The organism is Clavibacter sp. GW821-FHT01D01 (genome assembly GCF_059422605.1).
The window spans coordinates 283,956-391,089 of sequence record NZ_JBWKXC010000002.1 but is presented as its reverse complement, the minus strand read 5'-3'; the positions used below and the strand labels follow the sequence as shown (position 1 = coordinate 391,089).

At 73.5% G+C, this 107,134-nt stretch carries 104 protein-coding genes, 1 tRNA gene and 1 pseudogene (1 of these 106 running past the window's edge); 34 read left to right on the top strand and 72 right to left on the bottom strand.

Annotated features, from left to right (window positions below):
- Positions 1–62 precede the first annotated feature (62 nt).
- From AC07VC_RS05545 to AC07VC_RS05490, 12 genes are all read right to left on the bottom strand, one after another.
- A complete protein-coding gene (locus tag AC07VC_RS05545; protein WP_494675887.1) occupies positions 63–944 on the bottom strand; it encodes a sugar phosphate isomerase/epimerase family protein in 882 nt (293 codons plus the stop codon).
- The gene (locus tag AC07VC_RS05540; RefSeq protein WP_494675888.1) at positions 941–2,134 is read right to left on the bottom strand and encodes a DUF993 family protein; all 1,194 of its coding nucleotides are present in this window, start codon (positions 2,132–2,134) and stop codon (positions 941–943) included. The genes AC07VC_RS05545 and AC07VC_RS05540 overlap by 4 nt, the downstream gene beginning before the upstream one ends.
- Positions 2,131–3,297 (bottom strand): Gfo/Idh/MocA family protein, encoded by a 1,167-nt coding sequence (locus AC07VC_RS05535; protein WP_317230956.1) that lies wholly within the window; start codon positions 3,295–3,297, stop codon positions 2,131–2,133. The genes AC07VC_RS05540 and AC07VC_RS05535 overlap by 4 nt, the downstream gene beginning before the upstream one ends.
- A gap of 239 nt (positions 3,298–3,536) precedes the next feature.
- Positions 3,537–4,589, bottom strand: a complete 1,053-nt coding sequence (locus tag AC07VC_RS05530; protein WP_494675889.1) for a LacI family DNA-binding transcriptional regulator — start codon at positions 4,587–4,589, stop codon at positions 3,537–3,539.
- A gap of 75 nt (positions 4,590–4,664) precedes the next feature.
- Positions 4,665–5,312 (bottom strand): hypothetical protein, encoded by a 648-nt coding sequence (locus tag AC07VC_RS05525; RefSeq protein ID WP_494675890.1) that lies wholly within the window; start codon positions 5,310–5,312, stop codon positions 4,665–4,667.
- Positions 5,309–6,232 (bottom strand): carbohydrate ABC transporter permease, encoded by a 924-nt coding sequence (locus AC07VC_RS05520; RefSeq protein ID WP_494675891.1) that lies wholly within the window; start codon positions 6,230–6,232, stop codon positions 5,309–5,311. The genes AC07VC_RS05525 and AC07VC_RS05520 overlap by 4 nt, the downstream gene beginning before the upstream one ends.
- Positions 6,229–7,221, bottom strand: coding sequence for a carbohydrate ABC transporter permease (locus AC07VC_RS05515; protein ID WP_494675892.1), 993 nt, complete (start codon positions 7,219–7,221; stop codon positions 6,229–6,231). Before AC07VC_RS05515 ends, AC07VC_RS05520 begins: the two co-directional genes overlap by 4 nt.
- A gap of 26 nt (positions 7,222–7,247) precedes the next feature.
- A complete protein-coding gene (locus AC07VC_RS05510) occupies positions 7,248–8,540 on the bottom strand; it encodes an ABC transporter substrate-binding protein (RefSeq protein WP_494675893.1) in 1,293 nt (430 codons plus the stop codon).
- Positions 8,541–8,716: 176 nt separating this feature from the next.
- Positions 8,717–9,547, bottom strand: coding sequence for a DUF6807 family protein (locus AC07VC_RS05505; protein WP_494675894.1), 831 nt, complete (start codon positions 9,545–9,547; stop codon positions 8,717–8,719).
- Complete coding sequence (locus tag AC07VC_RS05500) at positions 9,544–10,653, bottom strand: Gfo/Idh/MocA family protein (RefSeq protein WP_494675895.1); 1,110 nt, start codon at positions 10,651–10,653, stop codon at positions 9,544–9,546. The genes AC07VC_RS05505 and AC07VC_RS05500 overlap by 4 nt, the downstream gene beginning before the upstream one ends.
- Before the next feature lie 105 nt (positions 10,654–10,758).
- A complete protein-coding gene (locus AC07VC_RS05495) occupies positions 10,759–11,079 on the bottom strand; it encodes an L-rhamnose mutarotase (protein WP_104291461.1) in 321 nt (106 codons plus the stop codon).
- Positions 11,080–11,141: 62 nt separating this feature from the next.
- Positions 11,142–12,374 (bottom strand): glycerate kinase, encoded by a 1,233-nt coding sequence (locus tag AC07VC_RS05490; protein WP_494675896.1) that lies wholly within the window; start codon positions 12,372–12,374, stop codon positions 11,142–11,144.
- 217 nt (positions 12,375–12,591) lie between these two features.
- Between AC07VC_RS05490 and AC07VC_RS05485 the strand changes: the two genes are divergently transcribed.
- From AC07VC_RS05485 to AC07VC_RS05470, 4 genes are all read left to right on the top strand, one after another.
- Positions 12,592–13,191: a DUF4956 domain-containing protein gene (locus tag AC07VC_RS05485; protein ID WP_494675897.1), complete on the top strand. Its 600-nt coding sequence runs from the start codon at positions 12,592–12,594 to the stop codon at positions 13,189–13,191.
- Positions 13,188–13,997, top strand: coding sequence for a polyphosphate polymerase domain-containing protein (locus AC07VC_RS05480; protein ID WP_494675898.1), 810 nt, complete (start codon positions 13,188–13,190; stop codon positions 13,995–13,997). The genes AC07VC_RS05485 and AC07VC_RS05480 overlap by 4 nt, the downstream gene beginning before the upstream one ends.
- Positions 13,998–14,049: 52 nt before the next feature.
- Positions 14,050–15,999, top strand: coding sequence for a carbohydrate-binding domain-containing protein (locus tag AC07VC_RS05475; RefSeq protein ID WP_494675899.1), 1,950 nt, complete (start codon positions 14,050–14,052; stop codon positions 15,997–15,999).
- A 187-nt stretch (positions 16,000–16,186) separates the two neighbouring features.
- Positions 16,187–16,564 (top strand): hypothetical protein, encoded by a 378-nt coding sequence (locus AC07VC_RS05470; RefSeq protein WP_494675900.1) that lies wholly within the window; start codon positions 16,187–16,189, stop codon positions 16,562–16,564.
- 15 nt (positions 16,565–16,579) lie between these two features.
- Here the strand turns inward: AC07VC_RS05470 and AC07VC_RS05465 are convergent, their stop codons facing one another.
- A complete protein-coding gene (locus AC07VC_RS05465) occupies positions 16,580–17,818 on the bottom strand; it encodes an LCP family protein (protein ID WP_494675901.1) in 1,239 nt (412 codons plus the stop codon).
- 216 nt (positions 17,819–18,034) lie between these two features.
- Here AC07VC_RS05465 and AC07VC_RS05460 point away from each other — a divergent pair, with 216 nt between their 5' ends.
- Positions 18,035–18,547 (top strand): GNAT family N-acetyltransferase, encoded by a 513-nt coding sequence (locus AC07VC_RS05460; protein ID WP_494675902.1) that lies wholly within the window; start codon positions 18,035–18,037, stop codon positions 18,545–18,547.
- Here the strand turns inward: AC07VC_RS05460 and AC07VC_RS05455 are convergent.
- The 4 genes from AC07VC_RS05455 to AC07VC_RS05440 form a co-directional block, all read right to left on the bottom strand.
- On the bottom strand, positions 18,436–20,343 hold the full coding sequence (locus tag AC07VC_RS05455) for a glycoside hydrolase family 127 protein (protein ID WP_494675903.1): 1,908 nt from the start codon (positions 20,341–20,343) through the stop codon (positions 18,436–18,438). The genes AC07VC_RS05460 and AC07VC_RS05455 overlap by 112 nt on opposite strands.
- A gap of 47 nt (positions 20,344–20,390) precedes the next feature.
- On the bottom strand, positions 20,391–21,212 hold the full coding sequence (locus tag AC07VC_RS05450) for a carbohydrate ABC transporter permease (RefSeq protein WP_494675904.1): 822 nt from the start codon (positions 21,210–21,212) through the stop codon (positions 20,391–20,393).
- A 7-nt stretch (positions 21,213–21,219) separates the two neighbouring features.
- Positions 21,220–22,155: a carbohydrate ABC transporter permease gene (locus tag AC07VC_RS05445; RefSeq protein WP_494675905.1), complete on the bottom strand. Its 936-nt coding sequence runs from the start codon at positions 22,153–22,155 to the stop codon at positions 21,220–21,222.
- Positions 22,156–22,224: 69 nt separating this feature from the next.
- Positions 22,225–23,523, bottom strand: coding sequence for an ABC transporter substrate-binding protein (locus AC07VC_RS05440; protein WP_317228804.1), 1,299 nt, complete (start codon positions 23,521–23,523; stop codon positions 22,225–22,227).
- A 137-nt stretch (positions 23,524–23,660) separates the two neighbouring features.
- Between AC07VC_RS05440 and AC07VC_RS05435 the strand changes: the two genes are divergently transcribed.
- Entirely contained in the window at positions 23,661–24,647 is a 987-nt protein-coding gene (locus AC07VC_RS05435) for a LacI family DNA-binding transcriptional regulator (RefSeq protein ID WP_494675906.1), read from the top strand.
- 32 nt (positions 24,648–24,679) lie between these two features.
- Here AC07VC_RS05435 and AC07VC_RS05430 read toward each other — a convergent pair whose 3' ends face one another.
- Positions 24,680–25,084 carry a hypothetical protein gene (locus AC07VC_RS05430; protein WP_494675907.1) on the bottom strand — a complete coding sequence of 135 codons (405 nt, stop codon included), beginning with the start codon at positions 25,082–25,084 and terminating at the stop codon, positions 24,680–24,682.
- A gap of 254 nt (positions 25,085–25,338) precedes the next feature.
- On the opposite strand from AC07VC_RS05430, the gene AC07VC_RS05425 reads away from it, so the two are divergent.
- Entirely contained in the window at positions 25,339–25,680 is a 342-nt protein-coding gene (locus tag AC07VC_RS05425) for a hypothetical protein (RefSeq protein WP_494675908.1), read from the top strand.
- Here AC07VC_RS05425 and AC07VC_RS05420 read toward each other — a convergent pair.
- From AC07VC_RS05420 to AC07VC_RS05400, 5 genes are all read right to left on the bottom strand, one after another.
- Positions 25,613–25,858 (bottom strand): hypothetical protein, encoded by a 246-nt coding sequence (locus tag AC07VC_RS05420; RefSeq protein WP_494675909.1) that lies wholly within the window; start codon positions 25,856–25,858, stop codon positions 25,613–25,615. The genes AC07VC_RS05425 and AC07VC_RS05420 overlap by 68 nt on opposite strands.
- Before the next feature lie 79 nt (positions 25,859–25,937).
- The gene (locus AC07VC_RS05415; RefSeq protein ID WP_494675910.1) at positions 25,938–27,197 is read right to left on the bottom strand and encodes an MFS transporter; all 1,260 of its coding nucleotides are present in this window, start codon (positions 27,195–27,197) and stop codon (positions 25,938–25,940) included.
- A gap of 144 nt (positions 27,198–27,341) precedes the next feature.
- The gene (locus AC07VC_RS05410) at positions 27,342–27,926 is read right to left on the bottom strand and encodes a GNAT family N-acetyltransferase (RefSeq protein WP_317228798.1); all 585 of its coding nucleotides are present in this window, start codon (positions 27,924–27,926) and stop codon (positions 27,342–27,344) included.
- A 26-nt stretch (positions 27,927–27,952) separates the two neighbouring features.
- The gene (locus AC07VC_RS05405) at positions 27,953–28,417 is read right to left on the bottom strand and encodes an SRPBCC family protein (RefSeq protein ID WP_494675911.1); all 465 of its coding nucleotides are present in this window, start codon (positions 28,415–28,417) and stop codon (positions 27,953–27,955) included.
- A gap of 107 nt (positions 28,418–28,524) precedes the next feature.
- Positions 28,525–28,935 carry a hypothetical protein gene (locus AC07VC_RS05400; protein WP_494675912.1) on the bottom strand — a complete coding sequence of 137 codons (411 nt, stop codon included), beginning with the start codon at positions 28,933–28,935 and terminating at the stop codon, positions 28,525–28,527.
- Between the two features lie 163 nt (positions 28,936–29,098).
- Between AC07VC_RS05400 and AC07VC_RS05395 the strand changes: the two genes are divergently transcribed.
- Complete coding sequence (locus AC07VC_RS05395) at positions 29,099–29,326, top strand: hypothetical protein (RefSeq protein WP_494675913.1); 228 nt, start codon at positions 29,099–29,101, stop codon at positions 29,324–29,326.
- 112 nt (positions 29,327–29,438) lie between these two features.
- Here AC07VC_RS05395 and AC07VC_RS05390 read toward each other — a convergent pair whose 3' ends face one another.
- The 6 genes from AC07VC_RS05390 to AC07VC_RS05365 form a co-directional block, all read right to left on the bottom strand.
- On the bottom strand, positions 29,439–29,942 hold the full coding sequence (locus AC07VC_RS05390; RefSeq protein ID WP_317228796.1) for a helix-turn-helix domain-containing protein: 504 nt from the start codon (positions 29,940–29,942) through the stop codon (positions 29,439–29,441).
- 145 nt (positions 29,943–30,087) lie between these two features.
- Positions 30,088–31,356, bottom strand: coding sequence for a DUF3500 domain-containing protein (locus AC07VC_RS05385; protein WP_494675914.1), 1,269 nt, complete (start codon positions 31,354–31,356; stop codon positions 30,088–30,090).
- Between the two features lie 214 nt (positions 31,357–31,570).
- A complete protein-coding gene (locus AC07VC_RS05380; RefSeq protein ID WP_494675915.1) occupies positions 31,571–33,274 on the bottom strand; it encodes a glycoside hydrolase family 13 protein in 1,704 nt (567 codons plus the stop codon).
- A 64-nt stretch (positions 33,275–33,338) separates the two neighbouring features.
- Positions 33,339–34,265: a carbohydrate ABC transporter permease gene (locus tag AC07VC_RS05375; protein ID WP_494675916.1), complete on the bottom strand. Its 927-nt coding sequence runs from the start codon at positions 34,263–34,265 to the stop codon at positions 33,339–33,341.
- The gene (locus AC07VC_RS05370; protein WP_494675917.1) at positions 34,265–35,197 is read right to left on the bottom strand and encodes a carbohydrate ABC transporter permease; all 933 of its coding nucleotides are present in this window, start codon (positions 35,195–35,197) and stop codon (positions 34,265–34,267) included. Before AC07VC_RS05370 ends, AC07VC_RS05375 begins: the two co-directional genes overlap by 1 nt.
- A 50-nt stretch (positions 35,198–35,247) precedes the next feature.
- Positions 35,248–36,540 carry an ABC transporter substrate-binding protein gene (locus tag AC07VC_RS05365; RefSeq protein ID WP_494675918.1) on the bottom strand — a complete coding sequence of 431 codons (1,293 nt, stop codon included), beginning with the start codon at positions 36,538–36,540 and terminating at the stop codon, positions 35,248–35,250.
- Positions 36,541–36,681: 141 nt separating this feature from the next.
- Between AC07VC_RS05365 and AC07VC_RS05360 the strand changes: the two genes are divergently transcribed.
- The 5 genes from AC07VC_RS05360 (at position 36,682) to AC07VC_RS05340 (ending at position 42,076) form a co-directional block, all read left to right on the top strand.
- Complete coding sequence (locus AC07VC_RS05360) at positions 36,682–37,917, top strand: ROK family protein (protein WP_317228790.1); 1,236 nt, start codon at positions 36,682–36,684, stop codon at positions 37,915–37,917.
- Between the two features lie 233 nt (positions 37,918–38,150).
- Positions 38,151–39,098: an ATP-binding cassette domain-containing protein gene (locus AC07VC_RS05355; RefSeq protein ID WP_317228789.1), complete on the top strand. Its 948-nt coding sequence runs from the start codon at positions 38,151–38,153 to the stop codon at positions 39,096–39,098.
- Positions 39,095–39,931 carry an ABC transporter permease gene (locus AC07VC_RS05350; protein ID WP_494675919.1) on the top strand — a complete coding sequence of 279 codons (837 nt, stop codon included), beginning with the start codon at positions 39,095–39,097 and terminating at the stop codon, positions 39,929–39,931. Before AC07VC_RS05355 ends, AC07VC_RS05350 begins: the two co-directional genes overlap by 4 nt.
- Positions 39,932–40,034: 103 nt before the next feature.
- Positions 40,035–41,402 carry a sensor histidine kinase gene (locus AC07VC_RS05345; protein ID WP_494675920.1) on the top strand — a complete coding sequence of 456 codons (1,368 nt, stop codon included), beginning with the start codon at positions 40,035–40,037 and terminating at the stop codon, positions 41,400–41,402.
- Positions 41,399–42,076 (top strand): response regulator, encoded by a 678-nt coding sequence (locus AC07VC_RS05340; protein WP_494675921.1) that lies wholly within the window; start codon positions 41,399–41,401, stop codon positions 42,074–42,076. Before AC07VC_RS05345 ends, AC07VC_RS05340 begins: the two co-directional genes overlap by 4 nt.
- 102 nt (positions 42,077–42,178) lie before the next feature.
- On the opposite strand, the pseudogene nagB reads toward AC07VC_RS05340, so the two are convergent.
- Positions 42,179–42,922 (bottom strand): annotated as a pseudogene (gene nagB, locus AC07VC_RS05335) (glucosamine-6-phosphate deaminase); the annotation flags it as partial.
- Entirely contained in the window at positions 42,913–43,335 is a 423-nt protein-coding gene (locus AC07VC_RS05330) for a hypothetical protein (RefSeq protein WP_494675922.1), read from the bottom strand. The gene AC07VC_RS05330 and the pseudogene nagB, both read right to left, overlap by 10 nt.
- A gap of 567 nt (positions 43,336–43,902) precedes the next feature.
- Here AC07VC_RS05330 and AC07VC_RS05325 point away from each other — a divergent pair.
- Positions 43,903–44,445, top strand: coding sequence for a P-loop nucleotide/nucleoside kinase family protein (locus AC07VC_RS05325; RefSeq protein WP_494675923.1), 543 nt, complete (start codon positions 43,903–43,905; stop codon positions 44,443–44,445).
- A 218-nt stretch (positions 44,446–44,663) separates the two neighbouring features.
- Here AC07VC_RS05325 and AC07VC_RS05320 read toward each other — a convergent pair whose 3' ends face one another.
- The 5 genes from AC07VC_RS05320 to AC07VC_RS05300 form a co-directional block, all read right to left on the bottom strand.
- Positions 44,664–45,632, bottom strand: a complete 969-nt coding sequence (locus tag AC07VC_RS05320) for an alpha/beta hydrolase (protein WP_494675924.1) — start codon at positions 45,630–45,632, stop codon at positions 44,664–44,666.
- The gene (locus AC07VC_RS05315; RefSeq protein ID WP_494675925.1) at positions 45,625–47,112 is read right to left on the bottom strand and encodes an MFS transporter; all 1,488 of its coding nucleotides are present in this window, start codon (positions 47,110–47,112) and stop codon (positions 45,625–45,627) included. Before AC07VC_RS05315 ends, AC07VC_RS05320 begins: the two co-directional genes overlap by 8 nt.
- 252 nt (positions 47,113–47,364) lie before the next feature.
- Positions 47,365–47,718 (bottom strand): hypothetical protein, encoded by a 354-nt coding sequence (locus tag AC07VC_RS05310; protein WP_494675926.1) that lies wholly within the window; start codon positions 47,716–47,718, stop codon positions 47,365–47,367.
- A 179-nt stretch (positions 47,719–47,897) separates the two neighbouring features.
- Positions 47,898–48,344, bottom strand: a complete 447-nt coding sequence (locus AC07VC_RS05305) for a hypothetical protein (RefSeq protein WP_494675927.1) — start codon at positions 48,342–48,344, stop codon at positions 47,898–47,900.
- Between the two features lie 470 nt (positions 48,345–48,814).
- Positions 48,815–50,341, bottom strand: a complete 1,527-nt coding sequence (locus AC07VC_RS05300) for an alpha-L-fucosidase (RefSeq protein WP_494675928.1) — start codon at positions 50,339–50,341, stop codon at positions 48,815–48,817.
- A 23-nt stretch (positions 50,342–50,364) separates the two neighbouring features.
- Between AC07VC_RS05300 and AC07VC_RS05295 the strand changes: the two genes are divergently transcribed.
- Positions 50,365–50,529: a hypothetical protein gene (locus AC07VC_RS05295; RefSeq protein WP_494724449.1), complete on the top strand. Its 165-nt coding sequence runs from the start codon at positions 50,365–50,367 to the stop codon at positions 50,527–50,529.
- A gap of 125 nt (positions 50,530–50,654) precedes the next feature.
- Here the strand turns inward: AC07VC_RS05295 and AC07VC_RS05290 are convergent, their stop codons facing one another.
- Positions 50,655–51,668, bottom strand: a complete 1,014-nt coding sequence (locus tag AC07VC_RS05290; protein ID WP_494675929.1) for a LacI family DNA-binding transcriptional regulator — start codon at positions 51,666–51,668, stop codon at positions 50,655–50,657.
- A 50-nt stretch (positions 51,669–51,718) separates the two neighbouring features.
- On the opposite strand from AC07VC_RS05290, the gene AC07VC_RS05285 reads away from it, so the two are divergent.
- Positions 51,719–53,581: a glycoside hydrolase family 2 TIM barrel-domain containing protein gene (locus AC07VC_RS05285; protein WP_494675930.1), complete on the top strand. Its 1,863-nt coding sequence runs from the start codon at positions 51,719–51,721 to the stop codon at positions 53,579–53,581.
- 93 nt (positions 53,582–53,674) lie between these two features.
- Here the strand turns inward: AC07VC_RS05285 and AC07VC_RS05280 are convergent, their stop codons facing one another.
- The 3 genes from AC07VC_RS05280 to AC07VC_RS05270 are packed head-to-tail and all read right to left on the bottom strand — an operon-like array spanning position 53,675 to position 57,056.
- Complete coding sequence (locus AC07VC_RS05280) at positions 53,675–54,145, bottom strand: NUDIX hydrolase (protein WP_494675931.1); 471 nt, start codon at positions 54,143–54,145, stop codon at positions 53,675–53,677.
- Positions 54,142–56,229 (bottom strand): S9 family peptidase, encoded by a 2,088-nt coding sequence (locus tag AC07VC_RS05275; protein WP_494675932.1) that lies wholly within the window; start codon positions 56,227–56,229, stop codon positions 54,142–54,144. Before AC07VC_RS05275 ends, AC07VC_RS05280 begins: the two co-directional genes overlap by 4 nt.
- Before the next feature lie 47 nt (positions 56,230–56,276).
- Positions 56,277–57,056 carry an SDR family oxidoreductase gene (locus AC07VC_RS05270; RefSeq protein ID WP_494675933.1) on the bottom strand — a complete coding sequence of 260 codons (780 nt, stop codon included), beginning with the start codon at positions 57,054–57,056 and terminating at the stop codon, positions 56,277–56,279.
- A 172-nt stretch (positions 57,057–57,228) separates the two neighbouring features.
- Between AC07VC_RS05270 and AC07VC_RS05265 the strand changes: the two genes are divergently transcribed.
- From AC07VC_RS05265 to AC07VC_RS05255, 3 genes are read left to right on the top strand one after another with little or no spacing between them, the layout of a single operon-like run.
- Positions 57,229–57,546, top strand: a complete 318-nt coding sequence (locus AC07VC_RS05265) for an NfeD family protein (protein ID WP_494675934.1) — start codon at positions 57,229–57,231, stop codon at positions 57,544–57,546.
- Positions 57,543–58,331, top strand: coding sequence for a glycerophosphodiester phosphodiesterase family protein (locus AC07VC_RS05260; protein WP_494675935.1), 789 nt, complete (start codon positions 57,543–57,545; stop codon positions 58,329–58,331). Before AC07VC_RS05265 ends, AC07VC_RS05260 begins: the two co-directional genes overlap by 4 nt.
- Before the next feature lie 60 nt (positions 58,332–58,391).
- Entirely contained in the window at positions 58,392–58,757 is a 366-nt protein-coding gene (locus tag AC07VC_RS05255; RefSeq protein WP_317228772.1) for an RNA polymerase-binding protein RbpA, read from the top strand.
- A 76-nt stretch (positions 58,758–58,833) separates the two neighbouring features.
- Here the strand turns inward: AC07VC_RS05255 and lnt are convergent, their stop codons facing one another.
- The 9 genes from lnt to AC07VC_RS05210 form a co-directional block, all read right to left on the bottom strand.
- A complete protein-coding gene (gene lnt, locus AC07VC_RS05250) occupies positions 58,834–60,432 on the bottom strand; it encodes an apolipoprotein N-acyltransferase (protein ID WP_494675936.1) in 1,599 nt (532 codons plus the stop codon).
- Complete coding sequence (locus AC07VC_RS05245) at positions 60,429–62,900, bottom strand: DEAD/DEAH box helicase (RefSeq protein ID WP_317228770.1); 2,472 nt, start codon at positions 62,898–62,900, stop codon at positions 60,429–60,431. The genes lnt and AC07VC_RS05245 overlap by 4 nt, the downstream gene beginning before the upstream one ends.
- 93 nt (positions 62,901–62,993) lie before the next feature.
- Positions 62,994–63,746, bottom strand: coding sequence for a twin-arginine translocase subunit TatC (gene tatC / locus AC07VC_RS05240; protein ID WP_317228805.1), 753 nt, complete (start codon positions 63,744–63,746; stop codon positions 62,994–62,996).
- A gap of 54 nt (positions 63,747–63,800) precedes the next feature.
- Positions 63,801–64,157, bottom strand: a complete 357-nt coding sequence (gene tatA, locus AC07VC_RS05235) for a Sec-independent protein translocase subunit TatA (protein WP_317228769.1) — start codon at positions 64,155–64,157, stop codon at positions 63,801–63,803.
- Between the two features lie 200 nt (positions 64,158–64,357).
- Positions 64,358–65,347 carry a helix-turn-helix transcriptional regulator gene (locus tag AC07VC_RS05230; protein WP_494675937.1) on the bottom strand — a complete coding sequence of 330 codons (990 nt, stop codon included), beginning with the start codon at positions 65,345–65,347 and terminating at the stop codon, positions 64,358–64,360.
- Positions 65,344–66,351 carry a helix-turn-helix transcriptional regulator gene (locus AC07VC_RS05225; RefSeq protein WP_317228767.1) on the bottom strand — a complete coding sequence of 336 codons (1,008 nt, stop codon included), beginning with the start codon at positions 66,349–66,351 and terminating at the stop codon, positions 65,344–65,346. The genes AC07VC_RS05230 and AC07VC_RS05225 overlap by 4 nt, the downstream gene beginning before the upstream one ends.
- 49 nt (positions 66,352–66,400) lie before the next feature.
- Complete coding sequence (locus AC07VC_RS05220) at positions 66,401–67,444, bottom strand: FKBP-type peptidyl-prolyl cis-trans isomerase (RefSeq protein ID WP_494675938.1); 1,044 nt, start codon at positions 67,442–67,444, stop codon at positions 66,401–66,403.
- A 61-nt stretch (positions 67,445–67,505) separates the two neighbouring features.
- On the bottom strand, positions 67,506–68,567 hold the full coding sequence (locus AC07VC_RS05215) for a tRNA (adenine-N1)-methyltransferase (protein WP_317228765.1): 1,062 nt from the start codon (positions 68,565–68,567) through the stop codon (positions 67,506–67,508).
- Positions 68,564–69,256, bottom strand: coding sequence for an HAD family hydrolase (locus tag AC07VC_RS05210; RefSeq protein WP_494675939.1), 693 nt, complete (start codon positions 69,254–69,256; stop codon positions 68,564–68,566). Before AC07VC_RS05210 ends, AC07VC_RS05215 begins: the two co-directional genes overlap by 4 nt.
- 79 nt (positions 69,257–69,335) lie before the next feature.
- Here AC07VC_RS05210 and AC07VC_RS05205 point away from each other — a divergent pair, with 79 nt between their 5' ends.
- On the top strand, positions 69,336–70,286 hold the full coding sequence (locus tag AC07VC_RS05205) for a PAC2 family protein (protein WP_317228763.1): 951 nt from the start codon (positions 69,336–69,338) through the stop codon (positions 70,284–70,286).
- Between the two features lie 28 nt (positions 70,287–70,314).
- Here the strand turns inward: AC07VC_RS05205 and mshC are convergent, their stop codons facing one another.
- Genes mshC through AC07VC_RS05190 form a run of 3 tightly spaced genes read right to left on the bottom strand, consistent with a single transcriptional unit; the run spans position 70,315 to position 73,774 of the window.
- The gene (mshC, locus tag AC07VC_RS05200; protein WP_494675940.1) at positions 70,315–71,598 is read right to left on the bottom strand and encodes a cysteine--1-D-myo-inosityl 2-amino-2-deoxy-alpha-D-glucopyranoside ligase; all 1,284 of its coding nucleotides are present in this window, start codon (positions 71,596–71,598) and stop codon (positions 70,315–70,317) included.
- 4 nt (positions 71,599–71,602) lie between these two features.
- The gene (locus AC07VC_RS05195) at positions 71,603–72,421 is read right to left on the bottom strand and encodes an undecaprenyl-diphosphate phosphatase (protein ID WP_317228761.1); all 819 of its coding nucleotides are present in this window, start codon (positions 72,419–72,421) and stop codon (positions 71,603–71,605) included.
- Positions 72,422–72,463: 42 nt separating this feature from the next.
- The gene (locus AC07VC_RS05190; RefSeq protein ID WP_494675941.1) at positions 72,464–73,774 is read right to left on the bottom strand and encodes a M20/M25/M40 family metallo-hydrolase; all 1,311 of its coding nucleotides are present in this window, start codon (positions 73,772–73,774) and stop codon (positions 72,464–72,466) included.
- A gap of 115 nt (positions 73,775–73,889) precedes the next feature.
- Between AC07VC_RS05190 and AC07VC_RS05185 the strand changes: the two genes are divergently transcribed.
- The 3 genes from AC07VC_RS05185 to AC07VC_RS05175 all read left to right on the top strand — a co-directional run bounded on the left by AC07VC_RS05185 (position 73,890) and on the right by AC07VC_RS05175 (position 76,162).
- Positions 73,890–73,975, top strand: a tRNA-Leu gene (locus AC07VC_RS05185).
- 162 nt (positions 73,976–74,137) lie between these two features.
- Complete coding sequence (locus AC07VC_RS05180; protein WP_317228759.1) at positions 74,138–75,154, top strand: magnesium and cobalt transport protein CorA; 1,017 nt, start codon at positions 74,138–74,140, stop codon at positions 75,152–75,154.
- A gap of 42 nt (positions 75,155–75,196) precedes the next feature.
- Positions 75,197–76,162, top strand: a complete 966-nt coding sequence (locus tag AC07VC_RS05175; protein WP_317228758.1) for an NAD-dependent epimerase/dehydratase family protein — start codon at positions 75,197–75,199, stop codon at positions 76,160–76,162.
- A 34-nt stretch (positions 76,163–76,196) separates the two neighbouring features.
- On the opposite strand, the gene AC07VC_RS05170 is transcribed toward AC07VC_RS05175, so the two are convergent.
- From AC07VC_RS05170 to AC07VC_RS05155, 4 genes are all read right to left on the bottom strand, one after another.
- Positions 76,197–77,537 carry a DnaJ domain-containing protein gene (locus AC07VC_RS05170; protein WP_494675942.1) on the bottom strand — a complete coding sequence of 447 codons (1,341 nt, stop codon included), beginning with the start codon at positions 77,535–77,537 and terminating at the stop codon, positions 76,197–76,199.
- A gap of 114 nt (positions 77,538–77,651) precedes the next feature.
- A complete protein-coding gene (locus AC07VC_RS05165) occupies positions 77,652–79,460 on the bottom strand; it encodes a DEAD/DEAH box helicase (RefSeq protein WP_317228663.1) in 1,809 nt (602 codons plus the stop codon).
- Between the two features lie 217 nt (positions 79,461–79,677).
- Complete coding sequence (locus AC07VC_RS05160) at positions 79,678–80,868, bottom strand: acyl-CoA dehydrogenase family protein (protein ID WP_494675943.1); 1,191 nt, start codon at positions 80,866–80,868, stop codon at positions 79,678–79,680.
- A gap of 51 nt (positions 80,869–80,919) precedes the next feature.
- On the bottom strand, positions 80,920–81,771 hold the full coding sequence (locus AC07VC_RS05155; RefSeq protein WP_494675944.1) for a VOC family protein: 852 nt from the start codon (positions 81,769–81,771) through the stop codon (positions 80,920–80,922).
- A gap of 124 nt (positions 81,772–81,895) precedes the next feature.
- On the opposite strand from AC07VC_RS05155, the gene AC07VC_RS05150 reads away from it, so the two are divergent.
- Complete coding sequence (locus tag AC07VC_RS05150) at positions 81,896–82,687, top strand: SGNH/GDSL hydrolase family protein (protein WP_494675945.1); 792 nt, start codon at positions 81,896–81,898, stop codon at positions 82,685–82,687.
- 69 nt (positions 82,688–82,756) lie between these two features.
- Here the strand turns inward: AC07VC_RS05150 and AC07VC_RS05145 are convergent, their stop codons facing one another.
- Together AC07VC_RS05145 and AC07VC_RS05140 are read right to left on the bottom strand one after the other, a co-directional pair.
- The gene (locus AC07VC_RS05145; RefSeq protein ID WP_317228659.1) at positions 82,757–83,971 is read right to left on the bottom strand and encodes a D-alanyl-D-alanine carboxypeptidase family protein; all 1,215 of its coding nucleotides are present in this window, start codon (positions 83,969–83,971) and stop codon (positions 82,757–82,759) included.
- Positions 83,968–84,777 (bottom strand): TrmH family RNA methyltransferase, encoded by an 810-nt coding sequence (locus AC07VC_RS05140; protein ID WP_494675946.1) that lies wholly within the window; start codon positions 84,775–84,777, stop codon positions 83,968–83,970. The genes AC07VC_RS05145 and AC07VC_RS05140 overlap by 4 nt, the downstream gene beginning before the upstream one ends.
- Positions 84,778–84,932: 155 nt before the next feature.
- On the opposite strand from AC07VC_RS05140, the gene AC07VC_RS05135 reads away from it, so the two are divergent.
- Together AC07VC_RS05135 and AC07VC_RS05130 are read left to right on the top strand one after the other, a co-directional pair.
- On the top strand, positions 84,933–85,787 hold the full coding sequence (locus tag AC07VC_RS05135; RefSeq protein WP_494675947.1) for a Sir2 family NAD-dependent protein deacetylase: 855 nt from the start codon (positions 84,933–84,935) through the stop codon (positions 85,785–85,787).
- Positions 85,784–86,419 carry a histidine phosphatase family protein gene (locus AC07VC_RS05130; RefSeq protein ID WP_494675948.1) on the top strand — a complete coding sequence of 212 codons (636 nt, stop codon included), beginning with the start codon at positions 85,784–85,786 and terminating at the stop codon, positions 86,417–86,419. The genes AC07VC_RS05135 and AC07VC_RS05130 overlap by 4 nt, the downstream gene beginning before the upstream one ends.
- A 79-nt stretch (positions 86,420–86,498) precedes the next feature.
- On the opposite strand, the gene AC07VC_RS05125 is transcribed toward AC07VC_RS05130, so the two are convergent.
- Positions 86,499–87,593: a glycosyltransferase family 4 protein gene (locus AC07VC_RS05125; protein WP_494675949.1), complete on the bottom strand. Its 1,095-nt coding sequence runs from the start codon at positions 87,591–87,593 to the stop codon at positions 86,499–86,501.
- Positions 87,590–88,486, bottom strand: coding sequence for an alpha/beta fold hydrolase (locus AC07VC_RS05120; RefSeq protein ID WP_317228654.1), 897 nt, complete (start codon positions 88,484–88,486; stop codon positions 87,590–87,592). The genes AC07VC_RS05125 and AC07VC_RS05120 overlap by 4 nt, the downstream gene beginning before the upstream one ends.
- A gap of 124 nt (positions 88,487–88,610) precedes the next feature.
- On the opposite strand from AC07VC_RS05120, the gene treS reads away from it, so the two are divergent.
- On the top strand, positions 88,611–90,344 hold the full coding sequence (treS, locus tag AC07VC_RS05115; RefSeq protein ID WP_374953154.1) for a maltose alpha-D-glucosyltransferase: 1,734 nt from the start codon (positions 88,611–88,613) through the stop codon (positions 90,342–90,344).
- Positions 90,345–90,354: 10 nt separating this feature from the next.
- Positions 90,355–91,056 carry a 3'-5' exonuclease gene (locus AC07VC_RS05110; RefSeq protein ID WP_317228653.1) on the top strand — a complete coding sequence of 234 codons (702 nt, stop codon included), beginning with the start codon at positions 90,355–90,357 and terminating at the stop codon, positions 91,054–91,056.
- Between the two features lie 126 nt (positions 91,057–91,182).
- Here AC07VC_RS05110 and AC07VC_RS05105 read toward each other — a convergent pair whose 3' ends face one another.
- From AC07VC_RS05105 to glgA, 3 genes are all read right to left on the bottom strand, one after another.
- Positions 91,183–91,437 carry a type B 50S ribosomal protein L31 gene (locus AC07VC_RS05105; RefSeq protein WP_094115976.1) on the bottom strand — a complete coding sequence of 85 codons (255 nt, stop codon included), beginning with the start codon at positions 91,435–91,437 and terminating at the stop codon, positions 91,183–91,185.
- Between the two features lie 140 nt (positions 91,438–91,577).
- Positions 91,578–92,366 carry an ABC transporter ATP-binding protein gene (locus AC07VC_RS05100; protein WP_317228652.1) on the bottom strand — a complete coding sequence of 263 codons (789 nt, stop codon included), beginning with the start codon at positions 92,364–92,366 and terminating at the stop codon, positions 91,578–91,580.
- A gap of 86 nt (positions 92,367–92,452) precedes the next feature.
- Entirely contained in the window at positions 92,453–93,637 is a 1,185-nt protein-coding gene (gene glgA, locus AC07VC_RS05095) for a glycogen synthase (protein WP_494675950.1), read from the bottom strand.
- Between the two features lie 46 nt (positions 93,638–93,683).
- Here glgA and AC07VC_RS05090 point away from each other — a divergent pair, with 46 nt between their 5' ends.
- Complete coding sequence (locus AC07VC_RS05090) at positions 93,684–94,925, top strand: glucose-1-phosphate adenylyltransferase (protein ID WP_494675951.1); 1,242 nt, start codon at positions 93,684–93,686, stop codon at positions 94,923–94,925.
- A gap of 53 nt (positions 94,926–94,978) precedes the next feature.
- Positions 94,979–95,608, top strand: coding sequence for a phosphoserine phosphatase SerB (gene serB, locus AC07VC_RS05085; protein ID WP_494676567.1), 630 nt, complete (start codon positions 94,979–94,981; stop codon positions 95,606–95,608).
- A 75-nt stretch (positions 95,609–95,683) separates the two neighbouring features.
- On the opposite strand, the gene AC07VC_RS05080 is transcribed toward serB, so the two are convergent.
- A complete protein-coding gene (locus tag AC07VC_RS05080) occupies positions 95,684–96,640 on the bottom strand; it encodes a phosphotransferase enzyme family protein (RefSeq protein ID WP_494675952.1) in 957 nt (318 codons plus the stop codon).
- Positions 96,641–96,663: 23 nt separating this feature from the next.
- Complete coding sequence (gene fabG / locus AC07VC_RS05075) at positions 96,664–97,374, bottom strand: 3-oxoacyl-ACP reductase FabG (RefSeq protein ID WP_494675953.1); 711 nt, start codon at positions 97,372–97,374, stop codon at positions 96,664–96,666.
- Positions 97,375–97,491: 117 nt separating this feature from the next.
- On the opposite strand from fabG, the gene AC07VC_RS05070 reads away from it, so the two are divergent.
- The 3 genes from AC07VC_RS05070 to AC07VC_RS05060 are packed head-to-tail and all read left to right on the top strand — an operon-like array spanning position 97,492 to position 99,031.
- Positions 97,492–97,938 (top strand): DUF3099 domain-containing protein, encoded by a 447-nt coding sequence (locus AC07VC_RS05070; protein ID WP_317228647.1) that lies wholly within the window; start codon positions 97,492–97,494, stop codon positions 97,936–97,938.
- The gene (locus tag AC07VC_RS05065) at positions 97,935–98,189 is read left to right on the top strand and encodes a hypothetical protein (protein ID WP_494675954.1); all 255 of its coding nucleotides are present in this window, start codon (positions 97,935–97,937) and stop codon (positions 98,187–98,189) included. Before AC07VC_RS05070 ends, AC07VC_RS05065 begins: the two co-directional genes overlap by 4 nt.
- The gene (locus AC07VC_RS05060; protein ID WP_494675955.1) at positions 98,186–99,031 is read left to right on the top strand and encodes an SURF1 family cytochrome oxidase biogenesis protein; all 846 of its coding nucleotides are present in this window, start codon (positions 98,186–98,188) and stop codon (positions 99,029–99,031) included. Before AC07VC_RS05065 ends, AC07VC_RS05060 begins: the two co-directional genes overlap by 4 nt.
- Before the next feature lie 66 nt (positions 99,032–99,097).
- On the opposite strand, the gene AC07VC_RS05055 is transcribed toward AC07VC_RS05060, so the two are convergent.
- The 6 genes from AC07VC_RS05055 to sufB form a co-directional block, all read right to left on the bottom strand.
- Positions 99,098–100,696: an ABC-F family ATP-binding cassette domain-containing protein gene (locus tag AC07VC_RS05055; protein ID WP_494675956.1), complete on the bottom strand. Its 1,599-nt coding sequence runs from the start codon at positions 100,694–100,696 to the stop codon at positions 99,098–99,100.
- Between the two features lie 211 nt (positions 100,697–100,907).
- On the bottom strand, positions 100,908–101,243 hold the full coding sequence (locus AC07VC_RS05050) for a metal-sulfur cluster assembly factor (RefSeq protein WP_043669540.1): 336 nt from the start codon (positions 101,241–101,243) through the stop codon (positions 100,908–100,910).
- Positions 101,240–102,010: a Fe-S cluster assembly ATPase SufC gene (gene sufC, locus AC07VC_RS05045; RefSeq protein WP_094115984.1), complete on the bottom strand. Its 771-nt coding sequence runs from the start codon at positions 102,008–102,010 to the stop codon at positions 101,240–101,242. The genes AC07VC_RS05050 and sufC overlap by 4 nt, the downstream gene beginning before the upstream one ends.
- A gap of 12 nt (positions 102,011–102,022) precedes the next feature.
- Positions 102,023–102,343, bottom strand: a complete 321-nt coding sequence (locus tag AC07VC_RS05040; protein WP_494675957.1) for a non-heme iron oxygenase ferredoxin subunit — start codon at positions 102,341–102,343, stop codon at positions 102,023–102,025.
- Positions 102,340–103,557 (bottom strand): Fe-S cluster assembly protein SufD, encoded by a 1,218-nt coding sequence (sufD, locus tag AC07VC_RS05035; protein WP_494675958.1) that lies wholly within the window; start codon positions 103,555–103,557, stop codon positions 102,340–102,342. Before sufD ends, AC07VC_RS05040 begins: the two co-directional genes overlap by 4 nt.
- Positions 103,558–104,976: a Fe-S cluster assembly protein SufB gene (gene sufB, locus AC07VC_RS05030; protein WP_094115985.1), complete on the bottom strand. Its 1,419-nt coding sequence runs from the start codon at positions 104,974–104,976 to the stop codon at positions 103,558–103,560.
- A 263-nt stretch (positions 104,977–105,239) separates the two neighbouring features.
- Between sufB and AC07VC_RS05025 the strand changes: the two genes are divergently transcribed.
- Positions 105,240–106,250, top strand: coding sequence for a COX15/CtaA family protein (locus AC07VC_RS05025; RefSeq protein ID WP_494675959.1), 1,011 nt, complete (start codon positions 105,240–105,242; stop codon positions 106,248–106,250).
- A 366-nt stretch (positions 106,251–106,616) separates the two neighbouring features.
- On the opposite strand, the gene AC07VC_RS05020 is transcribed toward AC07VC_RS05025, so the two are convergent.
- Positions 106,617–107,134, bottom strand: the 3' portion of a protein-coding gene (locus AC07VC_RS05020) for a heme o synthase (RefSeq protein WP_494675960.1). Its footprint extends 403 nt past the window's final position; only the last 518 of its 921 coding nucleotides appear in the window; its start codon lies beyond the right edge, outside the window; the stop codon is at positions 106,617–106,619.

Below are 107,134 nucleotides of genomic sequence, written 5' to 3'. Positions count from 1 at the left end.
GGTCTCGGGGGTTTGGAGGTGTGTATAAGAAACAGGGCGCCGACCGGCGCCCGCACGCGGGATCAGAGGTGCGGCGCGACGTGCTGGGCGAACGCGCGCACCACGCGGGACGCGACGGTCGCGGGGTCCTCGTCCCAGACGGCCTGGTGGAACACCTCCACCTCGACGTCGCCCGCGTAGCCGGCCTCCCGGACCGCGCGCGTGAGCCCGGGGAGGTCGATGACGCCGTCGCCCGGGAGGTGCCGCGCGAGGAGCACGTCGGCGGGCAGCGGCGTCGCCCAGTCGCACACCTGGTAGCTCGCGATGCGGCGCTCGGACCCGGCGCGCGCGATCCCGGCCAGCACCTCCGGATCCCACCACACGTGGAACGCGTCGACCACGACGCCCACGGCCTCCGCGGCGAACGGCGCCGCGAGGTCGAGGGCCTGGGCGAGCGTCGAGACCACGGCGCGGTCGGAGGCGTACATGGGGTGCAGCGGCTCGATCGCGAGCCGCACGCCCGTCCGCTCGGCGTGCGCGACGAGCTCGGCGAGGGCGTCCTGCACGCGTCCGCGGGCGCCGACGAGGTCGCGGGATCCGTCGGGCAGGCCGCCGGCGACGAGTACGAGCTCGGGTGCCCCGAGGGCCGCGGCCTCGTCGAGCGCGCGCCGGTTGGCATCCAGGGCCGCGCGCCGCGCCGGGCCCTCGACGGCGGTGAAGAACCCGCCCCGGCAGAGCGACGAGACGCGGAGGCCGCTCGCGTCGACGAGCCGTCGGGCGGCGTCGAGCCCGACGTCGGCCACGGGCTCCCGCCACAGCCCGATCGCCGGGATGCCGGCGGCGACGGCCACCTCGAGGGCGCGCGCCAGCGGGGCGTGCTTGACGGTGGCCTGGTTGAGCGAGAGCCGGGGGTGCGCGGCGGCGGCCGGGGCGTCCGCGACGTCGGCCTCGCGCGGCGCGGTCACGCGCGGACCATGCTCGGCGCCTCGACGCCGGCCAGCGCGAGCATCCCGTTCCAGCGCTCGGCGGCCAGCTCCGGCCGCTCCAGCGCCCCGGCCTCGTCCGCCAGCCGGACGATCCCGGACAGGTGGGGGAGCGAGCGCGCCGAGTGCAGGCCGCCCACCATGGAGAACGCCGGCTGGTGGCCGTTCAGCCAGGCGAGGAACGCGATGCCCGTCTTGTAGTACTGCGTCGGCGCGGCGAAGACGTGCCGGGAGAGCGCCTCGGTCGGGCCGAGGATCCGCCGGTAGCCCGCGACGTCGCCGCGGTCGAGGGCCTGGATGGCCGCCGACGCGGACGGCGCGAGGGCGGCGAACGCGCCGAGGAGGGCGTCGGAGCGGCGGACGACGCCGTCCGGGTCCTCGCCGCCCTCGATGAGGCCGACGTAGGAGAAGTCGTCGCCCGTGAAGAGGGAGGCGGCGCGGGGGAGGCGGGCGCGCAGGGCGACCTCGGCCCCCGCGTCGAGGAGCGACATCTTGATGCCCCGCACGGCGTCGCCGCCGTCCTCGATGATGCGCACGACGGTGTCCGAGGCGGCCGCCGTGTCGGCGGACCCGAAGTAGCCGGCGAGCACCGGGTCGAACGCCGCGCCGAGCCAGTGCAGGATCACGGGCCGGGAGGCGCGCGCGAGCACGGCCGCGTAGACCCGCTCGTAGTCGGCGGCGGAGGTGGCGGTGCGGGCGAGGTGCCGGCTGGCCATCAGCACGACGCCGGCCCCCGCGTCCTCCGCCACGGCGAGCTGCTCGAGGTAGGCGTCGACGACGCGCTCGAGCGGCACGACGTCGTCCACGAGCTGGTCGGTGTTGACGCCGACGACCACGGAGCCGCCGACGGAGGCGGCCTCCGCGGCGCTGCGCCGGATGAGCTCGCGGGTGGCCGCCCAGTCCAGCCCCATGTTGCGCTGGGCGGTGTCCATCGCGTCGGCGACGCCGAGCCCCCACGACCAGATGCGGTGCCGGAAGCCGAGGGTCGCGTCCCAGTCGATGCGCGCTGGCTGCCCCGGCACGTTCTCCCCGTGCGCGACGGGGACGACGTGGGCGGCCGCGTACGCCACCCGGGAGACGAGCGGTCCCGTCGGCGGCGCGAACGCGGGCGCCGGGCCGAGCTCGTGCGGCCGGATCGCGCCGTCGGCGCCGAGGAGGGCGACGCGGGTCACGGCGCGACCTCGACGGCCGCCAGCGCCTCCGCGTCGGCCTCGGCGTCGAGCGCGGCCACGTCGATGCGGCGGCCCTCGCGGGACGACCGCAGCCCGAGCTCGGCGAGCCGCACCCCGCGGGCCCCCGCGAAGAAGTCGTACTCGTGGGGCGCGTCCTCCACCACGTGCCGGACGAACTGCTCCCACTGGGTCTTGAAGCCGTTCTCGAAGACGTCGTTGACGGGAAGCTCCTGCCAGTCCCGGGAGTAGTCGTGCGTCTCCGGGAGGTCGGGGTTCCAGGTGGGCTTGGGCGTCGCGACGCGCGGCTGCACCTTGGCGCCGAACAGCCCGACGACGGCGGATCCCAGCGTCCCGTCGACCTGGAACTCCACCAGCTCGGGGCGGTCCACGCGCACGGCCCACGACGAGTTCAGCTGCGCGGTCACGCCGCCGGCGATGTCGAAGATCGCGTACGCGGCGTCGTCGGCCGTCGCGGTGTACGGCACGCCGTGCTCGTCCACGCGCTCCTCGATGTGCGTGGTCGCCTTCGCGTACACGCCCTCGATGGGGCCGAAGAGGTCCTCCAGCACGTAGTTCCAGTGCGGGAACATGTCGACGACGATGCCGCCGCCGTCCTCGCTGCGGTAGTTCCAGCTGGGGCGCTGCGCGTCCTGCCAGTCGCCCTCGAACACCCAGTAGCCGAACTCGCCGCGGACGCTCAGGATCCGGCCGAAGAACCCCGACTCGATGAGCCGCTTGAGCTTCTGGAGTCCGGGCAGGTAGAGCTTGTCGTGCACGACGCCGTTCTTGATCCCGGCGGCCCTGGCGAGCTCGGCGAGCTCCCGCGCCTCGACGTAGGACTCGGCCACGGGCTTCTCCGTGTAGACGTCCTTGCCGGCCGCGATGGCCTTCCGGATGGCGGGGACGCGCGAGCGCGTCACGAGGAAGTCGGCGTAGACCTGCCACCGCGGATCCGCGAGGGCCGCGTCGAGGTCCGTCGTCCAGTGCTCGAGGCCGTGGCGGGCGGCGAGCTCGGCGAGCTTCGCCTCCGAGCGGCCCACGAGGAGCGGCTCGAGCTGCACCCGGCTCCCGTCCGAGAGGAGGACGCCGCCCTGCTCGCGGATGGCGAGGATCGAGCGGACGAGGTGCTGGCGGTAGCCCATGCGGCCCGTCACGCCGTTCATGATGATGCCGAGGGTGCGGGGCGTGGTCGTCTCTGACACGGGGGCCCTTTCATTGGTGGAAAGCGTTTACCCGGATGCTATGCCGAGAAGCCGCCCTCCGGCAAGAGGTTTCCCGTCGTCGGGGACACCTCGACCGGATCGCATGCCGGCGCAAGCGGTCAGGCGGGTCTGGCGGGTCGGGCAGGCCGGACCGATCAGGCGGAGCGGGCGGATCGCGCGGATGAGGCCGAGCGTGCAGATCAGGCCGAGCGGCCGGACCGGTCGGGCGTGCTCGGCCGGACGACCACCGAGGTCGGCAGGACGACGGTCGCGTCGGCGTCGGCGTCCTCGTCGAGCGCCAGGCCGATGGCGCGGCTCCCGATCTCACCGAGTGGGACGGCGACCGTCGTGATCGCGGGGCTCACGTCGCTGACCGTCGGGATGTCGTCGAACCCCGCGACGCCGATGCCCGTGCCCGGCTCCACGCCGCGGTCGCGCAGCGCCGACGACGCGCCGATCGCCATCACGTCGGTCACGGCGAACACCAGCTCGATGCTCCCGGGGTGCTCGTCGAGCAGGCGGGTCATGGCGGCGTGCCCGCCGTCGCGCGTGAAGTCCGTCGCGACCACGAGCGCCGGGTCGAGGTCCACCCCGCGGGCGGCGAGGCCCTCCGCGAAGCCCGCCAGGCGGTCGGCGGAGGTCACGAGGGTCGCGGGGCCGTGCAGGACCGCGAAGCGGCGGTAGCCGAGGTCGACGAGCGCGTCGGCGAGGGCCCGCGCGCCCGCCCGGTTGTCGAGCTGCACCGTGGGGAAGGGGAGCGAGCGCTGGCTCAGCATCACCACCCGTCCGCCGGCGCGCTCGAACGCCTGCAGCTCGGCGACGAGGGCGTCGCGGGAGGCCTCGTCGTCGAAGCGGCTGCCGGCGAGGAGCATCACGCGGGGCCGTCCGCCGCGGAGGGCGCGGACGAGCTCCAGCTCGCGCACGGGATCGCGGTGCGTCACGCCGATGGTGACCACGAGCCCGGCGGCCTCCGCGGCCGCGAGGACCCCCGAGGCGATGCTCGAGAAGTACGGGTCGGCGATGTCGCTCACCAGCAGCGCGACGGTGGAGGTGGCGCCCTTCGCCACGGCCTGCGCCGAGAGGTTCGGGGAGTAGCCGAGGGACGCCGCCGCGGCGACGACCCGGGCCCGGTAGTCCTCGTTGACCTTGCGCGCGCTGCCGTTGAGGGCGCGGGACGCCGTGGCGAGCGAGACGCCGGCCTCGCGGGCGACGTCGTGCAGGGTGACGGCGGTGCCGCGGTCCTTCGGGTGCATCGCTCGCTCCTCGGCCGGCGCCGTGCCGGCGCGATGGTCACCATCCTGCCATCCGGGCGGTGGCGCGGGAAAGCGCTAGCCGCGGGACGACGCCCGCGTCCGCGACAGGCGCACGGCGACGGCCGCGAACACGGTGCAGCCGAGCGCGGGCACCACGAGGGGCGCCAGCTGCCAGGTGACCACCGCGGTGAGGACCAGGGCGACGACGAGCGCGCCGGATCCCCGCGGGTCCCGGACGGCGAGGGACGCCGCCTCGCGGAGGAGGGCACCCCATCGCGCCTCCGGCGACCACAGCGTGCACGCCGTGAGCAGCACCACGAGGCCGGTCGCGAGGGCGGCGGCGCAGACCGCGCCGACGGCGGCGCCTCCCGGCAGCGCGCCCCCGGCGACGAGGGCGAGGTCGAGCGCGAGCACGCCGCCCGCCCCGACCGCCGCGAGCCCGACGGGCAGCGCGCGCACGAGTCCCGTCCGCCCCTCGGCGAGGGCGGTCCGGAGCGGGGCGGGCTCGTCGAGGATGAACCGCCGGAGGTGCCGGGCGCCGACCGCGAGGGCGAGCGGGAGGGTGACGAGCGGGAGCGCGAGCAGCGTGACGAGCAGACCGGTCCACAGCACCTCCGCGAAGAGGGCGAATCGGTCCGCCGCCCCCGGCCACCGCAGGGCGGTGCCGTCGGCTCCCGCGGCGCGGGCCTGGCGCGACCGCCGCCGCCCGTCCCCGCGGCTCATCCCTTGAGCCCCTGCGTCGCGACGCCGTCGACCAGGAACCGCTGGAAGACCATGAAGAAGATGAGCACCGGGAGGAGCGCGAGCACCGAGACGGCGATGGTCGCCCCGTAGTCGGACGCTGACGTCTGGTCGTTGTAGACGCGGAGGGCGAGCGGCAGCGGCTGGAGGTCCGGCGTGTTGAGGTACAGCAGCGGCCCGAGGAAGTCGTTCCAGCTCCAGATGAACGCGAAGATCGACGACGTGATGAGCGCCGGGCGGATCAGCGGGATGGTGATGGAGCGGAAGATGCGCAGGTGGCCGGCGCCGTCGATCCGCGCCGCCTCGTCGAGCTCCCGGGGCAGGTTGCGGATGAACTGCACCATGAGGAAGACGAAGAAGGCCTCCGTCGCGAGGAACTTGCCGATGAGCAACGGCCAGTACGTGTCCATCATCCCGAGCGTGCGGAAGATCGTGTACTGCGGGATGAGCAGGACGTGCATCGGCAGGAGCAGCGTGCCGATCATGAGGGCGAAGCAGAGCGGCCGCCCCCGGAAGTCGAGCCGCGCGAAGGCGTACGCCGCCATGGAGGACGACAGCACCACCCCGATCACCGAGCCGACGGCGAGGATCGTGGAGTTGAGGAAGAACCGCCAGAGCGGAACGCCGCCCACGCCCGCGAACACCTTCACGAAGTTGTCGATCGTGGGGTCCTGGGGCAGGAGCGAGGTCCGCCCGCCGAACTCCGTGTTGGGCTTGAAGGCCGCCGCCCCCATCCAGACGAGCGGGTACAGCACCACCGCGGTGAGCACGATCATCACCGCGATCCAGACGAGCGTCGCGGTCCTCGGCCGTCGTCGCCGGGCCCGCGGGGCCGGGCGCGGGGTGGGCTCGGTGACCACCTGGGTGTCGGCCGAGGGGAGGGTCGTGTCGAAGGTCGTCATCGTGAGTCTCCCGAGTAGTGCACCCAGCTCTTCTGGGTCTTGAAGAGCACGAAGGCGAGGACGCCGACGAACAGCAGCAGGACCCAGGCCATCGCCGAGGCGTAGCCCATCTGGTTGTTGGTGAAGGCGCGCGTGTAGAGGTACACCGTGTAGAAGTTGGTGGCCCCCGCCGGCCCTCCGGTGCCGTTGCCGATGATGTACGCCGACGCGAACACCTGGAACGCGTTGATCATCTCGAGCAGCAGGTTGAAGAAGATCACCGGGGAGAGCATCGGCAGCGTGACGCTCCGGAACTTCCGCCAGGGCCCCGCCCCGTCGACCATCGCGGCCTCGTAGAGCTCGGCCGGCACCTGCTTGAGGCCCGCGAGGAAGATCACCATCGGGGCGCCGAACTGCCAGACGGCCAGGATGATCATCATCGGCAGGATCAGGGCGGGCACGCCCACCCACCCGCCCACGTCGAGACCCAGCACCTGCAGCCCCGAGTCCACGGGGCCGTCGGTGGAGAACATCGCGCGCCAGACGATGGCGATGCTCACGCTCGCGCCGATGAGCGACGGCGCGTAGAACGCGGAGCGGAAGAAGCCCGTGCCGCGTGCGCTGTAGTTGAGCAGCATCGCGACGAGGAGGGCGGCGGCGAGCTTCACCGGCGTCCCGACGAACACGTAGGCGAGCGTCAGCTGCACCGACTGCAGGAACTTCGGGTCGCCGAGGAGGCGCTCGAAGTTGCCGAGCCCGATCCACTCGGGTGCGCGGAAGAGGTTGTAGTCGGTGAAGGAGAAGTACAGGGACATCAGCATCGGGCCGAGCGTGAGCCCGACGAAGCCGATGAGCCAGGGGGAGAGGAACGCGTACCCGGCCAGGGTGTCCCTGCGGGGGCGCCGCCGCACCGGGCGGCCGACCGGACGAGGGGTGCTCATCCGGCCGGCCGCGGGTGCGACGCGATCGGAGGCGGGGGTGCCGCTCCGGGTCGACGTCGTCGTCGTCATGGGGTGCCTTCCTGGCCCGTCGTCGTTCAGTTCCCGAGCGTGACGGCGGACTCGTCGAAGAACTGCGTCACCGCGTCGTCGACGCTGAGGGCGCCGAGGCCGAGGCTCGTGCCGATGTCGAGGAAGTCGGCCTCGATGGCGCCGTAGCCGGCCACCGGCGCGGCCGGGGCCTCGCCGATGCGGTCCTCGACCGAGTCGAGGTAGTCGGCGACCTGCTTGTCCGGCCCCTCGAGGTCGGCGCCCGCGAGCTGCTCGGAGGAGGCGGGGATGCCGAGCGTCGCGCCGAAGATCGCGCCCACCTCGGGGCTGTTGATGAGGAAGTCGAGGAACGTCGCCGCCGCCTCGGGCTGGTCGGTGGACGAGGAGATCGCCTGCATCAGGCCGACCTTCTGGTACAGGTCCTTCGTCCCCTCGTCGGAGGTGGGGGGAGCGCTCATGACGATCTCCGACGCGCCGCTGTCGCCGACGTAGCCGCCGAGGAAGTTGCTCCAGCTCATCTCGCTGGTGGCGAGCGCGGCGCCGAAGCCGGACTTGGGCAGCAGCTCCTGCAGGCGCGCGGCCGGCACGCCGGTCGTCGTGCGCATCTCGTCGCCCTGCTCCCAGAACGACGCCAGGTCGGCCTTCGTGAAGCCGAGCTCGCCGTCCTCGGTGAAGAGCTCCTTGCCCTCGGCGCGCAGCTGCAGCTCGAGGTTCTGGATGCGGCCGGTGTAGTCGGTGCCGCCGTAGACGGCGCCGCCCGTCCTCTCCGTGACGTCGGCGACGTACGCCGCGTAGTCCTCCCAGCTCCCGCCGCCCGCGTAGGGCTCGAGCCCGTTGGCGTCCAGCAGGTCCTTGTTCTGGAACACGGCCCACGCGCTGTAGCCGGTGGGGATCGCGTAGGTCGCGCCGTCGAGCTCGCCGGTGGCGAGGAGGTCGTCGGCGACGGTGGTCTCGTCGATGACGCCGCCGAAGTACTCGGACAGGTCGCCGAGCAGGCCGTTCTCGCCGTACTGGCGGAGGTACGTGTAGTCGAACTGCATCACGTCCGGCAGTCCGCCGCCCGCCGCCTCGGTCTGCCGCTTCTCCCAGTAGCCCGGGTAGTCGGTGAAGGTCGAGTTGATGGTGATGTTCGGGTGCTCCTCCTCGAAGAGCGCGATGGCCTGGTCGTAGCGGGCGGCGCGGTCGTCGTTGCCCCAGAACGTGTAGTCGAGCGTGATCTCCTCGTCCGGGTCGAGGGTGGCGGAGGGGCCGGAGCCGCCGCCGGAGCAGGCGGTCAGACCGAGCGCGACCACGGCCACGGCGGCGGCCGCCGCGACGCGGGTGCTGTGTGAGCGGAACATCGTCGTCCTTTCGAGAACATCATCGTTTCGAATGCCCGGCACGTGGATGAAACGTTTCGGGAAAGCGTTTGCCCCAAAGTACGTCCCGCGGATCGACGCGTCAAGCACCGTCGTCGGACCCGCTCGCCGGCGCCCGTCGCGCCGCCCTCGCACGGGGGCGCGCACGGGCGGGCAGCTCAGGCCAGCGCCGCCGCGATCGCGTCGGGATCGAGGGCGCCGTCGGCCACGAGCACGCGCCAGCGCCACGTCACGGGCGTCGCCGGCATCGTCCAGACCCGACGGGCGAACGGCGCCGCGCAGAGGATCGGGGTCGCGCCCGTGCGGACGAACCAGGGCGACGGATGCACGGGGTCGCCGGCCAGGGCGGCCATCGCCACGGTCGCCTCCTCCGTCGCGAGCGCCAGCCACGGCAGGGACGCGCCCCGGGCCGCGTCCGCGGTGGTCGGACCCGCGGGCGACAGCACGCGGGCGGCGCCGAACTCCGGGGCGAGCCGCAGCACGAGCCCGCCGTAGCCCCCGTCCGGCCGTCCCGCGGTCGTCGGCGACCCGAAGGCGAGGCCCGGCACGACGGGGGTCCACGTGCTCTCGACGGTCAGGACCGCGCGATCGGCGGCGGGCCGGGCGACCGCGTGGGTGCGGCGCTCGGTGAGGAGCACCCGGCCCGCGGCGTCCGTCCACGCGAGCGACAGGGTCGACCCGTCCCGGTCGAGGACGCGCTGCGCGCCGTTGTTGGCGAGCTGGCGGTAGCCCGCGCCCGTGACCCACGTCACGCCGCCCCACAGGTTCACGTCGTCCGCCTCGCCGGGCACCCCCACGTTGGCGACGGCCAGCGAGAGGCCCAGGTGCCAGTCGTGGTCCGGGGGCCGGAGGTCCGAGACGACCTGGCCGCCGGGCGTCCGGAGCGGGTGCAGGTACGGGCGGGGCGAGTCGCGGGGCGGCGTCGCGGGATCGTCGAGGACGAGCTGGGCGATGCCGTCGCCGACCTCCACGGCGTCGTCCGGGATCACGGGCGGCGCCCCGGCCGGACGTCGACCACGTCCGCGCGGACGGCCGCGCGCATCGCCGGGTCGTCCCGCAGCTCGCGGATCGCGACCGGGGCGCCCCGCCGCGACGAGTGGTAGATCGCGGCGACGATCTCGAGGGAGCGGGCGGGCGCCGCGCAGACCTCGGGCAGGGGAGCGCCGGAGGCGAGCGCCGGGTACACGGCGTCGAGGTAGGCGGCGTGGCCGCTCGGCGTCTCCGCGTCGGGGAACGCCCACGACGCGGCCTCCTCCTCCGGGACGTGCGGCGCGGGCGTCAGCCGCCAGTGGGCGTGGCCGTGCCCGTAGAGGTGCTCGAGCTCGACGGTGGCGCGCTCGGCGTCGATGCGGATCGCGCTCGCCTGCCGCGGGGAGACCGCGCTCGTCAGCGCCACGGCGACGACGCCCGACGCGAAGCGGAGCACGGCCGTCGAGACGTCCTCGGTCTCCACCTCCCGGTCGACGCGCCACGCCTGCCCGGTGACCTCGTCCACCTCGCCCAGCAGGTGCGCGAGCAGGTCGAGCTGGTGGATCCCGTGCCCGGTGGTGGTGCCGCCGCCCTCGGTCTCCCAGCGTCCGCGCCACGGCACGTCGAAGTAGTCGGCGTCGCGGTACCAGAGCGTGTCGCAGCGCGCCACGAGCGGACGCCCGAGGGCCCCCGACCGCAGGAGGCCGCGGACGTGCGCGGCGGCGGATCCCGTGCGCTGCTGGAACACGACGGCGAGGCGCCGGCCGGCGCGGTCCGCGGCCGTCGTCATCCGGTCGACCTCCGCCAGCGAGAGCGCCGGCGGCTTCTCGACGACGACGTGCGCCCCGAGCGCGAACGCCGCCTCGGCCTGCTCGGCGTGGACGCCCGGGGGCGTGCAGAGGTGCAGCACGTCGACCTCGGGGAGGTCGTCGAAGGAGGCGCCCCACGTCGGGATCCCGTACCGGTGGGCGAAGTCCCGGGCGCGGTCCGGGTCGCGGTCGACCGCCGCCACGAGGAGCGCGTCGTCGCGCTCCCGGAGCGCCGCCGCGTGCAGGTGGGCGACCCCGCCGGTGCCGATGATCCCCACCCGGAGCCGGGCGGAGGGCGGAGGGGTGTCGGCGTCCATGGGCGTCCTCGCGGGTCGGGGCGACGGTGCGGGCAGCGGCGCCGCGCTCCTCAGCACCCTAGCTGGGAAAACGCTTGCCCTCCACTCAGGCGGTGGCGCCGGTCGTCACGCGAGGTGGAAGTACTCCTCCAGGCGCACCATCGACCGGTCGGGATCCTCCGACGACTCGAAGTACGGCGCCATGGTGGCCTGCCAGCGCGCGTTGACCTCCTGCTCCGCCATGCGGGCGCGGGCCCGGTCGAAGTCGTCCGTGACCAGGTAGCCGACGACCAGGCCGTCGGACTCGCGGACGAAGAGCGAGTAGTCCGACCAGCCCGTCTCCGACAGCGCCTCCCGCATCTCGGGCCAGACGGTCTCGTGCGCCGCCAGGTAGTCCGCGATGCGGTCCCGCTTGAGCTGCATCGTGAAGCACACGCGTCGTGTCATGTCGTCCTGCTCTCGTCGTGTCGAGGGGTGGGTGCGGCCGCCGCGGTCCGCGGGGCCGGCGGTCATGCGGGGCGGTCGGGCGCGCGCCCGGGATCCGTCGCCGGGCCCGGCGCCGAAGGCGGGGTGCGGGCCGGGGTCGGGGTCGCGAGCAGGGTCGCCGCGATGTCGCGCCCGATCCGCTGCAGCAGGCGCGCGGACAGGGCCGGGTCGCGCGAGCTGTCCTCGTCCGTGCGGTCCGCGAGGGCGTGCACCGCGTGGAGCCCGAGCTCGCGGACCCCCTCGGCGGAGAGCGCGTCGCGGCCCACGACCGCGACGACGGGACGGCCGCCGCTCCGCTGGACGACGACGGAGATGAGCTTGCCGTCGCGTGTCTGCTCGTCCATCGACCCCTCGCCCGTGATCACGAGGTCCGCCGCCCGCGCCCGGGCGTCGAAGCCGAGCAGGTCGAGGAAGAAGCCCGCCCCCGAGACGAGCCGACCGCCGAGGAGGAGGAGCGCGTATCCGATCCCGCCCGCGCTGCCGGCGCCGGGAGACGCGGCCGCGGCGCGCGCTCCGGGGACGCCGGCGCGCTCGGCGAGGTCGACGAGGTGCGCGAGGGCGCCGTCGAGGAGGTCGACCTCCGCGGGGCCCGCGCCCTTCTGGGGGCCGAAGACGCGGGCGGCGCCCAGGGGACCGGTGAGGGGGTTGGTCACGTCGCTCGCGCCGAGCAGCTCGACGCCGTCGAGGGGGAGCAGACCCGTGAGGTCGAGGCGGTCCACCGACCCCAGCGTGCCGCCGCTCGGCCGGACCTCGGTGCCGTCCACGGCGAGGAAGCGCACGCCGAGGGCGTGCAGGAGGCCGGCGCCGCCGTCCGTGGTGGCGCTGCCGCCGAGGGCGACGACGATGCGGTGCGCGCCGAGCCCGCGCACGTGCCGGATCGCCTCGCCCACCCCGTGGCTGGAGGAGCCGAGGGCGTCGCGCCGACCGTCCGGCAGCACCGCCAGGCCGCTCGTGCCGGCGACCTCGACCACGGCCGTGTCCCCGCGCCGGGCCGCGGTCGTGCGGACCGGCTGGCCGGTCGGCCCGGTCGCCTCGAGGACGACGGGCTCGTAGCCCGCGGCGAGCGCCGCGGCGACGCTGCCGTCCCCGCCGTCCGCCAGGGGGAGGAGGTCGCAGTCGACGCCGTCCGGGCCCGCGCCCTCGGCGAGGCCCGCGCTGATCCAGTGCGCCACCTCGGCGGCCGTGAGGCTGCCCTTGTACTTGTCGGGCGCCACCAGGACCCGCGGACGACGGCGGTCACGGGTCCGGGGGAGCATATCGGCGAGCATACCGAGCCGCCTGTCGGGCGGCGGGGCGGCGGGGCGGCGGGACCCCGGTCCCCGGCCGGGTGGCCGCCGGGGTGGAGCGCGTCCCGCACCTGCGCTTCCCCGTCGCCCCCGGCACCCATATGCGGCCCATCGGCGGTCCATGGGCTCGTCATAGGCCGGCACGGCGTACTGGTGCTCCACCCCGACAGAACAGTGGAGCACCACCGTGGACTACATCCTCCCCATCGCCGTCGACCTCGTCGCCGTCGGAATCCTGACCTTCGCCATCTACTTCCCCCGGCACCACCGCCGGGACCTCGTCGTCGCGTTCCTGGGCGTGAACGTGGGCGTCCTCGCCGTGTCGCTCGTGCTGGGGTCCAGCACCATCGGGGCGGGCCTCGGGCTCGGCCTGTTCGGCGTGCTGTCGATCATCCGGCTGCGGTCGGACGAGATCGCCCAGCACGAGGTCGCCTACTACTTCTCCGCCCTCGCGCTCGGCCTCATCACCGGTCTCTCCGGTTCGATGAACCCGCTGCACGTGTCGCTGATGGCGCTGATCCTGCTCGTGCTCGTCGTGGGCGACCACCCGCGCCTGTTCGGCCGGTACCGCCAGCAGACGATGACCATCGACACGGCCATCTCCGACCACGACGCGCTCCTGCAGCACCTGGGGCTCGTGCTCGGCGCGGAGATCCGCGGCGCGCAGGTCAAGCACCTCGACCTCGTGGACGACACCACCGTCGTGGACGTCCGCTACCGGGTCCGCCCCAGCGGCAGCCCCGCCCGCCTGCGCGAGGCGATGCCGCAGGGCAAGGTGACCGCGTGAGCCGCGTCCGCGGACTGACCGCCGTCGGCCTGCTCGAGCCCATCGGCCTGGACGAGCTCGTGGCCCGCGCCGCCCTGCTCACCCGGGTGGACCGCAAGTACGTGGTGCCGATGCACGCGCTCGACGCGGCCCTCGCGGGCCTGGAGCCGGGGACGCGAGCCCTCGAGATCGAGGGGCGACGGGCATCCGCGTACCGCAGCGTGTACTTCGACACCCCCGAGCTCGCCAGCTTCCACCTGGCCGCGCACGGACGGCGCCGCCGCTTCAAGGTCCGGACCCGGAGCTACGTCGACTCCGGCGGGTGCAACCTCGAGGTCAAGACCCGCGGCGGCCGCAGCAGCACGGTGAAGGACCGGGTCGCGCATGTGGCCGGCGACGAGCGCACGCTCTCCGCCGCGGGCCTCGCCCACGTCGACGCGACGCTGCGGGACGCCGGCATCCGGGGCATCGCCCCCCAGCGGCTGCGGCCCACGCTCGTGACCGAGTACGACCGCACGACCCTGTTCGTCCCGAGCGACGAGAGCCGCGCGACCGTCGACACCTCGCTCGCGTGGATCCTCGACGACCGCCGACTCGAGCTGCCGCGGGTGGCGATCGTGGAGACCAAGTCCGGCTCCCGGCCCTCCGCCGTCGATCGCCTCCTCTGGAGCCACGGGCACCGACCGTCGACCATCTCGAAGTACGGCACGGGCCTCGCGGCCCTCCGCGACGACCTGCCGTCGAACAGGTGGGGCCGGGTCCTCCGTCGTCACTTCGCCGACGGCTGCACGACCTCGACCTCCTCCACCTCCTCCTCCGCCGCCTGAGCGCGGCATCCCGGACACCCCGCGCTGACCTGCGCCCACCGAAGGACACCCCATGAACCCGAAGCGCTCCATCCGCAACCCCACGGCCCTCGCCGTCTCCCTCCTGCTCAGCGTCGGTCTCCTGGCCGGCTGCGGCATCGCCACGACCGCCACCGGCACCGACACCACCACGGCCGCGGCAGCCGCGGTCGAGGTGGATGCCACCCAGAGCGCCGCACGGGTCCTGGCGGCGAACGACGCCGTCGTGGACTCCAGCGACCACGTCGACGACGCGGAAGCCGTCGACATCGCCCTCGACGGCGACACGGCCACGGCCTCCGGCGACGGCGTGACCGTCGACGGCAGCACCGTCACCATCACCGCGGCCGGCACCTACCGCATCAGCGGCACGCTCGACGACGGCCAGGTGGTCGTCGACACGGCGGACACCGTGACCGTGGCCCTGATCCTGGACGGGGCCGGCATCTCCTCCACCACGACGGCCGCGATCGACATCCGCCAGGCGGACTCCGCCGTCGTCTCGCTCGCTGCCGGCACCGAGAACGCGCTGAGCGACGCCTCCTCCTACGACGACTCCGCCGGCGCGAACGCGGCCCTCTACAGCGCCACGGACCTGACGATCACCGGCACCGGCTCGCTCGAGGTGACCGGCAACGGCAACGACGGCATCGCCTCGCAGGACGGCCTGGTGATCGCTTCCGGGGACATCGCGGTGGACGCGGCGGACGACGGCATCCGCGGGAAGGACGCCCTCGTCGTCCAGGGCGGCACCGTCAGCGTCACCGCGGGCGGGGACGGACTCAAGTCCGACGACGACGAGGACCCGACGCGCGGGTTCATCTCGATCGCGGACGGCGACGTGACCGTCACCGCCGGAGACGACGGCCTCGCGGCCACGACCGACGTCGTCGTCACCGGCGGCACGCTCGACGTCACCACGGGCGGCGGGGCCGCGAACGCGGCCGCCGCAGCGACGGACTCCTCCGCGCAGGGCATCACAGCCGGCGTCATCGCGGTCATCGAGGGCGGGACGACCACCATCGACGCGCAGCACGACGCGATCAACGCCGCGGGCGGATTCCACCTCGTCTCCGGCAGCGTGGACGCGGCGGCTGGAGACGACGGCGTGCACGCCGACACCGCGCTCGTGATCGACGGCGGCACCCTCGACGTCACGACCGCCGTCGAGGGCCTCGAGAGCGCCGCCATCACCGTGAACGGCGGGGAGACGTCGCTGGTCACCCAGGACGACGGCGTGAACGCCACCGTGGGCTCCACCGCGACGGAGACGACGACCGGGGCCTCGGAGCCCGCCGCCGCCGACGCCGCGGCTCCCGATGCGGGTGCCGCCCCCGCCGAGGGCGCCTCGCCGCCCGACGGCACCGCCCCGACCGGCGAGCGCCCCGCCGGGGGGACGCGTCCGGGCGGCGCGGGCATGGGCGGCGGCACGGGCGGCGGCGGCGCGATGGGCGGCGACGACGGGTCCACGGTGACCATCACCGGCGGCACGCTCGTCATCGACGCGGACGGCGACGGACTCGACTCCAACGGCTCCGCCACCATCTCCGGCGGGACCGTCGTCGTGAACGGGCCGGAGGGCAGCGGCAACGGCGCGCTCGACGTGAACGGCACCCTCGACGTCTCCGGGGGCACGCTCCTCGCGGCCGGCAGCAGCGGCATGGTCGTCTCGCCGGCCACCACGAGCGCCCAGGGCTGGATCTCCGCGACCCTCGATGGCGCCTACGACGCCGGCACGGTCGTGCAGGTCCTCGACGCGGACGGCGCCGTCGTCGCGTCCTTCACGGCGGGCAAGTCGTTCGGCAGCATCGTCTACTCCTCCGACGCGATCACGACGGGCGAGAGCTACTCGGTCGCGATCGGCGGCACCGCCTCCGGTGCGAGCACGGGGGGCCTCGCGGCGTCCGGTGACGCCACGGGAGCGGCCCCCTCCGTCACGGTCACCGCGGGCGAGGCCGCGACCGGCGGGATGGGCGGCCGCTAGCACCGGGGAGGCCTGCGATCCCGCGGGCAGCGAGTGAGGGGAGGCCCGGCGGCGACGCCGGGCCTCCCCTTCCCCGTGTGCAGCCCGCAGATGCGCGCGCATGCCAGGATCGGCCTGCTCCGGGGTGACCGGGGCCCCAGCGGCCATCGCGTCCCGCCCGCCGGCATCCCGCCCCTACGCTGGAGCGATGCAGGGGGTGGGGGACCGGGTGGAGGATCGGACGTCGCCCCGGGACGACAGCCGCGGGAGGGTCGCCTCCGTCACGGGCCTCATCGCCCTCGGCACGTTCGCGCTGCTCTGGTGCGTGATGTGGGTCCCGTCCGCCCTCCTCGGCTCCGGGTGGCTGATCCTGTATCCGCTGTTCCTCGTGGCATGGGTCCCGATCGGGCTCCTCGCACTGGTGAGCCTCGTGTTCGCCGTGATGTCGCTGGCGCGGCGGGAGGGCCGGAGGAGGCGCGCGATCACGATGCTCGTCGTCGACGCGGTGTGCCTCGTCGTGTCCCCGTCGGTGCTCTGGCTGGGCGCCTTCCCGCTGCTCGCCCTGGTCACCCCCGCTCCCGCGTGACGCGCGCGCCCCGCGTCAGCCGTTCGCGCAGGTCTCCGTCGCCGCGGTCTGGCCGGTGACGCCGTCCGGCAGCACGGCGGGAGGGGCGGCCGAGCCGTCCGGCGCGGGCGGGGCGGGATCCGCCGGGGGAGCGGACGCGGGATCCGTCGGCTCGGCGAGCACCACGCCCTGGCCCGTGCTGTCGGGCGCGAGCGCGAAGTCCGCGTCGGAGGCGATGAGCCGCATCATCCGGTCCCCGTTCGCCGCGTCCTGCGCGACGCGGCCGCTCTCCAGGTACGTGGTCGGGTACTGCACGAACACGAACTCGTCGAGCGGGATGTCCTTGATGGTGAGCGCGAGGGACGTGATCGCGGCGGGGCTGTCGAGCGAGGTGGAGAGGCTCATGTTGTCGACGGCGGCGCGCGCGATCCCGTAGAGCTTCGCCGGGTTGGTGAGGGTGTCGGTGCTCGTCACGGTCCGCAGCAGCGCGCTGAGGAACACCTGCTGGTTGCTGATGCGGGAGAGGTCGCTGTTGTCGCCGATGCCGTGGCGGAGGCGGAGGAACTGGACCGCGTCCTCGCCCTGGAGGGGCACCACGCCGGCGGGGAGGTCGAGCTCGGTCCGCCAGTCGTCGATGGGGTTGGCGATGCAGACGGGGACGCCGCCGACGGCGTTGGACATCTCGATCACGCCGGTGAACTGGATGACGCCGCCGTAGGGGATGTCGAGGCCCGTGATGCTCTCCACGGCGCGCACGACGCAGGGGAGCCCGCCGTTCTTGAGCGCGACGTTGATCTGCACGTCGTCCTGCGCCGGCACCTCCGCGGTGCCGTCCTGGCTCCGGCACGCGGGCATCGTCATGAGCATGTCGCGGGGGAAGGAGATGACGGTGGCGCGGGTGTGGTCCTCGCTGATGTGGAGCAGCATCGTCACGTCGTTGAGGTTGCCGGTCGCGACCTCCTGCCCGGTGCCGAAGCCGTCGCCCTGCCCCTCGCGGGTGTCGCCGCCGACGAGCAGCACGTTGGCCCCGCCGTCGATCGCGCCGATCGAGGGCGGCAGGGCGTCCCCGTCGGAGATGTCGACCGAGTTGGCCTGGACGGTGCGGGCGATGTCCCACGCCGCGATCGCGGCGACGGATCCGCTGCCGACCACGGCGACCGCGGCCACCGCTCCGATCGCGGCGGCCACCGTGCGCGCGGCGCTCGGCCTCCGCAGGCGGCCGTGACGGGCGATGCCCTCGGCGCCCCGGCGTCCCACCCTGGTGGTCTCGGTCATGGCGCTCCTCCGTCGACGGCTCGGGACGGGTGTCCCTCGCCGAGGCTAGGCGCGGATCCCCGAGCAGGCCAGGCCCCGCCCGGCGGACCCCTCGCACTGGGGCGGTCCCGAGCGCGGCGTCGCCGGCGGGCCCCCGCACTCCACGAGCCCGCTGCCGCGAGGGGCGCGCCGGCCCGCGGCACGGCGCGTCCGCACCGGGGCTGCCACGATGGCCCCATGCAGATCGACGTCGTGCACGGCCGCAGCGGCACGGACGTCCGGCGCGTGCTGGAGTCCGTCCCGGACTGGTTCGGCGACCCCGGCGCGATCGACGCGTACGTCGTGGATGCCGAGAGCGACCGGTACGACAGCCTCCTGGCATCCGACGGCACGCAGGTGCTCGGTGTCGCGCTCCTCCGGCGGCACTTCCCGGAGGCGGCGGAGCTGCACCTGATCGCCGTCGCTCCCGCGGCGCAGGGACGGGGCATCGGCCGGCTCCTCGTCGAGCGGGTCAGCGCCGATCTCGCGGCGAGCGGATGCGCGATCCTCTCCGTCCACACGGTCGGACCGTCCTTCGACCACGAGCCGTACGCGCGGACGCGCCGCTTCTCCGGCCGGACCACCCGGCCGGCGGCGTCTCAGCCCTCCCGCGTCCAGACCCGCATCTCCCCGGCGCTCCGGTTGGCCCACGACGAGTACGGCACGAAGACCAGCTCCGCGTCCTCCGAGGTGACCGGGCCGCTGCGGTAGAGGCCCTCCCCGGCGACGTCGGTGCGGCGGCCCCGCGCGGTCACCACGCGCGTCCCGTCCGCGTCGCGGGCGGACAGCTCCGCGTCCGCCGGCAGCGACAGCATGTGCAGCATGGCGCCGTTGTCGGCCTCCTCGAGCGCGTGGAGGATCGGCCCGCGCGCGATCGCCACGCGGCCGGCGTGGTCGACCAGCCGGGGGTCGGGGCGCAGGCGGCGCGGGGAGGTGTCCAGCTGCAGCACGAGCTCCTCGCCGTCCTGCCAGCGCCGCGTCACGGTCGCGTAGCCGTCCTCGCCCAGCAGGTCGCCGTCGTCCAGGTCGAGCGGCCGGCCGTCGAGGTGCAGCGTCGTCGTCGCCGACCACGCGGGCACGCGGACGCTGAGCGTGAGCTCGCCGTCCGGTGCGTCCACCATGCGGAGGGCGACCCGGCCGCTGCCGTGCACGTCCGCGTCGACCGCGACGACGGCCACCGCGTCGCCCACGGGCACGCGCACGGTCCCCGACACGGGCACGTGCACCACCAGCTCGGCGTCGCCGGTGGCGAAGGCGTAGGAGCCGAGCGACGTGAGCAGGCGGGCGAGGTTCGGGGGGCAGCACGCGACGTCGAACCAGGCGCTCCGCTCGATGCCGCCGCGGCTCGCGAGGGGGTTGTCGTAGAAGAAGCACGTGCCGTCGTCCGACAGGCCGGCCAGCACGCCGTTGTAGAGGGCGAGCTCCAGCACGTCGCCGTAGCGCCGGTGCCGGTCGATGCGGAGCATCCGCTGCGCCCACATCATGAGCCCGATCGCGGCGCACGTCTCCGCGTACGCGGACTCGTCGGGCAGGTCGAAGTCCCGGGTGAAGCCCTCGTTCACGGCGGAGCTGCCGATCCCGCCGGTGACGTACATGCGCCGCGTGGTGAGGTGCTCCCACAGGCCCCGGCAGGCCGCGAGGAGCGACTCGTCGTCCTGCTCGCGCGCCAGGTCCGCCATGGCGGAGTACAGGTACATCGCGCGCACGGAGTGGCCGACGGCCTCGTGCTGGTCCCGCACCGGAGCGTGGGCCTGCAGGTACTCGCGGGTGCGGCCGGGGTGGGCCTCGCCGCCGAACTGGTCGCCGAAGTACCCGGGGGTCCCGCGGCGCTCCGCCTCGAGGTCGAAGAAGTAGGGCTCGGTGCCGCGCTCCTCCACGAAGTAGGACGCCAGGTCGAGGTAGCGGCGCTCGCCGGTGGCCGCGGCGAGCTTCACCAGGGCGAGCTCGATCTCCTCATGGCCGTCGTAGCCGCGGATCTGCCCCTCGCCCCGGCCGAACACCGTCCCGATGAGGTCCGCGTAGCGGCGCATCACGTCGAGCAGGGTGGTCTTGCCGGTCGCGGCGTGGTGCGCCACGGCCGCCTCGATCAGGTGCCCGGCGCAGTAGAGCTCGTGGGCGTCGCGGAGGTCGGTGAAGCGCGCCTCGGGCGCGATGACCGTGAAGTAGGTGTTGAGGTACCCGTCCGCGCCCTGGGCGGAGGCGAGGAGGGCGATGACCTCGTCCAGGCGCGCGTCGAGCTCCGGATCCGGGTGCGAGACGAGGCTGTAGCTGGCGGCCTCGATCCACTTGGCGATGTCGCTGTCCCAGAAGATGTGGGGCACCGGGTCCCCGTCCTGCCGCCGGTGGCGGAGGGACTCGAGGTGGCCGATCGTCTCTAGCTGGTGGTGCTGGAAGGGGATCGTCTCGGTGCGGACGGTCTCGATGCGCGGGCTCCAGAAGGGATCGGCGATGTCGACGTCGGCGAGGGGGGCGGGCGTCGTCGCCCGGTGCGTGCGGAGGGTGTCCATGGGGTGTCCTTCGGTGGGGAGGGGATCTGCGGCGGCGCGGCGGGGGGTCATCCCTTGAGCGCGCCCGAGGTGAAGCCGCGGACGTAGTAGCGCTGCAGGAAGAGGAACAGGAGCAGGCAGGGGAGGGCCGACACGATCACGCCGGCCTGCAGCGCGCCGTAGTCCACCGAGCCGAGCGCCCCGGTGCGCAGGCTCACCAGCGCCACGGGGAGGGTGAAGAGGTCGCCGCTGGTCAGGAAGATCAGCGGTGCGATGAACTCGTTCCAGGATGACAGGAACGTGTACAGGCCGACGGTCACGAGACCGGGGACGGTGCCGCGCAGCAGCACGCGGAAGAACGCCCCGGCCACGCTGCAGCCGTCCATGAGGGCGGCCTCGTCGAGCTCCTTCGGCAGGGCCTCGAACGAGTTCCGCATCATGAACAGGCTGAACGGCAGCTGCAGCATGACCATCACCAGGGCGAGCCCGACGAGGGAGTCCTGGAGGTCGAGCCAGCCGAGCAGCACGTAGAGCGGGATGAGGATCGTCGCGTACGGCACCATCAGGATCGCCAGGGTGAGGATGAAGAGCACGTTCCGCCCGCGGAACGGGAGCCGCGCGAACGCGTATCCGCCGAACGCGGAGACGACGAGCACCCCCGCGACGGTCATCAGGGCGACGGCCGTGGTGTTCAGCAGGTAGGTGCCGAGGCCGCTGCCGTACTCGACGACGCTCCGGTAGTTCGCGAAGCCGAACCCGCCCTCGGGCGAGGCGCCGGTGCCGAAGAGGGACCCGTGGAGGGTCCACAGCAGCGGCAGCAGGAACAGCAGCGCGAGGACGGTGCTGGTGACATGGTGGGCGGCGATGCCCAGGATCTTGGTTCGCTTCATGACGGCCTCACGCGGTGTTGTCACGTCGGAGCAACGTGAACTGGATCAGGTTGAGCACCAGCAGGAACGCCAGCACCACGAGCGACAGGGCGGCCGCGGTGCCGAGGTCGAACTGCACGAACGCCTTGCGGTACAGGGCGACGACGAGGGTGACGGTGGAGTTGTCGGGCCCGCCGCTGGTGAGGATGTAGAACTGGTCGAACGCGAGCACGGATCCGGTCACCGAGAGGATCAGCATGAGCGCGATCGACGGGCGGAGCAGCGGCAGCGTCACCGACACGAAGGTCCGCCACCACGAGGCGCCGTCGACGCGGGCGGCCTCGTAGACCTCGTCCGGGATCGCCTGCAGACCCGTGAGCAGGATGAGCATGTAGAAGCCGGAGAACCGCCACACGACGAGGAGCACGGTTGACCAGAGAGCACCGGTCGGCGTCGAGATCCAGTTGAGCGGGCCGATGCCGACGAGTCCGAGCAGCTCGTTGAGCCCGCTGTCCTTCTGCGTGTACAGCCCGTAGAACAGCAGGCTCGTGGAGGCGAGGCCGATGGCGGCCGGGATGAAGAACGCCGTGCGGTAGAGCGCCGTCCCGGGCCGCGACTGCTGCACCAGGAGCGCGAGCCCGAGCGCGACGGCGCTGAGGAGCACGGTGGTGATCACGGTGTAGAGCGCCGTGAAGCCGATGGCCTTGACGAACAGCGGGTCGCTGATCTCGGCGAAGTTCGCGCCCCAGTTCGGCGAGGAGGCGCCGATGAGGGGCCAGTCGTTGAACGCCATCCAGATGAGGAGGACGAGGGGGACGACGAACACGACGCCGACGACGAGGGCCGTCGGGGTCGCGAAGAGGAGCCCGGTGCGGGCCGTGTCGCGGGAGAGCGGACGGCGGGAGCGCGGGGTGGCGGGCTGCGGCCGCGGGGCGGCGGCGGGCAGCCGGGTCGTGGTGGTCATGGTCGGGCCTTCCCGGGAGGGGGTGACCGGCCGCCGCCTCCGGGGAGGCGGCGGCCGCGTGGGGGAGGGCTACTGGCCCGACTGGAGGGCGGAGGTGATGGCGTCGTTGTCGGCGGCGCGCTTGCCGGCGTCCCCGAACACCTGGTCGCGGAAGTACGTCGTCCAGGGGCCGTTGGCGTCGTTGAACGTGGCGCCGAAGGCGTTCGACTTCGGCGTCTCGCCCACCTCGACGAGCGCGGTCATCGTGGCGACGTTCGGGTCCGCCTGGCTGTACTGGTTGTCTGCGAGGTCGGTGCGGGCCGGCAGGTAGCCGCCCTTCGCGACGACGTCGGTCTGGGCCTCGTCGGAGAGGGTCCACGCGACGAAGTCCCACGCGGCGGCGGCCTCCTCGCTGGTGGCGGAGATGCTGAGCGTGTCGCCGCCGAGGAAGGTGGAGGTGCCGCCGTCGACACCGGGGATGGGCGCGACGCCCACCTCGAGCGCGTCGCTCTGCTCGAACGACCCGTAGGCCGTCGCGCCGAGCGGCTGGATGCCGATGGAGCCGTCCGCGAAGACCTGGTTGAACGTCGCGCCGGTCTCGGTCTGCGCGCCCTCCGGGGCGAGCCCCTTCTCCCAGATCTCGCGGTACAGGGCGTACACGTCGCCGGCGTCGTCGGAGTCGAGCTCCGCCTCGGTGCCGTCCTCGTTCAGGACCTCGCCGCCGCCGGCCCAGACCGAGGGCCAGGTGGTGAAGAGCATGCAGCCGCCGCAGTTGCCGCCGAAGTAGAAGCCGTTCACGTCGCCGCCGAGCGCGTCGATCGCCTCCGCGGCCTCGACCCACCCGGTGAGCGTCGTCGGCGGCGCCTCGGGGTCGAGGCCCGCCTCCGCGAACAGGACCTTGTTGTAGAACATCGCGGAGAGGTCGAGGTCGTGGGGGACGGCGTAGTTCTTGCCGTCCTGCTCGCCGACGGACATGTGCCCGGGGGCGAGGTCGTCCGCGAAGGGCAGCGCCGCGACCTCGGTGGTGATGTCGCGGAAGATGCCCTGCTGGATGTAGTTGGGCGTGAAGACGACGTCGCTGGAGACCACGTCCGGCAGCTGGCCGCTGCCGGCCGCGGAGCCGACCTTCTGCTGGTAGGCGTCGAACGGGATGACGGTCAGGTCGACCTGGTTCTCGTGCGAGGCGTTGTAGGCGTCCACCAGGGCCGTCGTGAAGTCGCTCGTCGACGAGCGCGTCCACATGGTGATGGTGGTGCCGTCGTCGGTGGCGGTGACGGGGGCGGCGTCGCCCCCGCCCCCGGCTCCGGCCTGGCAGCCGCTCAGCGCGACGGCGCCGAGGGCGAGGCCCGCGATGCCGGCGAGGCCGCGGGCTCGAGTGCGGTGGGACATGGGATCTCCTTCGATCGGTGCGGCCGGGTACCGCGGGTCCCGCCTCGCCATGGCAGCGAAACAGTAGGGAAAAATTAGGTGGGGGATACGATCTACGACAAGCACCCTCGACGAAAACTTCCGAAAGCAGGCCGACCATGACCCGAGCGACCATCCGCGACGTCGCGGCGCGCGCCCAGGTCTCCATCTCGACCGTCTCGAAGGCGCTGTCCGGGAACCAGGAGATCAGCGAGGACACCCGCATCCGCGTCCGTCGGGCGGCCCTCGAGCTGTCGTACCAGCCGCGGGGGAGCGGCCGACCGGCCCGGTCCGGGTCGACCCGCGCGGTGGGCCTGCTGACGCAGGACGGGGTGGGGCGCCTCAGCCTGCCGGTCCTGCTCGGCGCCGAGAACGCGGTCGGGACGGAGCGGATGTCCGTGCTCCTGTGCGACAGCCGGGGCGACGACGTGCGCGGCGCGTACCAGCTCAACACCCTGCTGGAGCACGGCATCGACGGCCTCATCGTGCTCGCCGACAACACCAACGACCAGCCGTCGCTCGGCCCGCTGGGCGTGCCCGTCGTGTACGCGTACGGCGCGTCCACGAGTCCGGCCGACTTCTCCGTCGTCCCCGACGAGGAGGGCGGGGCGCGCGACGCGGTCCGTCACCTGGTGAGCCACGGGCGCACGCGCATCGCGCACGTCACGGGCCCCGACTGGTACGCGGCCACCGGGCGGCGCGCCCAGGCCTGGCGGGCGGCGCTGCACGAGGCGGGTCTGCGGCCCCCGGCGGAGCCCATCCAGGGGGAGTGGGCGGAGTCGACGGGACACGACGCGGTCGACGCCCTGCTCGACCGGGGGACGGACTTCGACGCGATCTTCTGCGGGAGCGACATGGTCGCCCGCGGGGTCGTCGACCAGCTCCGGGACCGCGGCCGGCGCGTGCCGACGGACGTGGCCGTCGTCGGGTTCGACAACTGGGAGCTGATGGCCACCGGCAGCCGCCCGCCCCTCACGACGATCGACATGCGCCTGGAGGCGGTCGGACGGGCGGCCGTGTCGGCGCTGTTCGCCGCCATCGGCGGGCAGGCGCGCACCGGCATCGAGCGGGTGCCGACGGAGCTGGTGGTGCGGGCGTCCACGTGACGGCGGTCGCGCGCGCCCCGGGCGCGCGGGCGTCAGCCGTCGCCGTCGAGCCCGTCGGGGGAGTCGGGCGTCTCCCGCCGCAGCGCGTGCTGCGCCGCGGCGGCGGCGACGGCCGCGAGCGCGACGGAGACGACCACAAGGGTCACGGCGTCGATCACGGGCTCGCCCGAGAGCGCCAGGCGCGGCCCGCCGACGGCGAGGACGACCAGCAGGATGACGGCGGACGTCCGCCGCGAGGAGCCGAGGAAGAACCGCACCCGGGGACGGGACGCGATCGCGATCGCCGGGAGCGCGAGGCACGCGACGACGGCCGCCGCGCCCAGGAGGACCGGCACCGCCTCTGCTGAGCCCTGCCGCCCGGCGGCGACGGCGGCCCACAGGCTCCCCCATGCGGCGCCGAGCAGGAGCGGGGACAGCCAGCGCGCGACGTCTCCCATCGGATTCGCCTCCCTCTCTCCTGGGGTCGGATCTCAACGGCGGGGACGTGCACGAGCGGCGCCCACGCGAGCGGACCCGATCACGGCGCCCAGCCCCTCCCGCGGGCGGCGTCTCCTGCGACGGGCGGGAGACCACCGTAGGACGCTACCGGGTCACGGCTTCGATCGCCGCCCGGCAGGCGTCGGTGCTCGCCGGCCCGCCGATCATCACCGGGGAGGACGTGCCGACGCCGCGTCGCTGCGAGGGTGGAGGGATGCGAGCCGCACGAGATCCCCGCCTCCGATTCCTGCCGTGGTGCGTCCTGACGCTCGCCTGGGTCGGCTCGGTCCTCGCCGAGCAGGTGCTGTTCGGCGACACGACGGGCTGCGAGCTGTCGCCCGGCTCCTCGGTCCTCGGGGACGCGGGATGGAGCTGGTTCCCCCTCGGGCGCACCTGCACGTGGCTCGTGGACGGCCTCACCGTCACCGACCGGCCGTCGCTGACCGAGCTGCTCATCCCGCTCACGCTGGCCGTCTGGCTGGTGACCCTCAGCGGACGCCGCGCCGCCACCACCGGAGCGCCCCGGCGAGGAGCAGCACCGCGCCGAGGAGCGTGACCGCCATGGCCGCCGTCATCACCACCGCGTCGCCGGCGAGCATCCCGCATCCGGCGGCCGTGTCGTCGTAGGGGCACGTCCGCCACGGCTGGAAGAGGTAGAGCACCGTCACGGCCGCGCCGATGAGCGTGAGCACGGCGCCGAGGACGAGTGGCACGTTCCGTCGCATCATGACCATGCTCCGACGATACGGACGGTGCGGACCCCCCGCGTCAGCCGTCAGGACGATCGGTCGTCCGCACGTGGTCGCGCATCGATCACCGGGACGCCGCGGGAACGGCGTCGGGCCTCCCACGACGTGCCGCTAGCGCCGCGGAGACGACGGCGATCAGCACCAGCCCCACGAGCGCGGCCGTCGCGGCGCGGATGCCCGCGGTGGCGATGAGCGTGCCGGTGAGCGCGGCGGAGGCGGCGATGCCCGTGGCGGAGGCGGTGTTGATCCACGTGAACCCCTGGGTCAGCTCCGCGGGGGCGATCGTCGCGTGCACGATCTGCGACGACGACGCGAGCAGCGGCGCGATCGCGGCTCCGCCCACGACGAGCATGAGCGCCGACCCGGGGAGCGACGGCCACAGCGCGCCGACCGCCGCGCCGCCCGCGAGGACGACCGCGGCCACCAGCTGGACCACCGGGGGCCGGGGGCTCCGCCGCAGGGATCCGTACCCGAGCCCCGCGACGATGCTGGCCGCGCTGGAGAGGGCGAGGACGACGCCGGTGAGGGCCTCGAGGCCGCTCTCCGTGGCGCGGGCGGCCACGAGGAGCGGGACGGCCCCGAAGAAGCACCCGAGGCCGGCGTTGACCCCGAGCGTCGCGACGAAGCGCGGGGTCCGCAGCGACGTCGTCCGTGATCGGCCCGGGTGCCGCTCGCGACGCCGCGGCCCGGGGTCGGTGCTCCGGCGGCAGGAGAGGACGACGCACCCGACGACGAGCAGCAGGCCGGCGGCGATCGAGCCGGCCCACGGGGAGAGGGACGTGCTCACGACGGTCACGAGGACCGGGCCGCAGAGGAACGCCGCGTCGTTGACGCTCGCCTCGAGCGCGAACGCGGTGCGGAGCCTCGTCGGATCGTCGACGAGGTGCACCCATCGGGCGGCCGACAGCGCTCCGGGCTGCGGGACGGTCGCGCCGGCACCGGCGACGAGGGCGAGGGTCAGGAGCGTCGGCACCGAGCCGACCGAGGCCAGGGCGACGATCATCGCCGCCGCGTGCACGGCCACGATTGCCGGGACCGTGGCGCCCTGACCCCACCGGTCGACGAGGCGGGCGAGCTGCGGACCGACGACCGCCTCCGCCGCGGCGAAGACGCCGGTCGCCGCCCCCGCGACGGCGTACGACCCCGACGCGTGCTGGACGGAGAGCAGCAGGCCGAGCCCGGTCATGGCCACGCCGAGTCGGGCGACGGCGGCCGGGACGACGATGCCCCGCGCCCCGGGCAGGACCAGGACCTCGCGGTACCGGGTGGTCAGGGAGCGGACGGAGCCGCCGATGGCGGACAGGAGAGGGTGCGCAGCCGTCATCGACGAGGCCTCCGGCGCGGCGCATGGTGATCGATCGGCAGACAGGTCGGCCTGGGCTTCGACGATCACGCGGGGACGCCGCGGAACCAGCACGAGGTGCAGTGCGAACGTAGCGCACGAACCGATCGCGGGGTCCCGCGGGGATCAGGTGGGCGTCGGCGCGACCGTGATGCGCATCACGGTCTTCCGCTTGCCGAGGTGGCGTTCGAAGGTGAAGCCCGCCTTCTCGAACATGGCCCGTGTGCCGTTGTGGAGGAACGACGAGGAGGTCCTCTTCCCCGGCACGAGCTCGTTGGCGAACGACACCACCTCGCCGCCCCCCGCATCGGCGATCAGGCGGAGGGCCCCGTCGAGCGCCTCGCGGGCGACGCCCTGCCGCCGGTGGTCGCGGTCCACGAAGAAGCAGGTGATGCGCCACGGGGCGGGGCGGGTCTCGCCGCGGTCGTACTCGGTGCGGTGGTAGATGTTCGGCAGCTCCGTCGGGGTGCCGTACTCGCACCACGCGATGGCGTCGGCGCCGTCGAAGACGAGGGCGGCGTGGGCGACGCCCTCGTCGACGAGCTTCTCCTTGAAGGCGGGGCCGTCGTGCTCCCGCTTGATGGTCCGCTCCGTGTCGCCGTGGAAGTAGCTGCAGTAGCAGCCGCCCCAGACCCCGCCGTGCTTCTGCGCCAGCGCGAGCCAGGCGGGGTAGGTCTCCGGCGTGAGCGGCCTGATCTCGTGCTGCGGCATCCGGCGCTCCGTCGCGATCGCCGTCGTCAGCGCTCGGAGACGCTCGAGGCCGACGCGGCTTCCGCGAGCCGCTTCAGCGCGATGACGGCCTCGCCCCACATCTCGCGCATGCTCGCGGCCCACTCGTCGGGGACCTCGAGCTCGACGTCGAGCGTGGTGACCCCGTCCGCCTCCCGGAACGCGTACGACTCGTGGAGGCCGACGATCGGGCTCTCGCGGGACACGGTGCCGCGGTCGATCTCCCCGTCGTACCGGATCGAGACGAACTCGTCCCGCCTGCTCTCGATGACGGTGCCGACGAGACCGCCCGCGTGACCGTCCTCACCCGGGCCCACGAAGCGGATCTCCGCGCCCTCGTCCCAGCTGCCCTCGTACGTCGATCCCTCGTGGAACGCGCCCGTCCACTGCTCGTAGGTGTCCCGGGCGAGCATCGTGTCCCACACGACGCGCGCGGGGGCTCGGACGTCGGCGCTGACCCTGACCATCTCCATGGGCGATCGTAGGCGTCGGCACCCTCGGAGGCGCAAGAGCGCGAGGGGGAACCGGTGGTTCCCCGGTACTCGGTCCGCGACCGTCGGGGCCGGATGCGCCCGGAACGCTAGGAGGACGCGAACACGTTCCGGGACACGGCCTCGAAGCCCGCCGGCGCGGTCGCGCCGTCGGGGACGACGGCGAACGTGCGGCCGGCGCCGGTGCTGCTCTGCATGGGCCCCACGCCGCAGGCGACCACCCAGTCCGTGGCGTCCGGGTAGATGAGCAGGCAGGCGTCGTGGTCCTCCGCGCCCGCGGCCAGCCAGAGGTCCGTGCCGTCGTGCTCGCCCACCCAGCGGATGCTGTCGAGGTCGAGGTCCGCGAGGGCGTCGTCCGACACCTCCACGGGCACCGGGTGATCCGTCGTCGCGTCTCGCTCGAGGTCGCTGAGTCCCGCAGCAGGCGAGGAGCAGCCGGCCGCGGCGAGCGACACGATGAGGGTCATGACCGCGGCGGCGGACATCCTGCGAGGTGACATGCGCCCACTCTGGCGGCTCGCCGGAGTGGGCGACAGCCCCCTGTTCGTCCACGAGGCGGCCACGTCGGCGTCCCGGGTACGGGTCGTCTGCCGATCCGGGTTCCGTCGGGAGGCGGACGCGCGCGGCGAGCCGCGGTCCTAGCGTGGGAGCGAGGACAGGGGGATGACCATGACGCAGGGCAGACCGGACACGCCGCCGCAACGGGCGGTCTGGTGCTTCATCGCGGCGACGTTCGTGTTCGCGACGCCGGTGATCGTCTTCGGCGGCTGGGCGGAGCTGTGGGTGACGATCCTGAGCCTCGCGGCCGGCTTGCTGCTGGTCGTCCTGGGCGGCGTCCAGCTCGGGCGCGAGCTGAGCGCGCGCAAGGGCGATCCGCCCGCGGAGCGCTGACGAGGAGGGGCGAGCGCCACCCGGCCGGTGGTCGGGTCCGGCCGCACCGCCGTCCTCCTGGGCTCGATCTCCTCCCCGGTTCCGCGACCGCTTCGCATCCCGTCGACGCCGATCACGGACGACCGTCGGGTGCCGGCTCCTTCCGGTCGCGCGAAAGCGGGTACCGGCGGTCCAGGCGCGGGCTGAGGACGACGAGGAACAGGAACAGCGAGAGCAGCCATCCGGCGATCCAGTAGGCGGGGATGAGGAACACCGCGAGGTTGGGGAGGGCGCTCGAGGCGACGCCGACGATGACGGCGATCGTGAACAGCGCGCCGATTCCGTAGTAGAGGGCCTCGAGCCCGTCCGTGATCGTGTCCCGACGCTCCTGCTGCCGTGCCGCCCGGTCGTCGAGCGCGGTGACGGAGCGTCCGAAGTCGCTCTCGTCGACGGTGGCGAAGAGGTCCCGCACCGGGACATCGAGCGCCTTCGCCACGCGGGAGAGCGTGTCGAGGCTCGCGTCGTTGCCGGCCTCGAGCCGTTGCACCGTGCGGACGGTGATGCCGCTGGCGTCGGCGAGCCGCTCCTGGGTCCAGCCGCGCCGCGTGCGGAGGTCGACGATCCGTGTCTCGTTCATGGCCTCCACGCTAGGGAACCACGCCCGCGCGGGCCACGACATCGACCCGACAGCCGCCCGACAGCCGCCCGACACCGACGCGACAGGGCACGGAGGGCGCTGGCGGGCGCACCCGGGAGGTGCGGCGCCACCGGACGCATCCGGGTCAGCCGTCGGTCGGGGGAGTGCCGCCGCCGGGCGGCGTGCCATCGCCGCCGCGCATGCCGCCGGCCATGCCGCCGGACGCCGCCTGCTGGGTGACGCTGCCCGCGTAGTCGTCCGTGGGGTCGCGGTAGATGGTGTGCACGTGGCCCCAGCCGGAGGTGTCCACGCCGGCGACGTCCGCTCCGGCGGAGCCGTCCTGGGCCTGGAAGCCGACGTAGACGTCCGGCCCGGAGATCGAGAACGAGATGCCGTCGCCGGTGGTCATGTCGTAGGTGGTCGCACCCGTCCAGGCGATGACCGTGGTGTCGAGGGTCGCCTCGATCTCGGCGCGGGTCGCGGCGGCGCTCTCCGCGTCGGCCATGCCGTACCAGTTCGCGATGAGGTCCAGCAGCAGCGCGCGCTGCGCCTCGGTGAGGTCGGCGCCCGTGAGGCCGGTCCCGGCGCTGAAGTCGCAGACGTCGCCGGGTGCGCAGGACGTGACCTCGCCCGAGGTCAGGGTCGCCTGCTGCTCGGCGCTGAGGGAGTCGTGGAACGCGAACGCGTCGGTGTAGATGCCGTCGAAGGGCTGCACGTCGGTGCCGTCCGCGGCCGTGTACTCGGCGGGCTGCACGCCGAGGTGGGTGGGCGCGAAGGTGATGGCGTCGGCGGATCCGTCGAGGGTGGCGTTGATGCCGAGGTGGTGACCGCCGAACTGGACCTCGTACGCGCCCGTGTCCGACGCGTCGCCGAAGAGGGCGATGAAGTACTGGCCGAGGGAGTCCTCGGTGCTGCTGCTGTCCTCCCGCAGGTACTGGTCGCCGCCGATGATGCCCGACACCGTGGCGTAGGCGTCGTCGCTCAGCAGGGCCTCCATCACCTGCATCGCGGCCACCTGCTGCTCCGCGGTGAGGTCCGCCACGTTCAGGCCCGCGCGCTCGACGAAGGTGACGGGGAAGTTCGACCAGGAGGTGGTCTTCGTCTCGTCGTCGTAGTCGTAGGTGACGGCGGCGACCTGCTCGTCGGAGAGGGTCGCGAGGAACGCCTGGACCGCCGCGGTCGTGTTCGCGATCGTCTCGGCGGTCGTCGAGGCGGTGGAGCCGGTGACCGCCTCCGACGCCGCCGAGACCGTGGTGGCCGATGCGGTGCCCGAGGCGGCCGTCGTCCCGCCGGCGGTTCCGGTGCCGCCGGCCGCGCAGCCGGCGAGCAGGAGCCCGGCGAGCAGCAGGGTGGTCGTGCCGGCGAGGATCGTCTTCCGTCGCGGGCGCTTCGTCGTGTCCGTGTGCTTCATCATGGGGAGAAGCTACGAACCCGCTCGATGGGGCAGCCATGACGCCCCCATGCGCCTCCTATGAGGCGGAGCATCGATCCGTCCCGCGCAGGTGCCGGAGTCGTCGTCGGGGGCGTCGTCACGGGCGGACGACGGACGGCCGAGCGGACCTCGGGCGCCCGTCTCCGGCGCGCCGACGGCGGCGCTCGCCGTCAGCCGCCGCCGTCCGCGTCGCGGGTCAGCTGGTGCGGACCCACGCGGTGGTCTCGCCCGGCAGCTCGCCGTGCGCCCCGAGCGGGCCGCTGGCGACGAGGACCTCGCCGGCGGGCAGGGGAACGGTGTCCGTGCCGAGGTTGGCGACGACGTGCCAGCCGCCCGGGCGGGAGAAGTGCAGGACGTCGCCCGCGGTCGGCTCCTCCCACGCGAGGAGCTCGTCGGTCTGCAGCTCGCGGCGCAGCGCCAGGGCGGAACGGTAGAGGGACAGGGTCGAGGCGGGGTCGGCGTCCTCGGACTCCACCGAGAGGTCCCCGAACCAGCCGGGCTGCGGCAGGTGCGCGCCGGCGGGGCCGAAGCCGAACGAGGGCCCGGTGCGGGTCCATGGCAACGGGACGCGGCATCCGTCGCGTCCGACGTCGACGCCGGGGTTGCGGAAGAACGTCGGGTCCTGACGGTCGGCGTCGGGGATGCCGGCGACCTCGGGGAGGCCCAGCTCCTCGCCCTGGTAGACGTACGCCGAGCCGGGGAGGCCGAGCATGAGCAGCGTCGCGGCGCGCGCGCGTCGGAGGCCCCGCTCCACGTCGATGGCGTCCGACGGCGCCCCGTCCAGCAGCCACCGGGTGCCGGAGCGCATGTCGCGACCGGCCGCGGGCGGGAGGCCGTAGCGGGTCGCGTGGCGCACGACGTCGTGGTTGGACAGGACCCAGGTGCTCGAGGATCCGGTCTCGGCGGCCGCCCGGACGTTGTCGGAGATGCTCTCCCGGAACGCCGCCGCGTCGAAGTCGGCCTCGAGGAGGTCGAAGTCGAAGGCCTGGCCCAGGCCCTCGGCGCTGGCGTAGCTGGCGCGACGGGACGCGTCGACCCAGGCCTCGGCGACGCCGATGCGCGGAGGGTCGTAGGAGTCGAAGACCCGGCGCCATGCCGCGTAGATCTCGTGCACCTCGTCGCGATCCCAGCGGGCGTGCTGCCCGTCGTCGGTCGGCGCGGCGTCGAGCTCGGCCTGCGAGGGGAGGACCTCCGGCAGGTGCTTGGCGAGGCCGTGGGCGACGTCGACCCGGAAGCCGTCGACGCCGCGGTCGGACCAGAAGCGCAGGGTCGTGAGGAAGTCCTCGCGGACCTCCTCGTTCGTCCAGTCGAAGTCGGGCTGCTCGCGGGCGAAGGAGTGCAGGTACCACTGGCCGTCGGCGGTGCGGGTCCAGGCGGGCCCGCCGAAGATGCTGGTCCAGTCCGCGGGCGGCAGCTCGCCGTCCTGGCCGAGGCCGTCGCGGAAGACGTACCGCGCGCGGGCGGGGGACCCGGCGGGGGAGGCCAGCGCCTCCTGGAACCAGGCGTGCCGGTCGGAGGAGTGGTTGGGCACGACGTCGACGATGACGCGGATGCCGGCGCCGTGGAGCGCCGCGACCATGTCGTCGAACTCGGCGAGGGTGCCGATCCGGGGGTCCACGTCCCGGTAGTCGTCGACGTCGTAGCCGCCGTCGGCGAGCGCCGACGGGTAGAAGGGGCTGAGCCAGACGGCATCGATCCCGAGGTCGCGCAGGTACGGCACCTTCGCGGTGATGCCGCGGAGGTCGCCGATGCCGTCGCCGTCGGAGTCGGCGAAGCTGCGGGGGTAGATCTGGTACACCGCGGCCTGCCGCCACCAGGTGGCGTCGCCGGCCGGGAACGGGCCGGTCGAGGTGCTCGGCGTGCTCGGGGTGCTCGGGGTGCTCGGGAGCGTGTCGGTCATCGTGATGGAGGGTCCTCTCGGGGTGATGGGTCTCGGGGCGGGTCGCGCGGGTCGCGTCGTCGGCCTACTTGATGGCGCCCTGGGTGACGCCCGACATCACCCATCGCTGGGTGAAGAGGTAGACGAGGATCGCGGGGGCCATGGCCATGAGGTACGAGGCGAAGGCCACGTTGTAGTCGTTGCTGAACTGGGTCTGGAAGATCTGCTGCAGCACGGGCAGCGTCTGCAGCGACGGGTCGGCGGTGATCAGCGACGGCATGGCGAAGTCGTTCCAGGAGGCGAGGAAGGCGAAGATGCCGACCGTCGCGCTCATCGGGGCGAGCAGGGGGAACACCAGCTGCCAGAACACCTGCCAGGTGGTCGCCCCGTCGAGCCGCGCGCTCTCCTCGAGCTCCTCGGGCAGCGACCGGAGGAACGCCGTGAACAGCAGGAGGGAGAAGGAGAGCTGGAACATGATGTGCAGCAGGGCGACGCCGGCGGGGTTGTCGAGGCCGACGAGGCCCGTCAGCTTGATCTGCGAGAGCGCGACGACCGGGAACGGCAGGAACATGGCCGCCAGCAGGTAGTAGAACGACCACCGGAACAGCCGGCGGTCCCAGTTGCGCGCGATGGCGAATGCGGCCATGGAGGCGAGGACCACGGTCCCGGCGACGGTCACGAGCGTGACCAGGGTCGAGACCGTGAACGCCCTCGGGAAGTCCGTGAGCTGCCACGCGGCGGCGAAGTTGGAGAGGTCGATGGGCGCCGGGAGGCTGAAGGCGTTCCCGTCGACGGCCTGGGCCGACGTCTTCAACGACATCGTGATCGTCACGTAGATGGGGATCAGCACCGTGACGCTCGCGAGCGCCAGCAGCAGGGTGACGAGCCGGTTGGGGCGCTCGCGGCCGATGCGCCCCCGACGCCGTCGCGTGGCGGCGTCGGCGTCGCGGCGGGAGCCGCCGGGGGTGGGCGCCGAGGAGGCGGCGGGGGTGACGAGAGCGGTGTTCGCCATCAGACGGCCGCCTTTCCGCGGGTGATCCGGAGTTGCACGAGCGCGATCGCGATGGCGATCACGAAGAAGATGGTCGCGTTCGCCATCTGGTAGGCGTAGTCGCCGCCGGTGAAGCCGGTGAAGATCGTCATCGCGATGCTGCGCGTCGACGTGCCGGGCCCGCCGTTGGTGAGGCCGACGATGATGTCGTAGGAGTTCAGGAAGTTCTTGAAGCCGATGATCGTGTTGATGAGGATGTACCCGGCGATCAGCGGGAGCGTGATCGACCGCAGCTGCTTCCAGCCGGATGCGCCGTCCAGGGCGCTGGCCTCGTAGACCTCGCCGGGTATCGCGAGCAGGCCCGCGATGTAGATCAGCAGCGTGCTCGGGATCGCCTGCCACGCCGTGACCAGCACGATGCCGATCCAGGCCGTGCCGGCGTCCGCGAGGATGCTGTCCTGCAGCCCCGTGATGCCGAGCGCCGTCCCGATCGCGGGGAGCGAGTTCGAGAACAGGAACTGGAAGACGAACGCGATGATGATGCCCGAGATGACCATCGGGATCACGAACACGGCGCGCAGGGCCGTCTTCGCCCGGATCTGCGCCGTGAGGCCGATGGCCAGCAGCAGCGCGATCGCGTTCACGACCAGGACCGTGACGAGCGCGAAGCCCATGGTGAAGCCGTACGAGCTGAGGATCGCCGGATCGCTGGCCATCGCGATGTAGTTCGTGACGCCCACCATCTGGAACTCCCCGAATCCGATGGAGTTCGTGAAGCTGTAGAAGACCCCCATCGCGGCGGGCAAGGTGATCGACAGGGTGAACAGCGCGAGGGTCGGCAGCAGGAAGAGGTGGAAGACGGGGTCGACGCGGACACCCCGCCGCCTCGGGTTGCCGGTGGTGCCTCGGGGGAGGGAGGCGCGGCGGCCCTCCTCGGTGCGGGTGGTGGCCATCGGGTCTCCTTCGACTCGGCCGGATCTCGTGGGGGAGGCGGACGCGGTGCTCATGACCGCAGCGCCAGGCGGCGCCAGTCGGCGTCCATGGTGCGGAGGGTGTCCGCGGCGCTGGCGCCGGTGACGATGCCCTGGACGTAGTTCTCCGCGGGGATGGTCAGCGGGATCGCCTTCGACGCGCCCTGGTAGAACCGGGCCTCGTCGTAGTAGCTCTGCATGCCGACGATGCGCTCGTCGGTGACCGCGGGGGCCGTGGTCGTCGTGCCGAACGCGAGGAACTCCTCGTTGTACGCGTCGTGGATCTCGGGCTGCATGAGGAAGGCGAGGAACTCCCGCGCCGCGTCCTGCTTGCGGGACTGCTCGGGCACCCAGAGCGCGAGGTCGAGGTTGACCCGCACCCGGCGGTCGTCCGGCTCCTCGGTCATCGGGAGCGGGAATGTGCCGACCCGCGCGTCCGGGTTCGCCTTCGTGATCTCGCCCAGGGCCCACGGGCCCTGCATGAGCATCGCGGCCTCGCCCTGGGCCATGGCGAGGTTGCCGTCCCCGTAGCCGCGGCTGTTGCGGTTGGCGTTCGACAGCTCGGCCAGCTGCAGCATGCGCTCGACGGGCTCCCGGAAGTCCTTCTCGAACGACACCGCGCTGCCCTCGCCGACCCTCGTGCCCTCCTCGTCCATCGTGCGGTAGAACGCCGCGACGTCGAGCATGCCGCCGGTGGTGTAGTCGAACAGCCCCTGCGCCACGGTCCACGGCTCGCGGAACGTGCTGTAGATCGGGGTGATGCCCGCGGCCGTGAAGGTCTCGCACGCGGCGAGGAACTCCTGCCAGGTGGTGGGGACCTCGACGCCGAGGTCGGCGAAGATGCGCTGGTCGTAGATCACCGACGCCGCGGTGATCGAGTAGGGGAGCACGCTCGTCCGACCGGGATAGGTCGCGTACTGGTCGACGAGGTCCTGCACCTCCGGCCGGATGGTGGCGGCCTCGGGCATGTCGCCGAGGTCGCTCAGTGCTCCGCGCTCCATGAAGCGCGCCATCTCGAGGTTGTAGGTGAACGCCGCGATGTCGGGCGGGTTGCCGCGGACGAAGCCGGCGGAGATGCCGGAAGTCGAGTCGTGGATCACGCGGACGCCCGACTGCGACTCGTTGAACCGCGCGACGAGGTCGGAGAAGTACCCGATCGCCTCCGGCTTGGTCTGGTAGAAGGTGATCTCCGTGCGCCCGCCGCGGCTCCCGCCCATGCTGGGAGCGCAGCCCGCGAGGAGGAGCGAGGCGCCGGCGGCGCCGATCCCGCCGAGCAGCGCACGGCGGCTCAGGCCCGCGGGGGTGGGCAGTGGGGGTGTGGGCACGTCGTCGTCTCCCGGGTCGTGATGCCGTCGACCCTGACGGCATCCGTTGATCTAGCGATTAGATTTAGACACTAGATCAATTGGGGGCGTGGCACCATGGGCACGCCCCGAACACCGACGACGAGCAGCGAGGAGCCCGCCATGACGACGATCACGGGATCGTCGCCTCTCGTGGGCACGCGGCGCCTGAACGCCGAGGTCGTCCTGCAGCGGGCGTGGTGGGCGGAGGCGGTGACCGCGAGCGACCTCATCGGGTCGACCGGCCTGACCCGGTCGACCGTCATCAGCCTGTGCGACGAGCTGATCGGACGCGGGTGGCTCACGGTCCTGCCGGATGCGCGCGCCACCGGTGAGCAGCGCGCGGGTCGACCCGCGCGGAGGTACGCCCTCGCGTCGGGCGCGGCCCACGTGATGGGCGTCGACGCCGGTCGGCACCAGGTCACGTGCATCATCGCCGACCTCCGCGGACGCCCCGTGGCGCGCCTGGTCCGCCGCGTCGACCCGGACGGGTCCGCGGAGGACCGGCGTGCCGCCGTCTCGCGGATCGTCGACGAGGTGCTCGCGCAGGCGTCCATGGGCGACGCGGACGTCCTCGCCATCGCCATCGGCGTCCCCGCGCCCGCCGACGCCCGGGGGCGCTCCCCGCACGAGGTGGACGGCGACTTCTGGGAGCGCGTGAACCCGGACTACGGCGCGCTGCTCTCGCGACGAGGGTGGGCCGTGGTGGTCGAGAACGACGCCAACCTCGCCGCCGTGGCGGAGGCGGCGGACCTCGCCCGGTCCTCCGGCGACCCGACGGAGGCGCACCGGCCGCGGGGCTCGTTCATCGCGCTGCTCGCGGGGGAGCGCTTCGGCGCGGGATTCGTGCTCGACGGGACCCTCGTGCGGGGGAGCCGCGGTGCCGCCGGCGAGATGCGGCTCCTCGACCTGGTGCAGGGCGTGGGATCGGCGGACGGGCTCGGCGCCATCCTCCGAGACGGAGCGCGGGCCGCCCGCATGCTGGGGACCCTGGCGGACGCGTCGCCGCTCGCGGGCCTGCCGCTGGGCGACCTCGACGCCTTGGCCGTCCTCTCGGCAGCGGATGCCGGGGACGCCGGTGCCCTCGCCATCGTGGAGGACGCGGCGGAGCGGCTCGGCCGGGTCTGCGCCGTGCTCGGCGGGATGCTCGACGTCGACCGCATCGTCGTCGCGGGAGCGGTCGCGCCGTCGATCGGCCTCCTGCTGGACCGCACCCGGGAGTGGCTCGCCCGCTTCACCCACCGGGAGCCGCCCGTGGTCGTGGCCTCGACCCTCGGGGACGCGGTCGTGACCCTCGGCGCCGTGGAACGCGCCCTCACGCACGTCCGCGAGCACGCCCTGGACCTGCCCACCGGCTAGGGCGGTCGCGGCCGCGGGAGGGATGCGGTCGTGATCCCGGGGGGAGGCGGCGGGATTCGCCCGGGCGGCCCGCGGCGCGCGGCCGCGCGTGACGGGCCCGGCCGCTCCTCCGCCCTCCGGGTGACGCCGTCATCCCCGCGGCGTAGGCGCTCGCGCCCGGGATCTGCTCCTCGCGGTCGTCCCGGCCGCCGCCGCCCGGCGTCAGGCTCGAGAGGCCGAGCAGAGGAGGGCACATGATCGAGGCATCCGGCCTGACCAAGGACCACCCGGGGGGACGCGCGGTCGACCGCGTCGACTTCACCGTCCGACCCGGCGTCGTCACCGGCTTCCTAGGGCCGAACGGCGCGGGGAAGTCCACGACGATGCGCATGATCGTGGGCCTGGACCGGCCCACGTCCGGGCACGTCACCGTGAACGGGAAGGCGTACGCGCAGCACCGGGCGCCCCTCGGGGAGGTCGGCGCGCTACTCGACGCGACCGCGGTGCACGGCGGCCGGTCGGCGCGGGCGCACCTGCTCTCGCTGGCGGCGACGCACGGGATCCACCCGCGCCGGGTGGACGAGGTCCTCGACATGGCGGGACTCGCGGACGTCGCCCGCCGCCGCGTCCGCACCTTCTCCCTCGGGATGGGCCAGCGCCTCGGGATCGCCGCCGCGCTCCTCGGTGACCCGCGGACCCTGATCCTCGACGAGCCCGTCAACGGGCTCGACCCCGAGGGAGTCCACTGGATCCGCACCCTGCTGCGCGGCCTGGCCGCGGAGGGCCGGACGGTGCTGCTGTCGTCGCACCTGATGAGCGAGATGGCGCTCACGGCCGATCACCTGCTGATCCTCGGCCGAGGCCGCGTGCTCGTCGACGCGCCCACCCGCGACGTCGTCGAGCGGGCGCAGACCCGCACCGTCCGAGTCCGGACGCCCATGCGCGGCGAGCTCGAGCGCGAGCTCGCACGGCAGCCCGGGGTCGGCGCGGTCGCCGTCGAGCACGACGTGCTCGACGCGACCGGGATCGACGCACCCGGCGTCGCCGCGCTCGCCGCGTCCGCCGGCATCGTCCTGCACGGGCTGGCCCCCGTCCACGTCTCCCTCGAGGAGGCCTACCTGCAGCTCACCGCCGACGCGGTCGAGCACCGCTCCGCCGCACCCGCCGGCATCCGCCACGACACCCCAGGAGGACGCGCATGACCGCGACCCGCACGCTCCCCGTCCAGCACCCCGCCGTCCACCCGGGGACGTTCGCCCGGCTCGTCGCGGGCGAGTGGATCAAGCTGCGCTCCCTGCGCTCCACCTGGTGGATCCTCGCGCTCGGCACCGCCGTCATCCCGGCGTTCGCGGTCTCCCGGGTCCTCAGCATCGCGGGGGTCCCGGAGGCCGTCGGATCCGAGGGCATGGTCGGCGCCGCGTACGCCACCGGCGGCATCGCGCTCGCGCAGCTGGCGTTCGCCGTGCTCGGCGTCATGGTCGTGGCGGGCGAGTACGGCTCCGGCCAGATCCGCACCACGCTCACGGTCACGCCGATGCGGGTGCGGGCGATCCTCGCCAAGCTCCTCGTCGTGGTGCTCGCGGTGACCGCCGCATCGACCGTCGCCGTGCTGGCCGCCTGGGCAGCCTGCGCGCCCTGGTTCGGTCCCACCGGGATGTCGATCGACCTGCTGCGAGCGGAGGACGCCCGCCTCATCCTCGGCGCGCCGCTCTACCTCGCCGCCGTGACGGCGCTCGCGTTCGGGATCGGGATGCTCGTCCGGAGCCCGGCCGCGGGCATCTCCGTTGTGGTCGGCCTGCTGCTCGTCGTCGAGAACCTGCTCGCCGCGATCCCGTGGGCCCCCCTGCAGTCCCTCGCCGCGCACCTGCCGTCGAGCGCGGGCAGCCGGCTCCTGCGGTCGGACGCGGTCGGCTCCGTCATCACCGTCTCGAACAGCACGGACCTGTCGCCGTGGGGCGGCTACGGCGTCATGCTCCTCTGGGTCCTCGGCGTGCTCGTCGTCGCGCTCGTGCTGCTGCGCCGCCGGGATGCCTGACGCGCGCGTCGCGGGATCCGTCTCCGGCCGCACGCACCGGCCCGGTGATCCGCACGGTCCGGCCGGCACCTGCCAGAGTGAGGTCGATGGGGCAGGAGCGAGCGTGAGCGCGGGACAGGGGCCGGCCTCCCTCCTCACCGAGCTGCGGGTGCGCCCGCGGGGGCCGCTCGGCCGCCTCTCCGCACGGCGGCCGGCCCTCGTGGACGCCGTCGTCATCGCCTGCTTCGCCGCCTGGGCGCTCGTCACCGGCGTCGGCGCCGACTCGATGTACGGGCTCTCCACCTACCTCGGCGGTGCGCAGGTGCAGCGGATGCAGGTCGCGTCGCTCGCGCTCACGGCCCTGGGGTGCGTGCTGCTCCTCGGGCGGCGTCGCCGCCCCACGGCGGTCGCCGCGGGGATGGCGGTCCTCGGGGTCGCGGCCCTCGCCCTCACCGGCTCGACATCGGGGTCCGAGCTCGGGCTCGCGCTCGCCCTGTACGCGGTCGCGGTCGCCCGACGACCTCTCGTCACGTGGGTCACGTGCGTCGTCGCGGTGGTGGTCCTGCTCGTCGCCGCCCGGCTGCTGCCGCTGTCGATGCAGGTGAGCGCCGTCATGAGCGGGCTCCCGCCGCGCGCCCCGGACCGCGGTGACCCGTGGGATCCGCTCGCCGGGGGATGGCAGCAGATCGCCCTGCCCGTCCTCGTCCTGGTGCTCGTCGCCGTGGCGGCCGGCACCAGCGCCCGGGGGCGGCGGCTGCACCTGGCGGCGCTCGTGGAGGCTGCCGACGCGGTCGCCAGTGATGCGGAGCAGCGCGCGCTCCTGGCTCAGGCGGCCGAGCGCACCCGCATCGCGCGGGAGATGCACGACGTGGTCGCGCACAGCATCTCCGTCATAGTCGCGCTCGGCGGCGGTGCGTCGATGGCCGTGGAGTGGGCGCCGGACCGCGCGCGCACCGCCCTCGACGAGCTCGTGGCCACGGGACGCACGGCCCTCACCGACATGCGGCGGGTCCTCGGCGTGCTGCACGACGAGGGCGGACCGGTGGGCACGGTCGGGGAGGCGAGCGTCGCACCCCTGCCCGGGATGCGCGACCTGGAGCCCCTGGTCGACCGCTTCCGGCTGGCGGGTCTGCCCGTGCGCGCCTCCGGCCTCGCCGACCCGCGGCTCGCGGAGGCCGATGCGACGCTGCAGCTCGCCGTGCACCGGATCGTGCAGGAGGCATTGACCAACGTGCTCCGGCACGCGCCGGCGACGACGGGTGTGGAGCTCGCCATCCGGCGCCTCCCCGGCCGCGTCGCGGTGACGGTCGTCGACCAGGGCGCGGGCGTCCGCGGCGAGCCGGCCCTCGGCTCGGGCCGCGGCGTGGTCGGCATGCGCGAGCGGGCCGCCGCGTTCGGCGGAACCGTGGAGGCGGGCCCGCACGGCACGGGCTGGCGCGTGCGTGCCGAGCTGCCGTGGGATGACGACGAGGACGAGGAGGAGGGACGATGACGACGATCCTGCTGGTGGACGACCAGTCGCTGGTGCGCATGGGGTTCCGGCTCGTGCTGGAGAGCGCGCCCGACCTCGAGGTGGTGGGCGAGGCCGCCGACGGCCGGACCGCGATCGACCAGGTGGCCGCGCTGCACCCGGACGTGGTGCTGATGGACGTGCGCATGCCGGGCGTCGACGGCATCGAGGCGACCCGGCGGATCGTGGCCGAGCACCCGGCGGTGCGCGTGCTGATCCTCACCACCTTCGACGTGGACGAGCACGCGTTCGCCGCCCTCCGCGCGGGCGCGAGCGGGTTCCTCCTCAAGGACGCGACGCCGGCGGAGCTCGCGTCCGCGGTGCGCGTCGTGGCGTCCGGCGACTCCGTGGTCGCGCCGCGCGTGACACGCCGGATGCTCGAGATGTTCGCGGACGTGCTGCCCGTGACGTCCACCGCGACCGCGGCCGACGGCGTCCACCCGCGGCTCGTCAGCCTCACGCCGCGGGAGACCGAGGTGCTGCGCCGGGTCGCGGAGGGCCGCTCGAACGCCGAGATCGCGGGCGACCTGTTCCTCGCCGAGGCGACGGTGAAGACGCACGTCGGCCGGATCCTCGCCAAGCTCGGCATCCGCGACCGGGTGCAGGCCGTGGTCCTCGCCTACGAGACGGGACTGGTGCGCGCCGGGGCCGGGTGAGCGGGGGAGTGCCGGCTGGCCGGAGCTCGTCACGACGGTCGCGGCCCCCCCCCCCGACGACGATGGGCGGCCGGCGAGGAGCGACGCGCTCTCCTGCACATCCCGGTAGTAGTCCCCGAGCCGCAGCCGGGACGCCGCCGCCTCGTCGACGACCACGGTCGCCCGCGGATGCAGCTGCAGCACGCTCGCGGGGACGCTGGCGGACAGCGGGCCCTCGACGGCGGCGGCGATCGCGGCGGCCTTCGCCTCGCCCGTCGCCACGAGGACGAGGCGACGAGCCTCCATGATCGTCCCCAGCCCCTGGGTCAGGCAGTGGACGGGCACGTCCTCGGGACGCGCGAAGAACCGCGCGTTCGCCGCCCGGGTCGACGCGGCCAGGGTCGCGACGCGGGTCCGGGAGGCGAACGAGGAGGTCGGCTCGTTGAAGCCGATGTGCCCGTTCACACCGATGCCGAGGATCTGGACGTCGATGCCGCCCGCCGCCCGGATGGCGGCGTCGTACGCGGAGGCCTCCGCGTCGAGGTCGTCGGCGCGGCCGTCCGGCACCCGGACCCGGGCCGCGCGGAAGCCGAGGGGTCCGATCACGTCGCGCGCGATGACGCTGGCGTAGGACTCGGGATGGTCGACGGGGATGCCCACGTACTCGTCGAGCGCGAAGCCGCGGGCGTCCGCGAACGAGATCCCCCCTGCCGCGACGAGGCGCGCGAGCTCGGCGTAGACGCCCTGCGGGCTCGATCCGGTCGCCAGGCCGATCACCGCGGTCGGGTCGCGGCGGACGACCGCGGCGATGCGCGCGGCGGCGACACGGCCGACGTGCAGCGGGTCGTCCTCGATGATCACCTCCACGACGGGCTCCTGTCCCACGCGACCGGCAGCGCGACCTGGCCGCGGAGCCCCTCCGGGATGCCCAGCATGGCCGCTCCCAACTGGGCCACGGGCAGCTCACGGGGGGCGAGCACCAGCCGATCCGCGACGCCGAGGGCCGCCAGGAACGGCGAGTCCGCGGCGCGATGCCGGAGGAGCGCGTCCGCGGCGCCCGTCAGGCCGGCGACGTGATGGAGCACCCCGCCGCCGAGCACGAGGGTGTCGGCGCCGTACGCGATCGCGAGGAGCGTGCACGCGTCGGCGAGGGCCCGGACGACCCGCTCCCGCTCCCTGGCGACGGCGGATTCGCCGCCGCGGGGTCCGGTGAGGTCGGAGGGTCGCAGGCCCGGGTCGATCTCGACCAGCCGGCGGCCGATCCCTGATCGAGAGCCCACCAGCCCGCTCACATGGACTCTGATCGCGGGCCTCGGTCCCGTCGGAGGGAGTCTCGCGGGCATCGCCTACTCGCTCGCTCACACGCTTCCCCAATGGATCCTCTCGCCGAGTTCCACGGGAGGGACCGGGTCCGCCGGGCTCTCCATCTTCGGCGCGATCGTCGGCGCCGCCGTGGGCCTCGGCTTCGGGGTGGTCGTCAGCGCCGTCGCCCTGACGGTCTTCGCCGTCATCTCGAGCGTCACACGACGGGATCGCATCCGCATCCGGGTCTCGTCCGCGGCCGCGGGGTGCTGCGCCTTCGTGGTCTTCGGCTCATTCGCCGAATGGGGGGACGGGCGAGTCGTCGTGGAGTCCTCTGCTGCGGCCCTCGGTTGCCTTGCGACGTTCGCCCTGACGATCTCCTGGTCCATCCGCCGGACGCGCCGAACGGCCAGGACCCGTCCGGACCCGGGTGGAGCCCGCCGGTAGGGGATCCCCGGCCGAGGCCTCGGCGCCGGTGACGGTGCGGCTGCGTCCGAGACCCGGTAGGAGACGGTCGATGCGTCGCTCCGGCCTGTCCGGTGGACATGTCGGACGTGTCGACGAAGGGGTCGATGATGCTGGTTCAGGTATGTGGATTGCCCGGTGCGGGCAAGTCGACGCTGTCGGCCGCGATCGCGGAGGAGCTCCCCGCCGTGCTGCTGCGGGTCGATGAGATCGAGGCGGCGATGTGGACGCACGGCATCCCGCCAGAGCAGTCGGGGATCGCCGCATACTCGGTCATGCATGCGATCGCCGTCCCGAACCTGAGCCGAGGCCAGACGGTCATCGCGGACGCGGTGAGCGGTGTGGAGCCGGCGCGAGCCGGCTGGGTTCCGACAGCCGAGGCCGCGGGCGCGGAGTTGCGCGTGATCGACGTCGTGCGTCCCGATGCCGACGAGCATCGTCGGCGCGTGGAGCACCGTGACGACGACCTGCCCGGCCTCACCTTGCCGACATGGGAGGCGGTGCAGCGCACCACCGAGGAGTGCGAACCGCGCACGCATGACCGTCTCGTGATCGACAGCACCCGCCCGCTCGAGGAGACGGTCCACCAGGCGCTCGAGTCCCTCGACGCTCACGTCCGGTAGGGGATCCCCATCCGGTGGAGGAGCCGACGAGCGCGTGAGGGGATCCGGCGCCGTGGCATCCATCGAGGCCCGGTCCTCCACTCGCCCCGTGGAACAGGGCACCCGCACGGACCCGCCACTCGACCGCCGGGCGGGCGCGGCGCGTCCGGGAGCAGCGACCCGCTCCCGACGCGAGGGCGGGGACGCCATGTGCCGGACGCGGACGCCCTGCCGTGCGGTCACCTGCTCAGGAGCCGCGTCGTCCATCCCGCCAGCGCGTGGACGGCGGTCCGGGACAGCACGGCGGCCGGCACCATGCTGGTGAACCCGTGGAACGCCCCCGGCCAGACGTGCAGCTCGGCCGGGACGCCGGCCTCCCAGAGCCGGCTCGCGAAGGCGACCGTCTCGTCGCGGAACACCTCCGCGCTGCCGCAGTCGATGTAGGTCTCGGGCAGCCCGGACAGGTCCTCGGCGCGTGCGGGTGCGGCGTAGGCGGACACGTCGGGTCCGCCACGGCGGCCGCCGAGGTAGGCGTCCCACCCGAAGCGCGTCATCGCGCGGTCGGCGACGCCCACGCCGTCGATCTGCCGGGTCGAGACGGTGGAGTCGCTGTCGTCGAGCATGGGCGAGATCAGGATCTGCGCCCGCAGCGGCGGTCCCTTCCGGTCGCGCGCGAGCAGGGCGGTGCCCGCCGCCAGTCCGCCGCCGGCGCTCTGGCCGACGAGGACGATGCGGTCCGCGTCGATCCCCAGCGAGTCGGCGTGCTCGGCGGTCCAGACGAGGCCCGCGTAGCAGTCCTCGATCGGGTAGGGATCGGGGTGCTCGGGGGCGAGGCGGTAGTCCACCGTGATCAGGACGACGTCGTGGGTGAGCAGCCACTCGTCGTAGGAGTCGAGGTTCCCGAGGTGGTGGCCGAACATCATGCCGCCACCGTGGATGGTGAGGAAGCAGGGGGCGGAGCCTTCGCGCCCGATGCGCTGGATGATGCCGAGCGCGATCGGATCCCCGCCGTGCCCGGCGATGATGACTCTCCGGCGCTCGAGCCCGCGCGCGCGGAGGGACTCGTCGAGCTCCTGCTCCGTCATCCCCAGCTCGCGCATGCGGGGGAGCATCTCCGTGGTCAGGGTGAAGGGTCCGTGCTCCTGCATCCGGGTGAGGAAGGCGGCGAGCTCGGGGTCGAAGGGGGGTCGTGCGAGTGCGTCAGTCATCGGCGGGCTCCTGTGTCGAGGTGGTGGTGGTGGTGGTGCGTGAGCGGATGGCACCGAGCGCCACGAGGGCGGCCGCGGCGAGGGCGAGGGTGGAGCCGGCGATGGTGATCGCGCCCTGCAGCTGCGCGAGCCCGGACGCGGTCGCGGGTGCGCTCGTGATGCTCCCGGTGACGAGGGCCGCGAGGATCGTGCCGGTCACGGCGATGCCGGTCGCGGTCGCGAGCTCGCTGGAGGTGTCCACCAGCGCGGCGCCGACGGAGGTGCGGTCGGCCGGGAGCCCGTGCAGCACGGCCGTGCCGGCGACGACGCCGACCACGCGCACGCCGGCGGCGACCAGGACGAGGGCGATCAGCACCCCGGCGTAGCCGAGTCGCCCGAGGAGGGCGAACACGGCGAGCCCCGCCACCACGGCGGTCGCGCTCGCCGCGGCCGCGCGGTCCAGGCCGACGCGCTGGACGAACGGGCCGACGAGGCGCCCGCTGGCGAGGAGGACGACCACCTGCGGGAGCATGGCGACGGCGGCCAGAGCCGGGGTCCACCCCCACGCGAGCTGCAGCTGCAGCGTCACCAGGTAGGACAGGCCCGCGACCGCCAGACCGGCCGCCGCCTTGGATGCCAGGCCGCTCGACACGGCCGGCAGCGCGAGGAGGCGCGTCTCCAGCAGCGGGTGTCGCGCGGTGCGCTGGCGGACGGCGAAGGCGGTCCCGGCCAGGACGGCGGACGCCGAGGCGATCCACGGGGCCCAGGATCCGGGGCCGTCCCCGACGAAGAGCGTCGGCGCGACGAGGGCCGCGGTGATCGTCGCCGTGCCGAGCAGCGCCCCGACGACGTCGATCGGATCCGCGTGCAGCTCGGCTCGGGCGTCGGCTGCGATGCCGACGCGGATGCCGATGACGGCGAGCGCCGCGATGGGCACGTTCGCGAGCAGGAGCACCTGCCAGGGGGCGACCGCGAGCACGAGCCCGCCGGCGGTCGGTCCGACGGCGAGCCCGGCGAGCCCCGCGGTGGAGATGACGGTGATCGCGCGGACCCGGAGGGCCTGGGTGTCGAACAGCCGGAAGGCGAGCGCCATGGACCCGGGCGTGGTCATCGCCGCCGCGATCCCCATGGCCGCGCGGACGGCGATCAGCTGCTCCGTGGACGTCGCGAACGCGGTGGCCGACCCGGCGACGGCGAGCACGACCAGCCCGGCCAGCATGACGCGGCGGCGCCCGAAGCGGTCGGCGATCGCGCCGAACAGCAGCATGAGACCGCCGAACGCGACCGAGTACGCGCCCGTCACCCACTGCAGGCCGGCCGTCGAGGCGTCGAGGTCGCGCCCGATGGTGGGCAGGGCGACGTCGAGCACCGAGTCGTCGAGCATCTCGAACAGGAACACGGCAGAGAGGCCGGACAGGGCGATCCAGGCGTCACGCAGGCGACGCGGAGAGGGATCCTCCACCGCGTCGCGCGGGGTGGATCGGGGGGCATCGGGCACCATGGGCGCACTCCTTCTCGGGGGAGAAGTGGCGGATCGTTCGATGCCGCGTGTGCGCGCAGACCGCGATCGAGCGCGGTCTGCTTTTTACCTCAGATGAGGAGAACCTACACGATCGGCGCCAGCGCGGGCGTGCTGCCCGCGCAGCGGACCGGGGCGGCGGCCTCGTCCGATGCCGCGCACCCGGAGGGCGCTGATGGCCGAGTCCGAGGCCGATCCGGAGAGGGGGCGTGGTGGTTCGTCACGTCGTGCTCCTCACGCCCCACCGGGCGTGAGGACGTACCACGGGAACTCGCCGAACCAGAGCGTCGGGAGCGAGAGGACGACGAACACGACGTCGGCGACCAGGATCCCGACGGTCCCCGCCGTCCTGCCCTGCCGCTTCGCCAGGGCGACGATCGCGAACATCAGGCTGAGGGTCGCCAGCAGCTCGATCGGCACCCACGCGAGGAGGAACAGCGGGTAGAGGATCAGCAGCCCGGTCCCGTCGACGTGGAACGGGATCCACATCACGCACCAGAGCACGGCGTACACGCCGAGCGCGACGGCGCCGGTGAGCATGGCGACCTTCGCCCACCGGTCGTCGCGCGACGAGGCGGACCGCGTCATGTGCTCTCGTTCCCGTCGAAGGTGGATCCAGGCTAGGCCAGCGGCGGCGGGTCGGCCCCTCAGCAGGAGCTGCGGACGATCCTGGTGGCGAGCTCGCGGGGCCCGCGCCGGGGAGGCGCCCGCAGCCGCCGGGGCATCGGGAGGGGCGGTCCGGTGCCGCGGGAGTGCATGTCGAGCGTTCAGGCGGGGAGCCGTCCGATGACCGCACCCGCCAGGGCGTGCCACTGATCCCGGGTGATGGGACCGGGGACGACCTCCACCGCGTAGTCCACGTCCTCGGCGGAATCGGGCGTCCAGTCGTCGAACCAGGAGCGGAGCACGAGGTCCCCGTCGGTCTCCGCGTCCCGGGTCCAGTACAGGGCGAAGGTGTGCGCGGTGTCGTCCGCCCGAGTGAGGGCGTGGACGCCGGACAGCCCTGATGCGAGCTCGGCCCGGACCCGCGGGAAGGCGTCGGCCTGCGGCCAGTCGAGGTACGCGCTCACCACCGCGCGGTGGATGGCGAGCGCGTCGAAGCGGACCCTCCATCGGCCGTGCACGGCGAAGCCGAGGGCGAGGCCCTCGGACACGGCGAGGCGCTGACGGACGTGCGACAGGGACCGGGGATCCGGTGCCGGTTCGTCTGACATGCGTGATCCCCACGGTTCGGCCGCTCGCGACGAGGCACGCGTGGCGCCCATCCCCGCACGGAGTCCTGGCACCGGCAGGGGAGGAGTCCCGCGCCTCCGGGGGAGCGGCGGCGAGCGCCTCCGCGCACGGCGTCCGCGTCGATCACCTCCGGTCGGGCGATCTCCCCTCATCGTGCGGAGCAGGAAGGGCTCGCCATCCGGTGGCACCGCCGCGTGCGCGACCGTGCGTCCCATGCAAGCACGTCGATCGGCCCGGAGCGTCCCGGCGAGGGCCGTCATCGACTCGCGCTCCCCGCTGGCGGTGAGGAGTGCCCGGATCCGCTGGGGTACCAGTAGTGCTGGTTTCGCGAGGCTGGCGACGAGCGCTCCGGGTCGTGGGTCCGGATGCGACGCGGAACAGCTGCCCGCGCCGCCGTCGCGCTGCTCGGCGCCACCCCGTGTGCGGCTCACGCCCCGCACGTGAGCCGACGTCACTGGTGCAGGAAGTCCGTCCGCGGCTGGACGTCCTCGGGTGCGAGGAGCAGCCTGACCACGGAGGCGCCGGGTGCGCGCACGACCAGGTCGCCGGCCGACTGCTCCCAGTCCACCGGTCCGGTGCGGCCGAGGACGGTGACCTCGGTGATGCGACGGGTGAGGAGCCCGGCGCCGCGGCCGAACGCGCGGATGCGCATCTCGCCCTCTGCCGACGGCGCCAGCGAGATCGCGTAGACGTAGTCGCCCGTGACGTGGGCCCGGGAGGTGAACCGGAAGTCGGCGTCGGTGAACGCAGCGGGTGCGCCGTCGACGAAGGAGCCGACGACGACCTGCGTGGGGCCCTCGGCGGCGATGGCCCAGGGGCGGGTGCCGTAGATCGCCTCGCCGTTGACCGAGAGCCACGCGCCGAGGCCGCGGAGCAGGTCCGCCTCGGCCTCGGGGATGGTCCCGTCGGGCTTGGGCCCGACGTTGAGCAGGAGGTTCCCGTTCTTCGCGACCACATCGGCGAGCTCCGCGATTATGTCCTCGACGGTCTTGTACTCGTGGTCGCGCACCCACGACCACGAGCCCTTGGACACGGCGGTGTCGTTCTGCCAGACGGTGGGCTGGATGACGCCCATCGTGCCGCGCTCGATGTCGTAGACGGCGGTGCCTTCGGCGAAGGCGTCCCACTTGTAGTTGATGACGACCTCGCGGCCCCACTGCGCGGCCCGGTTGTAGTAGTAGGCAGCGAGCTGCATGACGTAGGGCTCGAACGCGGGGTGCTCGATCCACCAGTCGAACCAGAGCACCTGCGGGCGGTACTTGTCGATGATCTCGACGGTCCTCAGGAGCCAGTCCTCGAGGTAGCGCTCGTTCGGGCCGGTCTCCTCGCGTTGAGCGGGGCCGTAGAAGTCCTGGTACTCGGGGTCGAGGACGTCGGAGTCGAAGCGGGCTCCGCCGTTCATGAAGAACCAGTGCTCCGCCCGATGCGTGGAGGCGCCGCGGACCATCCACGCCCTGTCGGTGGCGGCGGAGAGCTCGCCGAACACGTCGCGGCCGGGTCCCATGCGGGCGGCGCTCCATCTCGACCGGTCGGTGTCGTACATGGCGAAGCCGTCGTGGTGCTCGGCGACGGGCACGACGAACTGCGCGCCGGCCTGGCGGAAGAGCTGCGCCCACGCGTCGGGGTCGAAGTCCTCCATGGTGAAGGACGGGATGAAGTCCTTGTAGCCGAACTCCCTCTGGGGTCCGTAGGTCTCGACGTGGTGGGCGAACTCGGGCGTGCCCTCGCGGTACATCTCGCGGGCGTACCACTCGCTCCCGAACGCGGGGACGGAGAACACGCCCCAGTGGATGAAGATGCCGAGCTTCGCGTCGGCGTACCACTCGGGGGGCGTGTAGCTGCGGAGGGAGTCCCAGTCGTCGCGGAACGGGCCGGCGTCGATGACGGCACGAAGGCGCGCCAGGGCGGCGTCGTTGTCGGACACGTCGACGGGGTGCGGCAGGGTGGCGGGGTCGAGCGGGCGGAGGTCGTGGGTCATGGTTCTTCGTCCATTCGCATGTCGTGGCCGCTGCCCGGGGCGACGGTCCGGATGGCGGCGACGAGCCGCCGGTGGATCTGCATCGACACCAGCATGGCCGGGACATCGTGCGCGACGCCACCGGCGCGGCGACCGGCGCGGTGCGCGGGCGCACGCGCTCCGAGGCCGACCGCGTCATCCCTCGGTGATCGTCGTGCAGAGCGCCAGGCAGGGCGAGAGCGGAGGGGCGTCTCCGCCCTCACATGACATAATGTGCATTATCGGCTATCTACCACGAGCCGGGAAGCGGCGCCCGCCGACCCGCATCCCGCGCTCAGGACGGCGCCGGCGCGCTCTCGCGCACGACCAGGCCGTGCGCGACGGTCACGTGCCGCCCCGGCCGCTCGTCGCCGGTCACGCGCTGCAGGAGCAGGTCGAGGGTGCGCTCGACGAGCTCCGTCGTGTCGGGCGCCACCGACGTGAGGCTCGGCATGACGCTGGCCCCGAGCTCGATGGCATCCCATCCGACGACGGCGACGTCGTCCGGCACCGACAGCCCGTGCCGCCGCAGCGCCCGCAGCGCGCCGATGGCCGCCAGGTCCTCCCGGCACAGCAGCGCGTCGACGACCATCCCCCGGTCGAGCGCCTCCGACAGGGCGCGCTCGGCGCCGAGGGCGTCGCCCTCGTCGCGGGCGACGAGCAGGCCGTCGTCCACGGCGAGGCCCGCCTCCGCGAGCCCGTCGCCGTAGCCCTCCAGCCGGAGCGCCGACGTCCGCGACATCGTGCCGCGCTCGTGTCCCAGGAACCCGATGCGGCGCCGACCCAGCGCCACGAGATGCGCGACCGCGGCGCGGGCCGCCTCGACGTTGTCCACGGCGACCTGATCCGATCCCGCCGGCTGCGGGTCCTCGCCGAGGAACACGACGGACGCGTCCCCGCGCATCCCGTCGAGGTCGGCGGCCGTCAGCGCCTGCGGATGGATGATCAGTCCGTCCACGAACCCGGCCTCCCGGTCGTGGAGCACCGCGCGCTCGCCGTCGGCGGTGCCGCCGGTCTCGATGAGGAGCATCCCGTACCCGCGCGCCTTGGCGACGCGCGCGAACGCGTGCGCGAGCTCCGCGAAGTACGGCCGCCGAAGGTCGGGGAACGCCAGCCCGATCATACTCGAGCGGCCCGTCGCGAGGCTCCGGCCCGAGCGGTTCGGCCGGTACCCGAGCTCATCGATCGCCGTCCGCACGCGCTCCCGCATCCGGGGGCTGATGTGCGGGTAGTCGTTGACGACGTTGGACACGGTCTTCATCGAGACGCCGGCGAGGTCGGCGACGTCCTGCAGCGTGACCCGTCCCATGCCGGAATGGTATCGACGCGGCGCTCTTACAGCGCTGTAAAGTGTTCGTCATGCCCACCGCCGCATCCCTTCCCCCGACGCGCCCCGAGCTCCCCATCGCCACCCGGCAGGACGGCTCCCACCCCCGCCCGCAGTCCGTGCGCGGCCAGTGGGCCGGCCTCGACGGCCCCTGGTCCTTCCGGCACGACGACGCGGACGTCGGCCTGGCGGAGGGCTGGTCCGCGGGCTTCGACCAGGCGCAGCGCATCATCGTCCCGTTCCCGCCCGAGTCCGAGGCCTCCGGCATCGCCGACCCCGGCTTCCACCGCGTCGTCTGGTACTCCCGCGTCATCACGACCGCGGACCTCGAGGAGGCGGGGCGCTCCGACGCCGCACCGCGGATGCTCCTGCACTTCGGGGCGGTCGACTACCGCGCCACCGTGTGGATCGGCGGCCGCCTCGTGGGGACGCACGAGGGCGGCCACACCCCCTTCACCTTCGACGTCACCGCCCTCGTCGCCGAAGGCCCCGAGCACACCGTCGTCGTGCGCGCCGAGGACGACCCGCACGACGTGACGCAGCCCCGCGGCAAGCAGGACTGGCACGAGGCGCCGCACGCCATCTGGTACCACCGCACCACCGGCATCTGGCAGACGGTCTGGCTCGAGGCAGTGCCCGACGTCTCCATCCGCGCGCTCCGCTGGGTCCCCGTCGACCATGCGCTCGTGTCCCTCGGGGTCGCCCTCCGGGGGCGCGCCGCCGCCGGCTCGCGCGTCCGCGTCGAACTCCGCTGGGAGGAGCGCGACGAGCACCTGGGCACGATCGAGACCACCCTCCCCGCCGCGGGCGACACGGTCGACCTCGTCGTCCCGGTCTCCCGGCAGACCCACGGCCAGGCCGAGGACGAGCTCCTGTGGAGCCCCGAGCAGCCGCGCCTCGTCGATGCCACGGTGACCCTCCTCTCCCCCGACGGCGCGCCCGTGGACGCCGTCGCGTCCTACCTCGGGCTCCGCACGGTCGCCACGGACCGCGGCTCCTTCCTCCTCAACGACCGCCCCTACGACGTGCGCTCCGTCCTCGACCAGGGCTACTGGCCGGCCTCCCACCTGGCCGCGCCCTCCTACGACGCGCACCGCACCGAGGTCGAGCTGATCAAGGAGCTCGGCTTCACCGCCGCCCGCATGCACCAGAAGATCGAGGACCCCCGCTTCCTGTACTGGGCCGACCGGCTCGGCCTCCTCGTCTGGGGGGAGGCGCCCAACGCCTACGCGTTCTCCGCGACCGCCGTGCAGCGGCTCATGCGCGAGTGGATGGACGCCGTCGAGCGCGACGTCTCCCACCCGTGCATCGTGACCTGGGTGCCCCTCAACGAGAGCTGGGGCGTGCAGCAGGTCGCGTCCGACCCGCGACAGCAGGCCTACTCGCGCTCGCTCGCCGACGTCACCCGCGCCCTAGACCCCTCGCGGCCCGTCATCTCCAACGATGGCTGGGAGCACACGTCGAGCGACATCATCAGCGTCCACGACTACGAGGGCGACGGCGACGCGCTCGCCCGCACCTTCGCCGACGAGGCCGCCCGGACCCGCCTCCTCTCCGGGATGGGGCCGAGCGGCCGGCGGATCCTCGTCGACGGCGTCGAGGACGGGGGCCGGCCGCTCATGCTGACGGAGTTCGGCGGGATCGACTACCAGCCGGGCGAGGCCCGCGAGGACGCCTGGGGCTACACGGCCGCGGTCGACGCCGACGATTGGATCGCCCGGATCACCGGGCTGTACGACGCCGTCCGCCTGAGCCGGGTGCTCGCGGGGTCCTGCTACACGCAGCTCACGGACACCATGCAGGAGACCAACGGGCTGCTGACCGCCGACCGGCAGCCGAAGACCGACATCGCGCGGATCCGACGGGCGATCACGGGCGGCACCGAGGCGCCCTGACGCACAGCGCCCCGCGACGGCCGGGCCCGGTCGGACCGGTCCGCGCCGGTCGTCGCGGCGCCGCTCCCGCGGGGGCCTCAGCGCACGACGCGCTCAGGAGCGTCGGGACAGCACCTCGCGCGCGACCTCGACCAGCTCGGCCGGCTCGACGGGGTCCGCGGTCGCCGCGAGCTCGTCGAGCGCGAACCAGCGGTGGGCGTGGATGTCGTCGAACTCGTCGGGCATCCAGTTGTCCGACACGGGCGTGAACGCGTCGACCCGCACCAGGTAGAACGTCGAGTGCCCGACGTCGAGCGCGCCGTCGATGCGGCGGCGCGCGTAGTCGTGCTCCCAGGCCGGCTCCCCCACCGTCTCGACGCGGAGGCCGGTCTCCTCGAAGAGCTCGCGGCGGGCCGCGTCCGCGGGCGACTCCCCCGGGTCGATGCCGCCGCCGGGCGTCAGCCACCGGGGCGGCAGGTCGACGTCCACCGAGTAGTTCGTCAGGAACAGCAGCAGCCGGTCGCGCTCGTCGACCAGCAGGATGCGCGCCGTGTCCCGGACGTGGCGCACGACCCCGTCGGTCATCGCGCGTCCGCGCCGACGGGCAGGTGCCGCGCCCACCACTCGAGGATCGCCGCGAAGCGCTGCACCCGGTGACGGGGGCGGCCGGACCGGCTCAGCTCGTGGTCCTCGCCCGGGAACACGAGCATCTCGGTCTCGACGCCCGCGCGCACGAGGGCGAGGTGGTACCGCTCTGCCTGCGACAGCGGGCACCGCAGGTCGTCCTCGGAGTGGACGACGAGGGTCGGCGTCCGCACCTGGTGCGCGACCGCCTGCGGGCTCTGCGCCCGGCGCACGTCGGCGTCGTACCCGGTGTACTCCTCGCCGAAGAACGTGCCGATGTCGGAGGTCCCGGTGAACAGCTCCGGGTCGAGGAAGCCGCGCTCGACGATGGCGCCCTGGAAGCGGTGCTCGTGCGCGATGGTCCACGCGGTGAGGTAGCCGCCGTAGGAGCCGCCCATGATGCCGGCGCGGGATCCGTCGATGGAGTCGTGCACCGCGACGGCCCCGTCGAGGAAGTCCAGGACGTCGTCCATGTCGACCGTGCCCATGCGCTCCTTGATGACGCGGCCGTGCTCCTGGCCGTACCCGGCGGCGCCGCGCGGGTTGCAGAGCAGCACCGCGTATCCGGCGTCGGCGTAGACCTGCGCCTCGTCGAAGAGGTGCACGCCGTACGCCGCGTACGGACCCCCGTGGATGACGAGGAGGACGGGGTGCGGCCCCTCCCCCTCGGGCAGGACGACCCAGCCGTGCACGGGATACCCGTCGCGGCCCTCGACCACGAGCTCGTGCAGCGGGCGGATCCCCGTCGCGCGCAGCGCGGCGGAGAAGTCGGTGAGCTGCTGGAGCGCCGATCCCGCGTCGGGGGCGCGGTCGGTGCGGACGAGCGCGAGGTCGCCGTGGGTCCGCGGATCGGTGAGGGCGACCACGACCGCCCCTCCCCCGATGCCGACCCCGGTGACCTCCACCTGGTCGTCCACGAGCGCCTCGACCGCGGCGTCCGCGGTCACGCGGAGCAGCTGGACGGTGCCGCGGGAGGCGTTCAGGACGAGGACGGCGTCGCGGTCCTCGATCGTGATGCCGCTGCCGCCGAGGTCGACGGTCTCCGCGTCGGTGAGCGCGCGGGGCGCGTCGTCGCCCGCGTCGAGGACGTAGAGGGCCGTGTTGCGGGCGACGAAGTCGATGCCGCGCTCCCCGAGGTCCTGCGCGAGCAGGTAGTGCCGGCCGCCGTCGACGGACGCGACCTCGGAGATGCCGAGCCCGGCCTCGTGCGACACGACCGTGCGGACCTCCGGCAGCGCCGCGGACGCGTCGCCGGGTGCGGGGACGGCGACGGCGTACGCCCCCGAGAGGAGGTCGTCGTCGCGGCCCTCGTGGCGCGAGGCGACGAACAGCACCTCGGTGCCGTCGGCGGAGAAGCGCGGCGACTCGTGGTCGACGGGCTCGTCGGTGAGGCGGACCACGGGCGGCAGGCCGGCGCGCTCGGCGGCGGACGGCGTCGCGTCCGCCCCCTCGCCGCGGACGGCCGGGTCCCGGGCGTCCGGGTACCCGGAGGGGACGGCGGCGACGAACGGCTCCGCCTCGAGGTCCGGGACCTCGACCAGCGACAGCTGCACGTGGCGGTCGGTCGACCAGCCGAGCCCGTTCGCGAGGTAGCGGGTCGTCGTGATGCGGCGTGCGGGCTCGGCGGCCGCGCTGACGCCCTCGACGCTCCCGTACCGGCCGGGCTCGGCGATGCGCGAGGCGAAGACGATGCGGGACCCGTCGGGCGACCAGTCGAAGGAGCCGACGCCGAGCAGCTCGTCGGTCACCGCGACCGGCTCGCCGCCGGTGGCCCGCACCACGTGCAGCTGCGGCGGGCCCTTCGGCTCCGCGCGGAGGAACGCGAGGAGCGCGCCGTCGGGCGACAGGCGCGGCGCCGTGTCGCGGAAGCCGCGCGTGATGCGCCGCGGGGGCGTGGATCCGTCGGTCGTCACCTCCCACAGCTGGCCGGTGTACGCGTCGGCATGCACCCGCGGGCGCGTGACCGACACGACGGCACGGCGGCCGTCGGACGAGACGGCGGGGCGGGAGACGGAGGTGAGGAGGTCGAGATCCGTGGTCTTCATCGCTCCGAGCCTAGCCTCGGGGCGTCAGCGCCTTGCGGTGGCGGCGGTCACTCGGCGGCGAAGCTGCCGGTGTCGCCGACGAAGCGGGTGTGGTCGGCGGGGATGGGGTCGACGACCGCGCGCGCGACCTCGGCCGCGAACTGCGACACGTTGTAGAGGCCGCCCGAGGCCTCCTTGCGCTCCTGGATGGCGGTCGGGTTCATGCGGCCGAGGAGGGTCGCCGTGATGGTGCCCTCGATCATGTCGCCCGAGACGACCACGAAGCCGATGCCGCGCTCGTCGAGCTCCGGGAGGAGCTCGCGCAGGGCGTCCTCGCCCGCGCGCTTGCTGCGGGCCACGGCCTCGTACTCCGGCATGGTCGGGGTGGTGCGGATGAAGTGCGCCTGGTGGCTCGTGACGAACACGATCCGGCCGCCCTCGGACATGAGCGGCAGGGCACTGCGCAGCACGTTGAGCTGGGCGTCGCGGTTGAGGGTCATGGCGTAGTCCTCCGCCATGCCGCTCTCCATGCCGCCGGAGGCGTTGAGCACGAGGACGTCGAGTCCGCCGAGCTCGGAGCGGACGGTCTCCATGAGGCGGTCGACGGAGTCGCGGTCGGTGAGGTCGGCGCCGACCGCGACGGCCTTCGCACCGCCCTCGCGCAGCTGCGCGACGAGCTTCTCGGCCCGCGCCGCCTTGTTGCGGTAGTTGACGACGACGTCCGCGCCGGCCGCCGCGAGGTAGGCCACCGTGTCGGCGCCGATGCCGCGGGAGGAGCCCGTGACCAGCGCGCGTCGGCCGCGGAGCTCGTCGGGGGCGAAGGGGCGGTTCTCGTCGACGGTGCTCACAGCGGTACTCCTCTGGCGGTGCGCGCCGGAGCGCGGGACGGGTCGTCCGGCGAGGGACAGGACGGGCCGCGCGGGCGGGACACCACGCTGACGGCCCTGAGAGCCTAGCGTCCGGCACGAGGGCGGTGGGCTAGGTTCGGGGCATCCGGTCCACGGAGCGAGGGAGCAGCGGGTGACGGTCCTCCTCGACGACCACGCGTGGATCGCCTGGCTCCTCCTCATCGTCGTCTGCGTCGTCGTCGAGATGCGGCGCCTCGACCTCGCCGCCCTCTGCGGCGGCTCGGCGGCGCTCGGCGCCCTCCTGTCCGGGCTGGTCGGCGCCCCCTGGTGGCTGCAGGCGCTCCTGGCGGTCGCGACGGCCGTCGTCCTCCTCGCCGTCGCGCGACCCGCCCTCCTCCGCGCGCTCCCGCTGGAGGGCCCGTCCGCGGGCGCTCCCGCCGTCGCTCCCGGCGTCGCGGCCGTCTCCCCCGACGGCGATCCCGTCCCGTGACCGGCGGCGGGTGGTTCGACGCCCCGGCTCCCCGCGTCCTCGCGCACCGCGGCTGGACGGGTCACGGCGCCGTCGAGAACACGCTCGGCGCCTTCCGCGCCGCGTGGGAGCTGGGGGTGACGCACCTCGAGACCGACGTCCACGTCACCGCCGACGGCGCGTGCGTGCTCTGGCACGACGACGACCTCCAGCGGCTGACCGGTCGGCCCGGCCGGGTGCGGGACGCGACGCTCACGGAGCTCCGGGCGGTCGACCTGGGCTCGGGCGCCCGCGTCGCCACCCTCGCCGAGCTGCTCGCGGCGCTGCCCGATGCCCGGCTGAACATCGACGTGAAGGGACGCGACGCCCCGGCGGCCGCGGCCCGCGACATCCGCGCGGCCGGCGCCCGGGATCGCGTGCTCGTCACGTCGTTCTCCTCCACGCGGCGTCGACGCGCCGTCGGCCTCCTCCCCGGCGTGGCGACCTCCGCGGACGCCGTGCGGCTCCTCCTCGCGGTCCTCGGCGCCCGCGCGGGGCTCGCGCCGGTCGTCCGCCTGGCACTCCGCGGCGTCGACGCCGTGCAGATGCCGCGTACCGTGCTGGGCATCCGCACCGTGTCCCCCGTGATGGTCGCCCGGCTCGCCCGCGCCGTCCGCGAGGTGCACGTCTGGACGGTCGACGACCCCGACGAGATGATCCGCCTGGTCAGGGCGGGGGTGCACGGGATCGTGACCGATCGCCCCGATCTCGCCCTCGCCGCCCTCGCATCAGGGGACTGGGATTCGCCTGGGAACAGGGCGTCCTGAGAAAGGATCCTCACAGCCGCGAGGTTTACAACGGGGAGTGCATCGCGAGAGGAGACCACAATGGCAGATCGCAGCTTGCGCGGGATGAGGCTCGGATCCACGAGCCTGCAGAGCGAGGAGGGCGTCAGCTTCTCCCCCCGCCAGAGGAAGACGTACCGCACGTCCGACGGGACCACCTTCGAGGTCGTGTTCTCGGCGGACGCCGAGGTCCCGGAGGTCTGGGAGTCGCCGAAAAGCGGCCTCGAGGGCCGACTGCTCGACGCCGAGGGCGACCCCGTCGCCCACGAGGAGGTCGAGGCGAAGGTCCCCCGCAGCCACTGGGACATGCTGCTCGAGCGCCGGACCCGCGCCGAGCTGGAGGAGCTCCTCGAGGAGCGGCTCGCCACCCTCCGCGCGCGGCGCGGTCAGCACCGCATCGGCGCCTGACCCGGCCCCTCCGCTCGCGAACGTCCGGAGCACCCCTCGGCATCGCCGGGGGGTGCTCCTCTGCGTGCGGCGGTCGTCAGCGGGCCGCGCGCCGGCCCCGGCGGCCGAGCGCGAACCCGGCCACGGCCAGGGCGCCGAGGCCGAGGCCCGACACGAGCCACTCGATGTCGCGGCCGACGAGGACCGCCGGCGTCACGACGTCCGCGGTCGGCACGTCGACCACCATCGATCCGGCCGTGAACCACGGCAGGCGGTCGAGGTCGCGGCCGTCGGGACCGACGATCGCGCTGGTGCCCACGGTGGAGATGTTCACGACGCTGCGGCCCGTCTCGAGCGCGCGCATGCGCGCGATCGCGAGCTGCTGCACGCTCTCGTCGGTGCGGCCGAAGTCGGCGTTGTTCGACTGCGCGAGGATGATCTCCGCGCCCTCGTCGACCATGTCGGTCGTCAGCTGGTCGTCGACGATGTCGAAGCAGATCGCGATGCCCGCGGTGATCCCGGCCGCGTCCATCACCTGGTCTGTCGTCCCCGGGGTGTACTCGCGCTGGATGAGCCCGATGAGGTCCGGGGCGAACGGCTCCCAGAACGCGCGGTCGGGCACGTACTCGCCGAACGGGACGGGGTGCTTCTTGTCGTAGTGGTCGGACGCCCCACCCCCGGTCCACACGAGCGACTCGTTGTAGAACCGGCCGTCGCGCTCCGTCACGGTGCCGACCACGAGCGGGGCCCCGAGGCGCTCCACCACGCGGTCGAGCGCGGCCGCCGACCCCGCGTCCCGGAGCGGATCCGCGTCGGCCGCGTTCTCGGGCCACACGACCATGTCGACGTCCGCGTCGGCCGGGATCTCCGCGGTCGCCGCGAGGTGCGCGCGCAGGATGTCGCCGTACCGGGCGCCGTCGAAGTACCCGGCCCTCGCATTCCCCTGCACCGCGGCGACGCGCGTCGTGCCGGTCGTCTCGACCGGGAAGGCGGGGACGACGAGCACCAGCGCGACGGCGGTCCCCGCGACCAGCGCACGTGCTGACCGTCGCACGCGCTCCTCGGCGGCGAGCTCGAGGAGGAGCGCCACGAGGAGGACGAGCACGAACGACAGTCCGGACAGGCCGAGCCACGTGACGAGGTGCGCGAACGGGCCCTCCGACTGCGACAGCGACACGCGGCCCCACGCGAACCCGCCGTAGGGCCAGACGGCCGAGATCGCCTCCCGGGCCGTCCACAGCCCGGCCACGGCGACCGGCAGCGCGATCACCCGGCCGGCGACCGTGGGGAACGCGCGGGGGATCCAGCGGGTGGCCGTCGCGATGGCCGCCGCGCCCGTGGCGACGAACAGCGACTCGAGCGCCGACAGCGCGATCCAGGGCACGGGCCCCAGGTACAGCGACGCCCACTCGATGTGCGTCAGGTAGAAGGCGAGCCCGGCCACCAGCCCCACGAGGAACGCGGGACCCGCCCGACGGCCCCGGAGCGCCAGCAGCACGAGGGCGATCCCCGGGAACACGAGCGGCCAGAGGCCCCGGTCGGGGAAGGCGGCGTCGAGGACCGGCCCCGAGGCCGCCGCCGCGAGGAGCGCGCCCCACAGCGGGAGCGGAGGACGGACCGGCGCCCCGGCGGAGGGCGGCGGTGCCGACGCGGTGGCGCTGCGCTCCCGACGGGGAGCCCGGGCGAGCGCGGTCACACCGAGGAGTACGCGACGATGCCGCGCCGGATGCTGTCGAGCGCGGTCCGCGCGTTCCGCGACACGGGGCCGTCCGCCACGACGGAGAGCTGGTCGAGGAGGTCGATGGTCTGCTTGGTCCAGCGCACGAAGTCGCCGGCGGCGAGGTCGGCCTCGTCGAGCACGGAGTCGAGGCTGCCGCCCCGGGCCCACCGGTGCATCGGCGCGCACAGCCCCGTCGAGAGCGGCTCGGTGGTCGGCAGGCGGCGCTCGCGCTCGACGTCGTCGAGGCGCGACCAGATCTCCTCCGTGCGCTCCAGCGCGGCCCGGAACGCCCCGCGCGGGAGGTTCCGCTCGTTGCGGTCGCCCTCGTCGCGGCGCGGCTGGTAGACGAGCGACGCGGCCATGGCGGCGAGCCCCGCGGGGTCGAGGTCGACCCAGACCTGCGTGCGCAGGCACTCCGCGACGAGCAGGTCGCGGTCGCCGTAGATGCGCTTCAGCATGCGGCCGTTGGGCGTCGGGGCGACCTGGCCGTCGGCCGCGCGCTTGAGGTAGCCGAGGGACAGCAGCAGCTCGGTGACGCGGTCGAAGACCTTGGCCACGGCGTTGGTGCGGGTCCGGATCTGCTGGCCGAGCGCGTCCGTCTGCCGCTTGAGGCGCCACCAGCGCTCCGCCCAGCGCGCGTGCGACTCGCGGTCCTTGCAGGCGTGGCAGGGATGCGCCTTCATCCGGCGGCGCAGGTCGGCGAGCTGGCGCTGCCGCTTGTCGCGCTCGCCGTGCTGTCCCGGCTGCTGCATGTCCGCGCGGGCGGCGGTGGCGCGCTCGAGGTCGCTGAGCTCGCGCCGGAGCCCCGAGTACTCGCGGAAGTCGCCGAGGTGGCACACCATGGCCTTCTCGTAGCCGGCGAGCGACTCCTCCTGCGTGCGCACCTTCCGCGCGAGGTCGACCACGGCGCGGTCCGCCTGGAACTGCGCGAACGACGACTCCAGGACCTCGCGGGTGCGGTCGCGGCCGAACTGGTCGATGAGGTTCACGGCCATGTTGTAGGTGGGTCGGAAGCTGGAGTTGAGGGGGTAGGTGCGGCGGGAGGCCAGGGAGGCGACGGCCTGGGGATCCAGCCCGTCCTTCCACTGGATGACCGCGTGGCCCTCCACGTCGATGCCGCGCCGACCGGCGCGGCCGGTGAGCTGCGTGTACTCTCCCGGCGTCAGCGGCACGCGCGCCTCGCCGTTGAACTTCTCCAGCTGCTCCAGCACGACCGTGCGGGCCGGCATGTTGACGCCGAGCGCCAGCGTCTCGGTGGCGAAGACGGCCTTCACGAGCTTCCGCTGGAACAGCTCCTCGACGACCTCCTTGAACGCCGGCAGCATGCCGGCGTGGTGGGCGGCGACCCCGCGCTCGAGGCCCTCCAGGAACTCCCAGTAGCCGAGGACGGCGAGGTCCTCGTCGCGCAGCGTGCGGCACCGCTCCTCGACGATGGCGCGGATCTCATCGCGCTCGTCGGCGTGGGTGAGCCGGACGCCGGCCCGGAGCACCTGCGTGACGGCGGCGTCGCAGCCGGCGCGGCTGAAGATGAAGAAGATGGCGGGCAGGAGGTTGCGCTCGTCGAGGAGCGCGATGACCTCGGGGCGGTCCATGCGCCCGCGGTCCCAGGGACCGGGTGCCCGTCGCCCCGCACCGCCGCCGGCTCCCCCGCGTCCGCGGCCCTGACCCTGGCCGCCCCGCACGCGGACCGCCTCCCGGCCGCCGCCGTGCGTCATGCGCACGAGCTCGGGGTTCACCCGGTGCGTCGCGGCGAGGCCGGACGAGTCGAACAGGTCCACCATGCGGTGGCGCACGATGACGTGCTGCTCGAGCGGCACCGGACGCTCCTCGGAGACGATGACGTCCGTCTCGCCCCGCACGGCCTGCAGCCAGTCGCCGAACTCCTCGGCGTTCGAGACGGTGGCGCTGAGGGACACCATCCGCACCGTCTGCGGCAGGTGGATGATGACCTCCTCCCAGACGGCGCCGCGGAAGCGGTCGGCCAGGTAGTGCACCTCGTCCATGATCACGAAGGCGAGGTCGCGCAGGAGGTCCGAGTCGGCGTAGAGCATGTTGCGGAGCACCTCGGTCGTCATGACCACGATGCGGGCGCGGCTGTTGACGTTGGTGTCGCCCGTGAGCAGGCCCACCTCGTCCGGCCCGTACTCGGCGACGAGCTCGGCGTACTTCTGGTTGCTGAGCGCCTTCATGGGCGCGGTGTAGAAGATCTTCGCGCTCGGCCGCTGCATGGCGAGGTACACGGCGAACTCGGCGACGACCGTCTTGCCGGCACCCGTCGGGGCGGCGACGAGCACGCTGCGGCCGTTCTCCAGGGACTCGGCGGCGGCGCGCTGGAAGGGGTCGAGGTCGAAGCGCAGCCCGCTCGCGAAGGACTCCAGGAGCGGCAGGCTCCGGCGGTTCCGGGAGGCGGCGTAGCGTTCGGCGGGCGAGAGCTGATCAGTCACGATGCGTCGAGTCTAGGCTCCGGATCCGGGCGTCGGCCGGGTACGGACGCGACGACGCCCGCCCCCTCGGGGACGGGCGTCGGGTGGGCTCGATCAGGCCAGCAGGTCGTCGGCCATGGCGTCGGCGCGACGGGCGCGCCGACGGTCGTTGAGGAGCGAGATCCCGGCGGCCACGAGGTACAGCAGCGTCATCGGGATGGCCAGCAGGAACATCGACATGACGTCGGCGGCCGGCGTGGCGATCGCGCAGAACAGGATGATCAGGAGGATGGCGATCCGCCACGACTTGATGATCGTCCGGCCCGACAGGATCCCCATGAAGTTGAACAGCACGAGGAACACCGGCAGCACGAACGCGATGCCCACCGCGAACACGAGCTTCAGCACGAAGTCGAAGTACTCGCGCGCGGTGATGAAGGACGAGTCCCCCGCGCCCGCGAACTGCGTGAGCAGCGCCACGATGTGCGGCAGCACGAACCAGCCGGCCGCGCACCCGGCGAGGAACAGCGGGACCGCCGAGAAGAAGAACCCGAAGGTGTAGCGGCGCTCGGTCCGGGTGAGGCCCGGGACCAGGAACGCGAACACCTGGTAGAGCCACACGGGGCTGGAGATGATGAGCCCCACGTACAGGGCGATCTGCAGCCGCAGGTCGAACGCCGACGTGATGGTCGGGAAGTTGAGGCTGGCGTTCCGCCCCTGCTCCGCGTTGATGGTCTCGATGGGCTGCCGCAGCGCCTCGAGGACGAACGAGGAGAGGAACCACCCCGCCACCATCGCGAGGATGATGGCGACGCCCGCGATGAACAGCCGCTTCTTCAGCTCCAGGAGGTGCTGGACGAGCGACATGCGCCCTTCGGCGTCCCGCTTCCGCTGGCGCGGTCGCTCCGTGGTGCTCACGGATCAGGCGCTGGGGCGGGAGTCCCCGCCGTCGCGCGGGGAGTCGTAGCGCGGGGCGTCGTAGCGGGGCTCGTCCAGGCGCGACTCGCCGGGGCGCACGTAGTCGCGCGGCGCGGAGTCGCGGGGACGGTCGCGGTCGTCCGCGCGGTAGCGGTCGTCGTCGCGGCGACGGTCCTCATCGCGGACGTCGTCGCGGCGCTCGGGGCCGCTCTCCTCCTTCATGGTCTTCACCTCGCCCTTGAAGATGCGCATGGACTGGCCCACGCTCTTCGCCAGCGCCGGCAGCTTGGTGGAACCGAAGAGCAGCACGATGACGACGAGGATGATGACGAGGTGCCATCCGGTCAGGTTTCCGAGCATGTGGTTCACGTTCCTTCAGGTCGGGGGGCCGGACAGTCGTTGTCGGGATCCACGGGGAGTCTAACCTCGGGACCCGCCGAGACGCCCTGCTCGGCATGGTGATTCACCCGGAGTTCCCCTGAGCGGACCACCGGTCCGCACGGATCCCTCCCTGGTGTCATGCATTCGGAGCGGACCGCCGCAGCGCTCGGTCCGGTGCGTCAATCCGCCTCGTCGTAGGCGGCAGCGGCCCGCTCGGCCCACTCCGCCACCGCCGCGCGAGCCTCCGGCGGCGAGGTGACCACCACGACGCCCGCCATGCCGGCGACCAGCCGCACGAGCCCCTGGTAGTGGGCGACCCGCACGGTGACGGACACGCGACCGGGCCGGCCGGGCACCGGCACCGGGCGCTCGTCGCCCACGAAGTCGCCGAGGAGCGGCACGGCGCCCTCCGCGACCTCGAGGGTGACGCGGAGGTCGTCGGGGCTCGGCTCGAACAGCGTGTCCCCCAGCACCACGTCCTGCGGACGGTGCTCCGGCGGGAGGTCGGTGACGACGAGCTCGTCCAGGCGATCCAGGCGGAAGGTGCGCACGGCGCCGCGTGCCAGGTCCCACCCGCGCAGGTACCAGTCCTCGTCCATCGATTCCAGGCGCAGCGGATCCACCACGCGGCGCTCCGTGCCGCCCCGCGGGCTCCGGTAGTCGAACTCGACGCGCCGCTCGTCGGCGATGGCGCGCCGGAGGTCCTCGCGCGTGCCGTCGCCCGTGCCCGCCGCGACGGCGACCTGGCTGGGGCTGGCCGAGGACCCGCGCGCGAGCTTCGCCATGAGCTGGCCGACGAGGTCGAGGTCGCTGGCATCCGCCTGCGACGACACGTACTGCAGCCCGGCGATGAGGGCCGCCGCCTCCCGCGCCGAGAACCGGGGCGAGTCGTCGATGGCCACCATGTGCGTGATGACGATCTGGTCGTTGTCCTCGAAGTCGTCCCACGCGATGTCGAACAGGTCGCCGTGCTGGTACGAGGCGGTCGAGCCGGGGACGCCGGACACCGCGATGAGCCGGACGGCCTGCCGGATCTGCTCCGGCGGCACCCGGAAGTGCGCGGCGGCCTGGCTGACGCTGACGCGCCCGTGGTCCGTCAGGTAGGGCACGAGCGCCAGCAGGAACGCCAGCTTGTCCTGCGCCTGGAGCGGCGCGGCGCGGTCGGTCACGAGGCGTCCTCACGGTGGGCGGCGATGGTCTCGGCGAGGCGGGCGCGCACGGCGTCCCGGAGCCTCGGCGGTGCGATCACGCGGGCCTCGGGCCCGAGACCCGCGACCTCGTCGGCGAACAGGTTGGTGTCGGAGTAGTGCACGCGGAGGCGTCCGTCGCCCAGGTCCTCGGTGCCGCGGCGACGGCGCAGGCGGATCTCCGCGTCGGACCCCGGCGCGACGGCCACCTCCCCCACCCCGTTCGACCAGACCCGGTCGAGGTCGGCGAGGGCGCGCTCGGCGTGGTCGTCGCCCTCGGCCTCGAAGCCGCGGCTGGTCACGCGCACGCGGTCCACGATGCGCGAGAGGAGGAACGTGCGCGGTCCGGCGGCGTCCTGGTCGATGCCGTGCAGGTGCCAGCGGCCCTGGTGCTGCACGAGCGCGAGCGGCGCCACGGTGCGGATCCGGGCCGTGCGCTCGCCCGGCTTCAGGTACCCGAAGGAGACGAGCACGTGACGCTCGAGCGCCACGCTGAGGGGCGCGAACGCCGCCTCGCGCGTACGGAGGCGCGGCGCGTAGCCGATGACCGGGTCGTCCGACTCCACGCCGAGCGAGCGCAGCTTGATGAGCGCCCGCCGCGACTCCCCCGACAGCGACCCCTCCCGCCACACCATGGCGGCGAGGTTCAGCAGCGTGGTCTCCTCGGGCGTGAAGGACAGGTCCGCCGGCAGCTCGTAGGCGCCCCGCGGGATGCGGTAGCGCAGGAGCTGGTTGTTGCCCTCCTGGCCGGGCGCGTCCACCGTCTCCAGCGGCACGCCGAGGTCGCGGATGTCGTCCTTGTCGCGCTCGAACTGGCGCTCCAGGTTGGCGTTGTCGCCGCCGGCCCGATAGCGCTGCCGATAGCCCTGGACGCTCGAGAGCACCTCGTTCTTGGTCAGCCCCTGCTCGGTGGCGAGCAGCGCCAGCACGAGGCTGAAGAGGCGCTCCTCGACCGGCACGGTCGGACGGCGGGATGTTTCGGGCACGCGGTGGTCCTCACAGGTGGTGCAGCCCCCGGCCGGTGGCGATGCGTCGTTACGGTGTCGTGCTGGTGCCGAGGATATCCACCACGTACACGAGGGTGGAACCGGCGGGGACCTGGGCGGTGGCCTGGTCGCCGAAGCCGTCGCCCGGGGGGACGACCGCGATGACCTGGTCGCCGACGTGCTTGCCGACGAGGGCCCGGGCGAGGCCGGGCGTGACGACGAGCGCGGAGGCCGCTCCCGTCGAGGGCGCGGACGTGGTGGCCGTCGCGGGGACCTGCAGCGGCCCGCCGCCGGTCCAGCTGGATCCGAACACGGCCTGGCGCTCGGCCGAGGTGCTCGTGCCCCAGACGACGCCCGTGTACTGGAGGGTGACGGTGTCGCCGTCGCCGACCTCGTCGCCGTCGCCCGCGCGCAGCAGGGCGTCCCGGTACTCGGTGGGCGGGGTGCTCGGCGGGATGGTGATGCCCGGGACGCCGTCGTCGGTCGTGACGACGGACGGGAAGCCGGCCTGGGCGGGCTGCGGGTCGCCGGTGGCGCGCTCCGGGTAGGAGGAGGTGATGTCGACGATCAGCACGAGCCCGTCGCTCGCGGCGAGGCCCTGGGCGGACAGGTCCTGGCCGGGGAACACCGTCGAGACGGGCACCGCGACGGCGAGCCGCGAGCCGACCGGCATGCAGGTCATGGCGTCCTCGAGGTACGGGAGGCTCTCGTGCAGCGACGCCGGGGTGAAGAGCGGGGAGCCGGTGGTGCGCGCGTTGGGCGCGATGCGGGCGTACTCCGCGAGGGTCGCGCCGGTCGAGCCGTCGACGATGGAGGCCGCGGCCGTGATGCCCTGGTTCGGCTGGACGCGCGGCCCGTCGCCCTCGATGACGGTCGAGACCTCCACGTCGGAGGGCTTCAGCGGCGTCGGGAACGCGACCGACGCGGGCGCGCTGCCGACGTCGCCCGTGGCCGACACGGTGCTCGACGACGTGCCGGACGAGGCGAGGGGCGTGCAGTCCGCCGCCTGGCCGGATCCGGAGCCCGAGGGGCTGCAGGCGGCGAGCGACAGCACGAGGCCTGCGCAGACGGTGAGCGCGGCGGAACGGCGCACGTGACTCCTCTTTCGGTGGTGGGGGCGGCCGCCACGCACCCGCGTGATCGGCCCTGTCATCCTAGGCGGTGGGGTCGGCGGGCTCCGGCGCACCGGCCGCGTCGTCGGGCAGGGCGTCGGCCGCCTCCGCGGCGTCCCGCGCACCCGCGAGCTCCGCGCCGCGCTCCGCCACGCGGACGCGCTTGCGCAGCACCTTGTCGCTCACCCGGCGCTCGCCGAGCGAGCCGGGGGTCCACGCCTCCATGTCCTCGTCGCTGAAGTCCGACTTCGACGCGCGGCGCTTCAGCTGCGGGAGCACCGAGCCCGGCGCGAGGCGACGGGCGGTGATGAGGAAGCCGGTGTGCCCGATCATGCGGTGCTCCGGGCGGACGGCGAGGCCCTCCACGTGCCAGCCGCGGATCATCGTCTCGCTCGCGTCCGGGTTCGTGAACAGGCCGGTGTCGCGCAGCGCCTCCGCGACGCGCGACAGCTGCGTGACCGTCGCGACGTAGCAGAGCAGCACGCCGCCGGGCGTGAGGGCCTCCGCGACCGCGTCGACGCACTCCCACGGGGCGAGCATGTCGAGCACCACCCGGTCGACGGAGTGCGGCTCCGCGACGGTGGGCAGCGCCTCGGCGAGGTCGCCCAGCGTGATGGACCAGTTCTCCGGGCTGTGCCCGAAGTAGCTCGACACGTTCCCGCGGGCGACGTCCGCGAACTCCTCGCGGCGCTCGAAGGAGAGCAGGGTGCCGGTGGGCCCGAGCGCGCGCAGCAGCCACATGGACAGGGCGCCGGATCCGACCCCCGCCTCCACGACGGTCGCGCCCGGAAAGACGTCGGCCAGGCCGAGGATCTGGGCGGCGTCCTTCGGGTAGATGATGGCGGCGCCACGCGGCATGGACATGACCACGTCCGAGAGCAGCGGGCGGAGGGCGAGGCACTCGACGCCCGCGCTGTTCGTCACGACGCTGCCGTCGGGCAGGCCGATGAGCGCGTCGTGGTCGATCATCCCGCGGTGCGTGTGGAAGACCTTGCCGGGCTCGAGCAGGATCGTGTTGAGGCGCCCCTTGGGACCCGTCAGCTGCACGCGGTCGCCCGCGCGGAAGGGTCCGCTGAAGCGCGCGGCGCTCGTGTCGACGGTCATGCGCGCACCTCGTCGCGGATCGGAGTGCCACGGCGGTCGACATGGGCGGACTCGAGGTCGGCGAGGGTGCGGCCGGCGAGCGTGTCCCAGAGGACGTAGGCGGGGTCCGCGGGCAGCGGGACGTGGTGCGGGACGGCGATGGCCGTCGCCCCGGACGCGGAGGCCGAGGCGACGCCCGGGCCCGAGTCCTCGATGGCGACGCAGTCGCGGATGTCGACGCCGAGCTGCGCGGCCGCCGTGAGGTACGCCTCGGGGTGCGGCTTGCCGTTCGCGACGTCGTCGCCCGCGACCACCCGGTCGAACGCGTCGAACGGCACGGCGGCGGCGACCTGGTGGGCCATGCGCCCGAGGGACATGGTCACGAGGGCGGTGGGGATGCCCGCCTCGCGCACCTCGCGGAGGAGCTCCCGGGCCCCGGGCCGCCAGGGCACCTCGACGAGGATCTGCTCCATGACGCGGTCGGTCAGCCTGTCGACGATCTCCGCGACGGGCAGGTCGACGCCCGCCTCCTGGAGGATCCGCGCCGAGTCGTCGAGCCCGTTGCCGACGAGCCGCAGCCCGTCCTCCTGCGTCCACGTGCCGCCGAACGAGCCGACCAGCGCCTGCTCCGCCACCATCCAGTAGGGCTCGGTGTCCACGATCGTGCCGTCCATGTCCCAGAGGACGGCCGCGGGTCTGTTGCTGATCACGGGGAGCGAGTCTATCGGTGGACCGCGCGTCCTAAGCTTGTCCGACGACCGCCGCCGGGCGGACGGGGACGGGAGTCACGTGGCGGATGCCGAGAGGTTCGTGAGCGGACGGCTGCTGGTCGTCGCCTTCGAGGGCTGGAACGACGCGGGCGAGGCCGCCAGCGGAGCGGTCCGGGCGCTGAAGGAGCTCCTCGACCTCGAGGCGGTGTCGTCGGTCGATCCCGAGGACTACTTCGACTTCCAGTTCAACCGCCCCACCATCGGCTTCGCGGAGGACGGCACCCGCGAGCTCGAGTGGCCGGGCGCGACGCTCTACGGCCCCCGCAGCCCCCGCCGACCGACGCAGGACCTGGCCGCCGACGCCCAGCTCGGCGTGAGCGGCGACAACGGCGGCAGCATCCACCTGCTGCTCGGCGTGGAGCCCTCGCGGCACTGGACCGCGTTCACCGCCGAGGTGCTGGATGCGGCGCGCGCCGCCGGGGTCGAGGGCGTCGTCCTGCTCGGTGCGCTGCTGGCCGACGTGCCGCACACGCGCCCCATCTCCGTCTACTCCACGAGCGAGAACCAGGACGTGCGGGCCGAGCTCGGGATCGAGCGGAGCACGTACGAGGGTCCCGTGGGGATCCTCAGCATCATCGCCCAGCGCGCCGAGGAGATGGGCATGCCCACCGTCTCGCTGTGGGCGTCCGTCCCGCACTACGTGCACAGCGCCCCGTCGCCCAAGGCGACCCTCGCCCTCATCGACAAGCTCGAGGAGATGGTCGACGTGGTGATCCCGCGCGGCGAGCTCGTCCAGGAGGCGGCGACGTGGGAGGCGGGCATCGACCAGCTCGCGGGCGAGGACGAGGACATGGCGTCCTACATCCAGCAGCTCGAGCAGGCGCGCGACACGGTCGACTCCCCCGAGGCGAGCGGCGAGGCCATCGCGCAGGAGTTCGAGCGGTACCTCCGCCGGGGCGACGGGCCGCGCGGACGCGGCGACGACCGGCCCGAGGAGCCGTGGCGGCCGAGGGACCCGAAGGACCAGTAGGCCGTCCGCCGTCGGCCCCGCGACGCGGTCAGGCGGCGGGAGCTCCGAGCGCCACGCCGAGGAGCGCGTCGACCGCGGCCACCTCGACGGGGGTGGCCGGGACGCCGGTGGCGACGCGGAGGTCGAGGAGCAGGATGGCACCCGGGGTGTCCAGGTCGTCGGCCAGGCGCTCGCGGACGAGCTGCACGAGCTCGCCGTGCTCCGACGCTTCGGCCCCGGGCACGGGCACGGCATCCGCGGCCCAGGCGTCCCACGCGGCGAGCCGCGCGACGGACTCCTCCAGGAGCGCGTCCGTCCACTCCCAGTCGGCCCGGTAGTGCTGCGCGAGGAGCGCGAGGCGGATGGCGCGGGGGTCGACGCCCGCCGCGCGCAGGCGCGACACGAGCACGAGGTTGCCGAGCGACTTGCTCATCTTCTCGCCCTGGTACGCGACCATGCCGCTGTGCGCGTAGAGGCACGCGAAGTCCTCGCCCGTGAGCGCCGACGCGTGCCCGGCGGACATCTCGTGGTGCGGGAAGATGAGGTCGCTGCCGCCGCCCTGGACCGTGACCGGGCGGTCGAGCTTCCGCAGCGCGATCACGGCGCACTCGATGTGCCAGCCGGGTCGGCCGCGGCCGACGACGCTGTCCCACGCGGGCTCCCCCGCGCGCTCCACCCGCCACAGCAGGGGGTCGAGCGGGTCGCGCTTGCCGGGGCGCTCGGGGTCGCCGCCGCGCTCCGCGGAGAGGACCGCCATGGTGTCGCGGTCGTAGCTGCTCTCGTCGCCGAGCGCCCACGGGCCGGTGTCGCCGGCGCGGGCGATGTCGAAGTAGAGGTCCGAGGCGCCGGCCTCGGCCGCGTCCGGGGTGGGGACCGGGTAGGCGGTGCCGCGGCGCACGAGCTCCGCGACCGCGGCCGCGACCTCGTCGACGACCTCGGTGACCCCGACGTAGGAGTCGGGCGGCAGGATCCGCAGCGCCTCCATGTCGGTCCGGAACAGCTCGACCTGCTCGGCGGCGAGGTCGCGCCAGTCGACGCCCGTGGCTGTCGCGCGCTCGAGCAGCGGGTCGTCGACGTCGGTGACGTTCTGCACGTAGGCGACGTCGTACCCGCGGTCGAGCCAGATGCGCTGGAGCGTGTCGAAGGCGAGGTACGTGGAGGCGTGGCCGAGGTGCGTGGCGTCGTAGGGCGTGATGCCGCAGACGTACAGGCCCACGCGGCCGTCGCCGACGCACTCGGCGGGACGGACCGCGCCGGTGCTGGTGTCGTGCAGGGACGGGACGGGCGGCTCCCCCGCGACGACGGGGACCTCGGGACGTGACCAGGCGCGCACGGGATCAGGCCGCGATCGCGCCGGTGCCGAGCAGCACCAGGAGGACGACGCCGAGGGCGACGCGGTAGACGACGAACGGCATGAACGTGCGGGTGGAGATGTAGCGCATGAGGCCGGCGATGACGGCGAGGCCCACGATGAACGCGATGAGGGTCGCCACCGCGGTCTGACCGGCGCCGGCCTGCCCGGTCTCGTCGAAGCTCTTCACGAGCTCGTACAGGCCGCTGCCGAACACGGCGGGGACGGCGAGCAGGAAGGAGTACTCGGCGGCGACCGGCCGCGAGTAGCCGAACGCGCGCGCCGCGGTGGTGGTGGCGCCGGAGCGGGACACGCCCGGCACGAGGGCGAGCGCCTGGGCGATGCCGATGCTGACGCCGTGCCCGTAGGTCATGTCCTTCTCGAGGCGGTCGCTGCGGCTGTAGCGGTCGGCGAGGCCGAGCAGGATGCCGAACACGATGAGGACGATCGCGACGATCCAGAGCGACCGGAAGGTGCTGCGGATCGTGTCCTGGAACAGGTACCCGGCGATGCCGATGGGGATCGTGCCGATGATGACGAGCCAGCCCATGCGGACGTCCGGGTCGCCCTTCGGCATGCCGCCGCGGAGCGAGCGGAACCACGCCGAGAGGACCTTGCCGATGCGCCGACGGAAGAACACGACGACCGCGAGCTCGGTGCCGAGCTGCGTGATCGCGGTGAACGTCGCCCCCGGGTCGCCGCCCATGAACAGGCCGGCGATGCGGAGGTGCGCGCTCGAGGAGATGGGCAGGAACTCGGTCAGGCCCTGGACGAGGCCCAGGATGATCGCCTCGAGATAACTCAAACGGGTGCTCCAGCTGATGTCTCGCCCGCCAGGGGCTCGGGTCTAGTAGTCGAGGAGCAGGTCGCGCAGGACCTGCCTCCCGAAGACTAGTGCGTCGAGCGGGACCCTCTCGTCGACGCCGTGGAACATCGCCGGGAAGTCCATGGAGGCCGGCAGGCGCAGCGGGGCGAAGCCGTAGCCGGTGATCCCGAGCAGGCTGAGCGCCTTGTTGTCGGTGCCCCCGGAGAGCATGTAGGGCAGCACCTCGGCGTCCGGGTCGTGCGTGCCGAGCGTCGCCACCATGGCGTCCACGAGGGGTCCCTGGAAGGGGTTCTCGAGCCCCACGTCCTGGTGCACGATGCGCACCTCGACGCCCTCGCCGGCGAGCTCGCGGACGCGCTCCAGCACGGCGTCCTCCTCGCCCGGCAGCACGCGGATGTCGACGAGCGCCTCGGCGGTGTCCGGGATGACGTTGTGCTTGTAGCCGGCGTGCAGGAGCGTCGGGTTCGTGGTGGTGCGCAGCGTCGCCGCGATGAACTTCGACGCCGTGCCGGTGGCGATGGCGAGGTCGTCCGGGGTGACCCGCTTCGGGTCGGCGCCGACGATGCGGGCGATCTCGTCCAGCAGCTGGCGGGTCGTGTCGGTGAGGTGGACGGGCCACTCCTCCATGCCGATCCGCGCGACCGCTCCCGCGAGCCGCGTCACGGCGTTGTCGCGGTTGACCTGCGAGCCGTGGCCCGCCGTGCCGGTCGCGACGAGCCGCACCCACACGAGGGCCTTCTCGCCGGTCTGCAGCAGGTAGGCGCGCTTGCCGGCGAGGTCGATCGAGTAGCCGCCGACCTCGCTGATGGCCTCGGTGGCGCCCTCGAACCAGTCGGGCCGGTTCTCGACGACGTAGGCGGAGCCGAGCACGCCGCCCGCCTCCTCGTCGGAGAAGAATCCCATGATGAGGTCCCGCTCGGGCGCGCGGCCGGAGGTGATGATCTCCTGGAGCGCCGTGATCATCATCGCGTCCATGTTCTTCATGTCCACGGCGCCGCGGCCCCAGAGCATGCCGTCCTTGATGACGCCGGCGAAGGGGTCGACCGTCCAGTTGGCGGGGTCCGCGGGGACGACGTCGAGGTGGCCGTGCACGACCAGCGCCGGCTTGTCGCGGTTGCGGCCCGGGATGCGCGCGAGGACGCTCGTGCGGCCGGGCGCCGCGTCGATCAGCTCGGGCTGCAGCCCCAGGTCCAGGAGGCACTTCTCGACGTACTGCGCCGCCTCGGTCTCCCCCTCCGACCGGCCCTCGCCGTGGTTGGTGGTGTCGAACCGGATGAGGTCGCGGGCGATGCGCGCGGTGGCGTCGAGGTCGTCGGGGAGCGTGTCGGTCATGGGTCCACGCTATCGAGGCCGGACGCGCGCGTCCGGCCCGGCGGTGGTCGAGAGGGGCCCGGAAGCCGTGCTAATGTCATCTCTCGGCAGCCGGAGACGGCGGGCCGCACATCCTGTCCGGATGGCGGAATTGGTAGACGCGCTAGCTTGAGGTGCTAGTGCCCGTATTAGGGCGTGGGGGTTCAAGTCCCCCTTCGGACACACACGAGAGCCGGTCGGATCCCCAGGGATCCGACCGGCTCTTCTTCGTCCCCGGCGCACGCGCTCGCCGCGCGTCCGCCCCGTCGCGGCCCGCTCCCCCGGCGCACGGCTACAGTCGCATGCGTCCGCCCGCGGGCGCACCCGACCCGAGAGCGAGAACCCATGACCGTCGTCGACAGTGCCGTGTACGTGGACGGGGTCCGGACGGCCGACCCCGAGAGCCTCGACGAGACGTTCGAGGTGATGCGGGAGCGTCGGGGCCTCGCCTGGATCGGGCTGTACCGGCCCGACGCGGACGAGCTCCACCGCGTCGCCGCCGAGTTCGGCCTGCACCCGCTCGCCGTCGAGGACGCGCTCACCGGGCACCAGCGGTCCAAGCTGGAGCGCTACGGCGACACCTGGTTCGTCGTGCTGCGCCCCGCGCGGTACCTCGACGCCGAGGAGCGGGTGGAGTTCGGCGAGCTGCACGTGTTCGTCGGACCCGACTTCGTCGTCACCATCCGCCACGCGGAGTCCCCCGACCTGGCGACGGTCCGCCACCGGCTCGAGCAGGACCGCGACCTCCTCGCCCTCGGCCCGACCGCCGTCCTCTACGCCATCCTCGACCAGGTCGCCGACGAGTACGGACCCGTGGCCCGCGGCCTCGAGGACGACGTCGACGAGATCGAGGACCAGATCTTCGGCGCCGACCCGGACGTGTCGCGCCGCATCTACGCGCTCATGCGGGAGGTCACCGCGTTCCAGCGCGCCACCGCCCCGCTCGGCGCCATGCTCGACGACCTCCGCGCGCGGGCCGAGCGCCACGACGTGGACCTCGAGCTCCGCCGCGGCCTGCGGGACGTGCACGACCACGTCATCCGCGTGGCCGAGCGCTCCGACGCCTTCCGCACGCTGCTCCAGAACGCCCTCACGGTGCACACCACGCTCGTCGGGCAGCGGCAGAACGACGAGATGAAGAAGCTCACCGAGACGAGCCTCGCCCAGAACGACCAGGTGAAGCGCATCTCGTCGTGGGCCGCCATCCTGTTCGCGCCCACGCTCGTCGGCACCGTCTACGGCATGAACTTCGCGAACATGCCGGAGCTGCGCTGGACCTACGGCTATCCCCTGGCGCTCGGGCTCATGGTGGTCATGGGCGGGATCCTCTACGCCGCCTTCCGGAAGCGCGGCTGGATCTGATCCGGGCGCGGCGGCGCCGCGCCGCGCCGATAGGGTGACGGGATGCGCGTCGTCGTCATCGGAGCCACCGGCCACATCGGGACCTTCCTCGTCCCCCGTCTCGTCGACTCCGGGCACGACGTCGTCGCGGTGAGCCGCGGCACCCGCGAGCCCTACCGGTCGTCGCCCCTCTGGGACCGCGTCGAGCGCGTGCGGGTGGACCGCGACGCGGAGGACGCGGCCGGCACGTTCGCCGACCGGATCGCGGCGCTCGCCCCCGAGGTCGTCGTCGACCTCGTGTGCTTCACGCCCGAGTCGGCCCGCCATCTCGTCGAGGGGCTGCGGGGACGCGTGCGGCATCTGGTGCACATCGGCAGCATCTGGACCCACGGCCTCAGCACGTCGCTGCCCCTCCGGGAGGACGACCCCAAGGAGCCGTTCGGCGAGTACGGCGTGCAGAAGGCCGAGATCGAGCGCTACCTCATCGCGGAGTCCCGCTCCGGCGGGGTGCCCTCGACGGTCGTGCACCCGGGTCACATCAGCGGCGGCGGCTGGCCCGTCATCACGCCGCTCGGCAACCTCGACCCGCGCGTGTGGACCGACCTCGCCGCCGGCCGGCCGCTCCCCGTGCCGGGTTCCGGCAGCGAGACCATGCACCACGTGCACGCCGACGACGTCGCGCAGGTCGTGCAGCTGGCCATCGCCAACCGCGAGACCTCGGTCGGCGAGAGCTTCCACGCCGTGTCCGACCGGGCGCTCTCCGTGCGCGGCTTCGCCCGCGCCGCGGCCGCGTGGTTCGGACGCGAGCCCCAGCTCGAGCACGTCGACTGGGACGGCTTCCGCGCCCGCACGGACCCCGGACACGCCGACGCGAGCTGGGAGCACCTCAGCCGCAGCCACGTGGCCAGCATCGACAAGGCGCGCGACGTCCTCGGCTACGTCCCGCGGTACACGAGCGAGGAGGCCGCGCGCGAGGCCGTCGAGTGGATGGTGCGCGCCGGCGAGCTGGACGTGCCGCTCCCCCGCTGACCGCCGGGTCCCGCGGGCGCCACCGCGCACCGGCTCAGACGAAGCGCGCGTCGAGCACCAGGCGGGTGCGGACGGCGAGGAGCCGCTCGGGATCCATGGCGATGAGCCCCGGCAGCCCGGCTGCCACGTGGTCGGCCAGCAGGGTGCGGGCGACGGCGTAGGCGGGGATCGCGTGCGGGTCGTCGGCCGTGTGGAGCACCACGGGCGCGGCGCCCAGGACCCCGGACGGCAGCGACAGCACGAGTCCGACGACCGGCACCTCCATCTCGCGCGCGAGGGCCCGGGCCCGGGCGTCGAGGCCGCGGAGCGCCGCGTGGCGCGCCGCCGGATCGGTCGCGGCGTCCGCGCCCTGCGGCACCGACTCCACCGCCACGAGCCCCTGCGGGCCGAGCACCAGGTGGTCGACGGCGTCGCCCGAGCGCGGCACGGACACGCCGTTCCAGAACGCGTACGAGGGGCCGAGCTCCATCAGCTCGCGGGCGGTCTCCTCCTGGGCGACCGCAGCCCGCAGGGCCGCGGACGCGGCGGCGGGCACCTCCGCGACCAGGTCCGGCGCGTAGGCGTCGGCCTCGAACCGGCGACGGAGGCCCTCGAGGCGCGCGAGCCGTGCGCTGTAGGCGGCCATGAGGTCGGGGTAGGCGCGGAGGGCGCGCTCGTGCGCGAGGACCTGCTCCTGGAGGCGCTCCGCGGCCTCCCGCCGGGGCTCCTCCGCCCGGTACCAGGCGCGGCCGAGCACGCCGGCGGACGCGAGCCCCACGGCGCCGCCGACGACCAGTCCGACGAGGGCCGGGACGACGCCGGCGCCGGACACCAGGACGACGAGGGCGACCAGCGCGGCCAGGACGGGCGGCGCGACGGCACGGGCACGGCGGACGTAGGGCTCGGGGCGGTCCGCGAGGGCCGCTCCCCCGCGCGGCGGGACGGGAGCGGCGGGGACGGACGGCTCGGCCGGATCCGCCAGCCACTCGCGCACCAGCGCCAGGTAGCGGAGCCGGGCGAACCCGCCCGGGTGGCCGAAGCTCCGGGTGCGGGCCGCGGGTCGCGCGCGCGGGGCTCCGGGGCGTCCGCGGCGGGACGCCGGATCCCAGGCCTCGTCCGGGGCGGTCGCACCGGGCGCGGACGGGTGGGCCCGACGGACGGGCTCCTCGGGCGCCGGGGCGTCCCGCAGTGCACGCTCGTACCGGGCGCGGCTCTCGGGGTCGCCGACGGACTCGAAGGCGTCGCGGACGGCCTGGAACTCGTCCGCGCTGCCGCCCATGTCGGGATGGGCGGCGCGCACCCGCCGGCGGTAGGCCCGGCGGATCTCGTCCTGCGACGCGGAGGGCTCGACCCCGAGCACGGCGTACGCGTCGGCATCGCGCGACGGGACGGGCATCGGGTCTCCTCGCGGGTGCGGTCGGGCGGCACCCAGGCGTCCGATAGTAGGCGAGCGGGCCTGGGCGGCGGCCGAGCGCGGGCCGTGAGCCGTCCGCGTCAGCGCGTCAGCGCGTCAGCTGCGCATCCACCGGCGGAGCTGGTCGATGCGCTGCTGCAGCTGGGTCACGCTGCACTGGCCGACGGCGGGGCCGCCGCAGACGCGCCGCAGCTCGGCGTGGACGAGGCCGTGGGGCTCGCCGTGCAGCTTGGCGCGCATCCCGACGAGGCTGTTGAGGAGCTGCCGCTGCTCCTTGAGCGTGCGATACAGCGGGATGTCGTCCGGGTCCTTCGGCGCCCCGCTCTCGGCCTGCTTGCGCTCCCGCTCGGAGGCGTGCCGGGACTGGCGGTGCTGCCGCTGGGCGAGGAGCTCGCGGACCTGCTCGGGCTCGAGGATCCCGGGGAGGCCGATGAACTCCTCCTCCTCGAGGCTGCCGACGTCGGCCATCTGCCCGAACTCGGCGCCGTCGAAGAGGACCTTGTCGAAGGTCGCCTCGGATCCCATCGCCTCGAACGAGAACTCGCTGAGGAGGGAGTCGGATCCCTTCTCGCTGCGGTTCGCCTCGCCCATCATGGCGTCCTCGGGGTTGTAAAGGTCGCCCTCCTTCGAGGAGTCGCGATCGAGCGCGTGGTCGCGCTGGCGCTCGAGTTCGTTGGCGAGCACGAGCAGGTTCGGGACGCTCGGCAGGAAGATCGAGGCCGTCTCGCCGCGGCGTCGGGCGCGCACGAAGCGGCCGATGGCCTGCGCGAAGAACAGCGGGGTGGAGGCGCTGGTGGCGTACACGCCCACGGCGAGGCGCGGCACGTCGACGCCCTCGGAGACCATGCGCACGGCGACCATCCAGCGCGACGTGCTGGCGGAGAAGCGGTCGATGTTGGCGCTCGCCTCGACGTCGTCGGACAGGACGAGGGTCACGGGCTGCCCGCTGATCCGCTGGAGGATGGCCGCGTAGGCGCGCGCGGTGGTGTGGTCGGTGGCGATCACGAGGCCGCCGGCGTCGGGGATGGACTGCCGGACCTCGCTGAGGCGGCGGTCGGCCGCCTGCAGCACCTGCGGGATCCACTCGCCGTCGGGGGCGAGCGCCGTGCGCCAGGCCTGCGAGGTGATGTCCTTCGTGTTGCCCTCGGCGAGCTGGGCCTCCATCTCGTCGCCCATCTTGTTGCGCCAGCGCATGCTGCCCGCGTAGGCGAGGAAGATGACGGGCCGCACCACGCCGTCGGCGAGCGCCCGGCCGTACCCGTAGTCGTAGTCGGTCTGGGAGAGCCGGACGCCGCGGTGGTCGCGCAGGTAGCTGACGAACGGGATGGGGGCGGTGTCGGAGCGGAACGGGGTCCCCGTGAGGGACAGGCGGCGCGTGGCGCGCTCGAAGGCCTCGCGGATGGCGTCGCCCCAGCTGAGCGCGTCCCCGCCGTGGTGGACCTCGTCGAGGATGACGAGCGTCCGGCTCGACTCCGTCATGGTCTTGTGCAGGTACGGGTTGGCGGCGACCTGCGCGTAGGTCACGGCGGCCCCGTGGTAGTGCCGACCGAGGGCTCCGGAGGAGTTGCTGTACATGGGGTCGAGGCGGACGCCCGCGCGGGCGGCGGCGTCGGCCCACTGCTTCTTGAGGTGCTCGGTGGGGGCGACGACCGTGACCTTGTCGACGGTCTTGCGGTGCAGGAGCTCGGAGGCGAGGCGGAGGGCGAAGGTGGTCTTGCCGGCGCCCGGCGTCGCGTTCGCGAGGAAGTCGCGCGGCTCGTTCGCGAAGTAGGCGGTGAGCGCCTCCTCCTGCCAGGCCCGGAGCTTGCTGACTGTGCCCCAGGCGGCGCGCTCGGGGAAGGCCGGCGAGAGGTGCTCGGCCGCGGCGGATCCGACGTGCGGAGGAGGGGACGGCAGGGTGCTCACTCGACCTCACGATACCCGCACCGGCTGACGTCACGTCCGTGGCGCGGGAGCCCGGAGGGCGGTGCGGCCGCCCGATCGGCGCGGCCTCGTGGCTCCCGCGGCGGGCGGTCCGGGAGGACGGATCCGCCTCCCCCGCGCGGTCCGGGCGGGTCGCGAGGTGGCCGCAGGAGCCGTCCCCGGGACCTGGCACGACCCGCCGGTCCCGCGCCGTCTCCCGTCAATCGCGGCGCGGGACGGGGCCGAGCAGCGTCGCGGCGATGGTCTCCGCGGCCTGACGGTCGCTGGAGGGGTGGAAGCCGCCGGCCAGCACGTCGCGGTAGAGGCGTCCGAGCTCGTCGCCCGTGCGGAAGGACCCGCCGCCCGCGACCGCGATCGCCCGCTGCACGACCTCGGCGGCCGTGCGCGTCGCCCGCACCTTCGCGCCGACGAGGAGCGACGCCCAGCGGTCGCCGTGGTCCGCGCCGCGGTCGACGTCCGCGGCGAGCGCCTCCAGCTGCGGGAGGATCGCGTCCTGCGCGAGCGCCGCCTCCGCCACCAGGTGCCGGATGCCCGGGTCCGCGGCGAGCGCGGCGCCGCCGGCCGCGCGCGAGGTGCGGCGGAGGGCCGACTCCACGGCGAGGTCGAGGGCTCGCTGCCCGAGGCCCGCGTAGACGGCGGCGATGAGCAGCTCGAACGCCTGCAGCACGGCGAGCACGAAGGGGTCGTCGCGGCGTCCGACCTCGCGCCGCCGGACCACGTCGGCGGGGGCGGAGCGCACGTCGCGGAGGACGACCGTGTGGCTCTGCGTCGCCCGCATGCCGAGCGTGTCCCAGTCGGGCACGATCTCGAGCCCGGGGGCATCGCGCGGGACGAAGGCGTGGACGAGCAGAGGGCGGTCGGGATCGGCGTCGTCGCGCCCGAAGAGGCCGAGCCGCGTCCAGGCGGGCGCCATGCTGGAGGAGACCTTGGTGCCGGTGAACCGGTAGGCGCCGTCCGGGGCGGGCACCGCGCGGGTCAGTGCGTCGGCGAGCGCCTGGTCGTTGCCGGGCTCGCTGACGGCGAAGGCGAGCAGCTCCCCGCGCCCGGCGTCCTCGAGGACGCCGCGCAGCGAGTCGTCCCCGCGGTCGGCGAGGATGCGGGCGACCGCGGTCCAGACGAGGTGCATCCCGATGCCGAGCGCCGTGGCGGGCGCGTGCTGGGCGAGGAGCGCCTGCGCGCGCACGGCATCGGCGAGGGAGGCACCGGATCCGCCGAGGTCGGCAGGCACGAGGAGTCGCAGGTACCCGGCCGCGCGGAGCTCGTCGAGGTCCTCGGCGAAGAACGCGTTCCGGGCGTCGTAGCCGGCGGCGCGGGAGCGGATGCGGGCGAGGAGCGCGTCGTCGAGGAGGGGGTGCGGGTCGCGCGGGTCGGCCGGGGAGTCGGGCGTCATGCGCCCAGTCTCCCTGACCGCGCCCGGCACGGGTCGGGCCGCGACCGTCGCTCAGGCGGCCGACAGGATGAGCGCGTTGCCCCACGGATCCTCGAAGGCGAGCTCCCGGCCGTCGTCGCGGGTCGCGACGCCCGCCTGCCGCAGCCGCGCGTCGACCGCGACGACCTCGTCGCGGGTGGGGACCTCGATGCGGACGGTGCCGAGGCCGAGCGTCGCGGGTCGGCGTCCGGCGCCGCGGCTGTTCCAGGTGTTCATGGCCATGTGGTGGTGGTAGCCGCCCGCGGAGACGAAGATCGCGGATCCGGGGAAGCCCGCGACGAGCTCGAACCCGAGCACGTCGACGTAGAAGGCGGAGGCCGTCTCCGTGTCGCCCACCTGGAGGTGGACGTGCCCGATGCCGGCGGCGTCGGACGCGGGGCCGGCGACGGGGGCGAGCTCCTCGCGGAGGAAGGCGTTCGGGTCGAGCGGCAGGGTGTCCATGACGATCGCGCCGTCCTGCCATGACCACTCGTCGCGGGGACGGTCGGCGTAGAGCTCGACGCCGTTGCCCTCGGGGTCGGTGAAGTAGAACGCGCGGCTCACGAGGTGGTCGGCGCTGCCCGTGAAGGAGCCCGCGGCGCTCCCCGCGACGGACGCGACGGACCGCGCGAGGGCGGCGGGGGTGTCGAAGAGGACGGCCGTGTGGAAGAGCCCGGCGTCCCCGCGGCGCGGGAGGGAGAGTCCGTGCGCGGGCTGGAGCACCACGGCGGGGACGCCGGCGCGCCCGAGCGTGGTCGACTCCACGCCCTCCGCGATCTGCTCGAGCCCCACCGCGTCGCGATAGTAGGCGGTCATCCGGTCCAGGTCGCCGACGAGCAGGGTCACGGGACCCATGGACGTGTCGGCGGAGAGCAGGTCGGGCATGCGGTCCTCGTTCCTCGGGCGATCAGGGTTGCTTGAGAGCTCAACCAAACAGCGCGGCGCCGCATTCCCGATGCCGTTCGAGGCCGTTCCTATGATGGGAGGCGTCCCACCCGGAAGGAAGCGCATGACCGAGCCCCATCCCTGGCGCCGCTACGTCGCCCTCGGCGACTCCTTCACGGAGGGCATCGGCGACCCCGAGCCGGGCAGCCCGGGCGGGCACCGCGGCTGGGCGGATCGCGTCGCCGAGGTCCTCGCCGACCAGGTCGACGGCTTCTCCTACGCGAACCTCGCCATCCGCGGCCGGCTCCTCGGGCAGATCGCCGACGAGCAGGTCGAGCCCGCGCTCGCGCTGCACCCCGACCTCGTCTCCCTCTCGGCAGGCGGGAACGACATCCTCCGGCCGGGCGCCGACCCCGACCGGCTCGCCGACCGCCTCGACCGGATGGTCGCCCGGCTCTCCTCCGAGGGCGCCACGGTGGTGCTCTTCACGGGCACCGACGTCAAGTTCTCCCCCGTGTTCGGCCGGCTCCGCGGCAAGGTCGCCATCTACAACGAGGACATCCGCGCGGTGGCGGCCCGCCACGACTGCATCGTCGCGGACCAGTGGTCGCTCAGCGAGATCCAGGACCCGCGCATGTGGGACGTCGACCGGCTGCACCTCGCCCCTCTCGGCCACCACACGGTCGCGCGCATGGTGCTGCAGGCGCTCGCCGTCGAGAACGACCTCGAGCCGCTGAAGCCCGAGCCGCTGCCGGCGCGCACGTGGAGCCAGGCCCGCGCGGGCGACATCGACTGGGCGCGCTCGTACTTCGTGCCGTGGGTGCTGCGACGCCTCCGCCACCAGTCCTCCGGCGACGGGCGGACTGCCAAGCGCCCCGATGCGGCGCCGTGGACGCGCCCCGACGTCCCGCGCTGAGCCGCGAGCCCGACCCGGCGTCGCGCTGAGCCGGTCCCGGCGTCGCCGCCCGGCCGCGGCCGGCCCCGATCAGCCGAGCAGCTCCCCCGGGTTGCCGAGCCGCCACCAGCCGTCGGGACCCGGGAGCTCCCGGTCGAGCGCCAGCGGCACCCGCACGGTCTCCCGACCGGCCGTCACCGTGGCCGTACCGACCCCGGTCCCCGCGGCCGCCTCGCCGGACGCACCCGCCTCGACCGTGGTCGTGACAGGGGTGTCGCCCCACACGAGCAGGGACTCGTCCGTCGTGCTCACGGCCTGCGCCGTCGCCCCCCATGCGGTCGTATAGTCCGCGAACGGCTGCCCGGCCGCGGCGACCTGCACCACGTGCATGTTCGCCGTCACCGTCGGCAGCAGCGCGAGCACCTGCCGCGCGAGCTCGGCGTGGTCGCGCGCCCCGAGGGTCACCCCGACGACCGTGACGTCGCGGTCGCCCACCTTCGTGTCCACGGCCCAGAGCAGGCACTTGCCCGCCTGCTCCAGGGTCCCCGTCTTGATGCCGCGGAATCCCGGGACGGCGGCGAGGAGGTTGCGGTTCTCGACCGTCCCGACGCCCTGCACGTCCGCGCTCCGCTGGTCGACGATGCCGGAGAGCACCGGATCCGCGAGGGCCAGCTCGCCGATCCGGACGAGGTCGGCGGTGGTGCTCACGGTCTCCGGCGACAGGCCCATGGCGTCGGCCACGTGCGTGCCCGCGAGGCCCTGCTCGACGAGCCAGGCGTTGGCGGCCGCGACGAAGGCGTCGTTCGACCCGAAGGCCCACACGCCGAGGGCGGCCGCGTAGTTGTTGGCGCTCGCGAGCAGGGCGCCCTCGAGCAGGTCGCGCTGGGAGAGGCTCGTGCCCGGCACCGCCGGCTCCACGATCCCGTCCTGCGCGAGGATCTCCGCGCGGAGCGCCTCGTCCTCGGCGGTGAAGGTGACCTGCGGCCCCTCCTCCCCCGGCGCGAGGGGCCGCGCCTCCAGGACGACGAGCGCGGTCACGGTCTTCGTGATGCTGGCCATGGGACGGGCGACGGGCGACGCGTCGTTCGTGGCGAGCACGCCGTCGAACCCGATCGCGCCGACCGCGGACACGCCCTCGGACGGCCAGGTCTCGGGCGTCGGGACCTGGACGACGGGATCCGGCGCGTCCACCTGGGCGACCGCCGCGGGCGGCTCCGCGGTGAGGGTGACGGGCACGTAGACGCCCGCCGAGACGAGGAGCGCGGCGGCGACGCCGGAGAGCGCGACGCGACGCGCCCGGCTCACGCGGGGACCCGCAGCGCGTAGAGCGCGACGGCGCTCGCCGCGGCCACGTTGAGGGAGTCGACGCCGTGGAGCATCGGGATCACGACCGTCGAGTCGGCGTGCCGGAGCGCGTGGCGGCTGAGACCGTCGCCCTCCGTGCCGAGCACGAGCGCGATCCGCTCCGGCGGGTCCGCGGCGAAGGCGTCGAGCGTCACCGCGTCGTCCTCGAGGGCCAGCGCCGCGAGGTGGAAGCCCGCGGCGTGCAGCAGCGGGGCCGCCTCGGACCACTCCGGCAGCCGCGTCCACGGCACCTGCAGCACGGTGCCCATGCTCACGCGGACGCTCCGCCGGTAGAGCGGGTCTGCGCAGCGGGGCGTGATGAGCACGGCGTCGGCGCCGATGCCCGCGACGGCGCGGAAGATCGCGCCGACGTTCGTGTGGTCGACGATGTCCTCCAGCACCACGACGCGGCGCGCGTCCCGCAGCACGTCGGGCACGGACGGCAGGGTCGGTCGGTGCATCGCGGCGAGCGCCCCGCGGTGCAGGTTGTAGCCGGTGAGCCGCTCCAGCACGGCGGCCGCGCCGACGAAGACGGGCACGTCGGGGAACGCGTCGAGGAGCGGGGCGACGTCGTCGAGCCACTGCTCCTGCACGAGGACCGAGCGCGGCACGTGGCCGGCGGCGAGCGCCCGGCCCATGACCTTGGTGGACTCGGCGATGTAGAGGCCGCCCGCGGGCTCGCTCACGCGGCGGAGGGCCACGTCCGTGAGACGGGAGTAGTCCTCGAGGCCCGGGGAGTCGAGGTCCTCGATGCGGTGGATGTGCACGCCGGTCCTCTCCTCCGCCCGCACCGCGGCGGTGGGAGCCTCTTCACGCGGAGCCTTCGCGGGGATGCGCTGTCTAGACTCGACAGGACAATGATGCCCTGCCCCGTCGCTCCCCGCCGACCGGGCCGGACGTCCGCTCGGCACCGGGAGGCCCCATGAGCACCGCTCTCCGTGACGATCCCCGGCCCCCCGCGGGGTCCACGATCGCCGAGGCGGTCGAGCTCATGCGCGGCCGTCGCACCGCCGTCCTCACGGGCGCCGGCCTCAGCACCGACTCCGGCATCCCCGACTACCGGGGCGAGGGCGCCCCGAAGCGGAACCCGATGACGTTCCAGCAGTTCCGCAGCGAGGGCGACGACTTCCGCCGCCGCTACTGGGCGGGCGGCCACCTCGGCTGGAAGGCCTTCAGCTCGGCGCGGCCGAACGACGGGCACGCGGCCCTCGCCGACCTGGAGGCGGCCGGCGTCGTCGCGGGCCTCGTCACGCAGAACGTCGACGGCCTGCACGAGCGCGCCGGGTCCCGCCGGGTGGTCGACCTGCACGGCTCGCTCGACCGGGTCCTGTGCCTCGACTGCGGCCAGGCCTACGCGCGCTCCGCCGTCGCCGAGCGGATCAGCGCCGAGAACCCGTGGCTCGACCAGCCCGACGCGGTGGAGCTGAACCCCGACGGCGACGCGCAGGTCCACGACGTCGACCGCTTCCGGATCCCGGTGTGCAGCGTCTGCGGCGGCATGCTCAAGCCGGACGTGGTCTTCTTCGGCGAGCTCGTGCCGACGGAGCGCTTCCAGGAGGCCAGCGCCATCGTCTCCGGCGCCGACGTGCTGCTCATCGCCGGGTCGTCCCTCGCGGTCAACTCCGGCATCCGCCTGCTCGAGCTCGCCCGGAGGAGCCGCATGCCGATCGTCATCCTGAACCGGGGCGTCACGAAGGGCGACACCCGTGCCACCGTGCGCCTGGAGGGCGGCACGAGCGAGGTCCTCCGCGCCATCGCGACGGAGCTCGCCGCGTGACCCGCATCGTGCTCGTCCGCCACGGCCGCACCGCGTGGAACGTGGAGCGGCGCGTGCAGGGCTCCAGCGACATCCCGCTCGACGACACCGGCCGGGCGCAGGCCGCCACGGCCGGAGCGCTCCTCGCGGAGGCGGTCTCCGGCGGATCCGCCTGGGACGCCGTGTACGCGAGCCCCCTGAGCCGCGCCTTCGAGACCGCGTCGATCATCGTGGAGCACCTCGCGCTCGGCGGCGCCCCGACGTCGGGTCCGGTGCCGGAGGCGGCGCTCGCGGAGCGGCGCTACGGGCTCGCGGAGGGGCTGACGCACGCCGAGATCGAGGCGCGCTTCCTCGACGGCGACGTGCCGGGCCGGGAGACCGTGGAGTCGGTCACCGGGCGGGCGGGCGCGGCGCTCGTGCGGCTGGCCGACCGGCACCCGGGCGGCTCGGTCGTCGCGGTCTCGCACGGCGGCGTCATCGCGGCGCTGGCGCGGAGCCTCGACCCGTCGCTCGTCGGGCGGCCCGGGCCCATGATCGAGAACGGCTCGGCCCACACCTTCGGCGTCGTCGACGGCGAGCTCTCGCTGCTGCGCTTCGGCGGGGTGGCGGACCTCGGCGCCATCGCCGACCTCCGCACCGCGCGTCACGCCTGAACGGGTCCGCGGCGGGCACCGGCGCGCACGGCGGTCGACGCGGACCGACCGCCCGGGCGTCCCGGGCGCAGGGCGCGCGTCAGGCGCTGCCGCGCCCCGACCGCGCGACCTGCTCGAGGAGGTCCCCCAGCGCCGTCGCCGAGGCGTCCCAGTCGTACTCCGCCGCACGGGCGATGCACGCGGCCGACCGTCGCCGCCACTCCTCCGGGTCCTCGAGCGCCCGCACGGCGGCGGCGAAGCCCTCGGGGTCGTCCGGGTCGACGTACACCGCGGCGTCCCCGCCGATCTCGCGGAAGATGGGGATGTCGCTGACCACGACGGGCAGGCCGGCGCTCATGGCCTCGATCACGGGGATGCCGAAGCCCTCGTCGCGGGAGGCGGTCAGGAGCGCGGTCGCGCGCCGCAGGGTGCGCGCGTACTCGTCGTCGCTCGCGCCGTCCCGGAACACGAGGCGCGCGCCGTCGGCGAGCGCCTCGAGCCGCTCCCGCTCCGAGGGCGGCACGCGGCTCATGAGGTGCAGCTCGTGCTCGGGCAGGTCGTCGGCCGCGCGCACGAGCGTCTCGACGTTCTTGTACGGCATGTAGGAGCCCATGTAGACGAGCGTCCGCTCCTCGGGCCCGCGTCGCGGCCCGTCGGGCGTCCCGTCCGGCGCGGGCGCGAGCTCGGCCGCGTTGGGCACGACGACCACGGGTCGCGTCGTCAGGCGGTGCCGGCGGATGAGGCCGCGCGTCGTCTCGCTGACGGTGACGACCGCGTCGGCCCGGTCGAGCAGGAGCCTCTGCGGCCACCACGCGAGGTGGAAGGCGCGCCACAGCGCGCGGACGGGCGCCGGGAGGTCGCGCGGCGGGCGCCGGTGGCGGTAGTAGATGAGGTCGTGCAGGGTCAGCACGAGCGGGTAGGTGCGCCCGCGCGACCCCATCGTCTGCATGGGGCTGTAGACGACGTCGGGCCGCATCCGCGAGACGCGCCGGGCGACCCAGGGCTCCCGCGGTCCCGTGGGCGAGCTGACCAGCTGCCAGGGCAGGTCCGGCAGGAGCTGGAGCTGGCGGTGGTCGCTGATCAGCATGGTCACGTCGAAGCGCGCGCCGAGCCGGGCGACGAGCTCGGCGCCGTAGCGGCTGATCCCGTCGTGCCGCCCGATGCGGGTGTAGCGGCAGTCGAACACGAGCCTCACGATGCGGTCCCCTCGTCCAGGAAGCGGCGGATGGCGCGGGCCGCCTCGCGCGGCGTCTCGTAGTGGATCAGGTGGCCGACCCGCGGGATGACCTCCAGGCGCGCGTCGGCGAAGAGGCGCTGGAGCCGGTGCTGCGCCGCGACGGGCGTGATGTCGTCGCGCTCCGCCGCGACCAGCAGCACCGGGACGCGAACCCGCGGGGCGTACGTGCTGGCGTCGGAGGACACCGACGCGCGGAACGCCTCGAGCACCACGCGCCGGTCGCTGAAGGCGCTGAAGAAGCGGTCGTGCTGGTCGTTGATCCACCGCCGGAGCCCGCGGTCGCGGGTCTTCGCCATCGCCTCGCTCATGACGCGCACGATGGCGCGGTTGCGGAGCAGGCCGAACCCGGCGCGCTCGGGGAGCACGGCGGCCGCGCGGTAGTAGAGGACGGCGAGCCGGGTGAGGATGCCCCGCGGGCCCTCGAGGGCCGGCGCCGCGATCGGGTTCACGAGGACGGCGCGGGGGGCCGGCAGCCCGTCGGCCAGCGCGGCCGTGACGACGATGGACCCGAACGAGTGCCCGAGGACGGTCGCGTCGCGGGTCGCGGTCGCCTCCACGAAGGCCAGGAGCCAGGCAGAGTAGCCGGGGATGTCGTGCCGGGCGCCGACGAGCGGCGTCGAGTCGCCGAAGCCGGGCAGGTCGGGCGAGAGGATCCGCACCCCGGGCAGCTGCGCCACCACGGGCTCGAGCCCGTGGTGGTCCCCGCGGAAGCCGTGCACGACCACCAGGACCTCGGCGGCGTCCGCCGGCCCGTACTCCCACCACGCGGTGCTGCTCCCGAGGAGGTCGACGGTGCGGCGCACCACGGGGATGCGGTCGAGCTGGGCGGCGTAGGGCGAGGGGACGGTCATCGGGGTCGAGTCTACGAGCGCCCGCGGCCCGCGCCCCCGGGCGCGCCGGGCCGGCCGCCCTGGCCGCCGGACCTAGAATCGCCCCCAGGCCTTCCCGCCCCCGAGTCGACGCCCCGTCGCGCCCATGAGGAGAACCGTGAGCTTCACCGCCCCCATCACCCTGCCCGGCCTCACCCTCGACAAGCAGTGGTACAAGCGCTCCGTCTTCTACGAGGTCATGATCCGCTCCTTCGTCGACTCGAACGGCGACGGCACGGGCGACATCCAGGGGCTCATCTCCAAGCTCGACTACCTCCAGTGGCTCGGCATCGACGGCCTGTGGATCCCGCCGTTCTTCCAGTCGCCGCTCCGCGACGGCGGCTACGACATCAGCGACTACATGTCGGTCCTCCCCGAGTTCGGCACGCTCGACGACTTCAAGGAGCTCGTCACCAAGTCCCACGAGCGCAACATGCGCATCGTCATCGACCTCGTGATGAACCACACCTCCGACCAGCACGAGTGGTTCCAGCAGTCCCGCTCCGACCCGGACGGCCCCTACGGCGACTTCTACGTGTGGAGCGACACCGACGAGAAGTACGAGGACATCCGCGTCATCTTCGTCGACACGGAGGAGTCCAACTGGACCTTCGACCCCGTGCGGCGCCAGTTCTTCTTCCACCGCTTCTTCTCGCACCAGCCCGACCTGAACTTCGACAACCCGAAGGTGCACGAGGCGATCTACGGCGTCATCCGCCACTGGCTCGACATGGGCGTCGACGGCCTGCGCCTCGACGCCATCCCCTACCTCTACGAGACCGAGGAGGGCAACGGCGAGGGCGAGCCCGCCACGCACGAGTTCCTGAAGCGCCTGCGCGCGATGGTGGACGAGGAGTACCCGGGCCGCATCCTCATCGCCGAGGCGAACCAGTGGCCGCGCGAGGTCTCCGCGTTCCTCGGCACGGAGGAGGAGCCGGAGTGCCACATGGCCTTCGACTTCCCGATCATGCCCCGCATCTTCTACTCCCTGCGCTCGCAGACGGCCGACGAGCTGAAGCGCATCATGAGCGAGACGTTCGAGATCCCCGACGCCGCGGCGTGGGGCGTGTTCCTCCGCAACCACGACGAGCTGACGCTCGAGATGGTGAGCGAGGAGTACCGCCAGGCCATGTACGGCTGGTACGCGTACGACCCGCGCATGCGCGTGAACATCGGCATCCGCCGTCGCCTGGCGCCCCTGCTCGACAACTCGCGCGCCGAGCTCGAGCTCGTGCACGCGCTCCTGTTCTCCCTGCCCGGCAGCCCGTTCCTGTACTACGGCGACGAGATCGGGATGGGCGACAACATCTGGCTCCCGGACCGCGACGCGTCACGGACGCCGATGCAGTGGACGCCGGACCGCAACGCCGGCTTCTCCACCGCCGACCCGGGCAAGCTCTACCTCCCGGTCGTGCAGTCGCTCGTCTACAACTACGCGCAGATCAACGTGGAGTCGCAGCTGGCCCAGTCGCGGTCGCTCCTGCACTGGGTGCGGAACGTCATCCACGTCCGGAAGGCGCACCCGGTCTTCGGGCAGGGCACCATCCGGGTGCTCCCCACGGACCACGAGAGCGTCCTCGCGTTCGTGCGCTCCTACGAGGGCAGCGGCACGCACTTCGGCGACCGCGCCGAGGACGTGCTGTGCGTCTTCTCGTTCGCGCACAACCCCGTCTCGGTCACGATCGACGCGTCCGACTTCGCGGGATCGCAGCTCTACGACCTCTTCGGCGGCGGCGTGTTCCCGACGGTCGGCGACGACGGCCGCCTGACCCTCACGCTCGCGACGCAGAGCTTCTACTGGCTGCACATGGGTGCGCCCGCCATCGGCGGTCGCCCGTAGCATCTACAGGATGACCTCCCGCTGGCACGACACCCTGGCCTCGTTCGACCTCGAGACGACGGGGGTGGACGTGGAGACCGCCCGCATCGTCACGGCCTGCATCGTCGTGCTCGACGCCGAGGGGCGCGTGCTCGAGCGCCATGACTGGCTCGCCGACCCCGGCGTCGAGATCCCCGCGGGTGCCGCCGCCATCCACGGCGTCACCACGGAGCGCGCCCGGGCGGAGGGCCGCGACGCGGGCGCGGTGGTGCTCGAGATCGTCACCACCATCCGCGAGATGTTCGCCCGCGGGCTCGCGCTCGTCGTCTACAACGCGCCCTACGACCTCACCCTCCTCAACCGCGAGGCGGTGCGCCACGGCGTGGAGCCGCTGCGCGACACCGGGCCGGTGATCGACCCGCTCGTCATCGACAAGGCCGTGGACACCTACCGCCGCGGCAAGCGCACCCTGTCGGTCGCGGCCGAGCACTACGGCGTGCGGCTCGACGACGCGCACGACGCCGGTGCCGACGCGATCGCCGCGGGCCGCGTCGCCCAGGCCATCGCGGGGCGCTACGCCGACCAGCTCGACATCCCCGTGCTCGACCTCCACGACCGGCAGGTCGACTGGTCCCGCGTGCAGGCCGAGAGCTTCCAGGACTACATGCGGCGCACGCGGGATCCCGCGTTCACGACCTCCGGCGCCTGGCCCGAGCGGCACGCCGGCAGCTGATCGAGGATCCCCGCCCGCGGATCCCGTCCTCCGTCGCGCGCCCGTCTGCCATGGGCGGGTGGGCCCGGGGACGACGAAGGGCGCCCGGCCGGAGCCGGGCGCCCTTCGTGGTGCAGCGGGTGGCTGCTACTTCTTGCCGAAGCCCGCGTAACGCGAGTTGAACTTCTCGACGCGGCCCGCGGAGTCCATGATGCGCTGCTTGCCCGTGTAGAAGGGGTGCGAGGCGCTGGAGATCTCGACGTCGATGACGGGGTACGTGTTGCCGTCCTCCCACTCGATGGTCTTCGAGCTGCCCACGGTGGAGCGGGTGAGGAACGTCTCACCGGAGGCGAGGTCGCGGAAGACGACGGGGGCGTACTGGGGGTGGATGTCGGTCTTCATCGGGGGTGTCCTTCGTCGAATCGATGTCGTGCGTGGGAAGCGTGAGCGGTGCGGGATGATCACCGGACCAGTGGACGAGCCTACCAGACGGGCGCGGCTTCCGGTCGGCCGGTGATCCGGCGCGCCGAGAGGAGCCGCGGTCAGGCGCGCACGGCGCGGGCGGTGAAGCGCCCGTCGACGTGCGTGACCTCGAGCTCGAGCCCGAAGGTGCGGCCGAGGGAGTCGGCGGTGATGACGTCCGCGAGCGGCCCGGCCGCGACGACCGCGCCGTCGCGGAGGAGCAGGCCGTGCGTGAAGCCGAGCGGGATCTCCTCGACGTGGTGCGTGACCATGACGATGCCGGGGGCCTCCGGCGCCGACGCGTAGCCGCCCAGCAGCTGGAGGAGCTCCTCGCGGGCGCCGAGGTCGAGGCTCGCGGCCGGCTCGTCGAGGAGGAGGAGCTCGGGGTCGGTCATGATCGATCGCGCGATCTGCACGCGCTTCTGCTCGCCGTCGCTGAGGGTGCCGAACCGGCGCTGCTCGAGGTGTCCGAGGCGCCACTCCGCGAGCACGCGCTGGGCGCGGCGCACGTCGATGTCCTCGTAGTCCTCGTTCCAGCGACCCGTCACCGAGTACGCCGCCGTGAGGACGACGTCGAGCACGGTCTCGTCCGCCGGGATGCGGCGGGCCATCGCGGTCGAGGCGAAGCCGATGCGCGAGCGCAGCTCGAACACGTCGACGCGGCCGAGCTCGTGGTCGAGGACCGTCGCGCTGCCGGAGGAGGGGTGCGCCATCGCCGAGGCGATCTGCAGCAGGCTCGTCTTCCCCGCGCCGTTCGGCCCGAGGACGACCCAGCGCTCGTCGCCGTCCACCGTCCAGTCGATGCGGTCGAGGATGGTCGTCCCGTTCCGGACGAAGGACACTCCGGACAGGGAGAGGACGTGGCTCATGCCGCGAGTCTACCGGCCCCGGCCCGCGCGCGGCTCGACCGCCAGAGCCGCGGGGAAGGACGTCGTGCCCGTCCCCGCGGGTCCCGTCAGCGGAGGATCGACGCGTAGATCGCCTCGGTCTGGCGCGCGATGCGATCCCAGCCGAACTCGCGCTCGGCGCGCGCCCGGCCGGCCTCGCCCATGCGGCGGGCGGTGTCCGGATCCTGCACCACCTCGGTCAGCGCGGCGGCGAGGTCCCGGACGAAGCGCTCGGGGTCGGTGGGAGTGCCCGTGCCGTCGGTGGCCTGGTCGATGGGGACGAGGCGCCCGGTGACGCCGTCGTCGACGACCTCGGGGATCCCGCCCGTCGCCGTGCCGACGACGGGGGCGCCGCACGCCATGGCCTCGAGGTTGACGATGCCGAGCGGCTCGTAGATCGACGGGCAGACGAAGACCGTGCCCGCGGTGAGCACGGCGGACAGCTCGCGGCGCGGCAGCAGGCGGTCGATCCAGACGACGCCGGAGCGCTCCGCCTGGAGCCCGCGGACGAGGGACGTGACCTCTTCCATGATCTGCGGGGTGTCGGGAGCGCCCGCGCAGAGCACCATCTGGACGTCGGCGGGCAGGAGCGCGGCCGCGCGGAGGAGGTAGGGCAGGCCCTTCTGCCGCGTGATCCGCCCGACGAACACCACGGACGGCCGCGACGGGTCGATGCCGAGCGACCGCACCAGCTCGTCGTCGTGCACCGGGGCCCACGCCTCGAGGTCGATGCCGTTGTAGACGGTGTGCACGCGGGACTCGTCGAGCGCGGGGTACGAGCGGAGGATGTCCCGCTTCATGCCGTCGCTCACCGCGATGACGGCGTCGGCCGCCTCGTAGGCGGTGCGCTCGATCCAGCTGGACACCCGGTAGCCGCCGCCGAGCTGCTCGGCCTTCCACGGGCGGAGCGGCTCGAGGCTGTGCGCGGTGACCACGTGCGGGATGCCGTGCAGCATCGAGGCGACGTGGCCCGCGTGGTTCGCGTACCAGGTGTGGGAGTGCACGACGTCGGCCCCGGCCACGTCGCTGGCGATGGCGAGGTCGACCGCCATGGTCTGCAGGGTCGCGTTCGCCTCGCGGAGCTCCGCGGGGACCGGGTAGGAGAGGACGCCGGGCTCGTCGCGCGGGGCGCCGAACGCGCGGACGACGACCTCGGTCCGCTGCCGCATGGCCTTCACGAGCTCCGTGACGTGCACGCCGGCACCCCCGTAGACCTCGGGCGGATACTCCTTGGTGATCACGTCTGCTCGCATTGGTCGAACGCTAGTACATGCCCCGTCGTGCATCTACGCTGGGGCAATGGCATCGAAGAAGATCTTTGGAATCGTGCTCGCCGGCGGCGAGGGCAAGAGGCTCATGCCGCTCACCGCGGACCGGGCCAAGCCCGCGGTCCCGTTCGGCGGCCAGTACCGCCTCATCGACTTCGCGCTGTCGAACCTCATCAACTCGGGGCTCACGCAGATCGTCGTGCTGACGCAGTACAAGTCGCACTCGCTCGACCGCCACGTGTCGCAGACCTGGCGCCTCAACCAGATGCTGAACTCCTACATCGCCTCCGTGCCCGCGCAGCAGCGCCTCGGCAAGCGGTGGTTCAGCGGCTCGGCCGACGCCATCCTGCAGAGCCTCAACCTCATCAACGACGAGAAGCCCGACATCGTCGTCGTGGTCGGCGCCGACCACGTCTACCGCATGGACTTCAGCCAGATGATCGACGCGCACATCGCCTCGGGTCGCGGCGCCACGGTCGCGGCCATCCGCCAGCCCATCGAGCTGGCCGACCAGTTCGGCGTGATCGACACGGATCCCGCGAACCCCGCCGCCATCCGCGCCTTCCTCGAGAAGCCGAAGGACCCGGTCGGCCTCGACGACTCGCCCGGCGAGGTCCTCGCCTCCATGGGCAACTACGTCTTCGACACCGACCAGCTCATCGACGCCGTCCGCCGCGACGGCGAGAACGCCGACTCGGCCCACGACATGGGCGGCGACATCGTGCCGTGGTTCGTCGAGCAGGGGAACGCGGGCGTCTACGACCTCAACCGCAACGAGGTGCCGGGCGCCAACGACCGCGACCGCTACTACTGGCGGGACGTCGGGACCATCGAGTCCTTCTTCGACGCCCACCAGGACCTCATCTCGGCCCTCCCGGTCTTCAACCTGTACAACAAGGACTGGCCGATCTTCAGCCAGCAGCTCAACAGCCCGCCGGCGAAGTTCGTCCGCGACGCGCAGGGCAACACCGGCACGATGATCGACTCGATCACCTCCCTCGGCGGCGTGATCAGCGGCGCCCACGTCGAGCGCAGCGTGCTCGGCCCGTGGGTCATCGCCGAGTCGGGCGCCCGCATCGTCGACTCCATCGTGTTCGACAAGGTCCACATCGGGGCGGGCGCGGACATCCGCCGCGCGATCCTCGACAAGGACGTCGAGGTCGCGCCCGGCGCCACCGTCGGCGTCGACCACGACCGCGACCGGGAGCGCGGCTTCACCGTGACCGACGGCGGCATCACGGTCGTGGGCAAGGGCGTGCGCGTCACCCCGTGATCGAGGTCAGCCCGACGCCGACCCGCCCCGGGGCGACGCCCGCCGTCCCCCGCATGCTGGTGGTGCTCGACGTCGACTCGACCCTTATCGAGGACGAGGCGATCGAGCTGCTGGCCGCGGAGGCGGGCTCGCTCGCGGAGGTCGCCGCGGTCACCGACCGGGCGATGCGCGGCGAGCTCGACTTCGCCGAGAGCCTCCGGTCCCGGGTCGCGACCCTCGCCGGCCTCCCCGACACCGTGCACGTGGAGGTGGGAGCGCGCATCCGCGTGACCCCGGGGGCCGACCGGATGGTCGAGGCCCTGCACGCCGCGGGACACGTCGTGGCCGTCGTCTCCGGCGGCTTCCACGAGCTCCTGGACCCGCTGGCCGCCCGACTCGGGCTCGACCTGTGGCGCGCGAACCGCCTGGAGACGGCCGGGGGCCGTCTCACCGGCCGCGTCACCGGGCCGGTCATCGACGCCGCGGCGAAGCGCGCCGCGGTCGAGGAGTGGAGCCGGGAGCTCGGGATCCCGCTCAGCCGCGTCATCGCCGTCGGCGACGGCGCCAACGACCTCGAGATGATGGCCGTCGCCGGCCTGTCGGTCGCGTTCGACGCGAAGCCGGCCGTGCGCCGCGGTGCCGACGTGTGCATCGACCGGCGCGACCTCGCGCAGGTCCTCGCGCTCGTCGGCCTCCGGCCCTAGGCCCTCGGCCGCACGTGCGCAACGGCACGGCCCCGACCGCGTCGGCCGGGAGGAGGACCGGGCGGCGCACGGCCGTCAGCCGGTGACGACCGCCCGCGCGATGGCGGCGAGCTGCGCGATGTTGCCGGGCATCCGCTCCCGCTCGGACGGCAGGCTCGCGAGGTGGGTGACGTTGTCGAGGTACGCCAGGAAGATGAAGGCGCCGAAGCGCTCGTCCGGCACGCCCGTGCTGCCGCCCGCGGCCGTGTAGGCCCGGTGGAACTGCGCCCGCTGCCGCGGCGCGAGGTACATGATGGCGGCGGCGACGTCGAGCCCCGCCGGCCCGAGCCCGCAGCGGTCGAAGTCGATGACGGAGACCCCCTCGGGCCCCTGGATGAGGTTGCCCGGGTGGTAGTCGCCGTGCACCATGATCGGCGGGCCCGCCAGCGCGAGCGTCGCCCGCAGCTCCTCCACGGCAGCGGCCAAGGCCGCCGCGGTGGATCCGTCGGCCATGATCGCGGGGTAGCCCTCGACCAGCCGCTGCAGTCGCGTCGACGCGTAGTCGGCGTCGTACCTCCGCCGACGGGCGGCCAGGGCGACCGCTCCCGGCTGCGCGCCGGCGGCGTGCAGGGCGGCCAGGGTCTCGGCGAACGGGCCGGCGTCGGAGGACGCCGGGAGGCTGCTCAGCATCTCCCCGTCGTGCCAGGTGAGGAGGCTCGCGAGGCGCCGCTCCACGCGCTCCCCCGACGCGCCGATCACCGACCGCCGGAGCCCGACCTCGTCGTCGTCGGGGACGGCGGCCTCGACGGTCGCCGTCCAGGACCCGTCGCGCGTGCGCTGGGGTCCCGGGACCGACGGCCAGCCGCGCGCGGCCAGCATGTCGAGCCACTCGAGCTCCAGGTCGATCTCGTGCTGCTGCCGTCGCGCGACGTGCAGGCGCAGCAGGTAGGCGGGTCCGCCGTCGACGTCGACGCGGTAGGCGTGGTTGTGCGTCGCCCCCAGCTCGGTGAGCGCGGCGGGACCCAGGTCCCAGGCCGCCAGGAGGTCGGACACGGTGCGATCCCCGGCGAGCGTCGTCAGTGGCCCATGCCGAGGCCGCCGTCGACCGGGATCACGGCGCCGGAGATGTACGCGGCCTCGTCGGAGGCGATCCACGCGACCACGCCCGCGACCTCGGCGGCGGTGCCGTAGCGGCCGGCGGGGATGGTCTTCTTGTACTCGGCCGCGGTGGCCTCGGGGAGCTCCGCCGTCATGTCGGTCTCGATGAAGCCGGGAGCCACGACGTTGGCCGTGATGCCGCGTGCGCCGAGCTCGCGGGTGATGGAGCGGGCGACGCCCACCAGCCCGCTCTTGGAGGCGGCGTAGTTGACCTGGCCGCCCGAGCCGTAGAGGCCGACGACGCTCGAGATGAGGACGATCCGGCCGAAGCGCGCCTTGAGCATGCCCTTCGACGCGCGCTTGACGACGCGGAACGCGCCCCCGAGGTTGGTGTCGACGACCTCGGTGAAGTCGTCGTCGCTCATCCGCATCATGAGCGTGTCGCGCGTGATGCCCGCGTTGGCCACCACGACCTCCACGGGTCCGTACGCCGCCTCGACCTCGGTGAACGCGGCGTCGACGGACGCGGCGTCGGTGACGTCGGCCCGCACGGTGAGGCTGCCCTCCGGGCCCTCGCCCGAGCGCGCGGTGACCGCCACGCGGTGTCCCCGGCGGAGCATCTCCTCGGCGATCGCGAACCCGATCCCCCTGTTGCCTCCGGTGACGACGACGGTGCGTGCGGTGCTCATGGGGACCTTCCCTTACGGCTCGGCGGGGGCTTGCGGACTCGGACGAGCCTAGCGGTGGCGCGGCGTACCCTGGAGGGGATGGGAGCGCGACGCTCCCCCGAAGGACGCCATCCACGCATGCCAACCCCGCAGCAGTCGGTCACCAGCCTCCCCCGGTCCCCGCAGGAGGACCGCCACGCCCGCATGGTGAAGTACACCATCGCCATGAGCATCCGCATGGTCTGCATCCTTTCCTGCCTCTTCCTGCAGGGCTGGTGGCTGGCCGTGGCTGCCATCGGCGCCATCGTCCTGCCGTACTTCGCCGTCATCCTCGCCAACGTGGGTGCCAACCAGGGCACCGCGGTGGAGCGGCCGGGCGGAGTCGTGGTCGTCTCGGCCCGCCACTCCGGCTTCCCGCCCACGGCGCCGACGTACACGCCCTCCGAGCCCTTCCGCGCGTCCGAGCCGTTCACCACGCCCGAGCCGTTCACCACGTACGAGACCGGGCGCGCGCCCGAGCCGCGTGCGTCCGACGTCCGACCCTCGACCGTGGGCGACGCGCCCGACACCCCGACCGGCGCGTGAGCGGGCTCGCCTCCTGGGGTCTCGGCGCCGCCGGTCCCGCCGACGTCGTCGAGTGCTCGCGCGCCGGCTGCCGTGCCGACGCCGGATGGCGCGTGGAGTGGCGGAACCCGCGCATCCACGCGGCCGATCGCGTGAAGACGTGGACGGCGTGCGACGAGCACGTCGGCTTCCTCCGCGAGTTCCTCGCCGGACGGGACTTCCCCGTCCGCGTCGCGGCCATCGACGATCCCGTCGAGGGGGCGCTCCCATGAACCGCTGGCGCTTCGTGCTCAACCGCCGCTGGGCCGGCTACCTGCTCGTGGCGGTCGTCTTCGCCATCGCCTGCGTGCTGCTCAGCCACTGGCAGTTCGCGCGCCGAGACGAGGCCCTGGCCGAGATCGCCAAGGTCGAGGACAACTGGGACAGCGCGCCCCTCCCCGTCGACCAGGTGCTGGGGGACACGGACGCCTACGTCGACACGCAGAAGTGGACGCCCGTCACCATGACGGGCACCTACCTGGTCGACGAGCAGCTCCTGGCCCGGAACCGGCCGTTCAACGGCCAGCCGGGCTTCGAGGTCCTCACGCCCCTGCGGCTCGACGACGGGCGGGTCTTCGTCGTCGACCGAGGATGGGTGCCCGTCGGCAACTCGCAGGACTCCCCGGACTCCGTCCCGGCACCGCCCGCGGGCGAGGTGACCGTCACCGCCCGGCTGAAGGCGGGCGAGCCGGAGCTCCCCGGGCGCTCCGCTCCCGAGGGCCAGATCGCCACGGTGCACCTGCCCGACATCGCGGACCGCGTGGGCGCCCCGACCTTCACGGCCGCGTACGGGCTCCTCATCTCGGAGGACCCGGCGCCGGCCGACGCGGCCCCGTTCGCGACGCCGCGTCCCACGGAGGACGAGGGCCCGCATCTCTCCTACGCGTTCCAGTGGATCGTCTTCGCGCTGATCGCGTTCGTGGGGCTGGGCGTCGCCGTCCGCAACGAGTACCGCATCATCAACGCCGACGATCCCGAGGAGCAGGACCGGGAGCGCGCCCGGCAGCTGAAGCGGGCGCGCAAGCAGCCGTCCGACGCGGACATCGAGGACCGCATCCTCGACGACGCGCGCTGACCCGGACCCGACCGGTCCGGGCCCGCGGCGCTCCCGCCCGCGACGGTGCGACGCGGTCCTCGGGCGTCAGGCCAGCTCGATGAGGTCCATGTAGTCCGGGCTCCAGTGGTCCTCGGTGCCGTCCGGCATGATGAGGACCCGCTCCGGGTTCAGCGCCTCGACCGCACCCGAGTCGTGGCTGACGAGCACCACCGCGCCCGAGTACGTGTTGAGCGCGCCGAGGATCTCCTCGCGGCTCGCGGGATCCAGGTTGTTGGTGGGCTCGTCGAGCAGCAGCACGTTCGCCCCCGAGACGACGATCATCGCCAGCGCCAGTCGCGTCTTCTCGCCGCCGGACAGGACACCGGCGGGCTTGGCGGAGTCGTCGCCCGTGAACAGGAACGAGCCGAGCACCCGGCGGGCCTCCATCTCGGAGATGTCCGGCGAGGAGGACACCATGTTCTCCAGCACGCTGCGCTTCACGTCGATGGTCTCGTGCTCCTGCGCGTAGTAGCCGACCCGGAGACCGTGGCCGGGCTCGAGGCGCCCGGTGTCGGGCTGGTCGACGCCCGCGAGGATCCGCAGCAGGGTCGTCTTGCCCGCGCCGTTGAGCCCGAGGATCACGACCTTGCTGCCGCGGTCGATCGCGAGGTCCACAGCCGTGAAGATCTCGAGCGAGCCGTAGTTCTTGCTGAGGTCGCTCGCCATGAGCGGCGTGCGTCCGCAGGCCACCGGCTCGGGGAAGCGCAGCTTCGCGACGCGGTCGACCGCGCGCACCTCCTCGAGGCCGGACAGCATCTTCTCCGCGCGCCGCACCATCTGGTGGGCGGCCGCCGCCTTCGACGCCTTGGCGCCGAACTTCGCGGCCTGCAGCTGGAGGACGCCCGCCTTCTTCTCGACGTTGACGCGCTCCTTCTTGCGGCGCTCCTCGTCCGCGGCACGCTGTCGCTGGTAGTGCTTCCAGCCCATGTTGTAGATGTCGATGACCATGCGGTTCGCGTCGAGGTAGAAGACGCGGTTGACGGTGTCGCCGACGAGCTCCACGTCGTGGCTGATCACGATGAGGCCGCCCTGGTAGCCCTTGAGGAACTCGCGGAGCCAGGTGACGCTGTCCGCGTCGAGGTGGTTGGTGGGCTCGTCGAGGAGCATGGTGTCGGCGCCGGAGAAGAGGATGCGCGCCAGCTCGATGCGGCGGCGCTGACCGCCGGAGAGGGTGCTGAGAGGCTGGTCGAGGATGCGGTCGGGCAGGCTGAGGTTGCTCGCGATGGACGCGGCCTCCGCCTCGGCCGCGTACCCGCCGAGGGCGACGAAGCGCTCCTCCAGGCGGCCGTAGTCCTTCATGGCCTTCGCCGAGACCTTCTCGTCCGTCGACGCCATGTCGAGCAACGCGCGCTGCATGTCGATCGACAGCGTCCCGAGCCCGCGGGCGTCGAGGATGCGCGTCCGCGCCAGGTCCTCGGGGTTGCCGGAGCGCGGGTCCTGCGGGAGGTAGCCGATCTCGCCGGAGCGGTCGATGCGGCCGCCCGTGGGCTGGCCCTCCCCCGCGAGGATCTTGGTGAGCGTGGTCTTGCCGGCGCCGTTGCGGCCGACGAGGCCGATCTTGTCCCCCGGGCTCACCCGGAACGAGACGTCCTCCATGAGGACGCGGGCGCCGACGCGCAGCTCCAGTTCGTGTACAGCGAGCACGGTGAGGGGTCCTTCTGGTCAGCGGATGTCCCACGGTCCGTGGGAGGAGGGCGACCCGCAGCAGAGGGGGTCGAGCCCGGTCGGTCGAGGGCGTTCATCGAACCCGACCGGTCCAGTGTACGAGACGGCGGCGGACGGGCCTCCCGCCGGGGCTCGCACGCGACGACGGCCCCACCCGAGGGTGGGGCCGTCGTCGGCCGAGCGGTGCGGATCAGATGGAGAAGCCGAGGGCCCGCATCATGTCGCGGCCGTCGTCGGTGATCCGCTCGGGACCCCACGGCGGCATCCACACCCAGTTGATGCGGAACGCGGCGACGACGCCGTCGAGCGCCTCCGCCGTCTGCTCCTCGAGCACGTCGGTCAGCGGGCAGCCCGCCGACGTCAGCGTCATGTGGATGATGAGCGCGTCGTTCTCGTCGTCCCACGCGAGGTCGTAGATGAGGCCCAGGTCCACCACGTTGATCCCGAGCTCGGGATCCATGACGTCCTTGAGCGCCTCCTCGACCTCGTCGAACTTCTGCGGGGTCAGGGTGCTCTGCGTGCTCACGCGGTCACCGTGGTGGAGGGCGTCAGGAAGCGGTCGTAGCCCTCCTCCTCGAGGCGGTCGGCCAGCTCGCGGCCGCCCTGCTCGGCGACCCGTCCGGCGACGAACACGTGGACGAAGTCGGGCTGGATGTAGCGGAGGATGCGCGTGTAGTGCGTGATGAGCAGGAGGCCGAGCCCCGTGTTCGCCTTCGCGCGGTTGACCCCCTCGGACACGATCTTGAGCGCGTCGACGTCGAGGCCGGAGTCGGTCTCGTCGAGCACGGCGAACTTGGGCTTCAGCAGCTCGAGCTGCAGCACCTCGTTGCGCTTCTTCTCGCCGCCGGAGAAGCCCTCGTTGACGTTGCGCTCGGCGAACGCCGGGTCCATCTTCAGCGCCGCCATGGAGGTGCGGACGTCCTTGATCCAGCCGCGGATGGCCGGCGCCTCGCCGTCGATCGCGGTCTTGGCGGTGCGCAGGAAGTTGGTGGTCGTGACGCCGGGGATCTCGACCGGGTACTGCATGGCGAGGAAGAGGCCCGCGCGGGCGCGCTCGTCCACCGTCATGTCGAGGACCTCGACGCCGTCGAGCGTCACCGAGCCGGAGTCGACGTGGTACTTGGGGTGGCCGGCGATGGAGTAGGCCAGCGTGGACTTGCCGGAGCCGTTGGGGCCCATGATCGCGTGGATCTCGCCCTCGTTGATCGTGAGGTCGACGCCCTTGAGGATCTGCTTGCGGCCCTGCTCGGTGTCGACGCTGACGTGCAGGTCGGAGATGGTGAGTGTTGACATCGGTGCGTTCCTCTAGCTCTTCGGGGTGGTGTCGATGTGGATGTCGCCGTCCACGATGGACACGGGGTAGACGGGGACGGGCTCGTACGCCGGCAGCGTGCGCGGCTTGCCCGTCTCCAGGGAGAACTTGGACCCGTGGGCCCAGCACTCCAGGGTGTCGCCCTCGACGAAGCCCTCGGCCAGCGAGATGTCGCCGTGCGTGCAGGTGTCGCCGATGGCGTGCACCGTGCCCGAGGAGTCCTTCACGAGCGCGATGGCGAGGCCCTCGACCTCGATGCGCAGCGCCTCGTTCTCGCCGAGCTCGTCGACGGCGCAGATGCGGACCGCGGTCATCGTGCGACCGCCCCGGTGGCCGCGCCCGTGGATCCGGAGAGCTCCGCCTCGATGGCGGACTGCAGCCGCTCCTCGAGCTCGGGGACGCCGATCTGCTGGACGATCTCGCTGAGGAAGCCGCGGACGACGAGTCGTCGCGCCTCCTCCTCCGTGATCCCGCGGGCCTGCAGGTAGAACAGCTGCTCGTCGTCGAACCGGCCCGTGGCGCTCGCGTGACCGGCGCCGGCGATGTCGCCGGTCTCGATCTCGAGGTTCGGCACCGAGTCGGCGCGCGTACCGTCCGTGAGGACCAGGTTGCGGTTCTGCTCGTAGCTGTCGGTGCCCGGGGCGGAGCGCCGGATGAGGACGTCGCCGATCCAGACGGTGCGCGCGCCGGCACCCTGGAGCGCGCCCTTGTAGGTGACGCGGCTGCGGGTGTTGGGCGCGTCGTGGTCCACGTAGACCTGCTGCTCGAGGTGCTGGCCCGCATCGGCGAAGTAGACGCCGAGCAGCTCGCCGTCGGCGCCCTCGTGGGAGAGGTGCGCGGAGGGGTTGACCCGCACGATGGATCCGCCGAGCGTCACCACCACGTGCTTGAGCTTCGCGTCCCGACCGACGACGGCCTGGTGCGCGGCCAGGTGGCGCGCCTCGTCGTCCCACTGCTGGACGGTGACGACGGTCAGCTCCGCCTGGTCGCCGACGACGATCTCGACGTTCTCGGCGAGCGACGCGGAGCCGGCGTTGTCGAGGATGACGACGCCGCGGCTGAAGGGCGCGGCGGTGATGAGGGTGTGCGCGGCGCGGGGAGCCGGGCCGAGCTCGGAGCGGCCGACCGTGACGGTGACGCGCTCCTCCCCCGTGACCTCGATGGCCAGCGCCTCGCCGAACGACGACCAGGCATTCGCCTGGGCGCGGTCCTCGGGGGCGCCGGCGGTGCCGATGCGCGCGTCGTCCCGGGCGATCCAGGACACGGAGGTGCCCTCGGCGTCGCTGTGGGTGACGGGGTAGCGCGCGCCGTCGAGCTCACCGGAGATGAGGTCGTCGAGCCGGCGGACGGGCGTCAGCTTCCAGACGGCCTCGCGGCCGGTCACGGCGTCGAACGCCTCGACGTCGGTGGAGGTGAAGCGCTCGGAGCGGGTCTGGATGGGGATGACGCCCCACCCACCGTCGGTGTGCGCGCGGGCGCCGTTGCCGATGGGGGCGACGGCATCTGTGGTGGCGAGTGGGGTCGTCATCTAGCCGACGGATCCTTCCATGCCCATCTCGATGAGCTTGTTGAGTTCGAGCGCGTACTCCATGGGGAGCTCGCGGGCGATGGGCTCGATGAAGCCGCGGACGATCATGGCCATGGCCTCGTCCTCGGGCATGCCCCGGCTCATCAGGTAGAACAGCTGCTCCTCGCTGACGCGCGAGACCGTGGCCTCGTGCCCGAGCTGGACGTCGTCCACGCGGATGTCGATGGCGGGGTACGTGTCGGAGCGGGAGATGGTGTCGACCAGCAGCGCGTCGCAGCGGACCGTGTTGGCGGAGTGGTGCGCCGCGGCGTCCACGCGGATCTCGCCGCGGTAGCCGGCCCGGCCGCCGCCGCGGGCGATCGACTTGGAGACGATCGACGACTGCGTGTACGGCGCCATGTGCACCATCTTCGCGCCGGCGTCCTGGTGCTGGCCGGGGCCCGCGAACGCGACCGAGAGGGTCTCGCCCTTGGCGCGCTCGCCCATGAGGTAGATGGAGGGGTACTTCATCGTGACCTTGGACCCGATGTTGCCGTCGATCCACTCCATGGTCGCGCCCTCGGCCGCCGTCGCGCGCTTGGTGACCAGGTTGTAGACGTTGTTCGACCAGTTCTGGATGGTCGTGTAGCGGACGCGGGCGTCCTTCTTCACGATGATCTCGACGACCGCGGAGTGCAGCGAGTCGGACTTGTAGATGGGCGCGGTGCAGCCCTCGATGTAGTGGACGTAGCTGCCCTCGTCCGCGATGATCAGCGTCCGCTCGAACTGGCCCATGTTCTCGGTGTTGATGCGGAAGTAGGCCTGCAGCGGGATCTCGACGTGGACGCCCTTGGGCACGTACACGAACGACCCGCCCGACCACACGGCCGTGTTCAGCGCGGCGAACTTGTTGTCGCCCGCGGGGATGACGGTGCCGAAGTACTCCTTGAACAGCTCCGGGTGCTCGCGCAGCGCGGTGTCGGTGTCCATGAAGATGACGCCCTGGTCCTCGAGGTCCTTCTGGATCGAGTGGAAGACGACCTCGGACTCGTACTGGGCCGCGACGCCGGAGACGAGGCGCTGGCGCTCCGCCTCGGGGATGCCGAGCCGCTCGTACGTGTTCTTGATGTCGTCGGGCAGGTCCTCCCACGTCTGGGCCTGCTTCTCCGTGGAGCGCACGAAGTACTTGATGTTGTCGAAGTCGATGCCCGAGAGGTCGGCGCCCCAGGTCGGCATGGGCTTCCGGCCGAAGAGCTCGTAGCCCTTCATGCGGTTGGCGAGCATCCACTCCGGCTCGCTCTTGCGACGGGAGATGTCGGCGACGACCTCGGGCGAGATGCCCCGCTTGGCGGAGGCCCCGGCGACGTCCGAGTCGGACCAGCCGAACTCGTACTGCCCCAGGCTCTCGAGCTCGGGTCGGTCGATGAGCACATCTGACATGGCTACCTGCTTTCCTGACGATCTGGGCGTATCAGCGCCGTATCGGCATGCCCCCCGCACGGCGACGCCGCTTCGGTGACGGGGGAAGACTGTGGGTGTCCGGGATGCGGCGGCTTCACGCCTCGCGTCCCTCTTAGGATGAACACGAACGCGGGTGGACTTGTTCCCGCCGTCCTCGCTGACGTGCCGGATGCTGCAAGACCCGACGTGTTCCATGAACCACCCGATTCTACGGGCAATCCAGCGGGCGCGGAAGGCAGGCAGTGACTCACGGCACCGATGCGGGGCAGTCTCCCAGTGGGAGCGTGCTATGTCAGACCCTCATGGTCGGGAGGCGGCTGCGCGAGCGGCTGCCGGACGGGATCACGCGGACGACGCGCCTCCTCGTCTGGACGACGCTGGTGGTGCAGACGCTCGTCGTCGGCACGGGCGGGCTCGTCCGCCTGACGGGCTCCGGCCTCGGCTGCCCGACGTGGCCGAGGTGCACCGAGGACTCCTTCGTCTCGACGCCCGAGATGGGCGTCCACGGCGTCATCGAGTTCGGCAACCGCCTGCTGACGTTCCTCCTGGTCATCGTCGCGATCGCCACGTTCCTCGCGGTGCTGCGGCTGCGGAACCGGGGCCGCGGGCTGTTCTCGCTCGCCCTGGCCATCGGCCTCGGCATCCCCGCGCAGGGGGTCATCGGCGGCATCACGGTCCTCACGGGCCTCAACCCGTACATCGTGGGTCTCCACTTCGTCGTGTCCGTCGTGCTCGTGGTGCTGTCGACCGTGCTGGTGTGGCGCACCTACCACCCCCTCGACGAGGCCGAGCGCTCGGTGCCGTCCTCCTACCTGGCGCTCGCCCGGGTCACCGCCGTCGTGGTGGGCATCACGATCATCGTCGGCATCGTCGTCACCGGATCCGGCCCGCATGCCGGCGACCAGGGCGCGGCGCGCAACGGCCTCGACCCCGAGCTGCTGCAGCACGTGCACAGCTGGCCCGCCTACGCGACCTTCGGCCTGACCGTCGTCCTCGTCGTCGTCGCGGCACGGAACCGCTGGACGGCGGTGTCGCGGTGGACCCGGATCCTGCTCGCCGTCGAGCTCGTCCAGATCGCCGTGGGCCTCATCCAGGCGCGGACGGGCCTGCCGGAGTTCCTCGTGGGGCTGCACATGGTGCTGGCCTGCCTCCTCGCCTCGGCGATGACGGCGACGCTCCTCAGCACGACCCGCCGCGCGGACACCCTCCGGCTCACCCCCGCGGAGGTCCGGCGCTCCGCGCACGTCGGCTGACCCGTCGCCCGCCCGGACCACGCCCGCCCGAGCGCCCCTCGCGGCGGGCGTCGTCGTGTCCGGCGGGCGTCGTCGTGCCCGGTGGGCCGGTGATCCAGGCCCCGCTGACGGGTCCCCGTCCATCCGTCCCCGAGACGAGGAGAGGGCGATCCCCGCGCACGTCCCGTGACGGGGCATCGCCGGCGCACGGGGGTCGGCCCACCGGACGCGGGCCCCGTCCTCCCCGGAAGGACGGCCGGGCGGCACGTGCGGCACGCACGACTCGACCGCGAGCCGTCGGACCAGTCGGCGTCGCCGGGGCGGGAACCTGAGGAGCCGACCTCGTCGCGGCTCGGGATCGGCCCGGAGGCTCAGCCCCCGTCGCGATCAGAAGGGCAGCAGCGGGTCGATCCCGACCGCCAGGAACAGCAGCGACAGGTACGAGATCGACGCGTGGAAGACGCGCATGGGCTTGATCGGCTCGTGCCGGACCGCGAGGTCGTAGAGGCGGTGCGTCTCGTAGACGAACCAGCCGCCGCCCGCGAGCGCCGCGACCGTGTAGACGAGTCCCATCCCCGCGACCGGGACCAGCAGGAGCGAGCACGCGAGCGTGGCCCACGCGTACAGGATGGTCTGCAGGCCGACCGCGGCGCGTCCGCGGACGACGGCGAGCATGGGCACGTTGACCGAGGCGTAGTCGTCGCGGTACTTCATGGACAGCGGCCAGTAGTGCGGCGGCGTCCAGAGGAACACGATCATGAACAGGATGACCGGGGCCCAGGAGATGTCGCCGGTGACCGCGGCCCAGCCGATGAGCACGGGCATGCACCCGGCGGCCCCGCCCCAGACGATGTTCTGCGGCGTGCGGCGCTTCAGCCAGAGCGTGTAGACGAAGACGTAGAAGA

Coding starts and splice junctions, on each gene's coding strand:
- AC07VC_RS05535 (WP_317230956.1), bottom strand. CDS start 3,297: ATGAACGGCGTGACGGGCCGCATGGGCTACCGCCAGCACCTCGTCCGC.
- AC07VC_RS05530 (WP_494675889.1), bottom strand. CDS start 4,589: ATGCACCCGAAGGACCGCGGCACCGCCGTCACCCTGCACGACGTCGCC.
- AC07VC_RS05525 (WP_494675890.1), bottom strand. CDS start 5,312: ATGAGCCGCGGGGACGGGCGGCGGCGGTCGCGCCAGGCCCGCGCCGCG.
- AC07VC_RS05520 (WP_494675891.1), bottom strand. CDS start 6,232: ATGACGACCTTCGACACGACCCTCCCCTCGGCCGACACCCAGGTGGTC.
- AC07VC_RS05515 (WP_494675892.1), bottom strand. CDS start 7,221: ATGACGACGACGACGTCGACCCGGAGCGGCACCCCCGCCTCCGATCGC.
- AC07VC_RS05510 (WP_494675893.1), bottom strand. CDS start 8,540: ATGTTCCGCTCACACAGCACCCGCGTCGCGGCGGCCGCCGCCGTGGCC.
- AC07VC_RS05500 (WP_494675895.1), bottom strand. CDS start 10,653: ATGGACGCCGACACCCCTCCGCCCTCCGCCCGGCTCCGGGTGGGGATC.
- AC07VC_RS05495 (WP_104291461.1), bottom strand. CDS start 11,079: ATGACACGACGCGTGTGCTTCACGATGCAGCTCAAGCGGGACCGCATC.
- AC07VC_RS05490 (WP_494675896.1), bottom strand. CDS start 12,374: ATGCTCCCCCGGACCCGTGACCGCCGTCGTCCGCGGGTCCTGGTGGCG.
- AC07VC_RS05475 (WP_494675899.1), top strand. CDS start 14,050: ATGAACCCGAAGCGCTCCATCCGCAACCCCACGGCCCTCGCCGTCTCC.
- AC07VC_RS05470 (WP_494675900.1), top strand. CDS start 16,187: ATGCAGGGGGTGGGGGACCGGGTGGAGGATCGGACGTCGCCCCGGGAC.
- AC07VC_RS05465 (WP_494675901.1), bottom strand. CDS start 17,818: ATGACCGAGACCACCAGGGTGGGACGCCGGGGCGCCGAGGGCATCGCC.
- AC07VC_RS05460 (WP_494675902.1), top strand. CDS start 18,035: ATGCAGATCGACGTCGTGCACGGCCGCAGCGGCACGGACGTCCGGCGC.
- AC07VC_RS05455 (WP_494675903.1), bottom strand. CDS start 20,343: ATGGACACCCTCCGCACGCACCGGGCGACGACGCCCGCCCCCCTCGCC.
- AC07VC_RS05450 (WP_494675904.1), bottom strand. CDS start 21,212: ATGAAGCGAACCAAGATCCTGGGCATCGCCGCCCACCATGTCACCAGC.
- AC07VC_RS05445 (WP_494675905.1), bottom strand. CDS start 22,155: ATGACCACCACGACCCGGCTGCCCGCCGCCGCCCCGCGGCCGCAGCCC.
- AC07VC_RS05440 (WP_317228804.1), bottom strand. CDS start 23,523: ATGTCCCACCGCACTCGAGCCCGCGGCCTCGCCGGCATCGCGGGCCTC.
- AC07VC_RS05435 (WP_494675906.1), top strand. CDS start 23,661: ATGACCCGAGCGACCATCCGCGACGTCGCGGCGCGCGCCCAGGTCTCC.
- AC07VC_RS05430 (WP_494675907.1), bottom strand. CDS start 25,084: ATGGGAGACGTCGCGCGCTGGCTGTCCCCGCTCCTGCTCGGCGCCGCA.
- AC07VC_RS05425 (WP_494675908.1), top strand. CDS start 25,339: ATGCGAGCCGCACGAGATCCCCGCCTCCGATTCCTGCCGTGGTGCGTC.
- AC07VC_RS05420 (WP_494675909.1), bottom strand. CDS start 25,858: ATGGTCATGATGCGACGGAACGTGCCACTCGTCCTCGGCGCCGTGCTC.
- AC07VC_RS05415 (WP_494675910.1), bottom strand. CDS start 27,197: ATGACGGCTGCGCACCCTCTCCTGTCCGCCATCGGCGGCTCCGTCCGC.
- AC07VC_RS05410 (WP_317228798.1), bottom strand. CDS start 27,926: ATGCCGCAGCACGAGATCAGGCCGCTCACGCCGGAGACCTACCCCGCC.
- AC07VC_RS05405 (WP_494675911.1), bottom strand. CDS start 28,417: ATGGAGATGGTCAGGGTCAGCGCCGACGTCCGAGCCCCCGCGCGCGTC.
- AC07VC_RS05400 (WP_494675912.1), bottom strand. CDS start 28,935: ATGTCACCTCGCAGGATGTCCGCCGCCGCGGTCATGACCCTCATCGTG.
- AC07VC_RS05395 (WP_494675913.1), top strand. CDS start 29,099: ATGACCATGACGCAGGGCAGACCGGACACGCCGCCGCAACGGGCGGTC.
- AC07VC_RS05390 (WP_317228796.1), bottom strand. CDS start 29,942: ATGAACGAGACACGGATCGTCGACCTCCGCACGCGGCGCGGCTGGACC.
- AC07VC_RS05385 (WP_494675914.1), bottom strand. CDS start 31,356: ATGATGAAGCACACGGACACGACGAAGCGCCCGCGACGGAAGACGATC.
- AC07VC_RS05380 (WP_494675915.1), bottom strand. CDS start 33,274: ATGACCGACACGCTCCCGAGCACCCCGAGCACCCCGAGCACGCCGAGC.
- AC07VC_RS05375 (WP_494675916.1), bottom strand. CDS start 34,265: ATGGCGAACACCGCTCTCGTCACCCCCGCCGCCTCCTCGGCGCCCACC.
- AC07VC_RS05370 (WP_494675917.1), bottom strand. CDS start 35,197: ATGGCCACCACCCGCACCGAGGAGGGCCGCCGCGCCTCCCTCCCCCGA.
- AC07VC_RS05360 (WP_317228790.1), top strand. CDS start 36,682: ATGACGACGATCACGGGATCGTCGCCTCTCGTGGGCACGCGGCGCCTG.
- AC07VC_RS05355 (WP_317228789.1), top strand. CDS start 38,151: ATGATCGAGGCATCCGGCCTGACCAAGGACCACCCGGGGGGACGCGCG.
- AC07VC_RS05350 (WP_494675919.1), top strand. CDS start 39,095: ATGACCGCGACCCGCACGCTCCCCGTCCAGCACCCCGCCGTCCACCCG.
- AC07VC_RS05340 (WP_494675921.1), top strand. CDS start 41,399: ATGACGACGATCCTGCTGGTGGACGACCAGTCGCTGGTGCGCATGGGG.
- AC07VC_RS05325 (WP_494675923.1), top strand. CDS start 43,903: ATGTCGGACGTGTCGACGAAGGGGTCGATGATGCTGGTTCAGGTATGT.
- AC07VC_RS05320 (WP_494675924.1), bottom strand. CDS start 45,632: ATGACTGACGCACTCGCACGACCCCCCTTCGACCCCGAGCTCGCCGCC.
- AC07VC_RS05315 (WP_494675925.1), bottom strand. CDS start 47,112: ATGGTGCCCGATGCCCCCCGATCCACCCCGCGCGACGCGGTGGAGGAT.
- AC07VC_RS05310 (WP_494675926.1), bottom strand. CDS start 47,718: ATGACGCGGTCCGCCTCGTCGCGCGACGACCGGTGGGCGAAGGTCGCC.
- AC07VC_RS05305 (WP_494675927.1), bottom strand. CDS start 48,344: ATGTCAGACGAACCGGCACCGGATCCCCGGTCCCTGTCGCACGTCCGT.
- AC07VC_RS05300 (WP_494675928.1), bottom strand. CDS start 50,341: ATGACCCACGACCTCCGCCCGCTCGACCCCGCCACCCTGCCGCACCCC.
- AC07VC_RS05290 (WP_494675929.1), bottom strand. CDS start 51,668: ATGGGACGGGTCACGCTGCAGGACGTCGCCGACCTCGCCGGCGTCTCG.
- AC07VC_RS05285 (WP_494675930.1), top strand. CDS start 51,719: ATGCCCACCGCCGCATCCCTTCCCCCGACGCGCCCCGAGCTCCCCATC.
- AC07VC_RS05280 (WP_494675931.1), bottom strand. CDS start 54,145: ATGACCGACGGGGTCGTGCGCCACGTCCGGGACACGGCGCGCATCCTG.
- AC07VC_RS05275 (WP_494675932.1), bottom strand. CDS start 56,229: ATGAAGACCACGGATCTCGACCTCCTCACCTCCGTCTCCCGCCCCGCC.
- AC07VC_RS05255 (WP_317228772.1), top strand. CDS start 58,392: ATGGCAGATCGCAGCTTGCGCGGGATGAGGCTCGGATCCACGAGCCTG.
- tatC (WP_317228805.1), bottom strand. CDS start 63,746: ATGTCGCTCGTCCAGCACCTCCTGGAGCTGAAGAAGCGGCTGTTCATC.
- tatA (WP_317228769.1), bottom strand. CDS start 64,157: ATGCTCGGAAACCTGACCGGATGGCACCTCGTCATCATCCTCGTCGTC.
- AC07VC_RS05215 (WP_317228765.1), bottom strand. CDS start 68,567: ATGACCGTCGACACGAGCGCCGCGCGCTTCAGCGGACCCTTCCGCGCG.
- AC07VC_RS05190 (WP_494675941.1), bottom strand. CDS start 73,774: ATGACCGACACGCTCCCCGACGACCTCGACGCCACCGCGCGCATCGCC.
- AC07VC_RS05180 (WP_317228759.1), top strand. CDS start 74,138: ATGACCGTCGTCGACAGTGCCGTGTACGTGGACGGGGTCCGGACGGCC.
- AC07VC_RS05175 (WP_317228758.1), top strand. CDS start 75,197: ATGCGCGTCGTCGTCATCGGAGCCACCGGCCACATCGGGACCTTCCTC.
- AC07VC_RS05170 (WP_494675942.1), bottom strand. CDS start 77,537: ATGCCCGTCCCGTCGCGCGATGCCGACGCGTACGCCGTGCTCGGGGTC.
- AC07VC_RS05160 (WP_494675943.1), bottom strand. CDS start 80,868: ATGACGCCCGACTCCCCGGCCGACCCGCGCGACCCGCACCCCCTCCTC.
- AC07VC_RS05155 (WP_494675944.1), bottom strand. CDS start 81,771: ATGCCCGACCTGCTCTCCGCCGACACGTCCATGGGTCCCGTGACCCTG.
- AC07VC_RS05150 (WP_494675945.1), top strand. CDS start 81,896: ATGACCGAGCCCCATCCCTGGCGCCGCTACGTCGCCCTCGGCGACTCC.
- AC07VC_RS05135 (WP_494675947.1), top strand. CDS start 84,933: ATGAGCACCGCTCTCCGTGACGATCCCCGGCCCCCCGCGGGGTCCACG.
- AC07VC_RS05120 (WP_317228654.1), bottom strand. CDS start 88,486: ATGACCGTCCCCTCGCCCTACGCCGCCCAGCTCGACCGCATCCCCGTG.
- treS (WP_374953154.1), top strand. CDS start 88,611: ATGAGGAGAACCGTGAGCTTCACCGCCCCCATCACCCTGCCCGGCCTC.
- AC07VC_RS05110 (WP_317228653.1), top strand. CDS start 90,355: ATGACCTCCCGCTGGCACGACACCCTGGCCTCGTTCGACCTCGAGACG.
- AC07VC_RS05105 (WP_094115976.1), bottom strand. CDS start 91,437: ATGAAGACCGACATCCACCCCCAGTACGCCCCCGTCGTCTTCCGCGAC.
- AC07VC_RS05100 (WP_317228652.1), bottom strand. CDS start 92,366: ATGAGCCACGTCCTCTCCCTGTCCGGAGTGTCCTTCGTCCGGAACGGG.
- glgA (WP_494675950.1), bottom strand. CDS start 93,637: ATGCGAGCAGACGTGATCACCAAGGAGTATCCGCCCGAGGTCTACGGG.
- AC07VC_RS05090 (WP_494675951.1), top strand. CDS start 93,684: ATGGCATCGAAGAAGATCTTTGGAATCGTGCTCGCCGGCGGCGAGGGC.
- serB (WP_494676567.1), top strand. CDS start 94,979: ATGCTGGTGGTGCTCGACGTCGACTCGACCCTTATCGAGGACGAGGCG.
- fabG (WP_494675953.1), bottom strand. CDS start 97,374: ATGAGCACCGCACGCACCGTCGTCGTCACCGGAGGCAACAGGGGGATC.
- AC07VC_RS05070 (WP_317228647.1), top strand. CDS start 97,492: ATGCCAACCCCGCAGCAGTCGGTCACCAGCCTCCCCCGGTCCCCGCAG.
- AC07VC_RS05060 (WP_494675955.1), top strand. CDS start 98,186: ATGAACCGCTGGCGCTTCGTGCTCAACCGCCGCTGGGCCGGCTACCTG.
- sufC (WP_094115984.1), bottom strand. CDS start 102,010: ATGTCAACACTCACCATCTCCGACCTGCACGTCAGCGTCGACACCGAG.
- AC07VC_RS05040 (WP_494675957.1), bottom strand. CDS start 102,343: ATGACCGCGGTCCGCATCTGCGCCGTCGACGAGCTCGGCGAGAACGAG.
- sufD (WP_494675958.1), bottom strand. CDS start 103,557: ATGACGACCCCACTCGCCACCACAGATGCCGTCGCCCCCATCGGCAAC.
- sufB (WP_094115985.1), bottom strand. CDS start 104,976: ATGTCAGATGTGCTCATCGACCGACCCGAGCTCGAGAGCCTGGGGCAG.